This window comes from Nocardioides sp. ChNu-153 (assembly GCF_030466625.1).
In the GTDB taxonomy this organism is placed as follows: Bacteria; Actinomycetota; Actinomycetes; order Propionibacteriales; family Nocardioidaceae; genus Nocardioides.
Genome location: NZ_JADEVT010000003.1, coordinates 173,015 through 264,815 on the forward strand (window position 1 = coordinate 173,015; position 91,801 = coordinate 264,815).

Genomic DNA, 91,801 nt, shown 5'->3' on the forward strand with positions numbered 1-91,801 from the left:
GTTGATCATCTGGGCGCCGTGCTTGATGATCCCACCCTGCTCGTACTCGGCGCCGACCATGTAGCCGGTCGTGTTGTGCAGGAACAGCAGCGGGGTGTCGACCTGGTTGGCGAGCTGGATGAACTGCGTCGCCTTCTGCGCCTCCTCGCTGAACAGCACGCCCTGGGCGTTGGCGAGGATGCCGACGGGCCGCCCGTGGATCCGCGCCCAGCCCGTCACCAGCGAGGAGCCGTAGAGCGGCTTGAACTCGTCGAAGGGCACGTTCGCCGCCGGCCCGACACCGGGCGTGGTGCCGTCGACGATCCGCAGGATCGCCTCGCGGGGGTCGAACGGCTCCTTGAGGTCGGTCGGCACGAGGTCGAGCAGGCCGTCGGGGTCGAGGTCCGGCTCGGCGTACGCCGGCAGCGCGGCGTCGGCGCGCGCCTTGCGGACCCCGAGGCGGGCCACGATGCGCCGCCCGATGCGAATGGCGTCGTGCTCGTCGGCGGCCAGGTAGTCCGCGAGGCCCGAGGTGCGGGCGTGCATCTCCGCACCGCCCAGCGACTCGTCGTCGGACTCCTCGCCGGTCGCCATCTTCACCAGCGGCGGGCCGCCGAGGAACACCTTGGCGCCCTCCTTGACCATGACGGTGTAGTCGCTCATGCCGGGGATGTAGGCGCCGCCGGCGGTCGAGTTGCCGAACACGAGCGCGATGGTGGGACGCCGGTCGGCGGAGGCCCGGGTGATGTCGCGGAACATCCGCCCGCCGGGGATGAAGATCTCCTTCTGCGTCGGCAGGTCGGCGCCGCCGGACTCGACGAGCGCGATGGTCGGCAGCCCGTTCTCGGCCGCGACCTGCGCCGCCCGGAACGCCTTCTTCAGCGTCCAGGGGTTCGACGCACCGCCCTTCACGGTCGGGTCGTTGGCGGTGATCATGCACTCCACGCCCTCGACCACGCCGATGCCCGTGACGAGCGAGGCGCCGACCGTGAAGTCGGAGCCCCAGCCGGCCAGCGGGCTCAGCTCGAGGAACGCCGAGCCCTCGTCGAGGAGCAGCTCGATGCGCTCGCGCGCCAGCAGCTTGCCCCGCTTCTTGTGCCGCGCGACGTACTTCTCCCCGCCGCCCGCCACGGCCTTCGCGTTCTCGGCGTCGAGCGCCTCGACCTTCTCCAGCAGTGCCTCGCGGTTCGTGCTCATCGGCCCTCCTCCAGGACGCGCGCCATGCGGTCCAGCGTCGTGCGCATGCCGCGCTCGTTGGTCCGGCCCCGCAGCTGCCCGAGCAGCAGCCAGTACAGGCGCACCGGCAGCGCCGGGTCGAGGCGGTAGTACTCCGTCACCCGGGTGCCGTCGCCCGCGGGCTCGAGGCGGTAGCCCCAGTTGTTGATCGTCTGCTTCGGCGTGCCCACCGACCACTCGAGGACGCGGCCGGGCTCGCAGCGCGTGATGCGACAGGGGGTCCAGTACGTCGGCCCCACGCCGTTGCGCTTCACGTGCCCCTTGAAGGTCGCGCCGACCGCGGGACCGGTGGAGCCGCGGGTCCAGCGCGCCTCGAACGTCTCGGGCGAGAACTCCCCGATCCGCGTGACGTCGCTGACCAGGTCCCACACCGCGTCGACCGGCGCCGCGACGTGGCGCGACACCTCCCCGCCGAGGGGGCGCAGGAGCCTCATCCGGCGTACCCCAGCAGCCGCGCGGAGAGGTCGGCGAGCACCTCGTTGGCGCCGCCGCCGATGCCCAGCAGCCGCACGTCGCGGTAGTGGCGCTCGACCTCCGAGCCGCGCATGTAGCCGGTGCCGCCGAACAGCTGCACCGCCTCGTGGCAGACCTGCTCGGCCGTGCGCACCGCGGTCTCCTTGGCCAGGCACGCCTCGGCGATCACCTGCTCTCCCGCGACGTGCCGGGCCGCGACCGCGTGCGTGTAGGTGCGGGCGACCTCGACCTGGCGGCGCATCTCGACGAGCTTGTGGCGCACCACCTGGCGCGAGCTGAGCGGCTTGCCGAAGGTCTGCCGCTCGTGGGCGTACGCCGCGGCGAGCGCCAGCGCGCGGGCGGCCGCAGCGTAGCCCTGCACCGCCAGGCCGATGCGCTCGACGACGAACTGCTGCGCGATCTGGACGAACCCGGTGCCCTCCTCGCCGACGAGGTTGGCCGCCGGCACGCGGCAGTCGACGAACGACAGCTGCGCGGTGTCGGAGCAGTGCCAGCCCATCTTGTCGAGCTTGCGGTCCACCGTGAACCCGGGCGTGCCGGCCTCCACGACGAGCAGCGAGACGCCACCGTGGCCCTGGCCCGGCTCGAACGCGCCGCCCGTGCGCACCGCGGTGGTGACGAAGTCGGCCCGCGTGCCCGAGGTGATGAAGGTCTTGGCGCCGTTGACGACGTAGTGGTCCCCGTCGCGCACCGCCGTGGTGCGGATCGACGCCACGTCGGAGCCGCCCTCGGGCTCGGTGACGCCGAGCGAGCCGATGGTCTCGCCGGCCAGGGTGGGCCGCACGAAGCGGTCGACGAGGTCGGCGTCGCCGCTCGCCACGATGTGCGGCAGCGCGATGCCGTGGGTGAAGAGGCTGGCGATGAGGCCACCCGAGCCGCCGCCGTCGAAGATCCCCTCGGTCACCGTCACGGAGTCGAGCAGGTCGCCGCCGTCGCCGCCGACGGCCTCGGGGAAGCCGATGCCGAGCAGGCCCGCCTTCGCCGTCGTGGCGTGCAGCTCGCGCGGCAGGGCGCCGGCGTCCTCCCACTCCTGCAGGTACGGCGCGACCTCCCGCCGCGTGAACGCCGCGGCGGCCTCGCGCAGGGCGGTGCGCTCCGGCGTACCCGTGAAGGCGACGTCGGCGGCCAGCGAGGTCTCCATCCGCCCGCTCACAGCAGCGAGTCCTCGACGCTGACCATCCGGCTGCGCACCCACTCGCCGAGGCCCTTGGCCTGGGGGTCGAAGCGGGTGGAGGCCGCCACCCCCTCGCCGAGCAGACCCTTGACCACCACGTTGACTCCTCCGAGGTTGGGCAGCGGGTAGACCTCGACCTCGAGGTCGGCCGCCTCCGGCACCAGCTCGCGGATGCGGCTGGGGGTGACGAGCTTGGTCAGCCAGGTGACGCGCGCCGCGTGCTTCGCCGGGTCGTGGCGGGCGCCGGTCGTGGCGACCCACAGCCCGATGTTGGCGTCGCCGCCCTTGTCGCCCGAGCGGGCGTGGACGAACGAGCCGAGCGGCATCCGGCGCGTCAGCGTGTCGATCGGGGCGGGGTACGGCGAGGGGCGCTGCGCCTGCGCCTCCACGTCCGCCACCTCGTCCGCCCCGGTGGTCACCGGGGGGTCGGCCACGACGACGCGCTGCTCCTCGCCGTCGGCATCCCGCACGACGACGAGGTGCTCGACGGCGCCGCGGTCGACGTACGCCGGGTGGTAGACGCCGTACGGCGAGGGCTTGGCCGGCGGTGCGGTGATCGCGAAGCCGGGGTAGGAGCCGAGGGCGAGCTCGACGGCGGCCGAGGTGAAGGAACGGCCGACCTTCTCGGCGTCCGGGTCGAGCACGGTGGCGCGCAGCAGGACGGACGCCGACTCCTCGGTGGGGGCGTCCGGCGTGGCGGGCCCGGTGTCCGACCAGTCGAGGGTCGCGGGCCGGCCCAGCGGCGAGGCGTCGAGGGTCGACTCGACCTGGGCGCGCACCCACGCGGCCTTATGGTCGATGTCGAGGCCGGTGAGCACGAACTCGACGCTGTTGCGCCAGCCACCCAGCACGTTGACGGCGACCTTGAGCCGCTCCGGCGGCGGGCTGCCGACGACGCCGCCGACCCGCACGCGGTCGGGGCCGACCTGCTCGAGGCGCACCGTCTCGAGGTGGGTGGTGACGTCGGGGCCGTGGTAGCGGTTCGACTGGATCTCGTAGACCAGCTGGGCGGTGACGGTGTCGGTCGTGACCGCGCCGCCGGTGCCGTCGTGCTTGGTGACGACGAACGAGCCTTCGGCGGCGATCTCCGCGACGGGGAAGCCCAGGGGCGTGGTGAGCGCGTCGGGCGGCAGGTCGCCGAACCCGGAGAAGTTGCCGCCGGTGGCCTGCGTGCCGCACTCCAGCACGTGGCCGGCGACGACGGCGCCCGCGAGCTCGTCGTACGCCGTGGGGCCCCAGCCGAAGTGCGCCGCCGCGGGGCCGACGACGAGGGAGGCGTCCGTGGTGCGGCCGGTGACGACGACGTCGGCACCGGCGCCCAGGGCCTCGGCGATGCCGAACGCGCCCAGGTAGGCGTTGGCCGTGAGGGCCTGCGACCAGTCGCGGTCGGCCGGGTGCAGCGCCACCGCGCCCTCGCGCAGCGCGGCGGACAGGTCGTCGCCGCTGACGTGGGCGATACGCGGCGACAGGCCCAGGCCCTGCGCGACCTCGGCGAGGCGGTCGGCGAGCCCGGCGGGGTTGAGCCCGCCGGCGTTGGCGACGATGCGCACGCCCTTCTCGAGGGCGAGACCGAGGCAGTCCTCCGCCTGGCGCAGGAAGGTGCGGGCGTAGCCGGACGTCGGGTCGCGCATGCGGTCCTTGCCGAGGATGAGCATCGTCAGCTCGGCGAGGTAGTCGCCGGTGAGCACGTCGAGGCCGTGCGGCCCGTCCGGGCCGGTCGTGACGCCCTCGAGCATCTCGCGCATGGCGGAGAGCCGGTCGCCGTAGAACCCCGAGCAGTTGCCGATGCGCAGCACGTCGCTCACGCCGGTCCTCCCTGGCTGTCGGTGCTGGTGGCGGTGCCGGTGTCGGTGCCGGCCGGCGCGCGGCCCGGGCCGGGCGGACCGGCGAAGGCCTGGGCGACGTCGAGCCAGTGGTCGGCCTCGGCGCCGGTCGCGCGCAGGGCGAGGTCGGCGCGGTGCCGGCGCTGCGTGACGAGCTGGGCGAAGTCGACCGCGGGGCCCTCGACGCGCTGCGCGGCGTCCTCCGGACCCCACGTCCACGTGGCACCCGAGGGGCCGACGAGCTCGACGCGCACCTCGGCGGTGGGGGCCTCCTCGCCGCGGTTGAGGTGGGAGAAGGCGCGGGTACGCACGCCGATGTGGCAGACGTGGCGCACGCCGTCGTCGTGCTCGACCGGCGCGCCGAGGGCGTCGGCGACGTCGAGGCCGTGGGCCCAGGTCTCCATGTAGCGCGCCGTCGCCATCGACGTCGGGCTCATCGGCGGGCCGAACCAGGGCATCTTCGCCCCCGGGTGCCGCTCGGCCAGCTCGCGCAGCGCCGCCTGCAGGGTGGCGCGGCGGTCGCGCCAGTCGGCCAGCAGCGTGGCGGGCGGTACGGCGCCCCCCTCCGTCGCGGACGTGTCCACGAAGTGCTCGGGGTCGCTCATCGCCTGCAGCACGAGGGCGTCCCAGGGCTCCTTCGCCCCGGCCGCGGCACCGGCGGCCGCGGTGGCGGCGACGTCGGTCCAGGCGAGGTGCCCGACCTGGGCCGCGACGTCCCAGCCCGCCGCCGGCGTCGGGCGGCGCCAGTCGGCCTCGGGCAGCGGGGCGACCAGGGCGTCCAGGCGGACCGACAGCGCGTCGAGGTCGGCCAGGACGCCCGCGAGGGCGCCTCCGGCGGCGGGGTCGGGGGGCGGGGCCATCAGGACTCCTGGAGGTCGGGGGTCGGGGCGGGGGCGGCGGGCGTGGCGGGGGCGGCGTCGAGCGCGGCGTCGAGCGTGAGCGCCCACTGGTCGAGGATCCGGGCGCGGCGGGCGGTGTCGTCGCCGAGCGTGGCGGCGAGGCCGAGGCCGCGCACGAGGTCGAGCGTGGCCTGCACGAGCTCGCGGACGCCGGGTCGCGACTCGTCGGCGCCGAGCAGCTCGACGGCCAGCTTGTGGGTCTCGCGGCCGAGGTGGCGCTCGAAGGGCGCGACGACCTCGCGCAGCGCGTCGTCGGCGCGGGCCGCGACCCACAGCTCGAGGGCCGCGGTGAAGACGGGGCCGGTGAACAGGTCGGCCAGCATGCGCAGCACCGCGCCCGTGCTGCGCCCCTCGCCCAGCGCGGCGACGGCAGCGCTCAGCTCGGCGCGCCGCGCCTGCGTCAGGTGCTCGACCGCGGCCACGACGAGGTCGCTCTTGGACGGGAAGTGGTGCAGCTGCGCGCCGCGGCTCACGCCGGCGCGCTGCGAGACCACGGTCGTCGACGTGCCCGCCCAGCCCCGCTCGGCCAGCACTTCGACGCAGGCCTCGAGCAGGCGTGCGCGCATGGCCCGCGTGCGCTCCTCCTGGGGCACGCGGTTCGTGCGCTGCGTCACGGTCACCCGGCCCACCCTGGGGCACGAGCCCACAAACAGTCAAGCCTGTCTTTTTCTCCCACGGCCAGGACGCAACCGATCCGAGGGCCGGCGCGTCGGACCCCGGGCGGGTACGGCGGGCGCGGGGGTGCCGCCGTACCCGGCCCACGGCCCGGCGGCGTCTCGGTCACACTGCCCGCATGAGCGACGCACGCACGATCGTCATCACCGGCGCGAGCTCCGGGCTGGGGGCGGAGATGGCCCGCCAGTTCGCGGACCTCGGCTACGACCTCGGGCTGTGCGCGCGCCGCACCGACCGCCTCGACGAGCTGCGCTCCGAGATCCTCGCGCGCCACCCGGAGCGGCGCGTGGAGGTGCGGGCGCTCGACGTCACCGACGACGACGCCGTCTTCACCGTCGTGCACGACCTCGCCCGGGCGCTGGGACGCATCGACCGCTTCATCGTCAACGCGGGTCTCGGCAAGGGCGCGCAGCTGGGCACCGGCAAGCACCGCGCGAACCGGCAGACCGCCGTCACCAACTTCCTCGGCGCACTGGCGCAGACCGAGGCCGCGCTCGAGGTGTTCCGCACGCAGGGCGACGGGCACCTCGTCATGGTGTCGTCGATGTCCGCGATGCGCGGGCTGCCGGGGTCGACCACGACGTACGCCGCGACCAAGGCCGGCGTCGCCCACCTGGCCGAGGGGGTACGGGCCGACGTGTACGGCTCCGACATCAAGGTCACGGTGCTCTACCCCGGGTTCATCACCTCGGAGATGAACGACGGCACGGGCGGCAACCCGCCGATGATCGTCTCGACCGAGAAGGGCGTGCGCGCCATGGTCGCGGCGATCGAGAAGGAGAAGGCGTCGGCCTGCGTCCCGCCCCTGCCCTGGGCGCCCATGAGCGTCGTGCTCAAGCACGCCCCGCTCGGCGTGCTCCGCAAGCTGGTCTGAGCCGCGGGGAGACCCCCGCGCCCCTCACCCCCCGACGGGGGCGGTGGCCTCGAGGTGGACGTGCTCGTTGAACGACACGAGGCGGACGCCGGCGGGTCCGACGGCGACCTTGGTCACCGCCGTGTTGACCACGACGGGGTGCAGGCGCGTCCAGGCGCCGGCGAGCTCGGCGGCCGGCACCTCCGGCTCCCAGCCGCCCACCATCGCGACGACGACCCAGGCGATCGCACTGCCGGACGTCACGACCACGACGGGGCCGCCGCTGCGGGCGCGCTCGGCGGCGTCGCCCAGCGCGTCCCACGTGCGGCGGGCGAAGGCGGCGAACGCCTCGGTGTAGTCGTCGTGCTCCCCGCTGGTCCAGCGCAGCATCGCCACCTGCAGCCACTGCTGCACCTGCACCGGGTCGGGGTCGGCGCCGCCGACCATCGTCGGCATGTGGTCGCGCAGCACCTCGCGGTGGTCGTAGCAGTTCCACCGCGCGTCGAGCACCGGCTCGGTCGACCAGCCGGCCGCCTCCGCCATGCTCTCGACGGTCCCGGCGTGGCAGGGCGGCTCCCCGTGCAGCAGCGTCGCGGGCGCGACCCCGCGGGCCGCGAGCGTGCCCCCCAGCAGCCGGGCCTGCTCCCACCCCAGCGGCGAGATCGAGTACGGGCCCTCGGCGTCCCACGCGGCGTGGCCGTCGCGCACGAGGAGCACCGTGCCGCTCACGCGTCCCACCCCACGGGTCCGTGCTCGACGACCTGCCGGCAGCGCTGCTCGAGCAGCCCCACCATCGGTCCGAGCGCGGCGAAGGCCGGGTTCGTGGTGGCGCCGGTGACGAAGCGCGCCCAGATCTGCTGCGCGATGACGGCGAGGCGGAACAGGCCGAAGACCTCGTAGAAGCGCCAGGAGCCGGCGTCGACCGCGAGGCCGCGGCGCGCGGCGTACCCCTCGACGACCTGGCGGCGCGTCCACATGCCCGGCAGGTGGGTGGGCTGGCGCCGGGAGACGCGGAACGCGGGCTCGTCGTCGGCCTGCACCCAGTAGGCCAGCGCGCTGCCGAGCTCGCACAGCGGGTCGCCGACGGTCGCGAGCTCCCAGTCGAGCACGCCCGCGACCTCGAACGGCCGGCCCGCGCGCGGGTCGCCGTGCAGCACGAGGTTGTCGAACCGGAAGTCGTTGTGCACCAGGCAGGAGCCGACGTCGGCGGGCCGCTCGGCCTCGAGCCACGCGGTCACCTCCGCGAAGTCGGGTACGTCGGGAGTGCGGGCCGCGGCGTACCGGCGCGTCCAGCCGGCGACCTGCCGGGCCACGGAGTCGCCGCCCCGGCCGAAGCGCTCCAGCCCGGCGGCGGCCACGTCGACGTCGTGGAGCGCGCCGAGCACGTCGACCGCCCGCCCGCACAGCTCGTCGACCGCCTCGGGGGTGAGGGCGGCGGCCAGCTCCGCGGGCACGTCGGAACGCAGGATCGTGCCGGCGAGCCGCTCCATCACGTAGAACTCCGCGCCCAGCACCGCGGTGTCGGTGCCGTGCACCACCATGGCGGGCACGAGCGGGAAGACGGGGCGCAGGGCGGCCTGCAGGGCGAACTCGCGGCCCATGTCGTGGGCGCTGCCGCCGCGCGCGCCGTGGGGCGGGCGGCGCAGCACGAGCTCGCGCACGCCGGCGGACCCCGACTCGCCGTCGGAAGTGGCGGCGAGCGGGCCGTAGCGGAGGAGGTAGGTCAGGTTGGAGGCACCACCGGGGAACTGGCGCACCACGGGCAGGCCGGGCGGCAGCGCGGCGCGCTCGCTGCCGAGCACGCCGGGGGCGACCTCGGCCCCGTCCGCGGTGCCTGCGAGCGCCCTGCGCAGCCACCCGTCGACCGCCGCGACGTCGAAGGCGTCCTCGTCGCGCACCGGCTTCGTCGCGTCGCCGACCACACCGTCCTCGCTCACGACCACGCTCTCCTCACGCTGCCCGGACCGGCCGGTACGACGTCGGCGGGTGCCCGCGTCCGCCCTTCCGGTCCCGTCCGGCATTGTGTCCGACATCATCGGGCGGCGAGGCGGATTCGGCAGGTTGCGGGGGGAGCGGGCATGAGGCGCAGGTTCGGTCGCGGTGGCGTGGCGACGGTGGTGGCACTGGTCGTCGCGGCGTCGCTCGTGGCGTGCAGCGGCGACGACGAGGAGCGCGAGGCCGCGACCGACGTGGTGACGACGCTGGCGCAGGCCCTCTCGGCCGGCGAGCTCGACGACGTCCCGCTGTCGGGCGCCCGCCCCGCCGAGGCCCAGGAGCAGCTCGACACCATCGTCGCCGGGATGGGTGACGTCGAGCCGGTCGTCAGCGGCTCCGCGGTCGAGGTCTACCCCGACAACGGCCGCGCCACGGCCGAGCTCTCCTGGTCGTGGGAGCTCGGCTCCGCGACGTGGGACCACACGACCACCGTCGAGCTGACCGGTGCCGGCGAGGACTGGTCGGTGCGCTGGTCCCCCGCCCTCGTCGAGTCCTCCCTGCTGGAGGGCGAGGTGCTGCGCGCCCGCACCGTCGCGGCGCCCCGCGGTGCGGTGCTGGCCGGGGACGGCACGCCGATCGTGCTCCCGCGCCCCGTCGTGCGCTACGGCATCGACAAGTCCCTCGTCGACGCGTCGATCGTCGCGACGTCGGCGCAGGCCCTCGCCGAGGCGCTCGGCATCGACGCCGCCGCCTTCGTCCAGCGCGTCGCGGCCGCGGGTCCGCGCGCCTTCGTCGAGGCCCTCGTGGTCCGCGCCGAGCAGGCCGACCCGAACCTGCTGTCCGGCACGCCGGGCGTCGCCGCGCTCGAGGACACGCGCCAGCTCGCCCCCACCCGCACCTTCGCCGCCCCGGTGCTGGGCACCGTCGGCGAGGCCACCGCCGAGGTCGTCGAGGAGTCCGACGGCGCCGTCGCCGCCGGCGACGAGGTGGGCCTGAGCGGCCTGCAGCGCCGGTACGACGACACGCTGCGCGGCACCGACGGGCTCGCCGTCGTGGTGGTCGACGCCGAGGGCGGCGAGCGCGAGGTCCACGCCGAGGACCCGGTGCCCGGCACCGACCTGGCGACGACCCTCGACGTACCCCTGCAGACCCTGGCCGAGTCGGCGCTGGCGGAGGTCGGCCCCGCGAGCGCGCTCGTCGCGGTGCGCCCCTCGGACGGCGCCCTCCTGGCCGTCGCGAACGGGCCCGGCGCCGGGGGGAACAACGTGGCGACGTCGGGCCGGTTCGCGCCGGGGTCCACCTTCAAGGTCGTCAGCGCCCTCGCGCTCGTGCGCGCCGGGGTCGCGCCCGACGACGCGGTCGAGTGCCCCGCCACGACCACGGTCGACGGGCGCACCTTCGAGAACTACGACGACTACCCGGCCGCCGCGCTCGGCCGCATCACCCTCACCGCGGCGGTGGCGAACTCCTGCAACACCGCCTTCCTCGGCAACGCCGACCTCGTCGGCGAGGGCGCGCTCGCCGAGGCGGCCGCCGCCCTCGGCCTGGGGGTCGACCACGACCTCGGGTTCCCGGCGTACCTGGGCTCCGTGCCGGCGCCGGAGGGCGCCACCGAGGCCGCCGCCTCCCTCATCGGCCAGGGCCGGGTGCAGGCCTCGCCGATGGCGATGGCCACCGTCGCGGCCTCCGTCGCCGCCGGCCGGGCCGTGCTGCCCCGCCTGCTCCCGGAGGTGGCGACGGAGCAGGTGCCGCCCGCGACGCCACTCACCGCGGAGGAGGTCTCGGCGCTGCAGGGGTTCCTGCGCGCAGTGGTCACCGAGGGCAGCGGCCGCGCGCTGGCGGACCTGCCGGGCGCGCCCGTCGGCGCCAAGACCGGTACGGCGGAGTTCGGCACCGCGACCCCGCCCGCGACCCACGCCTGGATGATCGCGACGCAGGGCGACCTCGCCGTGGCCGTCTTCGTCGAGACCGGCGAGTCCGGCTCCCGCACCGCCGGCCCCGTGCTGCGCGACTTCCTGGCCGGCGCCGCCCGGTAGCGGCGACACCGGCCGGTCACCAGGTCGACACCTCGCGGGGGCTGACGCGGGGGCCCGCCGGGAGTAACTTCGGGCCCACACCATCCAGCTCCGTCGCGGACTCGGGCCCGCTGCCGGCCCTGACCGGGCCGGTGCGGCGTCGTGGCCGTGACCCACTCGGGGGAGTCACGCACGTGGTCAGGTCCGCACGCCTGCACCCGGTCACCCGGACCGGGTCCGCCCTCCTGCTCGTCCTCCTCGGCATGGTCGCGCTCGGCGCCCCCGCCCAGGCCACCACCGGCCTCGAGGTGGGCATCCGCGCGACGACCGCACCCCAGGCCCCCTCCGGCACCCCGTTCGGCTACGAGGTGCGCGTGGCGTGCTCGCGGCCGGAAGCCCCGTGCGAGGGCGTCGTCGCGCGGCTCCCGCTGGGTGACGCGGCGGCGTACGACGTGGTGCCCGGCGAGCCCGGTGCCGCGGGCGGCGTGCAGGTCACGACCGCCGTCGAGGCCGGGGCGCTCGTCGCGCGGGTCGCCGGCCCGCTGCCCGCCGGCACCTCGGTCACCGTCCCCCTCACCGTGACCCCGCCGAACGACGTGCTCGCCGACGGCAGCGGCTGGTCGCTGACCCCGACGGCGACGAGCACCAACGCGTCGGTGCGCGGCGCCCCCGGCGGCTACACGCCGACGACGCGCAGCAGCGTCGAGGCGCGCACGTCGGTGGTCGCGCGGGCGGTGACCGCGGGCAACGTGTGGCGCAAGCCGGGCGACGAGGTGCGCTTCGAGGTCGAGGTCGGCTGCCTGCAGCCCGAGGTCGGCAACGTCTTCCCGGGCCGCCTCGAGATCGTCGCCGAGCTCGCGCCGGGCCTCGAGCTCGTGCGGGCCGAGCCGGGCGCCACGCGCCGCGACGACCGCACCGTGACGTGGGTGGCCGACGCGGCCCACCTGCCCGCCAGCTGCACCGAGCGCGGCGCCACGACCCCGGTGCGCGGCGCCGTCGTCGCCCGCATCGCCGCCGACCAGGTCGACGGCACGCAGCTCCCGCTCGTGCTCCGCGCCCGCCCCAGCTCGGGCGGGTCCACCCCGGTCGTGACCGGCGAGACCGTCCGCACCACCACCCAGGTCACCGTGCGCACGCGTCCCGAGGCCAGCCCGGGCGGCCTGTTCGCCGGCGCGTTCGGCCAGGTCCGCACCAGCACCTCCGACACCGGCTCCACCGAGGACCGCTCGCAGGCGACGTACGCCGGCGACTGGCTCGGCACGCTGGCCGCGCAGCCGGGCAGCACGCTGGCGCAGTACCAGCCGAACGAGGCGACCGGGCTGACCCAGGCGGGCTTCAAGGCGTCGTACAACAACGTCGAGGGCGGCTCGGGCTACCAGGTCGCGCTCAGCCAGCAGCTGCCGTGCCTGACCGGCGGCACCCGCCACGAGCCCCGCGACGGCGCCTGCGCCCCGGCGTTCCACGCCACCACCGCGGCCGTGTGGGTCGACAACGACGCGGAGGGCGACCACGGCCCGGCGCTGCCCCCGACGTACCGCGCCCAGGCCCTGCTGACCGACGGCTCGCGCGTCCCGCTGCACCGCACCGGCGCCTCCCCCGGCCTCGCCGACGGCGGCCAGTGGGTCGCGTTCGCGGTCCCGCAGGGCGCCGTCGGCCAGGTGCGGGCGCTCGAGTTCCCCCGCACCCCGGGCGCGGAGTCGTTCCGGATGCACTGGGCCGTCTACGGGTACGCCGACGCCGGCGTCGCCGCGGGTGACGTCCTCGTCGCCCGCACCAGCGCGCGCGCCCACCACGGTGACTGGTCGACGGCGCTGGCCCCGCGCGACGCGCAGCTCGCCGTCGCCGGCCGCCCCCAGCTCGGTGTCGCGACGTCGTTCGCCGACGACGTCGTGGAGGAGGTCGGGGGCACCACGACGCTCGACCTCACCGGCCGGGCCCTGCTGCCCGGTGCCGCCGGGGGCGACCTGGTGCTCGCCGACCGCCTGCCCGTCGGCACCCGCTGGGACGGCGCCGTGCCCGCGACCCTGCCCGTCACCGTCGACGTCACCCACCGCGGGGACGACGGGCGCCAGGCGGAGCGCACGGCGACGCTCGAGGCGCCGCTGCGCGTCGCGGCCAACGTGGGCGGCAGCGGGCGCACCCTCGTGACCGTCACGGTGCCGGCCGCCGAGCTGGCCCCGTGGACGAGCGCCGGCGGCGCGCGCCTCGAGCTGGCGGCCCGCCTGCCGGTGGCCACCACCCGCCCGGGCCTGCACGTCAACGAGGCCCGCCTCCTGCTGCCGCGCGGCGCGGTCGCCGACACCTGCGCCCAGACCCCCGGCGCCCGCGCCGGCACGGTCGCCCCCCACGTCAGCGGGCTCGCCGTCCCCGCCGCGGGCTGCGGCGCGACCGCCCCGCTGCGCGTCGAGGTCGGCGACGGCGCCGCCTCGTTCTCCGTCGACACCGTCGTGCGCGGCGACCGCGACGCGGGCGCGAAGGCCGCGCCCGCCCTCGGGCTCGTCAGCGCCGAGCGCGGGGAGGCGACGTACACGGTCCGGTGGCGCAACACCGCCGACGTGCCGCTGAAGGACGTGGTGCTGTACGACGTGCTCCCCACCCCCGGCGACGAGCTGCTGGCCGGCGCCGCGGTCGGCACCCCGCGGGGCAGCGGGTTCACCACCCGGTTCGTGCGCATCGAGGACGCACCCGCGGGCCTGCAGGTGCAGTACGCGACCGGCACCGACGTCTGCCACTCCGACCTCGGCAGCCCGCTGGCCGACGGCTGCGCCACCTGGCGCGAGAGCGCCCCGGCGGGCGAGGTGCGCGGCCTGCGCGTCACCTCCCGCGACACCTACGCGATCGGCGAGGGCTTCGACCTCACCTTCACCGTCGCGGTGCCCGCGGGCGTCGCCCCCGGCGCCGTCGCGTGGAACACCGCCGCCGCGACGGCCCGCAACGCCTGGACCGGCTCCGGCCTGCCCGCCCGGGAGAGCCAGAAGGTGGGCACGACCCGGTACGCCGAGCACCTGCCCCCCGTCGTCGAGCTCTCCGCCGACCGGGCGTACGCCGGCGCCGGCGAGGCCGTGACCTACCGGCTGTCCGTCAGCAACCCGGGCCCCTCGCCCCTGACGACGAACGCCCCCGTCGGGCGCCTGCCCGTCGGCCTGCAGTTCCTCAGCGCCACCCTCGGCGGGGTCGTGCAGCTGCTCCTCGACGCCGTCGGCCAGCTCGCCGACGGGCTGCAGACCGGGCTGCTGGGCGCCGCGGAGCGACCGCTGCTGCCGACGCTCGAACCCGAGCTGCCCGTCGACCCGGAGGCGCCGGTCGACCCGGAGGTGCCGGTCGACCCGGAGGCGCCGGTCGACCCGGAGGTGCCCGTCGAGCCCGTCCCCGCGCCCGCCACGGGCGGCGAGGTGACGTGGCCGGCGCTCGAGCTCGCGCCGTACGAGACGAAGGTCGTCGAGCTGGTCGCCGCGCCCGACGCCTACGCGGCCGGCAGCCTGCTGAGCCGCTTCGAGCTCGAGGGCGCGATCCTGCCCGACCCGTGCCCCGAGGGCGCGGGCGTCTGCGCCGAGGTGAACGTGCCGTCGGGCGCGCTCGAGATCACGCACGAGGCGGACGGCGACGGTGTCGCCCTCTTCGGCTCCGGGCCCACGGCCATCCAGGTCGACTGCGTCCGCGGCGGCGTCGCGGTGCACGGCTTCCCGCGCACGGTGCAGCTCGCCGACGGCGAGGCCGTCCGCGACCTCCCGGTGCCCTTCGGCTCGGTCTGCTCGGCCGGCGTCACGCAGGACCAGGGCGCCACGGCCGTCGCCGTGCAGCCCGCGGCCGGCACCCGCGTGACGCCCGCGTCCCCCGGCGGCCGCCTCCAGGTGGCCACCCGCTTCGACCTCGCGCGCCTGCTGGTCGTCAAGCGCGTCGCCGGCGTGGGCGCGCCGATGGCCCCGGCGGCCAGCCGGGTCGAGGTGACCTGCACGTGGCGGGGCACCACGCTGCCCGGCCTGCCCGTCCAGATGGACCTGCGCCACGGCCGGGCCGCCGAGGTCGCCGCGCCGCTGCCGGTGGGCGCCCTGTGCAGCGCCGCCGACACCGACGCGGCGGGCGCCGACGCGGGCGCGGCCGGCGCGGTCGCCCTGCGCACGGCCACCCGTGACGGCCACACGGTGCTCGAGCTCGTGTCGGCCTGGTCGGCCGGGCGCCTGGTCGTGCGGGGCGACGACGCACTCGCCGGCGCCGCGACGGTCGACGTCACCTGCCGGCGCGGCAGCGCGCCCGTCTGGTCGGGTCGCGTCGAGGTCGCCGCCGGGCGCTCGGTCGTCGCCGGACGCGACGGCGCGCCCGCCCTGCTCCCGGCCGGCACGGCCTGCACGGCGGCGGGGGGCACGGCGTACCGCGTCTCGGCCGACGGCCCCGCCACCGCCGTGACCGTCGCGGCGGGCGACCCGAGCCGGCTGCAGGAGCTGGTGATCACGGTGGGGCCGCGGACGGCGTACGCCGACCCGGTCACCCGCGCCGGCCTCGGCCCGCGCTCGACGACCCCGGTGCTCCCGCCCGCGCCGGGTCTCGGCGCTCCGGCGACGGGCCTCCCCGGCGCCGCGCCCGGGAGCCTCCCCGGCGCGGCGGTGCCGCTCGGCGTGCCGCCGCTGCTCCAGGCCGCCCCCGACAGCCGCGTGGTCCCGGGCGCCGAGGACCCCGAGGGCTCGCTGGGCCTCGCCGCCCCGGCCGCCGCCGAGGCGGGCCCGGACGAGGACGGCCGTCGCGTCGACCCGCTCGTGCCCCTGGCCGTCGCGGGCGTGCTCCTGCTCGGCGCCGGCGCGCTCTGGTCGCGGATGCGGAGCGCCTGACCTCCGGATCGTGGTGGCAGCGCCAGGGATTCCGTGGCGCTGCCACCACGGATCAGGCCGGGCGGCGGGTGCGCAGCAGCCAGGCCAGGCCGAGGAACGGCAGCACCAGCGGCAGGTAGCCGTAGCCCGACCCGAACCGCGACCACACGGTGTCGTCGGGGAACCAGTCGCCGTGCACGACGCTGACGGTGCCGACGGCGAGCACCCCGACGAGCTCGACCAGCACCGCCACCCAGGCGACCCGGCGCCACACCGGCGCGGGACGGGCCAGGCCGAGGGTGGCGGCGACGTAGACGAGCGCCGCGAGCGCCGAGAGCCCGTAGGGCACGGGCGCGTCGGCGGCGTGGGTGAACAGCTGCACGGACGAGCGGCCGGTCGCGGCGAGCGCGAGCACGGCGTACACCGCGACGAGCACCCGCCCCCAGCCCCCCGACGTACGGCGGGACGCGGCCGCGGTGGCGTCAGGCACCGACCGGGTCCCAGATCTGCTCGAGGCGCACGACGAGCACGGGGATGACGAGCAGCACGACGAGCAGCACCCCGGTGCCGGCGCGGCTCGGCTCGCCGCGCGCCCACCAGATGCCGACCGGGATCAGCGCGACGAGCCCGAGGAGGTAGCCGACGAACGTCGCGACGCTCACCCCGTCGGGCACGCCCCGGACGGCCTGCACGAGGCCGACGACGAGCTGCGCCACCAGCAGCAGCTCGACCACCCACAGCGGGAGGCCGAGGAGGGGGTCGGGGCGGCGGTCGCGCCAGACGTAGAACCCGGCGAGGGCCGCGACGGCCAGGGAGGCCACGACGACGGCGAGCTGCAGCGGGTCCCACACGGGAGCCATCGTAGGGACCGGTGACCACCGCCCTACGCTGACCCGGTGACGACCTCGCTCCCCGACCACGCGCGCCCGGGGCTGCCGGGCGCGGCCGACGTCGACCGGGCGGCCGCCCTCCTCGCCCCGGTGATCCCGCCGACGCCCCTGCAGCACAGCCCGCGGCTCTCCGCGCTGACCGGGTACGACGTGTGGCTCAAGCGCGAGGACCTGACCGCGGTCCGCTCCTACAAGGTGCGGGGCGCCTACACGGTGATCGCGGGCCTCGACGCGGCGGCGCGGGAACGCGGCGTGACCTGCGCGAGCGCCGGCAACCACGCCCAGGGCGTCGCCTACGCCTGCGCCCGGGCGGGGGTGGCCGCCACGATCTTCCTGCCGCGCACCACGCCGCGGCAGAAGCGCGACCGGGTCGCCACGCTCGGCGGCCCCCACGTCGAGGTCGTCATCGCGGGCGAGGCGTACGACGACGCCGCGTCGGCCTGCGCCGAGTTCGCCGAGGCCTCCGGCGCCACCGTCGTGCCGGCCTTCGACCACCCCGGAACGGTCGCGGGGCAGGGCACCGTCGCCGCCGAGGTCGTGGCCCAGGCGGCGGCCGCGGGCCTCGCGCCGGCCGCGGTCGTCGTACCGGTCGGGGGTGCGGGGCTGCTGGCGGGCACCACGACGTACCTCACCGAGCGGGCCCCGGGCGTGCGCGTGCTCGCCGCGGAGCCGGCGGGCGCGGCCTCCCTCGCGGCGGCGCTCGCGGCCGGCGGGCCCGTCGACCTGCCGCACGTGGACCCGTTCGTCGACGGCGCCGCGGTGCGGCGGATCGGGGCGGTGACGTACGCCGCGGTGGCCGCGGCCCGCCGTACCGTCGAGCTGGCGACCCTCGCCGTGCCCGAGGGCCTCGTGTGCGTGGAGATGCTCGACCTCTACCAGTCCGAGGGGATCATCGCCGAGCCCGCGGGGGCGCTGGCGAGCGCGGCGCTGCGGATGGTGGCCGGGCCCGACGCGCCCCCGGCCGGCAGCACCGTGGTCTGCGTGGTGTCGGGCGGCAACAACGACGTCTCGCGCTACGCCGACGTCGTCGAGCGGGCGCTGGTGCACGAGGGCCGCAAGCACTACTTCCTCGTCGAGTTCCCCCAGGAGCCCGGCGCGCTGCGCCGCTTCCTCGACGAGGTGCTCGGACCCGACGACGACATCACCCTGTTCGAGTACACGAAGCGCAACAACCGCGAGACGGGCCCGGCCCTGGTCGGCGTGGAGCTCGGCGACCCGGGCGAGCTCGGGGCCCTGCGCGAGCGCATGGCGGTCTCGAACCTGCGCGTGACGAAGGTCGACCCCGACAGCCCCCTCTTCGGCTTCGTGCTCTGACACCGGGCGCCCGCGCCGCGGCGCGTCCTCGTGAGCGGGCGACGAACGGGTACCGGCCGGTCCTCAGGTCGGGGCCGCACCGGCCGATCTCCCCCGGGCAGTTGTGACGGGGAGCACAATGGGCGGTCCGACCGGTGGACGGTCGGCCGGGCGCGAGGAGGGGTCACGCGATGCGCAGGACGAGGAGGGCGGCGGAGTCCGTCGCCGCGGCGTCGGCGACGACGCCCGACCCGCTGGAGGGGCTCGAGGCCGAGGGCGCGCTCGCCTCGGTGACCTCGGTCGCCTCGGCGCGTGCGGCGCGGGCCGACACGACGCTGGTACGGCGCGACCACGGCGGCGGCGGCGCCCGCAGCGCGGCGCTCGACCTGTGGCTGCGCGCCACGGTCCGCCCGCTCATCGGGGTCTGGACGCTCGCGCCCCACCTGCCCTGGCCCTACCACGCCGTGGACCACCTCGGCCGGCTGCTGCGACCGCTGCCCGGCACGACCTTCGACCGCATCCGCCTGCCGCACTGCCCCGGCACGCGGGTCACGACGGACGCCGCGGCGACGAGCGGTCGGACCATCGTCTACCTCCACGGGGGCGCGTTCCTCGTGGGCGGCAACCACCTGCACCGCCAGCTGCTGAGCCGCGTCGCGCACCGCACGGGGGCGACGATCGTCGCGCCGGAGTACCGCAAGCTGCCCCGCCACACCGTCGCCGACGCGCTCGAGGACGCCGTCGACGGCTACCGCTACGCGCTCGACCACGGCGCCGACCCGGCGCGCACCGTGCTCATGGGCGACTCGGCCGGCGGCTTCCTCTCGGTCATGCTCGCCATCGCGATCCAGCGCGCCGGGCTGCCGGCGCCCGCCGCCGTCGTCGCGCTGTCGCCGCTGGTGGACTTCGTGCCCTCCGACGACGTGACCTACCCGGGCTGCACGCTCTTTCCCCGCGCCGCGATCGGCCGCTTCCAGCACTTGGCCGCGCGGGTCAATCAGCGCCGGGGCCGGGGCGAGGACCCCATCGAGTCGCCGACCCACGCCCCGCGGCGCGGACTGCCGCCGGTGCTGGTGCAGGTCAGCTCCGCCGAGTGCCTGTACGCCGACGGGGTGCGGCTCGCGGAGACCCTCGCCGCCGCGGGCGTGCAGGTCGAGCTCGAGGTGTGGGACAAGCAGGTGCACGTGTTCCAGGCCGCCGCCGGCTTCGTTCCCGAGGGCCGCGAGGCGCTCGAGAACGCAGCGCGGTTCGTCGAGCGGGCCACGGGAGCCGAGCAGGTGCAGCAGGCCGTCACCGCCTGAGCCGGCCCTCAGGGGTGCTGGTGCTCGCCCGGGTCGACGACGTTGCGCGGGTCGCGGATCGCGCCGTGCAGCTCGCCGTCGGCCGAGAGCCGCACGGCGTCCGGGTCGTCGACGACGTCGAGCACCAGCACCGTGACGTTGTCCCGGCCCCCGCCGTCCAGCGCGGCCCGGACGAGGGCGTCCGCCGCGGCGGCGGGGTCCGCCGTACCCAGCAGCGGGGCGAGCGCCGCGTCCTCGACCATGTCGGTGAGGCCGTCGCTGCACAGCAGCAGCCGGTCCCCCGGCTGGGCGTCGAGCACGGCGATGTCGGGCTGCACCTCGGCCTCGGTGCCCGACCCGGCGTGCAGCGAGCGCATGACGACGTTGCGCATCGGGTGGGTGCGCACCGCTTCGGCGGAGATGTCGCCGGCGTCGACGAGCGCCTGCACGAAGGTGTGGTCGTGGGAGACGCGCAGCAACTGGCCGCCGCGCATCAGGTAGGCCCGCGAGTCGCCGATGTGGGCCAGCACGACGCGGTGCCCGTCGGTCGCGACCGCCGTCAGCGTGGTGGCCATGCCCGTGCGGTCGGGGTCGGCGGCGACGCCGCGGTGCAGGTCGAGCACGACGGTGCGGATGGCCTCGCCGAGCACCACCGCCGGGTCGTCGTCGGGGTGGGAGCGGGCGGTCGCGGCCACCACCCAGGCGGCGGTGGCGGAGGCGACCTCTCCGGCCGCCGCGCCCCCGACCCCGTCGGCGACGAGGGCGAGGTAGGGCGACGAGTACGCCGCGTCCTCGTTGTGGTCGCGCACGAGCCCCACGTGACTGGAACCCGCACCGACGAACCGCAGCATGCCTCCCATCCTGCCAGTAGCGCCCATCCGGCCCCACGCCGTCCGCGCCCCGTCCGCGTCTCGCACGGACGGGTGAGGGCCCGTGTGATCCCTCGCACGGAACGGCCAGATGTCGCGCAGAAGTCGTACTGTCGACAGGTGCGTTACCACCCCTACGTGACCTGTGTCGGCGGTGCGGTCCTCAACCGCTCCTACCGCGTGACCGGTCCCGTCGTCCTCGGGAAGTCCCACCCCGCCACCGGCGGCACCGCGTACGGCGGCGTCGCCCGCAACGTGGCCGAGAACCTCACCCGTCTCGGGGTGCGCGCCGCGCTCGTCTCCGTCGTCGGGGACGACGTGCCCGGCCGCGCCCTGCTCGACGACCTCGAGCGCATCGGCGTCGACACCTGGGCCGTGCGCCCCATCGCGGGCCGCACCACGGCGACGTCGAGCACCGTCCGCGGGCCGGGCGACGAGCTCGTCCTCGGTGTCTCCGACACCGGCGTGCTCGACGAGATGACGCCCGAGCGCGTCGTCGAGCCGCTGTCGCGCGTCGAGACCGGAGCGTGGATCTTCGCCGACGCGACGCTCCCGGACGCCACGCACACCCGGCTGGCCTCGACCCGCCGCACCCGCGACCTGCGGCTCGCCGTCGACACCGTGTCGGTGGCCCGCGCCGCCCGCGTGCCGGCCGACCTCGGCGCCGTCGACGTGCTCTTCACCAACCTCGACGAGGCCCGGGTGCTGCTCGTGGACCGTCGCCGCCCGCCGGGCGAGACCGCGCACGACGCCGCGCTCGCGCTGCTCGACGCCGGGGTGCGCTCGGTCGTCCTGACGCTCGGCGCGGAGGGCCAGGTCGTCGCCGACGCCGACGGCGTCACGATGCTGCCGGCCGTGCCCTCCGCCGTGCTCGACGTCGAGGGCGCGGGCGACGCGCTCGTCGGCGGCACCCTGGCCGACCTCGTCGTGGGCCGCCCGCTGCGCGAGGCCGTCGCCACCGGCGCGGCCGCGGCCGCCCTCGCCACCGAGGTGCGCCCGCAGGTGCACCCCCGCCTCACCCGCCAGCTCGTCGACGCCCGTCGCGCCGCCGTGCCCCAGGGCGTCTGAGCGGGACCCCGGTCGCCGGGAGGGGAGCTCAGCCCGGGCGCTCGACCTGCTCCGCCAGGCGCGCCGGGGCCTGGATGCAGTAGGAGTCGGTGAGCAGCTCGGCCACCTCGGTCCAGTCGGTCGCCTCGTCCAGCAGCATCCCGGCGCCGTCGCCGGACCACCCGAGCACGAAGTAGGGGTCGCCGAGGTGGCCGAACGCCATCACCTCGGCGGGCTCGGCGCGGAAGGTGACGCGGAACAGCTGGTCCTCGCCGCCGAACACGTGCGCGACCGTCGCCCTCCCGACGCGCCAGCGCACCCCCGTCCACGCCGCCTCCTCCTCGCACTCGGGGAGGGCGCCCAGGATGCGCCGCAGCCGCTCCAGCATCGCCGGGGGGACGTCGGGACGTGCCATGGCGCCACGCTCCCACAGGGCACCGACGAGCGGCACCGATGAGAACCGCCGCCCGCCCGGGTCGGAGCAGCGACGCGACCCGACGGGGGCCGCGACCCGACGAAGGAGCACGACGATGGCGACGCACATGAACACCTACCTGGTGTTCGGCGGCAACACCCGCGAGGCGATGGAGTTCTACCGATCGGTCCTCGGCGGCCGGCTCGACGTCATGACGTTCGGCGACATGGGCGAGACGGGACCGGTGCCGCCGCCCGAGGGCGTCATGCACTCGTTCCTCGTCACCGACCACGGCTTCCGCCTCATGGCCTCCGACGGCCCGCCGGCCGAGGAGATCGTGCACGGGAACGACTTCGCCGTCGCCCTCAACGGTGACGCGGAGGACGAGGCGGTCCTGCGGGGCTGGTACGACGCGTTCGCGGCGGCGGGGACGGTCGACGTACCGCTCGAGAAGCAGGTGTGGGGCGACTGGTTCGGGCAGGTCACCGACCCGTTCGGCATCGCCTGGATGTTCAACATCGCCTCCGGCGAGGAGCCCGGCGACGCCTGACGGCGCCTGCTCCGCCCGGTCACACCCGCAGCTCGCCGACGGCGGGCGCGTCGGTGCCGAAGTAGTCGGCCATCGTGCGGTCCAGCACGGCGGTCGACCACCGGTCCAGGCGCGCCCGGCCGCCGGGAAGCCGCCGGTCGACGCGGTAGCGCCACGTGTTGAGCCCCAGCAGGTAGAGGTGCGCCCACGGCGGGCGCGCGGGCAGCCCGAGGTCGCGCATCGAGGCGCGGCCGAGGAACGTCGTGAGCATGCTGAGCGTGCGCTCCTGCTTCCAGCGGCCGTGCTCCATGTCCCCGAGCATCGCCACGATGTCCTGCGAGAGCCGGCCGCCCGCCGGCGTGACGTCGCCCTGGGCGAGCAGCACGTGGTAGTTCAGCCGGTGCCGCTCGCGCTCGTCGTCGACGAGCCACTGCTCGTCCACGCCCATGAGCCACCCGACGTACCTCCACAGGTGCATGACCGCCCGGGACTCGCGCCGGCTGACCGGTACGCCGAGGGCCCGCGCCCCGAGCAGCACGACGCCGTCGAAGAGGCCGAGCGTGCCGGCCTGGTCGGCCTGGTTGATCGGCAGCCCCCAGCGCTCGACGTCCCACGAGTCGACGAACGAGGCGTTGACCAGCGCGTGCATGGCACGCACGTGGACGGTGGCGCGCCAGCCCTCGCCCCACCGGCCGTCCGCGTCCTGCCGCAGCGCTCGCGGCGCGCTCAGGCTCGCCGTCCACGTCTGCGTCTCGGCGAGGCGGCGGCGGGTGCTGTCGCCGGTCAGGCCACCCGTCGCGACGAGCAGGTCGGGCGGCCCGCCGAAGCGGTAGCCGCCGATGAGCGACAGCTGCAGCAGCACGTCGGCCGCGTTCTGGCCGAGGCGCAGGTAGGTGGCCGCGCCCTCCTCGACGAGGTCGAGGTCGACCCACCCGGGGGTGGCCGACACGTGGGCGAAGAACTCCCGCAGCGCCGGGGGCGCGTCGGGCACCGCGTCGACCCCGTCGGCCAGCGCGGTGCGGAAGGCGCGCATCGTGACGCGCTCGGGGTCGCCGGCGGGGCGGCGCATCGCCGCGGCCAGCCGGGCGCCCACCTCGTCCTGCTGCCGCAGCGCGACCCCGATCCGGGCCATCAGCTGCTCGTCGAGCTCGCGCACACCGGCGGCGAGCCGCAGCGTGCGGCCCAGTCGCCGCGCGCGCTCGGGGGCGGAGCGGAACCGCGTGGGTGGCGGCGCCGGCACCTCCGCGGGGTCGGCGAGGGACGGCGTACCGGGGGACCGATCGACCTGGGCGCTCATGCGTCCAGCCTGACGCGAGCACTCGCTCGCATACAATTCGCGTCATGAGCCCGGCCCGCCGCCCCGAACGCGCGGCGCCCACCCCCGCTGGCCTGCGACGACAGCCCCGCCAGCAGCGCTCGCGCGCGATGGTGGAGCGGATCGTCGACGCGGCTCGCGAGGTGCTCACCACCGAGGGGTACGACGCGTTCACCACCAACCGGGTGGCGGCGCGGGCCGGAGTCAGCCCGGGGTCGCTCTACCAGTACTTCCCCGACAAGGCGGCGCTCGTCGACGTCGTCGCCGAGCGGTGGGTGGACCGGGTGAGCGAGGACGTGGCCCGGGCGCTGCTCGACCGCCTCGGCGAGCAGGGGCCCGCGATGGTGCGCTCGACCGCCGACGCGCTGCTCACCGCGCTGGAGCGCGACACGAGCCTGCTGCACGTCGTGTGGGAGGACCTCCCGGGCGCGCGCCACCGGGCGAACCGCGACGCCCTCGAGCGGCGCGTGCGGGACGTCCTGACGGCGTACCTCGCCGTGCGGCTCCCGCCCGAGCAGGCGGGCCGCGCAGTGCGGCTGGCGTGGATGGTGGTGCTGACGACCGAGTACCTCACCGTGCGGTTCGTTCTCGACCCCGACCCGCCGCTGACCCGCGACGAGCTGCTCGACGAGGTCGTGGCGATGAGCCTGGGCTACCTCGGCGGGCTCGCGCTCGACTGACGCTCAGCGGCCCGCGGGACCGCCGGGGTCCACGGGGGCGGTGCGCCGCGCGGGGTCCGCGGGGTCGCCCGGCGCGTCGACCGCGGCGCGCGCCCGCTGGGAGCCGGGCCCCCGGAAGCGCCGGATGCTGTAGACGATGAGTCCGGCGGCGATCGCGGCCGACGCGACGAGGGTGATGCCCGTGCCGAGCCCGCCGATCAGCCACCAGCTGTCGCGCACCGGCCACCACGAGGGGGCCGGCGGGCCCACGATCCACAGCACGCCCAGCCCGAGGAGCCACACCGCGCCGAGGCACGAGAGCACGATGCGGGGGACGGTCTCGACACCCTCGGCCGCGGCGCGCATCGCGGCGCGCTCGACCGGGGCCAGCCGCCGCTCGGCCCACTCGTACTGCTGCGAGAGCACCGCGAGACCGCCGAACAGCATGAGGAGCCCGGGTCCGGGCAGCACGAGGGCCGCGATGCCGGCCACCACCAGGGTCCAGCCGGCCACCTCGACCACGATCCGCTTCGTCGCGCCACGCACGGTCACAGCCTCCCAGACAGGTGGTCGTCGTGGGGCGACTCGTCGAACCCCGTCCTCGTCACCGGTCCTGCCCCCACCTCAGCCGAGGCCGAGGGCCCGCGACGCGTCGCCGACCAGCAGGAGCCCGACGACCGCGAACACCCACCACGACGCGCCGGACGTCACCCGCTCCAGCCAACCCGAGAACCGGGCCAGCGGCCCCTCGACCCGGGACCCCAGCGCGAGGCGCCCGGCGAGCAGCAGCAGGGCCGGCGCCACCATCACCAGCGCGTAGGCCACCACCACCCCGACCGACGCCGCCAGCGGCAGGTCGGCGGCCGTGATGATCCCGACCGCGCCGAGGAACGGCAGCATGCTCGCCACCTCGACGAGCGCCGCGGCCAGGCCGACGCCCACGACGACCCGGTACGACGCACCCGGCCCCACGAGCCGGGACCGCCACGACGCGGTACGGCGAGGCGTCGCCGCCGGCTCGCCCGCGACGGCCCCACCGACGGCCCCACCGACGGCCCCGCGCGGCGCGCGCCACCGGCGTACCCGGGCGAGCACGAGGTCGCCCACGAGACCGGCGGTGAGCAGCACCCCGCCCACGACGAGCTCGACCCACCGCAGCCAGGTGAGGTCGCCGACCTCGGCGAGCAGTCGGACCGCGGCGTCCGCGCCGAGCACGAGCCCGATCCCCACGAGCGCGTAGAAGCCGCCGACCGTGCCGAGGAACACCAGGTAGCGCCGCACGTCGACGCGCGGGGCGGTGAGCAGCACGAGGGGCAGCACGAGGGTGCCGATGCTGGTGCTGTCGACGAGGGCGAGGCCGGCGAGCAGGCCGAGGGTCACGAGGTCCACGACGGTGACGCTAGGGGGCCCGGGGGGCGCCCCGCGTCGGCCGAAGGTCGCTCCCCGGCCCTACCCGGGTCGTCTCGCCACCGGCCGTACGGACCCCCGGCGTGGCCGGCCTCCCGCTGGCCGGGGACGCTCGAGCGCGCGCCACTCCTCCACGAGCACGGCGTGCACCTGGGTGTCGGTCCACTCCCCCCGCATCCACCAGTCGCGGCGCAGGTGCGCCTCGAGCCGCATCCCGAGCCGGGCGCAGACGCGGGCGGACGCAGCGTTGCGGGCGTCGAGACGCGCCTCGACGCGGTGCATCCCGTAGTGGTCGAACGCGAGGTCGGCCAGCGCCGCCGCCGCCTCGGTGGCGTAGCCGCGACCGCCGTGCCGCGGGTCGAGCACCCAGCCCACCTCGCCCACGCCGCCCCAGGCGTCGACGACCTTGAGCACGACGTCGCCGACCACCACGCCGTCGCGCTCGACCACCAGCGGCAGCGTCTCCCCCGGCGCCCGGGGGTGGAGGGAGGTCGCGCGGCGGGCGACCATCGCGTCCCGCTCCGCCTCCCCGAGGGCGTGCAGGAGCATGAAGCGGGTGACCTCGGCGTCGCCGTAGTACGCCAGCGCCGCGGCGTCGCCGTCACGGTGGGCGCGCAGCACCAGCCGCTCGGTGCGCAGCGGCAGCGGCGGCGGGCCCGGGTCGGGCCGGTACGGCGGAGCCGCACCCCCCGGCGTACCGGACCCGGTGGTGCTCACGCCGGGTCGTCCACCCGGCGCACGACCCGGGCCGGGTTGCCCACCGCCACGACGCCGGCAGGCAGGTCGCGGGTCACGACGGACCCGGCCCCCACGACGGTGTCGTCGCCGATCGTCACGCCGGGGCACACCACGACGCCGCCGCCGAGCCACACGTTGGACCCGATCGTGACGGGGCGGCCGCCCTCCCACTTGTCGCGCCGCGGCCCGGGGTCGACCGGGTGGGTCGGGGTCAGCAGCTGCACGTTCGGGCCGATCTGGGTGTCGTCGCCGATGGTGATGGCGGCGACGTCGAGCGCGACGAGGCCGTAGTTGGCGAACACCCGGCTGCCGACGGTGATCTGCGTGCCGTAGTCGACGTAGAAGGGCGGACGGATGGCCACGTCGTCGCCGACCGAGCCCAGCAGCTCGACGAGCAGCGCGCGGCGGCGCTCGAGGTCGTCGACGCCCGTCGCGTTGTAGGCCTCCTGCAGCCGCTGCGCGCGGACCACGCCGGCCACCAGCTCCGGGTCGTCGGCGAGGTAGGGGTCACCGGCGAGCATGCGCTCGCGCATCGTGCGGCCGTCGGGCTCGTAGGCGCTCATGCGCCCCAGCCTGCCACCCGCCGGGGACCCCCCGCCGCCGTCAGCGGCTGCCCGTCAGCGGCTCGTCGTGCGGCGGTACTGCCGCACGGAGAGCGGCACGAACACGACGAGGATGATGACCACCCAGATGAGCGTGTAGAGCGCCGGGTGCTGCATCGACCAGGCGTCCGGCACCGGCAGCGAGCGGTCCACGTTGCCGAACAGCTCGCGCGTCGCCTGCGTCAGCGTCGACACCGGGTTCCACTCCACCAGCGTGCGGAGCACACCGCTGAAGCTGTCGAGCGGCACGAACGCGTTGGAGACGAACGTGAGCGGCATGATGACGATGAACGAGGCGTTGTTGATGACCTCGACGCTGGGCACCAGCAGGCCCACGTAGGCCATCACCCAGCTGATCGCGTAGGCGAAGAGCAGCAGCAGGCCGAACCCGAGCGCCGCGTCGACGACGCCCTCGCGGATGCGCCACCCGATGAGCAGGCCCGTGATCGCCATGATGACGAGCGACAGCACGTTGTAGACCACGTCGGAGGTCGTGCGGCCCACCAGCACCGCCGACGGGGACATCGGCAGCGACCGGAACCGGTCGATGATGCCCTTCTGCATGTCCTCCGCCAGCCCGGCGCCCGTGAAGGTCGCGCCGAACACGACCGTCTGGGCGAAGATGCCGCCGATGAGGAACTCGCGGTAGCCGATCCCGCCCTCGGAACCGATCGCGCCCTCGAAGACGAAGGCGAAGAGCAGCACGAACATGATCGGGCTGACGAGGACGAAGACGAGCACCTCGGGCACCCGCTTGATCTTGATGAGGTTGCGCTTCGTGACCACCCAGCCGTCGCTGGCGGTGCGGGCCAGGGTGCTCATCGGGACTCCTGCGAGGTCGTGGCGGGCTGGTCGTCACCGGAGCCGGGCTCGGCGGCCCGGCCGGTGAGGGTGAGGAAGACGTCGTCGAGCGTGGGCCGGCGCAGGCCGACGTCGAGCAGCGCGACGCCCTCCCGCTCCAGGGCCTCCAGGGCCCGCCGCAGTGCCGGTACGCCGGACGTCACCGGTGCCGTGAGGGTGCGGCCGCCCGCGTCGACCTGCACCTCGGCGACCGCCTCGGCCGCGAGCACGCGCCGGGCCGTGTCGAGGTCGGCGCCGTCGCGCAGCACCGCCTCGATCCGCTCGCCGCCGGTCTGCGCCTTGAGGTCGTCGGCCGTGCCGCGGGCGATCGCGCGCCCGTGGTCGATGACGACGATGTCGTCGGCGAGGCGGTCGGCCTCCTCCAGGTACTGCGTCGTCAGCAGCAGGGTCGAGCCGCCCGACACCAGCTCGCGGATGACGGTCCACATCTCCTGGCGGCTGCGCGGGTCGAGCCCCGTCGTCGGCTCGTCGAGGATGAGGACCGGGGGCGCGGCGACCAGCGCGCCGGCCAGGTCGAGGCGGCGCCGCATGCCGCCCGAGTAGGTCTTCGAGGGGCGGTCGCCGGCGTCGGCGAGCGAGAAGCGCTCCAGCAGCTCGCGCGCCCGCTCCCGCGACCGGGCGCGGCCCAGGCCGTAGAGCCGGCCGACCATCTCGAGGTTCTCGAACCCCGTCAGGTGCTCGTCGACGGCCGCGTACTGACCCGACAGGCCGATGCGGCGGCGCACCCCGTCGGGGTCGGTGGCCACGTCGACGCCGGCCACCTCGGCCGAGCCGCCGTCGGGCTTCAGCAGGGTCGCCAGGATGCGCACGGCGGTGGTCTTGCCCGCGCCGTTCGGGCCCAGCAGCCCCAGCACGGTGCCCTCGGGCACCGCGAGGTCGAGGCCCTTGAGGGCCTCCACCTCGCCGTAGCGCTTCACCAGTCCGTGAGCGCGGATCATGTCGGTCATCGCGGTCCTCTCCTCGTCGGGGCCACCGTGGCAGACCCCGCCGACATCCAGGACTCATCGGCGTCGGCGTCGCGGATCGGACCAGACCAGACCAGCCCGGACCAGCCCGGACCAGCCCGGACCAGCCCGGACCAGCCCGGACCGGCCCGACCCGCGACGTACCGGGGCTCAGGCCCAGGTGGCGACCGTCTGGCGCAGCGTGCGCGGCGCCCGGCCCAGGAGGCGCGCCAGGTCGTCGCCGGTGGGGGCGAGCACGCCGTCGGCGATGTTGGTGTCGGCGGCGACGAGGAACCCGGCGGTGCCCTCGTCGAGGCCGGCGCCGAGCAGGACCTGGCGGTACTCCTCGGCCGGGAGCGCGTCGTAGGCGACCTCGGTGCCGAGCACCTCGCCGAAGGCGGCGGCCAGCTCGGCGTGGCTCCACGCCTCTTGGCCGACGAGCTCGAGCACGGCCCCCTCGTGGCCCTCGGTGGTCAGCACGACGGCCGCCGCCTCGGCCAGCTCCGCCCGCTCGACGCTGGCGACCCGGCCGTCCCCGGCCGCCGCGGCGATGCGACCCGTGGCGCGGGCCTGGGCGAACGCGGGCTGGTAGTTCTCCGTGTACCAGCCGTTGCGCAGCAGGGTGGAGGGCACGCCGGAGGCGCGCAGCAGCTCCTCGGTCGCCTTGTGCTCGGGGGCCACGACCAGCGGGGAGGTGTCGGCGGCGGGCGCGCTCGTGTAGGCGATCCGGGCGACGCCGGCGGCCCTCGCCGCCTCGATGACGTTGCGGTGCTGCTCCGTGCGGCGGCCCACCTCGCTCGAGGAGACGAGCAGCAGCACGTCGCCGGCGCCCAGCACGGAGCCGTCGACGTCGCTGTAGTCGAGGCGCGCCGTGCGCACCCCTCGCGCGGCCAGGTCGGCCACCTTCGCCGTGTCGCGGGCGGTCGCGAGCACCTCGTCCGCCGCCACGCCCCGCTGCAGCAGGGCCTCCACCACGAGCCGCCCGAGCTGTCCGCTCGCCGCCGTCACCACGATCGCCATGTTCATCCACTCCTCGTCGTACGCCGCGCAGGTCGCGGCCGTCGGGGAGCTCAACCGGCAGCACCGACGTACCCTTCCCGGCGCGGGGTACTGACTTCGAAGTGGGGTACCCACCCGCAGGTAAGGTGAGCCGGTGCCCACCTCGTCGCCGGCCCCCGCCCCGCCCCTCAGCACCCTCGACACGGCCTGCCCGCAGATGCGGCTGCTGGTCGAGCACGTCACGAGCAAGTGGGGCCTGCTGGTGCTCCTCGGGCTCGCGGGCCGCACGCTGCGCTGGAGCGAGCTGAAGCGCGAGATCGCCGGCGTCAGCGAGAAGATGCTCATCCAGACGCTGCAGACCCTGGAGGCCGACGGGCTCGTGCACCGCGAGGCGCGCCCGGTCGTCCCGCCGCACGTGGAGTACTCGCTGACGCCCGCCGGCGAGGAGGCCGCCGCGCTGCTCGAGCCCCTCGCCCGGTGGGCGCAGGGGCGGGTCGGCGGCGCGACGAGCTGAGGAGGCCCGCCGCCCGCGCGGCCGGCGGATGGGTACCGGGCCGCGACCGCCATCGGTCGCCGTGGTCGTCGTGGTGCCGAGCCGAGGCTCCGCAGCCCCGGCTCGCCGCAGTCCCCGCCCACCCCCCAGGACGGACCCATGCCCACGGACCTGATCAACGCCGACTTCGTCTACCTGCTGGCCGGGATCTCCCTGCTGCTCGCCGTGGTGCTCCCCCACGCACTGAGCTCCGTGGCCCTGTCCGCCCCCACCGTGCTGCTCGGCGTGGGGGTGCTGGCGGGGCTCCTGCCGCTGCCGGCGGAGGTCGTGCTGTCGCCCACGGAGGACCGCCCGTTCATCGAGCACCTCGCCGAGCTGACCGTGCTGGTCTCGCTCATGGGCGTGGGGCTCGCTCTCGACCGGCCGCTCAGCTTCCGCTCCCGCGCGTCGTGGCGGCGGTGGGGCACGACGTGGCGCCTGCTGCTGATCGCGATGCCGCTCTCCATCGCGGCCGCGGCGTGGCTGGGCTGGTGGGTGCTCGGCCTGGCGCCCGCGTCGGCGCTCCTGCTCGGCGCCGTCCTCGCGCCGACCGACCCCGTGCTCGCCTCCGACGTGCAGGTCGCGGGCCCCACCACCGACGAGGAGGACGACGACCAGGTGGACGGGGCCGTCGACGAGCGCGACGAGGTCCGCTTCGCGCTGACGTCCGAGGCCGGGCTCAACGACGCGCTCGCCTTCCCGTTCGTCTACCTCGCCATCATCGTCGTGGGTGCCGGGTCGGCGCTGGACGACGTCGGGAAGTGGCTGGCCTGGGACCTCGTCGGCAAGATCGTGGTCGGCGCGGCCGTCGGGATGCTCATCGGGTGGGCGCTCGCCAAGGCGGCCTTCCGGTCCCGCGTGCGGTCGGTCCGCACGGCGGAGACGGGTGAGCCCCTCCTCGTGCTCGCCGCCGTCCTGCTCTCGTACGGCGCGGCGGAGGTCGCCCAGGGGTACGGCTTCCTGGCCGTGTTCGCGTGCGCCATGACGTTGCGGTCCTTCGACCGCACCGACAGCTACCACGCGCTCATGCACGGGGTCGTGGAACGGCTCGAGCGGCTGCTGACGCTCGTGGTGCTCCTCCTCCTGGGGGTCGCGATCTCCGGCGGGCTGCTCGACGCGCTCAGCTGGCGGGGCGCCGTCCTGGGCATCGCCCTCGTCCTGCTGGTCCGTCCGGTCACGGCGTGGCTGGCCCTGCGGATCGGCCCGCGCCCCCGCGACCGGGTCGGCGACGACCACCTCCAGCCGCGCGAGCGCTGGGTCACGGCGTTCTTCGGCATCCGGGGGATCGGCTCGATCTACTACCTCGCCTACGCGACGGGGCAGGACCCCTTCTCCGGCCAGGACACGCTGTGGGCCACGGTCGGCTTCGTCATCGCCTTCTCCGTCGTGCTGCACGGCATCTCGGCGACGCCCGCCATGACGTGGCTCGAGCGGCAGCGTCCCCAGCCGGCGGCCGAGGACGGCGACGTGCAGGAGGCCGCCGGGCCCTGACGGACCCGGGCGTCGCTCAGCGGCGGCGCAGCGACCCCAGGAAGTCCGCGATCCGCTCGATCGCCTCGGTCAGCACGTCGACGTCCGGCAGCGTGACGAGCCGGAAGTGGTCGGGCTCGAACCAGTTGAAGCCCGTGCCGTGCGTGACCAGCAGCTTCTTCGCGCGCAGCAGGTCGAGCACGAACGCCTGGTCGTCGACGATGCCGAACATCTCGGTGTCGAGCCGCGGGAAGCAGTAGAGCGCGCCCATCGGCTCGACGCAGGAGACGCCCTCGATCTCGTTGAGCAGGCGCCAGGCCGTCTTGGACTGCTCGTAGAACCGACCGCCGGGCACGATGTACTCGTTGATCGACTGGTAGCCCCCGAGCGCGGTCTGGATCGCGTGCTGGGCCGGCACGTTCGCGCACATGCGCATGTTGGCGAGCAGCGTCAGGCCCTCGAGGAAGCTCGCCGCGGCGTGGCGGGGGCCCGAGATCATCACCCAGCCGGCGCGGTAGCCCGCGATCCGGTAGGCCTTCGAGAGCCCCGAGAACGTCAGGCAGAGCACGTCGTCGCCGGCGTACGCGGCCGTGTGGTGGTGCACCGCGTCGTCGAACAGGATCTTCTCGTAGATCTCGTCGCTGAAGACGACCAGCTCGTGGCGCCGGGCGATGTCGACGAGGCCCTTGACGGTCTCCTCGCTGTAGACCGCGCCCGTCGGGTTGTTCGGGTTGATGATGACGATGCCCTGCGTGGCCGGGGTGATCTTGGCCTCGATGTCGGCGAGGTCGGGGTTCCACCCGTCCTCCTCGTCGCAGCGGTAGTGCACCGGCGTACCGCCCGAGAGGGTCACCGCTCCCGTCCACAGCGGGTAGTCCGGGGCCGGCACGAGGATCTCGTTGCCGTCGTCGAGGAAGGCCTGCAGGACCAGCGAGATCATCTCGGAGACGCCGTTGCCGATGAACACGTCGTCGACGGCGGTCTCGGTGAGGCCGCGGGACTGGTAGTACTGCGCCACCGCGGTGCGCGCCGAGTAGATCCCCCGCGAGTCGGAGTAGCCCTGCGCGTCGGGCAGGTGCGCGACCATGTCGGCCACGATCGACTGCGGCGCCTCGAACCCGAAGGGCGCCGGGTTGCCGATGTTCAGCTTGAGGATCCGGTGACCCTCCGCCTCCAGCCGCTGTGCCTCGACGAGGATCGGGCCCCGCACGTCGTAGCGCACGTTCTGCAGCTTCTTGCTCTGGACGATGTCGCGCATGCGGCTCAGTCTCGCAGCCCCGGGCGTCGGGGTGCGCGCGGGTTTGCCGCGCGCGGCGGTCCGACCCGGAGCCGGTGGACCGCTCGGGGCCCCGCCTCCTACGCCTGCTTGCTCGCCGCGACCGCGAGGCGGTCGACGAAGTCGTTCATGACGTCGCCCGAGTGACCCTTCACCCAGCGGAACGCCACGTCGCCGCGGCCCGACACCTCGGCGACGAGCGGCTCCCACAGGTCGCGGTTGGCGACCGGCTTGCGCGCGCTGTTGGTCCAGCCGCGCTCGAGCCAGCCCGCCCACCAGCGGTCGCGGAAGCAGTGCACGACGTACGTCGAGTCGCTGACCACCACCAGCGGCCCGGGGTTGGCGAGCACCGCCTCGAGGGCGGCGCGGATCTCCATGCGCTGGTTCGTCGAGGCCCGCTCGCCGCCCGACGCGTGCGTGGTCTGGTCGAGCGCCCACGCCCAGCCGCCCGGGCCGGGGTTGCCCGCGCAGGCGCCGTCGGTGAAGACCTCGACGGCCCCGGGCGGCGCCACCATGTCCGCGGGCCGCGGGCGGCGCGCCCGGGTGGTGCGGGTGGCGGGGGTACGGCGGGACGCGGTCGGCACGGAGGGGCTCCTCGGTCGGCGGGGGGCGCGGGGGTCGGGCGGGTGGAGAGGAGACCGTAGCCGCGCGGCGGGCTCCCGGCGTACCCGGGGAACACCAAGCCGGTCGGCGGCGTTGGGCAGGGGTAGCACGGACCGCTGCCGACGACGACAGGAGTGCAGATGACGACCGTGACCGTGGGTGCCGCCGACTTCGAGCGCACCGTGATGGAGAACGACCTGGTGCTGGTGGACTTCTGGGCGTCGTGGTGCGGCCCCTGCCGCCAGTTCGCGCCCGTCTTCGACAAGGCCTCGGAGCAGCACGGCGACGTGGTGTTCGCGAAGGTCGACACCGAGGCCGAGGCCCAGCTCGCGCAGGCCGCGCAGATCACGTCGATCCCGACGCTGATGGCGTTCAAGAAGGGCCAGCTGGTCTACCGCGAGGCGGGCGCCCTGCCGGCCACCGCGCTGGAGCAGCTCATCACCGCCGTGAAGGACCTCGACGTCGAGGCCGCCCTGGCGGAGCAGGAGGCCGCCGAGAAGGCGGCCCAGCAGGACCAGCCGGGCCCGCAGGCCTGAGCGGGGCCGCGCCGGCCCGGCCCGTGACAGGACCCCTCACAGGGCCAGGCCGGTGCGGCTCCACCACACCTCGTAGGTCACGACGACCAGCGCGACCCAGGCCGGCAGCAGCACCGCCGAGAGCCGCAGCAGGTCGCGCGGCGCGAACCCGTCGCCACGGTCGTCGGCGTCGGCGAACACGAGCAGCGCCTTCGAGCTGACCGGCAGCGTCAGGCAGTAGTCGATACCGGTGCTGACGAGGAACACCACCGCCACCGCGTCGAGGTCGAGGCTGGCGGCGAGGTAGAGCGACGGCGGCACGAGCGCGATCGCCCGCACCGTGTGCGACGTGACGTAGAGGTGCGCCGTCGCGCTCAGCAGCGCCAGCACCGCCACGACCGCGAGCGGCGACGCCAGGTCCTGGACGCCGCTGAGCGCGAAGAGGCCGCCGACGACCCAGTCGCCCGCGCCCGACGACACGAGCGCGCCGCCGAGCGCCAGCGCGCCGGCCACGAAGAGCACGAGCGACCACGACACCTCGCCGAGCCCCTCCTTCCACGTCATCACCCCGACCGCGGGGGCGCAGAGCGCGAGGGCCGCCAGCAGCGTCACCGTCGCGATCTCGAGGCCGTGCAGCGGCTCGGTGAGCCACCCGGCCAGGGCGAGCCCGAGCACCGCGCCCGCCACCCGCTCCGCACGGCTCCAGGGCGCTCGCTCCACGGCCGGTACGGCGACCGCCCGCCGCCGCTCGTCGCGCCGCAGGAAGAGCAGCTGCACCGCCAGGCAGGTCAGCGCGCTCGCGGCGATCGCGAACGGCATGCCCCACAGCGCCCACGCGGCGTACGAGATCGTCTCCCCCGTCGCCTGGTGCAGCAGGTCGACGGCCACGAGGTGCGAGGTCGCCCCGACGAGCGTGCCGACGGTGGACACGAGCACGACGCTCGGCACGAGCAGGGCCAGCGCGCGGGTCACGCGCCGCTCGCTGCCGCGGTCGCCGTGCCCGGTCCTCGGGCCGTCGAGGTGCTCGCCCAGCGCGCGGTGCACCGGCAGCAGCACGGCCGCGCGACCCGACGTGGAGGGCACGAGGAACGCCAGCGGCACGATCGCCGCGGTGACGAGCCAGAAGGTGCCGCCCACGGTCCGGGCCCGGCCGACGACGGCGGCCGTGAGCCGCCCCGCGAGGCCCGAGCGGGCCAGCGCCCCGCCCACCACGAAGGCCCCGACCACGAGCCAGACGACGTCGTTGCCGAGCGAGGCGAAGAGGGCGTCCTGCCCGCCGACCGGCACGGTGGCGAGCACGCCGGCGCCGAGGGCGACGTACCCCGCGTCGAGGTCCGTCAGCGTCCACAGCACCGTCGCGACGCCGAAGGCCAGCAGCGCCAGCCGGGCGTCGAGCGACAGCCCGTCGGGCACCGTCACGAGCGCGGCCACGTCGACGACGAGCGCCGCCGCCCAGGTGGTGCGGCCTGAGACCCGCACCCCCGGGCGCCGCGGGCCCGGCCGACCGGGCAGCGGCCGCGTCCCCTCCTCGTACGGCGGGTGCTCCCCCACCCCGGTGATCGGCCGGGTGTCGACGTCGACGCTCACGCCGCCCCCATCTGGCACCCGATGAGCACGAGCCGCATCGCGCGCTCGGCGGCCTCGGTCAGCAGCTCGGGGCAGCGGGCGATCGACTCCTCGAGGCTGAGCGGCAGCGGCACGATCGACGCGACGGCGTCGATGCCGATGTCGTGCACGTGGTGGGCGCGGCGCCCGATGGTGCCGGCCAGGGCGAAGACCGGCTTGCCCTGCGCCTTCGCCCGGCGCGCGACCTCGGCCGGCACCTTGCCGTGCGGCGTCTGCTCGTCGACGGCACCCTCGGCGGTGATGACGAGGTCGGCGCGCGCGATGAGGTCGTCGAGGTCGACGTGGTCGAGCATCACGTCGAAGCGCGGCATGAGGCGGGCGCCGAGGCCCGCGGCGAGGCCCGCGCCGAGCCCGCCGGAGGCGCCGGTGCAGGGCCCGGTCGCGAGGTCGACGCCCGCGGCCTGCACGCCGTCGCGGCGCAGCACCTCGGCCCAGCGCTCCATGGCACCGGCCAGCAGCTCGACCTGCGCCGGGCTCGCCCCCTTCTGCGGGCCGAACACGCGGGCGACGCCGCGCGGGCCGGTCAGCACGTTGTGGGGGTTGCAGGCGACGAGGAGGTCGACGTCGGCCAGGCGGGGGTCCAGCCCGGAGAGGTCGAGCGAGGCGACGTCAGCCAGGGCGCTGCCACCGGGCCCGACCTCGGCGCCGCGGGCGTCGCGCACCCGCGCGCCCAGCGCCTGGAGCGCGCCGGCGCCGCCGTCGCAGGTGCCGGAGTCGCCGCAGCCGACGAGGATGCGACGGGCACCCTCGTCGAGCGCGGCCCGGATCAGCTCACCGACGCCGCGGGTCGTCGTGGCGCCGGGGTCGCGCAGCCCGGCGGGCACGAGCCGCAGCCCGGCGGCCTGGGCCATCTCGACGACCGCGGTGCCGCGGGCCTCGCCGCCGAGCAGGGCGAGCGTGGCCGTGACCGGCTCGCCGACGGGGCCCGTCACCGTGCGGGTGACGAGGCGACCGCCGGTCGCCGCGGCCAGGGTGCGCGCCGAGCCCTCACCCCCGTCGACCACCGGGACGCGGTCGACGACGACCCCGGGGAGGGCACGCCGTACTCCCGCGGCGATGGCGTCGGCCACCTGCTCGGCCGACAGGCTCTCCTTGAATCCGCTGGGGGCGATCAGGACCCGGCCCGGGACGTTCATCATCGGCTGCTCCTCCTCGTGGGCGCGGCGATCGCCGCGCGCTGAGGAGGACGGTGCCGTTCACCCGTGAGACACCTGTGAGTCGTCCATGAGGCACCTCTCACGGAGGCGCCGCGCGAGCCGGGTGGCCGGGCCGCGTCAGTCGGCCAGCAGCTCCCGCACGCGCGGGGCGACCTGCGTGCCGTAGAGCTCGATGGCTCGCATGAGCCGGCCGTGCGGCATCGGGCCGTTGGAGTACTTCAGGTCGAAGCGCTGCACGCCGAGCCCGCGCACGGTGCGGGCGATCTTCGCCGCGACGGTCTCCGGCGAGCCGACGTAGAGCGAGCCGACCTCGATCTCGGCGTCGAACTGCTCGCGGGTCGCCGGGCCCCAGCCGCGCTCGCGGCCGATTCGGTCGCGGTTGGCCTTGAAGTGCGGGAACAGCAGCTCGCGCGCCTCCTCGTCGGTGTCGGCCACGAAGCCGGGCGAGTGCACGCCCACCGGCAGCAGCGGCGCGTCCGCGTCGTCGCCCAGCTCGCGCAGTGCGCGGTGGTAGAGGTCCACGTAGGGACCGAAGCGCTCCGGCTCGCCGCCGATGATGGCGAGCATCATCGGGAACCGGTAGTGCGCCGCCCGCACGACCGACTCGGGCGAGCCGCCGACGCCGACCCAGGTCGGGATGTGGCCGGCGGTGGGCCGCGGGAAGACCTCGGCCTCCTCGAGCGGCCCGCGCACGGAGCCGCGCCAGCTGACGGGGCCGTCGGCCTGCAGCGCCGCCCACAGGTCGAGCTTCTCGGAGAAGAGCCGCTCGTAGTCGCCGAGCTCGAAGCCGAAGAGGGGGAACGACTCGGTGAAGGAGCCGCGGCCCAGCGTCACCTCGGCGCGGCCCGGGGCGAGCGCGTCGATCGTGGCGAACCGCTCGTAGACGCGCACCGGGTCGTCGGAGCTCAGCACGGTGACGGCGGTGCCCAGCAGGATGCGCTCGGTGCGCGCGGCGACCGCGGCCAGCACGACGTCGGGGGCGGAGACCGCGTAGTCGTCGCGGTGGTGCTCGCCGATGCCGATGGCGTCGACCCCCACCTGGTCGGCGAGCACGGCCTGCTCGACGACGTCGCGCACGACCTGGGCGTGGGGAACGGGCCGGCCGTCGTCGTCGACGGTGACGTCCCCGAACGTGTCGAGGCCGAGGTGGACGGTCATGGGTGCCTCCGGTGGGTCGGCTGCCGGGCGGTGGCCCGATCTGGTTGCACAGTCAACCACTTTAGTCGTCCCAGGATTCCGCTCACCCCTCGCGGGGCGCGTACATGATCACGGCCATCCCGGCGAGGCAGATCGCGGCGCCGGCCACGTCCCAGCGGTCGGGGCGGTAGCCGTCGGCCACCATCCCCCACAGGATCGAGCCGGCCACGAACACCCCGCCGTACGCCGCGAGGATGCGCCCGAAGTGGGCGTCGGGCTGGAAGGTCGCGACCACGCCGTACGCGCCGAGGGCCAGGAACCCGACCCCCACCCAGAGCCAGCCGCGGTGCTCGCGCAGGCCCTGCCACACCATCCAGGCCCCGCCGATCTCGAGCACGGCGGCGACGGCGAACAGGGCGAGGGAGCGGGCGACCACGCGGTCAGGCTAGGCCGTCGGGGAACGGGCGGGATCACGGTGGAGAGACCCTGCGGCGGGGGCGGGGGGTGTGGCACGATCAGCCGCGGGTCCGCGATCGCGACCCACCCACTGCAGCACCGAGGGGTCACGGGGGCCATGCACACGACCGACGCACGCGACGGGGGCGACGACATCGTCCGCGAGTACGTCGCGCTCGACCGCGCCCTGCGCCGGCTCGAGGCCGTCGACGCCGGCCAGTCCGCGGGCCTGCGCCTGCAGCTCTACCGGGCGCGTGCCGCGTACCACCGCAGCGGGGCCCGGGGTCAGGCGGCGTACGCCGACACGCTCGCCGTCCTCGGCGCCGCCTGCGCGAGCGCGCTGGTCGAGGCGGGCCACGGCGACGCGGCCCCCGAGCGGCCCGTCGCGCACGACGCTCGCGACACCTCGTCGCGCTGAGCCTCAGCCGATCCGCACGCCCAGCGTCACCACGTCACCCAGCTCCACTCCCTCGGCGCGCCGCAGCGCGACCTTGACCGGCACGACGTACCCGCCGTCCTTCGCGAACAGGGACGTCGGCAGCGTGGTCGCGCCGAGCGTGACGACGGCCGGGATCATCCCCCAGCCGTAGGTGACGACGGCGGCCAGCGCGCGGATCTCCTCGGCGTCCTCGGGCCCGACGGCCACGAAGTGGAACGGCGCGGGGCCGCGCCACCAGAACACCTCACCGGTGACCTCCAGCTCGAGCATCGAGGGCTGCATGGCGGCACGGTACGGCGGGGGCCCACCCGCCGTACCCCGTTCGTGGTGCCAGCGCCACGGAAAGTGCGGCGCTCCCACCACGAACGGGCGCGCAAGGAACACCCGGCCTGCTCAAGGTCGGCCCCGGAGGCTCAAGGCCGGGCGGTGGACGGTTGCGCAACAGTTGTCGCGCTCTCGCGCCGCGCTGGTGGCTGGGGGCGCACAGTGGGGGTGGGCCCGCGGTGGTGTCCAGCAGAGGGCCTCGCCGCGGGCCTCTCCACGTCCCGGGCGGGAGCGCGCCCGGCCCGCGTCGTCCGGTGACCCGCGATGAGTTCCGTCGGCGGCGGCGGTCAGACTCGCCGTACCGCACCCCCCGCCCCCGGCGGGCCACCGAAGGAGAGAGCCATGCGCCCCCTGGTCGTCACCGAGTTCATCAGCCTCGACGGCGTCGTCGACTCCCCCGGGGGCGGCGACCACCCGCACGCGGGCTGGACGTTCGCGGAGGTCCCGTTCGAGGAGGCGGCGTACGAGATCAAGGGCCGCGAGACCGAGGCCGCGACCGCGCTGCTCCTGGGCCGGGTGAGCCACGACGAGTTCGCGCCGGTGTGGCCGCAGATGGAGGAGTTCGCGGAGTACAACGCGATGCCGAAGTACGTCGTGTCCACCACCCTGGAGGGCTCGCCGTGGAACAACACCCACGTGCTGCGCTCCCTCGACGAGGTCGCCGCGCTCAAGCAGACCGACGGCGGCGAGATCCACGTGCACGGCAGCGCGACCCTGGCGCAGGGCCTGGCGGCGGCCGGCCTCGTCGACCGCTACCACCTCCTCACGTTCCCCGTCGTGCTCGGCGGCGGCAAGCGCCTCTTCCCCACCGACGGCCCGGGGGCGACGGCGCCGCTGCGGCTCGTCGAGCACGCGGCGTACGCCAACGGCGTGCAGCTCTCGGTGCTCGAGGTGCAGCACTGACCGCAGGACGGGCCTGACGCGGCACGAGCCGTTCACCTGCGCGTCGCTCGGTGAGAACAGGTCTCACGGAAGCCTCACGGTCGCCTCATCCGGCGCCCCCAGGCTCCTCGTCATGACCACCCTCGCCGCGCCCTCCGCCGCCGCCGACCGGACCGTCCGCACCCTCGACCCGCGCCGCCTGCGCGCCGCCAAGCTCGCCTACACGACCCGCCACGTGGCGGCCGACGTCGCGACGAGCGGCACCGGCTACTCGCTCGTGTCGGGGTCCGGCGTCGTCCCCCGCGCCGGGGACGTGGTGCTCGCCCGGGTGACGTCGATCGGCAAGCACACCCGCCTCGAGGGCCCCGGCTCGCGCCGCCAGCTGCTCTTCCCCGGCGACGAGGTCGTGGTGGCGTACGGCGCGCGCTACGCCCCCGACCAGTTCCTCGCCGAGGTGCCGGGCGACCTCGGTCCCTGCCACCTCGTCGCGGCCGGCGGCCTCGCGGGCACCGTCGTCGAGCAGCACGCCGCGATCACCGAGGCCACCGCGATCGAGCCGCTGGGCCTGCTGGCCGACGCCGAGGGCGTCGTGACCCTGGCGCGGACCGCGCCGTACGGCGTGGACGCCCGCGGGCGCCTCGGCGACCGCCCCGCCGGCGGCCCGCTGGTCGTCGCCGTGCTCGGCACGTCGATGAACTCGGGCAAGTCGACGACCCTTGCGTGCCTCGTCAACGGGCTGACCGCGGCCGGCCTCGTCGTCTCCGCCGGCAAGGCGACCGGCACGGGCGCGGGCAACGACGCCCACCTGTTCCGCGACGCGGGCGCCACGCGCGTCCTCGACTTCACCGACTTCGGCCTGCCCAGCACCTACCGCCTGCGTCCCGCCGAGGTGCGCGGGCTGTGGAGCGCGCTCGTCGACGAGCTGGCGCTGGACCGCCCCGACGTGGTCGTCGTCGAGCTCGCCGACGGGCTCTACCAGGGCGAGACCTCCGCGCTCGTGGCCGACCCGTCGTTCGCGACCGAGGTCGACGCCGTGCTGTTCGCCGCCCAGGACGCGATGGGCGCGGTCGCCGGCACGACGGTGCTGCGCGAGCACGGCCTGCCGGTGGCCGCCGCGTCGGGTGTCGTCACCTCCAGCCCGCTCGCGACCGGCGAGACGCGCCGCGCGCTGGCCGCCGCCGACGTGCCGGTGGTCGGCACGTCCGACCTGTGCGACCCCGCCGTCGCGACGCGCCTCGTGCGCGCCCGCGCCGCGGCGTGAGCCCCACGACCCGGCCGACGGCGCCGTCCACGGTCCCACCCCCGCGGCTCCCGGCGCTGCTCGTCGGGCGGCGGCGGGGGCTGGTGGGGCTGCTCGTCGCCACCGCCACGACCCAGGCCGCGCTGACGGTCGCCGTCGCCCTCCTCGTCGGGGCGCTCGTCTCCGCGCCCCCGGGCGGGACGACGCCCGTCGCCGCCGGGCTCGTCGTCGTGCTCGCCGCGGCGGGGGGCACGGCGTACGGCGCGCGCGTGCTGGCCGAGCGGCTGGGGCAGGACTACGTGCACGAGCTGCGGGGCCGCCTCGTCGGCGCCGCGCTGCGGGGCGCCGGCGCCCGCTCGCTCGGCATCACGATCGCGCGCACCACCAACGACCTGACGGCGGTGCGGGGCTGGGTCGCGGAGGGCATCGCGCCGCTCGTGGCCGCGGTGCCGCTCGTCGCGGGCTCGCTCGGCCTGCTGGCGGCGCTGCACCCCCGGCTGGCGCTGGCCGCCGGCGTACCGCTCGTGCTCCTCGTCTCCGCCCTGCTCGCGGTGACGCCCCACGCCTACGAGCGGGCCGCCGCGCTCCGACGGCAGCGGGGTCGGCTCGCGGGGCGGGTCACCGACAGCCTCCGCGCCCGCGACGGCATCGTGGCCGCCGGCGGCGAGGAGCGCGAGCTGCGCCGCGTCGCCCGCGACAGCCGGCGGGTCGGTACGGCGGCCGTCGCCCGCGCGCGCACCGCCGGGCTGCTCCAGGCCGCGTGCCTCGTCGCCGGCGGGGCCACCGCGGCGCTCGTCGTGGCCGTCGCCCGGGCCGACGACCTCCCCGCCGGGGTGCTCGCGACCGCGCTGACCGTCACGGGGGCGCTCGCCGCGCCGCTGGCCGGCGTCGGGCGGGTGGCGGAGCTGCGGCAGAACTTCCGCGCCGCGCGGCGGGTCGTCGCGCCGCACCTCGGCGAGCCCCCGGGGCCGGGCGGTCCGTCGGCGCCGGCCACCCGGTCGTCGGCCCTGCGCGTCACCAGCGACGCCGAGCGCGTGTTCGTGCCCGGGCTGCTCGACGCCCGGCCGGGCGACCGCGTGCGCGTCGTCGGCCCCGACGCCGCGACGACCACCGCGACGCTGCTCGGGCTCGTCGCGCCCGAGCCGGGCCACGAGGTCGTCGTGGACGGGTGGGACTGCGGCCGGGTCGCCCCCGCCGTGCGCCGGCGGCTCGTCGGGCTGGCGGCCCACGACGTACCGCTCGAGCGGGGGACGCTCGCGCGGGCCGTGCGCTACCGCCGCCCGGACGCCGACGACGACGCCGTCACCGCGGCCCTCACCGCCGCGGGGCTCGACCCCGTGCTCGCGCGGCTGCCCCGGGGGGCGCGCACCGAGCTGCGCCGCGGCGGCCACCCCCTGACCCCCGCCGAGGTCGCCCGGGTGAAGGTGGCGCGGGCGGCGCTCGGCGCCCCCGTGCTGCTGGTCCTCGACCGCATCGACGCCGCGCTCGACGCCGAGGGCCGCCGCCACCTGCGGGCCCTCGTCGCCGCGCACCCGGGCGTCGTCGTGTTCGTCTCGGACACCCCCGAGGAGGTCGCGCCGGGCTACCGCACCGTCGAGCTCGACGCGGAGGGGGGAAGCGTTCGCGCCGGGACCGCCAGGGTCGCCGGCGCCGCGCCCTGACCCTGCGCCGCCCCGGCGCGGTCGGCCGCGAGCAGCAGCAGGCCCACCGCGGCCAGGACGCCGTGGGCGACGCGCCCCCCGGGCGGCAGGAAGAACTGCGGGAGGTACGTCGCCAGCGCCACCGCCGTCAGCACCAGGCCGGCACCGGCGAGGGGGCCGGGGCTGCGCCGTACCGCGACGACGACCAGCCGCGCCCCCGCCACCGCCAGCGCCACCCAGCCCAGCGCGAAGAGCGTCACCGCGACGGGCTCGTAGCGGAACAGGTCGGCCGCACCGTCACCCGCGCTCAGCACCGCCGCGTCGCCGGTCTCGACGACCCGGCGACCGACCGCGTGCAGCCCGTAGGCCTCGGCGCCGTAGTAGGGCAGGAGCAGCGCCGTGGCGACGACCGTCGCCCGGTGCGCGGCCCGGTCGACGGCCGACAACCCGGCCGCGACGAGCACGAGACCCGCCATGGCGAGCACGTGGGCCCACAGCCAGGCCGGCCGGGCGTAGAGCTCCGCGGCCGCGAGGCCGTCCTCGACCGCAGAACCGCGCAACGCGGGGTACGCCGCGAGCGCGGCAGCGGCGAGGGCGAGGAGTGCTGCGGGGCCGGCGGATCGTGCGGGCAGCCCGGCGTTCGGTCCGGCAGTAGGCGGGTCGGGCTCCATGGGTCCTCCGGATGTGAGCGGTGCTCTCTGAATGCGTCCAGCGTGACGCAGACCCATCTCGATTGCAAGAGCGGCGCTCACATTTGTCACGGGCGCTCACTCCTGCCACGATGCGGCGGATGAGCGAGCGCCGCACCCCCCGCCAGATCGCCCGCGAGGAGACGCTGGTGCGGATCAAGACGATCGCCCTGGCCCAGCTGGCCGCCGAGGGGGCGCCAGGCCTGTCGCTGCGCGCGATCGCGCGGGAGCTCGAGGTCGTCTCGAGCGCGGTGTACCGCTACTTCTCGGGACGTGACGAGCTGTTGACCGCCCTCATCGTCGACGCGTACGGCGACCTCGCCGCCCGGCTGGAGGCGGCTGGCTCCGGGCGGGGGTCCGCCCGCGCGCGGTGGACGGCGACCTGCGACGGGCTGCGCGCGTGGGCCGTGGCGGAGCCCCACCGCTTCGCGCTCGTGTACGGCTCGGCCATCCCGGGCTACCGCGCGCCGGCGACCACGATCGAGCCGGCCGCGCGGGTGGTCCGGGCGTTCGCGGCCGCCGTACCCCCGTCGGCCCGGCGGGCCGCGAACGACGACCACGCGGTGTCGCGCACGCTGGCGCCCCAGCTCGCCGGCACCGCCGAGGTGCTCGACCTCGACCTGGAGCCGCCGGTGGTGCTGTGGCTCGTCGGGGCGTTCGCCCGGGTGCTCGGGGCGCTGACCCTGGAGCTGAACGGCCACCTGGTCGGGGGCTTCGAGCCCGCCGACGATCTCTTCGAGGCCCTCGTTGCGGCGGAGGCGGCCGCCCTCGCCTGGTGAGCCGGCGTCGGCGGCGGGCGTGGCAGGCTCGGGGGGTGAGCGGTACGACGGACGCGCTGCGGGCGGAGCGGGCCGCCGTGCTCGCGCGCATCGAGCGCCTGCGCGTCGACCACGCCGGGTTCGTCGCCGCCAGCCGCGACAGCAACGCCGACGACGAGCACGACCCCGAGGGCGCCACCATCGCCTTCGAGCGCGCCCAGGTCGAGGCGCTGCTGCGCGAGGCCGAGCGCCGCCTGGCCGACGTCGACGCGGCGCTCGAGCGTGCCGGCACCGGCGGCTACGGCACGTGCACCGTCTGCGGGCGCCCCATCGACCCCGCCCGCCTCGAGGTGCGGCCCTCCGCGACGACCTGCGTCGCCTGCGCCCCGGCGCGCCGGCGCTAGGTCCGCTTCCTCCCGCGCGGCGTCTCCACGGCCCAGACGTTGCCCCACGGGTCGATCTCGAGGCGCACCCGCCGCTCGGCGGGGGTCGAGAGCGTCGAGGCCAGCCAGACGATCGCCCACAGGCCGGCGGTGAGGAGCGTCAGGACCGCGTGCCACCCGTGCGAGACGCGGCCGGGATAGCCGAGGACCGCCCACAGGTGGTCCCGCTCGCGCACCACCGCGCCGGCGAGCACCTCCTCCGACACGGCCTGGCGCAGCAGCGCCTCGCGGCGGGACGGCTCGAGGGACGGGCCGGCGTCGGGGCGCTCCGAGCGGCGCAGGGCAGCAGGATCCCGCGCGTACACCGCCGGCACCCACGAGCGGCCCGACCACCGCGTCCACCGGCGTCGTCGTTGCTCCCAGCGGAGGTCGCCCACCGCCCGCGGCGCCGTCGTCGTGCTCATGGCGGCACGGTAGGGCCGGCGCCCGGCTCGCGTCCGGCATTCCGAGGACCCCGCTTGACCTTGACGCAACGTCAACCCCCGAAGGTGGCCCCATGACCACCAGCACCCCGCGGCCCGTCGCGGTGCCGTTGTACGTCGGTGGGGCGGCGCTGTCGCTCTTCGGCAACTCGGCGATCTCCATCGTCCTGCCGTGGCTCGTCATCAGCACGACGGGCGATCTCTCGTCGGCGGGCGTCGTGGCGGCCGCCTCGGGCATCGCGGCGGTCCCCGCCACCTTCCTCGCGGGCCAGCTCGTCGACCGCCTCGGGGCGCGGCGGGTCGCGGTGGTGGCCGACCTCGGCAGCGCGACGGCCGTGGCGTCCCTCGCGGTGGTCGACTGGCTCTGGGGCCTCGACCTGGTCTGGTTCATCGCGCTCGGCGTGGCCGGGGCGGTCTTCGACGTGCCGGGCATGGGCGCGCGGCAGGCCCTGCTCGCCGGCGTCGCGCAGGTCTCCGGGGTCCGCACCGACCGCGTCGCGGCGATCTACCAGGGCGCGTTCTCCCTGGCCTTCCTCGCCGGCCCGGCCCTCGCCGGCGTGCTGCTGGCCTGGTGGGACCCCGTCGACGTCGTCTGGTTCACCGCCGCCTGCTCGGCCGGCGCCGCCCTGCTCACCCGCCTCGTGCCCGTCGCCGCGGCGCCCCCGATCGCGGCGGAGGACGCCGGGCTCAGCGGCCTGGGTGTCCTCCTGCGCAGCCGCGCGCTCGTCGCCGCCGTGGTCATCGGCTTCGCCTCCGCCTTCGTCTTCTCGCCGCTGCTCGCCGTCGTGCTGCCGGGCCACTTCACGCGGCTCGACGCGCCGGGCCTGCTGGGGGCGAGCATGTCGGCGTACGCCGTGGGGTCGCTCGTGGGCGCGGCCGGCTACGCCCTGGTGACGCGGCGCTCCCGACGCCTCGCCTACGTGCTGGGCCTGGTCGTCATGAGCGCGGGCGCCTGGCTGGTCGCGCCGCTGGGCGCGGGCGGGTTCGTCATGGCCGGCATGGCCGCGATGGGCCTGGGCGGTGGGCTCTTCGGGCCCGTCTGGAACGTCTACATCGCCGAGAGCGTGCCGGCCCACGTGCGCGGCCGGGCCCTGTCGTGGCTCAACGCCACCAGCCTCGTCGCCGGGCCGCTCGGGCTCGGCGCGCTCGCCCTGCTCCTCGACGGCACGGGCGACCTCGGCCTCGCGGCCGTGCTCGTCGCAGCCACCTGGACGCTCGCCGCCACGTGGGCCGTGCTCAGCCGCGGTGGGCGGGAGCTCTCGGGCCCGGCGCCCGCCGTACCGGCCGACCAGCCCGGGCTCGAACGCGACTCGTGGTAGCAGCGCCACGGAATCCCTGGCGCTCCTCCCACGAACCGGGGCCGGGGACGGTCCGCTCCCGGCTCACGGCGCCGGCAGGTCGATCTCGAAGTAGTACGACGTGACGTCGGGCCCGCGCCGCTCGTGCCGGTCGAACCCGACCGACTCGTAGAGCGCGACGGCGGCCTCGTCGGCGCTGGTGGTGGTGAGGTCGAGGTACGTCGCGCCCCGCTCGTGCGCGTGGGCCATCGCCGCCCGCAGGAGCACCCGCCCGTGCCCGCGACCGCGCAGCGACGGCACCACGTAGAGCTCCGCCAGGTAGGCCTCGTCGGCGTCCTCCCACAGCGACGGCCGCAGCCGCAGCAGGGCCAGCCCGTGCGGGCCGGGCGGGCCGGGCGGGCCGGGCTCGTGCGCGTCTCCCGCCCCGGCGCCGTCCACCTCGAGCAGCACCACCGCCGTGTCGTCGCCCAGCAGCGCGCGGACGCGGTCGGCGAGCCAGTCCTGGGCGGGCGCGGGATCGTCGTACTCCGCGTTGAAGGCCCGCAGCAGCCGCGCGACGTCGGCGGCGTCGCCGGGGCCGGCCACCCGGGTGCGCGCGGCGCCCGGGCGCATCAGTCGACGGCCGCGGTGCGGCCGGGCGGCTCGGGGCTGTGGCGGTGCACGGGGCACGTCGGCGCGAAGGTGCCGAGGCGGTCGACGCGGAACCCGGCGGGGTAGCTGCGGCCCCGCGCCGTGCCGACCAGCGACCGCGGCCGTCGCCGGGCGGGCAGGAGCGCCACCGTCCGGGCCCGGGTGCGGAGCGCGGCGAGCGTCGCGCGGCGCACCCCCGGACCCGGGTCGGGGTAGCCGAGCGCCTCGCGCAGCGGCGCGTCCATCAGCGCCAGGGCGGCCGCGTGCACGAGGTGGTGGGTGCCGGCCGGGCCGAAGCCGGCGACGAGGTGGAGCAGCGCGTCGGCGACCTCCCGGGCGCCCGGGTCGTGGCCGAAGTGCTCCCGCTCGTGCTGGTCGACGAGGGCGGCGAGGTCGGCGTAGGTCGTCGGCAGGCCGCCCACGTGCATCCGCCGGGCCACGTCGCGGTGGTAGCGGATGCTGGCCTCGAGCTCCGCGCGGGTCAGGGCGCGCCAGCCGTGCCGGGCGATCCACCGGGCGGGCACGACGACCTGGGTGGCCAGCGCGTAGCGCAGGTCGTCGTCGGCGATGTCGTGCATCGCGTGCATCTCGTTGATCCGCCGGAAGGCCGTGCGTCCCCGCACGCTGTCGAGCCCCTCGACGAGCGGCACCTCCATGAGCAGGGCGGTGTCGTCGTACCGCTTCCGGGGCCGCTGCCGGAACTCGCCCGTGCGCGCCAGCAGCCCCCCGATGCGTGGCACGGCGAGCGTGCGCAGCTGGGCCGCGACGGCGGCGACCTCCATGTCCCACGGGAACTCGTGGAGCACCGTGTTGCGGTGGATCTCGGCGTAGTCCGTCGCCGGGTCCAGGCGCGCGACGCGGCGCCGCCGGCTCGACAACGCCACGACGACCACCTCCGGTGTGAGGTGGCTCACGGTACGGCGGACCCGCCGCCCCGGCAACGCCTCGCGCCGGGCCTGTGGACGGGCACGAGGCGGATGGCCGGACCGTCCCCGCCGGATGCGACGATGCGGGGCGTCAACGGGCGGGGAGGGCCGCCGTACCGAGGGGAGGAGGCCGGTCGTGAGCGACATCGTCGACGAGCTGGCACGCACCGGCGAGGCGTTCGAGCAGCCGACCCTGCGCCTGCTCCACCAGCGGCACGCGCCCCTCGTGCTCGCCGTCTTCCGCTCCTCGTTCGGGCGCGACAACGCGCCGATCCCGACCGGGCGCCTGCACGAGCAGGTCGAGACCTACCTCGCCGAGCTGCGCCTGGCGGGCACGGAGAACCTGCCGACCGGCAGCGGCCGCGACCTGTGCCTGCGGTGGATGCGGCGCAAGTGGCTCATCCGCGCGAACGACCCCGCGACCGACGGCGAGGTCTACACGCTGACCTCCTACGCGCAGGCGGCGCTCGAGCAGGCCCGCACGCTGTCGCGGGAGCGCTCCAGCCTGTCGGAGCACCGGGTGGCCAACATCGTCTCGGCCTTCCGGCGCTTCAACTCCGAGGCCAACCCCGACCGCACGACGCGCGTCACGATCCTCAACCAGGAGATCGCGCGGCTGCGGGCCGAGCGCGACCGCCTCGTCGACGGCAGCGAGCTGCCGGTGGCCGGCGAGGACTACATGCTCCAGGGCTTCACCGAGCTGCTGTCGCTGGTCGGCGGCCTGCCGAGCGACTTCGCGCGGGTGGAGGAGGCGTTCGTCCGCATCCGCCACGACATCCACGAGCAGTTCCGCGCCGACGAGCGGCCGGCCGGCGAGGTCGTCGACGACTACCTGGCGCGCATCGACCAGCTGACCACGGCGACGCCGGAGGGCCGCGCGTTCGAGGGCGCCTTCCCGCTGCTGCGCGACGAGGCGCTGCTGCAGCAGCTGCGCGAGGACATCGCGGACCTCCTCGACCACCCCGTCACCGGCACCGTCCTCGGCGACACCGAGCGCCGCGAGATCCGCGACACCGTCAAGCAGGTCCGCGCCGGCCTCGACCGCGTGCTCGCCCAGCGCAACCGCGCCACCGCGACGCTGCGCGGCAACATCGAGGCCCGCGACGTCAACCGCGACCGCGAGCTCGAGCGCGTGCTGCGCAACCTGGAGGGCGAGCTCGGGCGCTGGTACGCCGCGACCGGCCCCCGCACGCACGTCGGGCTCCCGCTCCTGCCCGAGCGTGCCGCGGTCGACCACCTGCGCGAGCGCACCTACGACCCGACCGAGGACAAGGCGCCGCCGCCGCTGCGCCGGGCCGACGCCGACGGCGCCGAGGCCGTGTCGTGGACCGCGCTGCGCGCCGCGGGCGGCCCGTCGATCGCCGAGCTCGACGCGCTGCTCGACGCCGCCCTCGCGGGCGGGGGCGGCGCCGCCACCGTCGGCGAGCTCTTCGCCTCGCTCGAGGACGACCTGCGCCGCCCCGTCGAGGTCTTCGGCCTGCTCCACCTCGCGGAGCGCCGGGCCCTCGCCGACGGCGAGGGCACCGAGGAGGTCGTCACCGTGCGCCCCGACGGCTCCCGCCGGGTGCTGCGCGTGCCGCGGGTGCGCACCGTGCCGCGGCCCCCCGCCGTACCCCCCGCCGTACCCCCCGCCGACCCGGCCACCACTCCCGCAGGAGACGACCGATGAGCACCACGACCGACGAGACCTGGGCCGACGCCCGGGACGGGTACGACGCGCGCGACGCCGACCTGGTCCCCGAGCTGGAGGGCTCGACCTTGCTGTCGCTCTTCGACGGCGACGAGGGCGGCCTGCCGCTGGCTCAGCGCCGGGCGTTGCTGGCGCTCGTGAAGCTGCGGTTCGTCACGGCGCGCACGCACCCGCGCGAGTGGGAGGCCCTGCTGGAGAACCCCCGTGCGGTGGCCTCGCGGCTCAACGACCTCTTCCTCGAGCTCGTGCTCGACCGGGAGCACGAGGTGGCCTACAAGCGGCAGGCGGTGCCCGAGGCCGGCGGCCGGTTCCCGACGCTGCTGCACGACACGGCGTGGAACCGCGAGGAGACGATCGCGCTCGTCTTCCTGCGCAACCGGCACTTCACCGACTCCGCGCGTGGCGACGACCGCGTCTGGGTCGACGTCACCGACGTGGTCGCCCACGTGATGGCCATGCGCCCGCCGCACTCCACCGACGCCGCCGGCGACGAGGGCCGCGCCCGCAACGCCGTCGCGAGCCTCTACAAGGCGGGCCTGCTGCTCGGCCCGGCCACCGGCGACCGCTTCGAGGTCAGCCCCGCGGTCGAGGCGCTGCTGCCGCTCGAGCGTCTCCAGGAGCTGCTGGAGTGGCTGCGCACCCCGCCGCCGGAGGACGACCGCGCCCCCGACGAGCCGGTGCCCGCCGACGAGCTGGGGGACGCGCCGTACGACGGCGAGCCCGCCGACGACGAGGTGGTCCCCGGCGCCGAGGCCGCGGAGCCGGAGGAGGACCTCGAGCCCGACACGGCGTTCGACGACCTCGACCTGGGGCCGGCCGCCACCGAGGACGCCACCGAGACCGCCACCGCACGCACCGACGACGAGGACCGGGCATGAGCGAGGAGACGACGACGGTCGACGACGCGGCCGAGGAGCTGGCAGCCCTGGACGCCGACCTCGAGACCGACCTCGAGACCGACCTCGAGACCGACCTCGACGACGAGGGCGCGCCGGACCCCGAGGACCGGCTGCTCGAGGCCGCCGACGAGGCGCTCTTCGGCATGCACGGCGCCACCGAGGGCAGCACGCAGTGGCGCATCGCGTCGATGCAGGTCGTCAACTGGGGCGGCTTCTCAGGCCACCACGAGGTCGCGTTCAGCCGCGACGCGACCCTGCTGACCGGGGCGTCGGGCGTGGGCAAGTCGTCGCTGCTCGACGCGTGGACGACGCTCGTCATGCCCTCCGACACCCGTCTCAACGGCGCGTCGAACGACATGACGACCGGCCGCGCCCGCTCGTCGGGGCAGCGCAACCCGCTCTCCTACCTGCGCGGCGTCGTCGACCAGACCGAGGACCGCGCGACCGCGCAGGCGCGCCAGGTCACGCTGCGCGGGTCGGGCGAGGACACGTGGGGCGCCGTGGCCGCGACCTTCGTCGACGACCGGGAGCGGCGCTTCACGGCGCTGCGCGTCTTCTACGTGCCGCGCCGCGTCACCCGGGCTCCCGACGTCGTGATGCGCCTGGCGACCCACGAGGGCCCGGTCGACCTCGGCCTGCTGCAGAAGGCCGTCGCGACCCGCTTCCAGCCGCGCGACCTACGTGCCCTCGTGCCGGGGCTGGCCGTGCACGAGACGTACGCCGCCTTCGCCGCCCGGCTCTACACGCGCCTCGGGATCGGCGCGAACGGCGACGGCGACAAGGCGCTGCGCCTGCTCGCGCGGATCCAGGCGTCGCAGCCGGTGCGCTCGGTGGACGAGCTCTACAAGGAGATGGTGCTGGAGCGGCCGGCCACGTTCGCCGCCGCCGACCGCGCCGTGGAGCACTTCGACGACCTCGAGGGCTCCTACGAGACGATGATCACCGAGCAGCAGAAGGCCGACCTGCTCGCCCCGATCACCGACCTGCACGACCGCGTCACCGGCGCGCAGGCGCGCATCGACGAGCTCGACGCCCACGGCGCCACCCGGAAGGGCCCGACGCCGCTGCGGCTGTGGGAGCTCACCCGGTACGGCGCGCTGCTCGACGCCGCGGTCGGCGCCAACCAGGCCGCCCGGGAGGCGAACCGCAACCGGCGCGCGACGCTGGGCCGGCGCAGCGCCGACCTCGAGGCCGAGCTGGTGGCGGCGCGCGAGGCGCACCGCGGCGCCGGCGGCGAGACGCTCGAGCTGCTGGCCGCCGAGCTCCGCAAGGAGCAGGCGCACGCCGACGAGCTGCGCGAGCGCCGCGAGCGGCTGGCGCCCCGCGTCGCGGTGCTGGAGGTCGACCTGTCCTCCGCCGAGGACGTGGCCCGGGCGCAGGCCGCGGGCCGCACGCACGCCGCCGAGCACGAGGCCGCCACGGCCCGTCTCGACGAGGCGGGCACGGCGCTGGCCCGGGCCCAGGGACCGCTGCTGGCCCGGAAGGCCGAGCTGACGAAGGACCGCGCGTCGCTCGCGGGCCGCCACGGCCGGGTGCCGCGCGACCTCGACGAGGTCCGCACGCTGCTGGCGCAGGCCGCCGGCCTCGACGAGCTGCCGTTCCTCGCCGAGCTCGTCGACGTGCGCACCGAGGAGGCGCGCTGGCGCCCCGCCGTCGAGACGGTGCTGGGTGGGGCGGCCCGGCAGCTCCTGGTCCCCCGCGAGCGGCTGCGGGAGTTCTCCGCTGCCATCGACCACCTCGACCTGCCGCGGCGCATCACGTTCGTCGGCGCCGACGTCGACGCCGACGCGCCCGACGCGCAGCCGGCGGACCGGCTCGCCGGGAAGCTGGAGTACCGCGCGGGCGCCTTCGAGGGCTGGGTGCGGTGGTACCTGGCCGACCCGTCCCGCAACGCCCTGTGCGTCGAGCGGGCCGAGGACCTCGACGGGCCCGGCCTGCGCGTCACCCTCGCCGGACAGACCCGGTCCGGCTCCCGCGGCTCGCACGGGCGCAGCGGCGGCGGCGACGTCGTCGGGTTCACCAACACCGAGGCGCTCGCCGCGCTCGACGCCGAGCTCGCCGCCGTCGAGTCCGAGCTGGAGCGCATCGACGCCGAGCGGCGCGAGCTGGACGAGCAGCGGCGGCGCGCGGCGGCGGTGCTGGCGGCGTACCAGGCCCTGGCCGACGTGCCCTTCGCCGACGTGGACGTCGAGACGAGCCTCGCGCGGTGCGCCGACCTGGAGGCCCAGCGCGAGCGCGTGCTGGCCGCGGACGACGGGCTGCGCCAGCTCGCCGACGTCGTCGCCGACCTCGAGCGCCAGGCCCGCGAGGCCGGCGTCGAGCTGGCGCGGGCGCGCGACGAGCACGAGGCGCTGCAGGCGGAGCAGGGACGCCTGGTCGAGCTGGAGGACGCGACGACCGACGAGCGGGAGGCGATCCTGGCGGCGGGCGAGGTCGTGCTCGGCCCGGAGCAGGCGGCGGCCCTCGACGCCGAGTTCGCCGAGGCCGTCGGGCCCGGCGACCCGACCGCGCTCGACCGGTTCGAGGAGCACCGCGCGCGGCTGCGCGACCGGCTCGGCGCCGCGTCGCGCGCCGCGTCCGAGCAGGTGGCGGCCGCGAGCGAGGAGCTGCGGCGGATCTTCACGCAGTTCCTCACGCGCTGGCCCGACCCGAACCTAGGCACGACGCTGCTGTCCTACCGCGACTACGCCGACATCCTCGACGACATCCGCCGCACCGGCCTGGCCGAGCGGCGCGAGGAGTGGCAGCGCCGCCTCACCGACTGGTCGGGGCAGGACCTGGTGCCGCTCCAGCAGGCCATGGCCGCCGCGGTCGAGGAGATCGAGGACCGGCTCGACCCGATCAACGACATCCTGCGGCGCCTGCCGTTCGGCGCGGGGAACGACCGGCTGCGCATCCGCATGCGCCGCCTCGCGCCCACCGAGCTGACGCTCTTCCTCTCCGACCTGCGGGCGCTGACCGCGGGCGCCGGTCCGGAGGAGACGAGCGGGGAGCTGGAGGACCGGTTCCGCCGGCTGCAGGGCTTCATGGCGCAGCTGCGCCGCCGCGACGACCCGCGCGCCGGCACCGAGAGCCGGCACCGCGACCTGCTCCTCGACGTACGCCGGCACGTCGAGATCTCCGCGGAGCGCTACGACCCGCGCACGGGGGCGCACCAGGCCTGGTACCGCACGCTCGGCGAGAAGTCGGGCGGCGAGTCGCAGGAGCTGGTGGCGTTCGTCATCGGCGCCGCGCTGCGGTTCCGCCTCGGCGACGAGCTGCGATCCCGCCCCCGCTTCGCGCCGGTCTTCCTCGACGAGGGGTTCGTCAAGGCCGACGCCGAGTTTGCCGGCCGCGCCGTGCAGGCGTGGCGCGGCCTGGGCTTCCAGCTCGTCGTGGGCGCGCCGTTCGACAAGGTCACGGGGCTGGAGCGGCACATGGACGAGTTCCTCGAGGTCGTGAAGAACCCCGTCACGCAGGAGGCCCGCGTGCGCCGCGTGGTCGACGCCGAGGAGCCCGCGGGCGCCTGACCCCGGGCGGCCTCAGGCCCCCAGCGAGACGGGGAGCGTGAGGTACCCCCGCAGGATGCGCGTCGTACGGCGCTGCGCACCGTCGCGCACCCGCAGCTGCGGGTGGCGCTCGTGGAGGCGCTGAAGCGCCACCCGTCCCTCCATCCGGGCGAGCGCGGCGCCGAGGCAGAAGTGCCGGCCCGCCGAGAACGCGACGTGCTCGCGTGCCTCCGGCCGCGTGATGTCGAAGCGGTGCGGGTCGGTGAACACGTCGGGGTCGCGGTTCGCCCCGGCGAGCAGCGTCGTGACGACCGACCCGGCGGGCACGTCGACGCCGGCGATGCGGGTGTCGCGCTCCGTGGTCCGCCCGGTCAGCAGCACGGGCGGGTCGAAGCGCAGCACCTCCTCGACGACGTTGCCCCACAGCGCGTCGTCGGCGACGGCGGCCGCGCGCTGGTCGGGGTGGGCGGCGAGGAGCGCGACGCCGTTGCCGATGAGGTTGACGGTGGTCTCGAACCCGGCGGCGAGCACGAGGCCGGCGGTGTTGCGCAGCTCGGACTCGGTCAGCGGGGTGCCGTCGTCGTCGCGGGCGGCGACGAGCTGGCTCAGCAGGTCCTCGCCGGGCTCGCGCCGTACCCGCTCGACGTGGCGACCGAGCCACGCGTCGAACTGCCGCAGGGAGCGCTCGACCGCGACGAACTCCCCCAGCGGCAGGCCGAGGTCGAGGCTGGGGGCGGCCCGGGTGCCGAAGCCCCGCACGAGCTCCTCCTCCTCGGTGGGCACGCCCAGCACCTCGCAGATGACGAGCACGGGCAGCCGGGCGCAGTAGCGCTCGACGAGGTCCACGGGGTCGCTCGTCTCGGCGGCGAGCTCGTCGAGGAGCGCGTCGGCGATCTCGACGGTGCGCTCCTCGAGGCGCTGCACGGCCTTGGCCGAGAAGACGCGCGTGACGAGCCGGCGCAGGCGGGTGTGGTCGGGCGGCTCGATCGCCAGCAGCGACGGCGGGCGCAGCGGGCCGAGCGGCGCAGAGCCCTGCGACCAGCCGCCGAGGCGACCGAGCGGGCCGTCGCCGCGCAGGTCGATGCCGGCGCGCACGTCGGGGCTGCCGAGCACCTCCTTGACGGTCTCCAGCCGCGCGGTGACGAACGACAGGCGGGAGCGGTAGAGCGGACCGGCCGCCCGGATGGCGTCGAACACCTCGACGGGCATGCCCGGGGTGCGGTTGGCCTCGAGCAGCGCGCGGGCGTGCAGGTCGCCGGAGCGCGCGCTGGCGGTGAGGGCGAGCCGCGGCAGGGCGTGGCCCACCCCCCAGCGGGCGGCGAGCTGGGCCGTGTCGCGGGCCCGGGTCCGGACGGACGGGCGTGCGGTGGTGGTCGTGCTCATGGGTCCTCGCCTCGGCTGGGGGTGGCGCGCGTGCGCCGTCGATACCGTTCGGTATCGGATACGTTCCGGTATCGTGCCGCAGGTGTCAACACCCCCGGCTCCCGAGCGCCCGCGGCGACCGGGCCGCAGCGAGGTGCGCGCCACCCTGCTGGCGGCGGCCACCCGCGTCTTCGCCCGGCGCGGGATCGACGCGGCGAGCGTGGACGACGTCGCAGCCGCAGCCGGCTACACCAAGGGCGCCGTCTACTCGAACTTCACCAGCAAGGACGGCCTGGTCGCCGCCATCGTCGAGGACCACACGGCCGCCTACCTCGAGCTGGGCCTCGCGGCCGCCGCCTCGGCGGAGGGGTCGCTCGCCGAGCGGGCCCGGGCCCTCGGCGACCGCCTCGACGCCGCCTCGGCCGACGAGCGCGACTGGCACCTGCTCTTCGTCGAGCTGTGGCAGCGCGCGGTGCGCGGCGACCCGGCGGTCGAGGGCTTCCGGCACCGCCGCACGGCGATGCGCGACGCCATCGCCGCCGCCGTGCGGGAGCACGCCGAGGCGTCGGGGGCCGAGCTCGTCGTGCCGGCGGAGCACGCGGCGGTGGCGATCATGGCGCTCGCGAACGGGATGGCCCTCGAGCGCCTCGTCGCCCCCGACGACGCGCCCGACGGGCTCACCGGCGAGCTGCTGGCGGGGCTGGCGGCGTCGTTCTCCCGGCCGGTCGCCGACTGACGGGGTCGCGGTAGCAGCGATAGTCCTCGACTACCGCTCCTACCGCGACCCGCCCTGGCTCCGCACGCGGCGGGGTACGTCGGCGCTCACCCGCCCGGCGCGCCCAGCCGCCGGGCCCCCGGCCCGCCGCCGCCGAGCACGTCGCCCGGGTTCGACACGGGGCAGGTGTCGAGCGACAGGCAGCCGCAGCCGATGCAGTCGCTGAAGCGGTCGCGCAGCGCGACGAGCCGCTCGATGCGCTCGTCGAGCTCGTCGCGCCAGGCCGAGGACAACCGGGCCCAGTCCTCGCGGGTGGGCGGCCGACCGTCGGGCAGCGTGGCGAGGGCGGCCCGGATCCGCTCGAGCGAGACACCGACGCCCTGCGCGGCGCGCACGAACGCGATGACGCGCAGGGTCTCGCGGCGGTACTCCCGCCGGCCGCCCGCCGTACGACGGCTGGCGATGATCCCCAGGCCCTCGTAGTAGTGCAGCGTCGAGACGGCCACGCCCGCGCGGCGCGCGAGCTGGCCCGGCCGCAGCCACACGGTGTCCGTGGCGGCCATCACGCCTCCTCCTGCCTTGACGTCAAGTGCACTTGACGTAGTCCTCTGGAGGCCCAGTGAACACGACGAGAGGCACCCCCGCATGAGCCGCCGCCCGCTGACCGACGTCGAGCGCCGCTTCCTGGCCCACCCGCAGGGACTCGCGCGGCTGGCGACCGTGGACGCGGCGGGGCTGCCGCACGTCGTACCGACCGTGTGGCGCTGGGACGCCGCCTCCGGGGACCTGCTGCTGACCGGGCGCGACCTCGCCCGCACCGTCCGCGCGCGCAACGTGGCCGCCCACCCGTTCGCCGCGGCGGTCGTCGACGGCGTCGCCGACGGGCCGGGCTGGCAGCCGTGGGCGCTGGCGGTGCGGGGGCCGGCGCGGTACGACGAGGGGGTCGCCGCCATCCGGCTCACCCCGCTCGACGTGACGTCGTGGGGGCTGGAGGCGTGGGAGGCGACCCTGCCCGCCGCCGGCTGAGCGGTCCCCCGGCGGGCTAGCCCCCGAGCCCGTGGCGGTGCGCCCAGACGACGGTCTGCACGCGGTCGCGGGTGCCGATCTTCGTCATCGCGCGGCCGAGGTGGGACTTCACGGTGGTCGTCTCGACGACGAGCTCCGCGGCGATCTCGGCGTTGGACAGGCCCCGGGCGAGCAGGCGCACGACCTCGGTCTCGCGCTCGGTGAGCGCGTCGGCGAGGGCCGGCTCGAGCGCGGGCGCGCTGCGGCGCCGCGCGAACTCCTCGATGACCCGCCGCGTGATCCCGCCCTGCAGCAGCCCCTCGCCGGCGGCGAGCCGGCGTACCGCGTCGACCAGCTCCTCGGGCTCGCAGTCCTTGAGCACGAACCCGCTGGCCCCGGCCTCGAGCGCGCCGAACACGTAGTCGTCGAGGTCGAACGTCGTCACGACGAGCACCGGGGGCGCGGCGTCGCCGTGCTCGTCGCGGATCGCGCGGGTGGCGGCGAGGCCGTCGCCGCCGGGCATGCGCACGTCCATGCACACGACGTCGGGGCGGGTACGACGGACTGCGGCCACCGCCTCGGGGCCCGACGACGCCTCGCCGACGACCTCGAGGTCGGGGTGCTCGGAGAGGATCACCCGGAACCCGGCGCGCACCACGGCCTGGTCGTCGACGAGCAGCACCCGGATCACGCCGTCTCCCCCTCGGTCTCGTCGCCGTCGGTCCCGACCCCGGCGGGGAGCTCGGCGCGCACCCGCCATCCTCCGGCGGCCGTCGGACCGGTGTCGAGCCGGCCCCCGACGAGCTGCACGCGCTCGCGCATGCCGAGGAGCCCGACGCCGGGGGTGGTGCGGTCCCCCGCGGGGTCGCCGCCGCGCTCGGCGCCCGGCTCGTTCGTCACCGCCACGACCAGGCGGTCCTCCTGGCCGACGAGCTCGACGACGACGGGGGCGCCCGGAGCGTGCTGGCGGGCGTTGGTGAGCGCCTCCTGCACGAGCCGGTAGGCGGTGACGTCCGCGAGCGGGTCGAGCCCGGCGGCGCGGCCCTCCCGGCGCACCTCCACCTGCGTGCCGAGCGACCGGGCGTCGGCCACGAGCTCGTCCAGCACCGCCAGTCCGGGCACGGGGCCGCCGTCCTCGGCGGTCGCCGGGTCGCGCAGCACGCCGACGAGCATCCGCAGGTCCTCCAGCGTGCGGCGGCCCTGGGCGCGGATGGCGAGCAGGCCCTCCTTCACCGCGGCGGGGTCGCGGTCGACGAGGCGGGACGCGGCCGTCGCCTGCACCACCATGCCGGAGAGGTGGTGGGCGGCGATGTCGTGGATCTCGCGGGCCATCCGGGTCCGCACGCCGGCGACGGCGGAGCGCAGCCGCTCCTCCTGCGAGGCCTGGGCCTCCAGCGCGCGGCGCCGCACCACCTCGACGTACCGGCGCCGGGTGCGCACGTTCGAGCCCGCCAGCGCGGACGCCCCGTAGGCCAGCGCCCCGCCGACCACCCCGGCCAGGCCCAGGCCGAGGGCGCCGGCGGGGGCCGTCACCGCCACCGAGCCCACCAGCTCGACGAGCACCGCGAGCCCGACCGCGCCCGCCGCCGCCCGCCCGGGCAGCACCGTCGCCGCGGCGTAGGCCGCCAGCAGGGGGGCCGCGCCCCGCACCCCGGACTCCGCCGGGGTGACCGCGACGACGGCCACCTGCACCGCGGCGACGAGCAGCAGGCAGGTCACCGGGTGGGTACGCCGCAGCGCCAGCGGCAGGCACTGCCCGACGCTGAGGGCGGTCAGCGCGACGACGACGCCGGGCCCGACGCCGGCCCCGTCCCCCGCGGCGCCCAGCAGCAGCACCGGCGGGAGCACGACGGCCGTGGCGACCGCGACGAGCGCCGCGAGCAGCACGTCCCGCTGCGACGCCCGGGTGAGGCCACGCGCGGTCAGCCAGGCGTCGAGCCGTGCGACGCGGGTGGGCGGTGCCGGGACGGCGGGGCTGGTCATGGGTCCTCCGTGCTCGGGGTCGTCACGAACCTAGTGCTCGCGCCGGGTGCTCGTGCTGGGCGCTCGCGCCGGGTGCTCGCGCCGGGTGCTCAGTAGCTGATGTCGGGCGACAGGAGGCGCAGCGTGACCGCGGCCCACCCGGTGCCGGCGAGGGCGAGGGCCACGACCGCTGCGGCGACCACGCGGCGTACCCCCTCCCGGTGCCGCACGGCCAGCGCGACCCGCGCCACGGCCGGCACGACGGCGAGCAGGCCGACGACCTGGAGGGCCTGCAGCGACCGGATGACCAGCGGGGACGGGGTCTGGAAGGTCATGACGCCGGCGACGAGGAGCACCCAGCCGACGAGGGCGGCCACGGTCGCGGTCACGCCGACGCGCACCAGCGTCTGCAGCACGCGCGTCGTGCGGTCGGGGCGGACGGAGCGGTCGGCCCGGTCGGCCTCGGCCGGGTCGCGGCGCCGGCGCACCCACCGCACGGGCGCCAGCACGAGGCCGCCCAGCAGGGTCGCGACGAGGACGGCGGTCGAGGCGCCGACGACGGGCACCACGACGGCGGCCGAGCGGTGCGCCGGCACGGGCAGCAGCGTGAACGCCGAGTCGTAGCCGACGGCCTCGACCTCGCCGCCGACGGCGCGGGCCGCGATGGTGCTGCTGCCGCCGACCTCGCGCCACGTCCAGTCGCCGACCGGCTCGTAGCGCGCGGGCTCCGCCGCGTTGGGTCCCGGCGTGATGAGGACGCGCCCGTCGTCCTCGGCCTCGATCGTCGTCTGGCCGGTCGCGAACGCCGCGGCGAGGAAGTTGCTGCGGATGGTGCGCGAGGTCTCGTAGGTGCCCGCCAGCGCCGCCGCCTGGTCGTCGGCGTCGCCGGTGGCCGCGGCGGCCGGCTCGTCGCCCGGGTGGTAGCGGTCGGCGAACCCCTCCAGCAGCCCGTTGCGCAGGTCGACGGTCGACAGGGCGTCGCTGCCCGAGCCGTTCATCGTCACGAAGATGCCCGACCCCTCGTCGGGCCACAGGGCCAGGTCGGAGTGGAAGACGTTCGTGTCGCCGCCGTGCTCGACGACGCGGTGCCCGCCGCGGCTGCGGTCGAACCAGCCGAGCGTCATGCGGGGTCCGGCCGCGAGTCCGCCGAGGGCGTCCTCGTCGAGGCCGGGGGCGAACATCCGGTCGCGCGTCGCCGGGGCCAGCAGCGCGGGTTCCTCGCCGAGCTGGGCGAGCATGAAGCGCGCCATGTCGTCCGCCGAGCTCGTCAGCGCGCCGGCGGGCGGCGTGCCGACGGTCTCGAACTCCACGGGCGGCGCGGTGGCGTCGGCGTACCCCGCGGCCAGGCGGTCGGCCAGCGGCTCCGGCAGCGGCTGGGCGAAGGACGAGGAGGTCATCCCGGCCGGCGCGAGCACCTCGTCGGCGACGTACTGCTCGAAGGGCCGCCCGTCGACCTCCTCGACGACGAGGCCGGCCAGCGCGTTGCCGTAGTTGGAGTACGCCGGCACGGTGCCGGGCTCGTAGACCTGCTCGGGCGGGTCGGTCGTGAGGGTCTCGCGCAGGTCGACGGTCTCGCCGGGCCCGCGGATGAGGCCGGCGACCTTCTCCTCGAACCCGCCGGTGTGGGTCAGCAGGTGGCGCAGCGTGACGGGGCGCTCGAGGTCGACGTCGACGTACTCGCCGACGTCGGTGTCGAGGTCGACGGCCCCGTCCTCCACCAGCTGCATGACGGCGGTCGCGGTGAAGACCTTCGAGACCGAGCCGACGCGGAAGAGGGTGTCGGCCGGGTCGACGGGCTCCCCCGCCTCGCGGTCGGCCCAGCCGAAGCCGCGGGTGGTGACGACCTCCCCGTCGTGCACGACGGCGACGCTCGCGCCGGGGATGCCCTCGCGCTCGAGGGCCGCGGGCAGGTAGCCGTCGAGCCACGCGTCGACGTCGGCGGTGGTCAGGGGGTGGGGTACGGCGGCGCTCCCCGCCGCCGCGGAGGCGGCGGGTGCGCCGGGGGTGGCGGCGGGGGCGGTCGTGCCCCCGCACGCGGTGAGGGCCAGCAGCGTGCCGGCGGCGAACGTCGCGGCGAGGCCGCGGGGGATGCGGGGGATGCGGGAGGTGTCCATGCCCCCAGGCTCGGCCGCGGGCGGGGTCCGCCACATCGTGCGCGGGTGCGGACCCGCCCTCCTCCGGAGGTTGTAGACGCGGGTGGCCGCAGGTCGCGAGCGGGCCTCGGCCGGGGCGCTGGTTGCCGTGGCCGTGGGCGGGGAAGGAGCATCCGCCATGCGCAGAGCCCTCCCCTCCGCCTCCCTCGCCCTCCTGCTCCTCCTCGCCCCCGCCGGGCTGGCGGCACCCCCGCCCGCGGCGGCCGGGGGTACGGCGACCGCGGCCGCCGCGGAGCCCGACGACCCCGGGAGCCTGGCCCTCGTGCTGGACTCGTCGGGGTCGATGGCGGAGCCGGCGGGCGGTGGCGGCGGGTCGCGGATCGAGGCCGCACGCTCGGCGCTGACGACGGTGGTCGACGGGCTGCCCGACGACCAGGCGGTGTCGTTCCGGGTCTTCGGCGCGAGCGACGTGCCGGAGGGCGACCCGGCGGCGTGCACCGACTCGGAGCGGATCGTCGACCGGGGCACCGACAACCGGGACGACCTGCGGGCGGCGATCGCGGCGTACGAGCCCGTCGGGTGGACCCCGACGGGGTACGCACTGCAGCAGGCGGCCGACGACCTCGGCCCGGAGGGGCCGCGCACCATCCTGCTGGTCTCGGACGGCGAGTCCACCTGCGACCCCGACCCGTGCGTGGTGGCCGCCGAGCTCGCGGCCGACGGCATCGACCTGCGCATCGACGTGGTCGGGCTCGACGTCAGCGGCAGCGCGCGGGACCAGCTGGCCTGCGTCGCCGAGGCCGGCGGGGGCACCTACGTGGACGCCGACGACGCCGACAGCATCACCGAGGGCCTGCGCGACGCCGCGGTGCGCGCCAGCCGGCCGTTCGACCTGACGGGCGAGCCCGTCGAGGGCACGGTCGACGTCGCGGGGGCGCCGACCGTGGGGACGGGGCAGTACCTCGACCGCTTCCGTGGCGCCGGCGAGCAGTTCTACCTGCTGGAGCGCGCCGCACCGGGCACGACGTTCCACGTCGGACTGACGCTCGTCGGCGAGGGCGGGTCCAGCGGCTCGGGCGGCGGTCTGGCCCTGGCGCCGCTGCGGGAGGACGGCACGGCGGGGGTGCCGTGCGACACGGGGTCGGCGTTCGACTCGAGCATCGGGGAGCAGCGACCCGTCTTCTACGCCTCGGCCGACTCGGGCCGCGACCCCGACGCGGAGTGCGCGACGGCCGACCGGCTCGTGCTGACGGTGCGGGAGGCGCAGGCCAACGTCGGGCAGGGGGCGGCGTTCGAGCTGGCGGTCTACGAGGAGCCGCCGCTGGCCGACCCGGCGGAAGCGACCGGCGAGCCGCTGCCCGACCCCGCCTGGTCGCCGCTGGAGCCCGGCGCGGCCGACGACTCCGTCGTGCCGGGCACGAGCCTGTCGAGCGCGCCCGTGGTCGGCGACGGCAGCTACGCGCTGGACATCAACGCGGGCGAGACCCAGGTGCTCGCCGTTCCGCTGGACTGGGGCCAGCACGTGCAGGCGCAGCTCGACGCGACGCTGACGGGGCCGGTCATGGAGGCCGCCGCGATCGGCAGCCAGTTGCGGGTCTCCTTCATCGGGCCGCTGCGCGACGCCGCGTCGGCGGACCTCACCGGCTCCGACGCCCCGGCGGACTGGACGACCGGGGCGCTGGCCAACCTCACCGATCCGGCGTACCGCACCGGCGCCCTCAGCCGCACCGTCGCCTATCCGCAGCGGTTCGCGTTCGGCCCCGAGAAGGGGTCGTCGGTCGCGGGGCTGCGGTACGTCGCGGTGAACCTCGCCGTGCGCGGCGACGAGGCCAACCAGCCGTACACGTTGACCATCCGCACCGGCGGCACGGCGGGCGAGGGGACGCCGGAGTACGAGGAGGTCGACGGCCTCGAGCCGCCCGCCGCCGACTCGGCGCTCGTGTCCTCGGCCGTCGGGGAGTCGCAGCCGGAGGACGGCGAGGCCTCGGACGGGTCGGGCTCGTCGGGGTCGTCGGACGGGTCGTCCGCCGACGCTGGCGTGTCGGTGGTCGGGATCGGCGCGGGCGTGGCGGTGCTCGTGGTGCTCGCCGTGCTGGTCGTGGGCGGGCTGCTGCTGGTACGACGGCGCGCCCGCCGGTGAGCCGACCGGCGTCAGGCGGTCGCGCGGCGGCCGGCGGGCAGGGGGAGCACGCGGACCAGGACCGGTACGGCGACCGCCACCACGACGACGTGCATCACCATGAGGGCGGCCACCGCGCCCCAGCTCACGCCCGGCATGTCGCCGGCGACGCCGAGCAGCACGTCGGGGACCAGCGTGACGGCGAGGACGACCGGGACGAGCACCCGGAGCACGCGGCGCGGGTTGCGCGTCCGCGCCCGAACGAGCGCCCAGCCCACGGCGCTGACGACCACGCCGATAACGGACCAGGTGACGACGGGCCCCGCCTGCAGGGGGACGAAGTCGTCGGACGCGCCGAGCGCGCGGGCCACGGCGGCGACGGCGAGGTTCGCGAGCGCCGCGACGACAGCGGCGGACAGGATCCCGACGGCGACGCGGACGGGCGTGCCCGCGCCGGCAGCGGCGGGTGGGGCGACAGGTGAGGTCATCGAACGCTCCGGTGCTGGTGGGGGCCGTCGGGAGGCGGTCCCTCCCGCCCGGTCCACGCTAGGCCCCGCACGGCCGTTCGCGGCGCGTCGCGTGGCGGCGGGTTGACGCGGCGGTCGCCCGCGCCGTGGACCGCTCGCCTAGCCTCGGCGACGAGCACCTCGTCGACACCTCGACGACGGGCCACCAGCCGAGGAGCACCCCATGACCAGCCTGCCGCCGGACCTCGTCGAGATGCTGCGCGGCCGCGCCCTGTGCTTCGTGACGACCCTGATGCCCGACGGCTCGCCGGTCACCACCGAGACCTGGGTCGACACCGACGGTGAGCACGTCGTCGTCAACACGGTGACCACGCACCAGAAGTCGCGCAACATCGCCCGCGACCCGCGCGTCGCCGTCGCGATCGCCGACCCCGACCAGCCGGCGCGCTACTGGGGCGTCCGTGGCCGGGTGGTCGCCACGACCACCGAGGGCGGCGACGCGCACATCGACCAGCTGTCGCAGCGCTACCTCGGGCGGCCCTACCCCGGCTTCGGCGGCGCCGGCTCGCGGCTGATCGTCACCATCGCCGCCGACCGGGTGCACTCGCCGCAGCGCTGAGCACCACGGAGGCGCCCCCCGCGCTCACTGCGCCATGTCGACGAAGCGCGAGTAGTGGCCCTGGAACGCCACGACGATGTCGCGGGTGGGCCCGTTGCGGTGCTTGGCGATGATGAGGTCGGCCTCGCCGGGGCGGGTCGACTCCTTCTCGTAGACGTCGTCGCGGTGCAGCAGCACGACCATGTCGGCGTCCTGCTCGATCGAGCCCGACTCGCGCAGGTCGCTGACCATGGGGCGCTTGTCGGAGCGCTGCTCGGAACCACGGTTGAGCTGCGACAGCGCGATGACCGGCACCTCGAGCTCCTTGGCCAGCAGCTTGATCTGCCGGGAGAACTCCGAGACCTCGAGCTGGCGGCTCTCGACCTTCTTGCCCGAGCTCATCAGCTGCAGGTAGTCGATGACGACGAGGCGCAGGTCGTGCTTCTGCTTGAGCCGCCGCGCCTTCGCGCGGATCTCCATCATCGTCAGGTTCGGGCTGTCGTCGATGAAGATCGGCGCGCTCGACACCTCGCCCATCTTCTTCGCGAGCTTCGCCCAGTCGTCGTCGGTCATCTGGCCGTTGCGGATGTGGTTCAGCGGCACCCGCGCCTCGGCCGAGAGCAGGCGCATCGTGATCTCGGCCCGGTTCATCTCCAGGCTGAAGAAGACGCTGGTGAGGTTGTTGTGGATGGACGCGGCGCGGCAGAAGTCCAGCGCCAGCGTGGACTTACCCATGGCGGGTCGCGCGGCGATGATGATCATCTGCCCGGCGTGCAGGCCGTTGGTCAGCTCGTCGAAGTCCACGAAGCCGGTGGGCACGCCGTACACCCCGCCGTCGCGGTTGCCGATCGCCTCGATCTCGTCGAGGACGCCCTCCATGATGTCGGCCAACGGCGCGTAGTCCTCGCTCGCCCGCTTCTCCGTGATCTTGAAGATCTCGGCCTGCGCGGTGTCGACGATGTCGTCGACCTGGCCCTCGCCCGAGTACCCCAGCTGCACCACCTTGGTGCCGGCCTCGACGAGGCGCCGCAGGATCGCCTTCTCCCGCACGATCTCCGCGTAGTACCCCGCGTTCGCCGCGATCGGCACGTTCGCCGAGAGCGTGTGCAGGTACGGCGCGCCCCCCACCCGCTGCAGCTCGCCCTTGCGGTGCAGCTCGGCGGCGACGGTCACGGGGTCCGCGGGCTCGCCGCGGCCGTAGAGGTCGATGATCGCGTCGAAGACGATCTCGTGGGCCGGCCGGTAGAAGTCGGTGCCCTTGATGGACTCGACGACGTCGGCGATCGCGTCCTTGCTCAGCAGCATCGACCCGAGCACCGACTGCTCTGCGGCGTTGTCCTGCGGCGGGGTCCGGTCGCCGGGTCGCGAGGGGGCCTCGCCGGGGCTGTACGACGACGGCCCGTCGCCCCACTCCTCGGGCGGCGGGGCGCCGTAGTCCTGGTCTCGCTGCGTGACGCTCACGGCTCCCCTTCCTGGCGCGTTCCCCGTCGACGTCCGACCCCGAGACGAGGCTAGGACCGGCCATCGACAGTCTTGGCTGGCGACCGGGAGAGGCCCGACCGTACGCGCCCGGAGGGGGCTCGCGACACCACCTTCTCCACAGCCCCTGGGGATAACTGGGGAAAGTCCGTGGAGGACGCGGCGTGGCGGTCCTCCCCGCCTGGGGAGAACCCCGTGGAGAAGCGCGCCGCGGCTAGTTGCCAATGCTCTGACCTGGTGAAACGCAGTCTCAGACCTGTGGAGCAAAACTTGTGCCCTGTGGATTCGCGATCGCCGTCCCCCGGGCCCGGACCACCCGCCCACGAGGCCTCCCACACGGGGATATGCACAGGTTGTCCCCAATACAAGCACCGGGGCCGGGATGTCCACCGAACCGGCGAATCTTGTCCCAAGCACTAGAGTGCGGACGGTGCTCGGCCCCCGCGATCGCGAGATCCTCCGCCTCGCCGTCCCGGCCTTCCTGGCCCTCGTCGCCGAGCCCCTCTTCCTGCTCTCCGACGCCGCGATCGTCGGCCACGTCGGCACGGCCGAGCTCGCCGGCGTCGGCATCGCCTCCGTCGTCCTGCAGACCTTCGTCGGCGTGTGCGTCTTCCTCGCCTACGGCACCACCGCGGCCGTCGCGCGCCACCTCGGCGCCGGCGACCTGCGCCGCGCGCTGGCCCAGGGCATCGACGGCATCTGGCTCGCCGTCGCCATCGGCGTCGTCGTCACCGTCGTCGGCATCCCCCTGGCCGGCCCCCTCGTCGGGCTCTTCGGCGCCGGGGCGGAGGTCAGCGGCCACGCCACGACGTACCTCCGGATCTCCCTGCTCGGCGCCGCCCCCCTGCTCGTCATGCTCGCCGCGACCGGCGTGCTCCGCGGGCTGCAGGACGTGCGCACCCCGCTCGTCGTCGCCGTCCTCGGCAACGGGCTCAACATCGTGCTCAACCTGCTCCTCGTGTACGGCGCCGGCCCCGTCCCCGCGCTCGGCGTCGCCGGCTCCGCCACCGGGTCCGTCCTCGCCCAGCTCGCCAGCGCCGCCGTGCTCGCCGCCGTCGTGGCCCGGGGCGCCCGGCGCCACGGGGCGCCGCTGGGCCCCGACCTGCCGGGGATCCGCGCGGCCGGGCGGTCCGGCGTACCCCTCGTCGTGCGCACCCTCACCCTGCGCGCCGCGCTGCTCGTCACGACGTACGCCGCCACCCTCGCCGCGACCCAGGGCTCCGGCAGCGCCGTCACGCTCGCGACCCACCAGCTCGCCTTCACGCTGTGGACGTTCCTGGCCTTCGTGCTCGACGCCATCGCCATCGCCGCCCAGGCGCTCACCGGCCGGTCGCTGGGCGCCGGCGACCTCGAGGACACCCGCGCCACCACCCGGCGGATGGTGCAGTGGGGCATCGGCAGCGGGGTCGTCACCGGTGCGCTGCTCGCCGCCTCGAGCCCGTGGCTCGGCGCGCTGTTCACCCCCGACACCGGCGTGCACGACCTGCTGGTGCCCGTCCTGCTCGTCATCGCCGTCGGTCAGCCACTGGCCGGGGTGGTGTTCGTGCTCGACGGCGTCCTCATCGGCGCCGGCGACGGGCGCTACCTCGCGTGGGGTGGCGTCGTCGTGCTCGCGGTCTACGCCCCGGTCGTCCTCGTGCTCGCGCACGTGGCGAGCCACCTCGTCGTGATCTGGGCGGCCCTCGCGTTCGTGTTCATGGGCGCCCGCGGCGTCGTGCTGGTACGGCGCGCCCGCACCGACGCGTGGATGGTCACCGGCGCCCCCGCGCGCTGACCCCGACCGGCTCGCCCACCGCGCCGCCCCGTAGTCCCTGACGTTCTCGACGCGACATGCCGGTCCAGGGCGTCGGAAAGGGTCCGGGACCAACCGGCCGCGGCGACACCCCGCCGTACCCCGGCGGCGCCGGGCGTCTCCTGCGGTGCTGATGTCTCCTGCGGTGCTGGAGCGTCTGGATGCACCGCAGACCGCGTGTGCAGTAGACCGGACACCGCGTTACACGGGGCGGGCCGCCACATCCCCCGGGCGCGGGCGGCCGGCGACCACGCCCCGGAGAACGCGGAACGGGCCGCCCTCCCGCAGGAGGACGGCCCGTCCGGAGCCGGTGACGAGGGGACTCGTCAGGCGGGCTGCACGTTCAGCGACACGGCGGCGGAGACGTCGTCGTGGAGCTTGACCGACACGGCGTGGGCGCCGAGCGACTTGATCGGGTTGGTGACCACGATCGTGCGCTTGTCGACGGGCTCGCCCGTCGTGCCCTTGATGGCGTCGGCGATCTCGGCGACCGTGACGGCGCCGAAGAGGCGACCGCCCTGGCCCGAGCGGACCTTGACGTCCACCGTGGTGCCCTCGAGCTTGCCCTTGATCTCCTCGGCGTGCGCCTGGTCGCGCACGGCACGGGAGGCACGGGCCGCCTTGATGGACTCGACGGTCTTCTCCGCACCACGCGTCCACGCGATGGCGACACCGCGGGGCACGAGGTAGTTGCGGCCGTAGCCCGGCTTCACGTCGACGACGTCACCGGCAGCGCCGAGACCGTCGACTTCCTGGGTCAGGATGAGCTTCATGTTGTTTCCGACTCTCCTTCTCAGCGACCGGCCGACGAGTACGGCAGCAGGGCGACCTCGCGGGCGTTCTTGATCGCCATGGCGATCTTGCGCTGCTCCTGGACGCTGACGCCCGTGACGCGGCGCGCACGGATCTTGCCGCGGTCGGAGATGAACTTCCGCAGCAGGTTGACGTCCTTGTAGTCGATGTACGTGACGCCCGCAGCCTTGAGGGGGTTCTGCTTCTTCTTGGGCTTGCGGATGACTGGCTTCGCCATTGTGGTGCTCCTCTAGTCAGAGCCCGGCCGAGGCCGGAATGGGATGGTGGAACAGGTTTGTCAGACGGTCCCGAGGACCGCCGTTGGGTGAGCCGAGGCTCGCGAGGAGGGTCAGAACGGGGGCTCGTCGCCACCGACGCCGGGGGCACCCCACGGGTCGGCCGACTGGCCGCCGCGCGAACCGCCACCCTGCGAGGGCGCGGGCGAGGCCCACGGGTCGTCGGAGGCTGGGCCGGACGAGCGCTGCGGCCCGCCCTGGTCGAAGCCCCCGCCGCCACCGGCACCGCCGCCGCTGTTGCCGCCCCCACCGAAGCCGCCGCCACCGCCACCGCCGGAGCGGGTGGCGCGGGCGACCTTGGCAGTCGCGAACTTCAGCGACGGACCGACCTCCTCGACCTCGATCTCGAAGACGGTGCGCTTCTCGCCCTCACGGGTCTCGTAGCTCCGCGCCTTCAGGCGACCCTGGACGACGACACGCATGCCGCGCTGCAGCGACTCGGCGACGTTCTCCGCCGCCTGGCGCCACACCGAGCACGAGAGGAACAGCGCTTCGCCGTCCTCCCAGTCGTTGGTCTGGCGGTTGAACGTGCGCGGCGTCGACGCGATCCGGAAGTTCGCCACGGCCGCACCCGAGGGGGTGAAGCGCAGCTCCGGGTCGTCGACCATGTTGCCGACCACGGTGATGACGGTCTCGCCTGCCATGTCAGGTCTCCTCGTGAAGTCTCAGCCCGTCGGGCCGCCCTGCGGTGTCGCGGGGCCTAGCGCCGGGGTCGTGCCACATCGTCGCCCGTGGCGACCCCGCGGCGCGACCCCTACTTCCCTGCTTGTGGAAGGACGCTCAGCCGCGGATGTCGGGGCGGATGACCTTGGTCCGGAGGATCGACTCGTTCAGACCGAGCTGACGGTCGAGCTCCTTCACCGTCGCCGGCTCAGCCTGGAGGCTGATGACGACGTAGATGCCCTCGGCGTTCTTCTTGATCTCGTAGGCCAGGCGACGCCGGCCCCACACGTCGACGTTCTCGACGGTGCCGCCGTCCTTGCGGACGACGTTCTCGAGGTACTTGTCGAGCGACGGGGCGACCGTCCGCTCCTCGAGGCTGGGGTCGAGGATGACCATCACTTCGTATGCACGCACAGCGGTCTCCACCTCCTCTGGACTAGGCGACCACGGTCTCTCCGTGGCAGGAGGGCTCTGCGTCCACCCCCTCGCCGGCTCGCACGGGTACGACGCCGGCAGCGTGGGTGGGTGTCCTCGCCGTACCCCGTCGGTCGGGGCCGCACGAAAGACCCCTGAAGATAGCAGCGCCGCGCCTCGAACGCCGAAATCCCTCCACCGGTGGTCCCCGCCGGCCGCGGCGGGATTGCGCCGGGCCGCCTCGGGGCAGGACGCGGGCCATGACCGACGAGACCACCGTGCCCGCCCGCCACGTCGACATCCGCCTCGACGGCGTCGAGATCGACGGGCGGCTGTTCGCCTACCCGGTCCTGCTGGAGGACCTGGCGCAGATCTTCACCACCGAGCCGTTCGACATCCCCCCGTCGAAGCGCAACCGCGGCTCGTGGTGGTGGCGGGCCGAGGGCGTCGCCGCCGGGACGAGGGACGAGGTGCACGCCGAGAGCCTCCGGTTCACCGTCGACGAGGTGGACCGGGAGGTGCTGATCGAGGGCGTGCCGTTCGGCGAGGAGTTCGGACCCACGGGCCCGACCTACCCCAGCCGGGACTTCGGCACCGGCTTCGTCATGGTGCACCGCTCGGACCCCGGGCCCGACCAGCACGTGCGCGAGGTGATCGTCGAGCAGAAGGTGCCGCGCCGGCGGGCAGCCCCGAGGAAGAAGGCGCCGGCCCCCGCCGCACCCCCCACACCCCCCGCCGTCGTGGGCTTCGCCGACCTCAACCTGAAGCTCGCGGTCGTGCAGGTCCTCATGTACGAGAAGGGGCTGCTGACCCCCCGGTTCGTCGTGGACGACTTCGTCGACACCTGCGAGCGGGAGATCGACCTCGTCACGGAGGGCCACGAGCCCATCCCCGAGGTGCTCGCGCACTTCGCCGCGCTCGAGATCCCCGAGGAGCTGCTCGCCGAGGTGGACGAGATCTACATGGACGGCGGCAACGACGTCTACCTGCAGGTCGCGCCGCAGTGGGACGGCGAGAGCAGCGCGTTCGACGTGCGGCGGTGGGACGACCTCGACCGGCTCCCCGCTCTTCGCTCCGTCACCGTCATGGGCGGGGACGAGGCGACGCTGGCCCTGCTGCGCGACCGCGGCATCGACGCCCAGCCGCTGTAGCCGCGCGGCCCCGCCGCCTGCCCGCCGCCCGCCCCCCGCCGTCGGCGCCCGTCCCTACGATGACGGGCATGAGTGCGCACCCCACCGACCTCGTCATCGGCGCCCACGTGGACCAGGCGGACCCCATCGCCGAGGCCCAGGCGCGCCGGGCCCCGGTCGTGCAGATGTTCCTCGGCGACCCGCAGAGCTACAAGGGGCCGGTCGTGGCCTACGCGGGTGGCGCGTCGGCCCTGCGCGACGCGGCCGCGGCGGCGGGCGTCGGCATCTACGTGCACGCGCCGTACGTCGTGAACGTGGCGACGACGAACAACCGCATCCGCATCCCGAGCCGCAAGCTCCTGCAGCAGCACGTCGACGCCGCGGCCGAGATCGGCGCGCTCGGCCTCGTCGTCCACGGCGGCCACGTCGGGAAGGACGACGACCCCGCCAAGGGCTTCGACAACTGGCGCAAGGCGGTCGAGGCGACCGACCTCAAGGTGCCGCTGCTCATCGAGAACACGGCCGGCGGGGAGAACGCGATGACGCGCTACCTCGACCGCATCCGCGGGGTGTGGGACGCGATCGGCTCCGCCGAGGGCGCCGACCGCGTCGGCTTCTGCCTCGACACCTGCCACGCCCACGCCGGCGGCAACGCCCTCGAGACCGTCGTCGACGACGTGCTGGCCATCACCGGGCGCATCGACCTGGTGCACGCCAACGACTCCCGCGACGAGTTCGACTCCGGCGCCGACCGCCACGCCAACTTCGGCGCGGGCCGCATCGACCCCGACCTGCTGGCCGCCGTCGTGCGCGACGCCGGGGCCCCGGTCGTCTGCGAGACCCCCGGCGGCGCCGACGCGCACGTCGCCGACTTCGCCTGGCTCCGCGAGCGCCTCCCGGCCCGCGGCTGACCGGGTCCCCGGGTTTGCCCCCGCCGCACCGCGGGCACCACACGTCCGGCCGGGGACCCGAGCGTCACGGGGGACCGCTCGGGCCCCCGGCCCACCACGCCCGGCCCCCCGGCCCCTGCCCCGGGCCCCCCGCCGTACCGCCCCCCGCCCGGTAGCCTCGCCCCCGTGACGACGACTCCCTCCCCCCGCCCGGACCCCCGCCCGGAGCACCTGCCGGAGTCGCCCCGAGGACCGCTGACCGTGCGCACCGTGACGGCGGACGAGCACCGGGCGTTCCTCGCCACCCGGCGCTCCGCCAGCTTCCTGCAGACCCCCGGGTGGGGCGCGGTGAAGGCGGAGTGGCGCCACGAGTCGATCGGCTGGTTCGACGGCGACGCCCTCGTCGGCGCGGCCCTGGTGCTCTACCGCCAGGTCCCGCGGCTGAAGCGCTACCTCGCCTACCTGCCCGAGGGCCCGGTCGTCACCTACGACGACGGCGACCTCGCCGGCTGGCTGGCGCCCATGACCCGCCACCTGCGCGGCCAGGGCGCCTTCGGCATCCGCATCGGCCCGCCGGTCGTCGTCAACCGCTGGGACACCGCGACCGTCAAGGCCGGCATCGCCGACGAGTCCGTGACCCGCCTCGGTGCGCTGCCGCCCACGCAGCGCGAGCCCGGCGGCGCGACGGTGGTCTCCCAGCTGCTGGAGCTGGGGTGGCAGCGCCTCACCGCCGAGGGCGGCTTCTCCGCGGGCCAGCCGGCGTTCAACTTCCAGGTGCCGCTGCGCACCGCCGACGGCACGGCCCGCACCGAGGCCGAGGTGCTGGCCGGCATGAACCAGCTGTGGCGGCGCAACATCAAGAAGGCCGACAAGGCCGGCGTGGAGGTCACGACCGCGACCGACGACGCGGCGCTCGAGGCCTTCCACGCCCTCTACGTCCACACCGCCGAGCGCGACCACTTCACCCCCCGTCCGCTCGCCTACTTCCGCACGATGCGCGACGCGCTGAACGCGGAGGCGCCCGACCGCTTCACGTTCTTCCTCGCCCACCACGAGGGCGACCTCGTCGCCGCGACGATCGCGATCCGGGTGGGCGCGCACTACTGGTACTCGTACGGCGCGTCGTCGACGGAGAAGCGCGACGTGCGCGGCTCCAACGCCGTGCAGTGGGCCATGGTGCGGGCGGCGCTGGCGGCGGACTGCGACGTCTACGACCTGCGGGGCATCACCGAGACCCTCGACACCGACGACGCCCACGTGGGTCTCATCCAGTTCAAGGTGGGCACCGGGGGCGAGGCGGTGGAGTACGCCGGTGAGTGGGACCTCCCGGTCAACCGCCTGCTCTACCGCGCGTTCGACCTCTACATGCGGCGCCGGGGCTGAGGAGGAACCATGAGTCTGGTCCTGACCGTCGACGGCGAGCGCTGGCGCTCCCACCTGCGGGGCTTCGCCGAGCGCCACCCGGGCCTCGTGCCCGTCGCCAAGGGCAACGGCTACGGCTTCGGCCTCGGCCGGCTGGCCCGCAAGGCCGCGTGGCTGGGCGTCGACACGCTGTCCGTGGGCACGTACGACGAGCTCGGCGAGGTCGCGAACCGCTTCGACGGCTCACTGCTCGTCCTCACCCCGTGGCGCCCGTTCGGTGCGGCCCTCGACCTGGCGCCGGGCAGCCCGCTGACCCGCCGCGTCATCCACACCGTCAGCCGCGTCGAGGACCTCGAGGCGCTCCTCGCCCGTGACCCCGACGCCCGCTTCGTGCTGGAGCGCACCACCTCGATGCTGCGCCACGGGCTCTCCGCCCGCGACCTGCGCGCCGCCGGGGCCCTGCTCGCCGCCCGCGGCGGGCTGCGCGAGCAGCTGCGCGGCGTGGCGCTGCACCTGCCGCTCGCGCAGGGCTCCCACCTGGGCGAGGTGCGCCGCCTCATGACCGACGTCGTCGCCGCCGACCTCGCCACCACGACCGTGTGGGTCAGCCACCTCTCGGAGGCCGAGCAAGGCGAGCTCGCCGCGGCGTACCCCGACTTCACCTTCCGCCCGCGCACCGGCACCGGCCTGTGGCTCGGCGACCGCAGCGCGCTGCGGGTGACCTCCACCGTGCTCGACGTGCACCCGGTGGAGCGGGGCGAGGTCTTCGGCTACCGCGGCCGCTCCGCGCCGAAGCCCGGCACGATCCTCGTCGTCTCGGGCGGCACCGCGCACGGCATCGGGCTCGAGGCGCCCAGCGGCGACCTGTCGCTGCGCTCGCGGGCGGCGACGCTGGCCCGGGGCGGGCTCGACGCGGTCGGCTTCGTGCGCTCGCCGTTCTCGATCGACGGCAAGCAGCGCCTCTTCGCCGAGCCGCCCCACATGCAGGCCTCGATGCTGTTCCTGCCCGCCGGCGCCACCGTCCCCGCGGTGGGTGACCTGCTCGACGTACGGGTGCGCTACACGACCACGTCGTTCGACGACGTGGTCATCTCCTGACGTTCGCGGCCGCCGGCCGGGCGGGGGCGAGCACGTCGTACGACGGCATGACCACGTCGCGCACGACGAGCCCGGCGAGCGCGACCAGCGCCCCGAACCGCACCAGGCCGAGCACCACGAGCGGGCCCGCCGCCGGCTCCGAGCCCGAGTCGAGGTAGCCCGCCGCGGTCCACCACAGCACCAGGGCGTGGACGATCTCGACGACCTGCCAGGCCAGGAGCGGCAGGAGGCGCGGCAGCGCCAGCACGGCCAGCGGCAGCACCGCGAGGCCCGCGGTCGGCCCCGCGCCGAGGAGCGCGACGGCGACGGCCACGAGCACGAGCGCCAGCTGCTCCGGGCGGGCCGGGCGCGGGGCGCGCCGCTCGACGAGGAGCACCGCCGCGGTCCACAGCGCGAGCACGACGAGGGCGACGGGCACGTACGCCGGCAGCTCGCGGCCGACCGTCTGCTCGACGGCGAAGCGCAGCGAGCCCGGCGTCGCGGGACCCACCAGGGTCTCGACCCAGCCGGCCCGCCAGGCGTCGGGACCGCCCACCACGGCGCTCAGCGTCACGCCCAGCCACACCAGCGCGGCCGCGCCGGCGGTCCGCAGGGCGGCCGGGGTCGCGCCGCGTCGAGCCCGCGCGGCCACGACCGCGAGCAGCACGAGCCCGGCCGACCAGGTCACCGTCAGGCCGAGCCCCAGGAGCGCCCCGGCCACCAGCGCACGCCCGCGCCCGGCGGCGACGAGCCCGCCCACGGCCAGGGCGACGCCCACGAGGTCGACGTCGGCGAGCCCGGTGACGAGCAGCAGGGGCGCCGCGGCGACGAGCACGCCGTCCCACGGGCGCTCGGCCCGGTGGCGGGCCATCGCGACCACGAGCACGAGGGCGGCGAGCGCCACGAGCACGGCCGCGGGCAGCAGCACCCGGCCCGCCTCGGCGCGCACGTCGTCGTCGCGCGGCAGGTCGGCGGTCGGCACCAGGCTCCGTCGGTCCGTCACCGCCGGGTCGGTCGGGGCGACCAGGGCGCCGAGCACCCCGCGGAGGTACGTCGCGCCCACGAGCACGTGACCGGCGCCCGCGGAGTGGCGGGCCCCGTCGTCGACGTCGCCCACCGCGTCGTCGTACGGCGCCGCTCCCTCCGCGGCGCCGCTCGCGACGTACGCGCCGGGGAGCGCCGAGAAGCAGGACGCCTCGGTCCAGGTGGTGCCCGCGCCGGACCACCCCGGGTCGGGGCAGTCGGCGCGTGCCACGAGCCCGAGCACGACGCTCAGCACCGCGAGCACCCCCGCGACCGCGAGCGGCACCCAGCGCGTGGCCCGCGCGTGGACACCGGCGGGCCCGCCCAGCACCTCGCTGAGGGCCGCGGCTGCCGGGTCCTCCTGCGTGGGTACGGCGACGCGCCTCACCGCCGCGTCACCGGCCCGGGCAGGCCGTCACGGACGACCGGTGCCGGCGCCGGCGCCGCCGCCCCTGCCCTGGCCCTGGCCGGCTCCGCCCGTCTGGGGTGCGGTCGGCGTCGGGCTGGGGCTCGGGATGATCGGGGGCTCCTCGACGGGCGGCTCCGGCGTCGGGGTCGGGGTCGGGGTGGGCGTGGGGGTCGGGGTGGGCGTCTGCGTGGGGGCCGGGGCGCTCGTCGACGGCGCGGAGGTCGCGTCGTCGTCATCGTCGTCGCCGCCACCACCACCGGAGCCGGACCCGCCGCCCCCGTTGCCGCTGCCGCTGCCGTTCCCGCTACCGCTGCTGGACTCGCCCGAGTCGGAGTCGACGTCGCCGTCGAGGAACGCCGGCTCCGGGAAGTCGAGCTCCTCGGAGTCGCCGAGCGCGCGGTCCATGACCTCGGTCCACGTGCGGGCCGGGAAGGCGCCGCCGAAGTACTGCGGCAGCCAGTCCTGCAGCTGCTCGCGCCCCGTGCCGCGGGTGTAGGCCACCGCCGTCGCCAGCTGCGGGGTGTAGCCGACGAACCAGGACGACGACACCTCGCCGCGGTCGTTGGTCGCCGTACCGGTCTTGGCGGCGGCCGGGCGGCCGAGCTCGAGCGCCGCGGTGCCCGAGCCGTCCTGCACGACCTGCTGCAGGGCGTAGGAGGTGTCGGCCGCGACGTCGGAGGAGATGGCGCGCTGCGGGTCGGACTCCCACTCGTACTTCACGGCGCCGAAGCGGTCCGTCACCTTCTGCACGACGTGGACGTCCTGCTGGACACCGTCGTTGGCGATCGTGGCGTAGGCCGCGGCCATGTTGATGGGGCTGACGTCGCCCGAGCCCAGCGAGACGCCGAGGTTGGTGTCGAGACCGCGCGAGGTGCTCGGGATGCCGTACTCGCTGCCCCCGTTGCCGGGGATGCCGAGGCGCCCGGCGGCGTCGAGGATGAGGCCGGGGCCCTCCTCCATCTGCTCCGTCATGTCGACGAAGGCGGTGTTGATCGAGTTCTGCGTCGCGGTGCGCAGGCTGACGGCGCTGCCGTAGTCGGTGTCGCCCTGGTTCTCGACCTCGCTGCCGTCCGGGGTCTCGTACGGCGAGTTGCCGTCGAAGGTGTCGCGCAGCGAGAAGCCGTACTCGAGCGCCGCGGCGACCGCGAAGGCCTTGAACGTCGAACCGGGCTGCACCAGCGAGGCGGCCCAGTTGATCTCGGACTGCAGGTAGTCCTGGCCCGCGTAGAACCCGCGCAGCGCGCCCGTGCTCGGCTCGACCATCGCCACGCCGACGTGCAGCTCCTCGTTGGAGAAGCCCTCGGGGAACTCCTCGGCCACGCCCTCGCGCGCCGCCTTCATCGCGCTGCCGGAGAACGTGGTCTCGACGCGCAGGCCGCCGCCGTCGATCTCGTCCTCGGTGAAGCCGAGCTGCACCAGCTCGTCGCGCACCAGGCGGAGCATGTGGCCCTTCTCCCCGCCGTACGAGTCCGACTGCTCGCCGTCGGAGAACGCCGGCAGCGCCTCGGCGGCCGCGTCGGCCTCGGCCGCGTCGACCTCGCCCTCCTCGGCCATGCCGTCGAGCACGTAGCGGTAGCGGCCGAGCAGGCGCTCCTCGGCCTCGGGTCCGTTGGCCGGGTCGAAGGCCGTCGGGTTGTTGATGACCGAGGCCAGCACCGCGGCCTGCTGCAGCGTCAGGTTGTTCGCGTTGGCCTCGGGCCCGAAGAACGCCCGGGCCGCCGCCTGCACGCCGTACGCGCCGCGGCCGAAGTAGATGGTGTTGAGGTAGCCCTCGAGCACCTCCTCCTTGCTCAGCTGGCGCTGGATCTTCAGCGACAGGATCGCCTCCTTCGCCTTGCGGCTCAGGGTGCGCTCCTGGGTGAGGTAGAGGATCTTCACGTACTGCTGGGTGATGGTGGAGGCGCCCTGCGTCGAGCCGCCGGAGGCGTTGGAGAACGCGGCGCGCACGATGCCCTTGGGGTCGATGCCCCGGTTGGTCCAGAACGAGCGGTCCTCGGCCGCGACGACCGCGTCGCGCATGTACTCCGACATGTCGTCGAAGGGCACCGACTCGCGGTTCTGCGTCGCGAACGACCCGATCTCCGCACCCCCGCCGGTGTAGTAGATCTTCGTCGTCTGGGTCTGGAAGTCCTCATTCGGGTCGGGGATGTCCGTGGTCTGGTAGAGCACCACGAACGCGCCGACGCCGATGAGCGCCAGCGCCAGACCGACCGTGGTCGCCCACAGCAGCGCGCGCTTCCACCAGGCGCGCTTCGCCTTCGGGTCACCGGACCGGGTGGCGCGTCCGGCGCCGCGGTCCCGGGTGGCCGCGGTGCCGTCCGCGCGACGCTTTCCAGCCATCTGGGGAGCCTCCTGCAGGTGGGGGGCCGGTGCGGGGGCACCGGGCAAACCTGACCCAGGGTACGCATCCGCCGCCACGGCGCCCCCGGAACCGGTACGGCGCACGCCCCGGCGGGCCCCGCAGGGGGGTGCTCGGACACGTGACGGACGTCGCCGGCACACCGGGGGTTCACTTACCCGGATATATCGCTACGATAGATCGCGTGGCACGTCGCGCGGAGACCATCGAGCTAGCAGTCCTCGGACTGCTGCACGAGGCACCCATGCACGGCTACGAGCTGCGCAAGCGCCTCAACCTCATGCTGGGCTGGGGACGCCTGCTGTCGTACGGATCGCTCTACCCCGCCCTCAAGCGCCTCGTGCGTGCGGGCCTCATCACCGAGACGACGGTGTCGACGACCCCGGTCACCCGACGCCCGCGCATCGTCTACGAGGTCACCGAGGACGGGAAGCTCGAGTTCAAGCGGATGATGTCCGACTCCGGGCCGGCGGCCTGGGAGGACGACACGTTCGACATCCGCTTCGCCTTCTTCAGCCGCACGGACATGGAGATCCGCCTGCGCGTGCTGGAGGGGCGCCGTACGCGGCTGCAGGAGCGGCTGGACCGTGTCCAGTCCGACCTCAGCCGCACGCAGAAGGAGGTCGACCGGTACGCCGTGGAGCTGCAGCGCCACGGGGTCGAGTCGGTCGAGCGCGAGGTCCGCTGGCTGTCGGACCTGATCGACGCCGAGCGGGGCCGTCCCGCCGACGACGCACCTCCGGGCGACCAGCCGAGCACGGCCTGAGCGGCTCGTGCACGTCCCGATGTGATCCCACCACCAGACCTGTCCATTCAGGAAGATCAGTAAGGAGAGCCCCATGGGTTCGGTTCGAGTAGCGATCGTCGGCGTCGGCAACTGCGCCACGTCGCTGGTCCAGGGCGTCGAGTACTACAAGGACGCCGACCCCTCCGGCTCCGTGCCGGGGCTCATGCACGTCGTCTTCGGTGACTACCACGTCGCCGACGTGGAGTTCGTCGCCGCGTTCGACGTCGACGCCAAGAAGGTCGGCTTCGACCTCGCCGAGGCCACGCAGGCCAGCGAGAACAACACGATCAAGATCTGCGACGTGCCGCCCACCGGCATCACCGTGCAGCGCGGCCCGACGTTCGACGGTCTCGGCAAGTACTACCGCGAGACCATCGAGGAGTCGGACGCCGAGCCGGTCGACGTCGTCCAGGTCCTCAAGGACACCGGCGCCGACGTGCTCGTCTCCTACCTCCCCGTGGGCTCGGAGCAGGCCGACAAGTTCTACGCCCAGTGCGCGATCGACGCCGGCGTGGCCTTCGTCAACGCCCTCCCCGTCTTCATCGCCTCCGACCCCGAGTGGGCCGAGAAGTTCAAGGTCGCGGGCGTCCCGATCGTCGGCGACGACATCAAGAGCCAGGTCGGCGCCACCATCACGCACCGCGTGATGGCGAAGCTGTTCGAGGACCGCGGCGTCACGCTGGACCGCACCTACCAGCTCAACGTCGGCGGCAACATGGACTTCAAGAACATGCTCGAGCGCGAGCGCCTGGAGTCGAAGAAGGTCAGCAAGACGCAGGCCGTCACCTCGAACCTCACCGGTTCGCTCTCGGGCAAGGTGCACGACAAGAACGTGCACATCGGCCCGTCGGACTACGTGGCGTGGCTCGACGACCGCAAGTGGGCGTACGTGCGCCTCGAGGGTCGCGCCTTCGGCGACGCCCCCATCAACCTGGAGTACAAGCTCGAGGTGTGGGACTCGCCGAACTCGGCCGGCATCATCATCGACGCCATCCGCGCCGCGAAGATCGCCAAGGACCGCGGCATCGGCGGCCCGATCATCTCCGCGTCGTCGTACCTCATGAAGTCCCCGCCGGTGCAGCTGCCGGACGACGAGGGCCGTCGTCGCGTCGAGGCCTTCATCCGCGGCGAGGAGTGAGCGCGCTGGTCACCCGGCCGGCCTGAGGCCGGTCACCCGTCGTACGACGAGCGCCCCGTGGGTCCTGGACCCGCGGGGCGCTCGTCGCGTCCGCGCGTGCGTCAGGAGGTGGGGACCGGCGACCACTCGAAGGCCTGGACCACGACGAAGCCCGGGCCCTGGAAGACGTACTGCAGCGCCTCGCCCGTGCCGCCGCGCAGCATCGAGCGGGCGTTCATGCTGTTCTTCACGCCGGGCTCGAGGTTGGCCGACCAGCAGACCGCGGCGTCGGAGTCGACGTACACCGGTCCCTGCGAGCAGTCGAGCACGGTGACGAGGCCGACCGCGTTGATCGCGACCGTGCCGGTGCCGCCGATCGTGGTGTTGAAGAGGCCGGCGCCCATCATGCCGGCGCCCTTGGTGCGGTTGATGTCCCACTGCAGCGTGGCGTCGAAGGCGAGCAGGTTGCGGGCGTTGATCGAGATGCCCTCGTTCTCGAGGTGCATGAGGTTGACGTAGCCGGCCTGCTCGGCGAAGTAGACGACGCCCTGGCCCGAGACACGCATGAGCGCGAGGTTCTCGCTGGTCAGCACCTTCTTCGCGAGCTTGCCGATGCTGCCCGAGCCCTCGTGGTCGAAGCTGATGTTGCCCTGGTAGGCGATCATCGAGCCCTTCGCCGCCAGGACGTCCGGGCCGAGGCCCACCCGCAGGGTCTGGGCGTTCTGCAGCAGGAATCGCTCGTTGCTCTGCTTGGGCAGGTTGTCCTGCGCGAAGAGTTCGCTTCTCATGGGGGCAACTGTGCCCGATCACGCGCCTGCCCGGCACGCGATCGGCTCAGGCGCGTGCCGGGCAGGGCGGGTGGAGCGGGCCTCGACGGGAGGCGGGCGGCGCGTCAGGCGCGCTCGGCCTCCTTCTTGATGGCGGCGAGGGTGCGCGCCATGCCGGTGCGCAGCTCCTCGGTGAACTGCGGGACGCCGCCGAGCACGCGGGTGGTGAGGCCGATCGACAGCTTCGAGATGCCGTCGGGCGTCTCGCGCCGGTGCACCAGGCGGGTGCCGCCCTCGTGGGGGACCAGGCGGTAGGACCAGATGGTGCGGTTCTCCGCGACCCGGAACGCGATCTCGCGCTGGGGGTCGAAGCGCACGACCTTGGCGCGCGTGGGCCACACGAGCAGACCGCGGTGGTTGAGGTTGATCATCGTGGCCCCGAGGCGGACACCGCCGGGCACGAACGTGCGCACGACCTGCGGGCTCCACTCCGCCATGCGCGGCAGGTCGGAGACGAGCGCCCAGACCTGCGCGGGGCTGGCGTCGATGTCGGTCGTGGCCTCGAGCTCGGTCGAGGTGGACTGCTGCTGGGTCACGGGGGCTCCGCTCGTCGGCGGCGCACGCCGGCGCGCGGGCGCGCGGGGGTACGCCGGGTGGTCAGGCTCCCGGCGCACGCTACTGAACGCGCGTCAACAAGACAAGGGTGGGGAACCGCCGGCGGACGTCATGCGGACCCGAGGCCCGGCGCCACGATCGGGATGACGTCCCGGAACCGGCGGCGAGCGCCTCAGCCCTGGCGCCCCGCCCACCACGCGCGCAGCGCGGCCTCGGCCACCGCGGCCTCCTGCGGGCCCTCGTCCATCCGCAGCTCGAGGAGGAACCGGTAGGCCTCGCCGACCTCCCGGCCGGGGCCGATGCCGAGCACCTCCATGATCCGGTTGCCGTCGAGGTCGGGCCGGATGGAGTCGAGCTCCTCCTGCTCGGCCAGCACGGCGATGCGGCGCTCGAGGTCGTCGTACGTGCGGCGCAGCCGCTCCGCCTTCCGCTTGTTGCGCGTCGTGCAGTCGGCACGGGTGAGGATGTGGAGCCGCTCGAGCTGGTCGCCGGCGTCGCGGACGTAGCGGCGGACGGCGGAGTCGGTCCACTCCCCGTCGCCGTACCCGTGGAAGCGCAGGTGCAGCTCGACCAGCTTCGCGACGGCGTCGATCTGCTCGCCGGAGAACCGCAGCGCCTTCATGCGCTTGCGGGCCAGCTTGGCGCCGACGACGTCGTGGTGGTGGAACGTCACGGTGCCGCCGTCGACGAACCGGCGCGTGCGGGGCTTGCCGATGTCGTGGATGAGCGCCGCGAACCGCACGACGAAGTCGGGCACGCCCGCGCCGTCCTCGCCGGCGAGGCGCGGCTCGAGGTCCATCGCCTGCTCGAGCACGGTGAGGGAGTGCTCGTAGACGTCCTTGTGCCGGTGGTGCTCGTCGCGCTCGAGGCGCAGCGCCGGCAGCTCGGGCAGCACCCGCGCGGCCAGCCCGGTGTCGACCAGCAGCGCGAGCCCGAGACGGGGGTACGGCGCGCACACCAGCTTCACGAGCTCGTCGCGCACGCGCTCGGCCGAGATGACGTCGATCCGCTCCGCCATCGCGGTCATCGCCGCGACGACCTCGGGCGCGACGTCGAAGCCGAGCTGGGCGGCGAAGCGGGCCGCGCGCATCATCCGCAGGGGGTCGTCGGAGAAGGAGTCCTCCGGGCGCCCCGGCGTGCGCAGCACCCGGTGGGCGAGGTCGACGATGCCGCCGAAGGGGTCCTCGAAGCGGCGGTCGGGGATGGAGACGGCCATCGCGTTGACGGTGAAGTCCCGCCGGCCGAGGTCGCCGCCCAGGTCGGTGCCGTAGGCGACCTCGGGCTTGCGGGAGTCGGGGCTGTAGGCCTCGGAGCGGTACGTCGTGATCTCGATCGTCCAGCCGCCCTTGCGGCAGCCGATCGTGCCGAAGGCGCGCCCGATGTCCCACACGGCGTCGGCCCAGCCCTTGAGGAGGCGCTCGACCTCCTCGGGCGTCGCCGAGGTCGTGAAGTCCAGGTCGTCCTGCAGCCGGCCGAGCATGGCGTCGCGCACGGGCCCGCCCACGAGGTGCAGCTGGTGGCCGGCGGCGACGAAGCGCTCACCCAGCTCGTCGACCACGGCCCCGATGCGCTCCAGCTCCGCGGCGACGCGCTGCTGCACCTGCACCATCGACAGCTGCTCACCGCCCGCGGACGGGGTGGCGGCGGGGCTCGCGGGCTCGGTGGACACGACGGACCACTCTAGTTGCCCGCGCCTGTCCTAGAGTCGTCGCCATGCTCGAGCCGGTCGCGTCTCCCCCGCGCGCCCCGCGACCCCCGGCTCCCGGGCGTCCGACGCCGCCCGCGCCCTCTCCCGCGACCGCGGTGCTGCGGGCCGCGGTGACCGGCGTCGTGGCGCTCCTCGCCCTCGTGCTGCTCGGCCCGACGATGCCCGCGGCGGCGGGTGCCGCCGTACCCGCGCCGGAGGCGTCCGGGTCGGCCCCGAGTACGGCGGCGCTCGCCGCCGACGGCGACGGCGCGGCCCTCGACGTGCGGCTGCTCGACGTGACCCCCGAGGTGCTGACCACGGCGACCGAGGGCGTCGTCACCGCGACCGGCACCGTCACGAACACCTCGGACGACGAGTGGCGCGACGTCCGCATCTACCCGTTGACCTCGACCGAGCCGCTGACGGACGCCGACGAGGTGGCCGACGCCGCGGCGAGCGACGTCGACGACCCCATCGGCAACCGGATCACGGCCGAGGGCGCGTTCGACGACTCCATCACCACCCTGGAGCCCGGTCAGACGCGGCCGTTCACCATCGTCCTGCCGCGGGCGGCGCTCGCGGTCGGGAGCGAGCCGGGGGTCTACTGGCTCGGCGTCCACGCGCTCGGCGCGACCGACGAGGGCCGCAGCGGCAACGCGGAGGGCAAGGACCGGGTGCTCCTCCCGCTGCTGCCCGCGCAGCCCGCGACGCCTCCGGGCGTGCAGGCGTCGGTGGTGGTGCCGCTGCGCGAGGCGGTGCGCCACGCCCCCGACGGCTCCGTCGCCGACCCCGAGCGCTGGGCCGAGCTGCTCGGCGACGACGGTCGCCTGCGCCACGTCGTGGACGCCGTCGCGCAGCCCGGTTCCGGGCCGGTGACCTGGCTGGTGGACCCGGCGGTGCTCGACGTCGCCCAGCGCCTCGCCGCGGGCAACCCCGAGCGCACCCTGGCCCCGCCCGCCGCCCGCGAGCCGGGGGACGGCGCGACCACCGACGGCGGCGCCGAGGGCGACAGCGACGGGGGCGGTGGTGACGACGCCCCCGCCGCGGACGACGACCTCGCCCGCGACGCCGCCGCCTGGCTCGAGGACGTGCTCGCCCTCCTGCGTGCCGGGGAGCTGCTGGTGCTCCCGTACGGCGACACCGACCTCGCCGGCGCCGCCGAGCACCGCCCGCAGGCCTACGCCCGCGCGCGGCTCCTCGCCGACGAGGCGCTGGAGCGGTTCGAGCTGAGCGGCGTCCCCGCCGTCGCCCCCGAGGGCGAGGGCGTCTCGCAGCAGGACCTGGACGTGCTCGAGGACGACGCCGTCCTGCTGGTCGGCGACGACCGCCTCCCCACCGAGGACGAGGAGCTGGCCGTCGGCGACGAGCCCGTGCTCGACCTCGGCGGACGCACCCTCGTCGTCACCGACGGGTCGGCCGGCGGGTCCGACGCCGTGGCGACCGACGGTGACACGGGCGGTGACGCCGGCGACACCGACGACACGGGCGACGCCGGCGACGAGGGGACCTCCGCCGCCGGGGCCGCCGAGACCGCGGCGGCTCGTACGTCGGGGCTCGCCGTCCGCCAGCGCCTGCTGGCCGACGCGGTCGTGGGGGCGCTCGGGCCCGACGCCGCGTCGTACTCCCCGCCCGTCGTCGTGCTGCCCTCCGCGTGGGAGCCGGGCGCGTCGGCCTCCCCCACCGCGGGGCTCGACACGGGGTGGCTGCGGGCGGTGCCGCTCAGCGAGCTCGCGGCCGGCGACCTGCCGACCGCGGAGCCCGGGGACGTCGTGACCGACGCCGGCGCCGAGACGCTGCCGGCCGACGTCTTCGACCGGGGCCAGCAGCTGCTGGTGCGCGGCGCCCGCCTCGACGAGATCCTCCCGGACACCGACGCCGTGCGGAGCCAGGTGGAGCGCGAGGCCGCGGTGCTGCTGTCGTACGCGCACCGCAACGACGTGGCCCGCACCCGCGAGACCACCCAGGCCGCAGTCGCGCAGATCGAGTCGCTCCTGGGCGAGGTCACCGTCGAGGGCCCGCCGTCGGTGACGCTGGCGTCGGAGTCGGGGCGCTTCAGCGTGCGGGTCACCAACGGCCTCGAGCAGCCGGTCGCCGTCGAGCTGCGGGGCGCCGAGGGCGACCCCGTCACCCTCGAGGACTCCGGCCCGGTCGAGCTGCCGCCCGGCGGCAGCGCAACGGTGCTGCTGTCCGCGACCCTCGACTACATCGGCGTCTTCGACGCGCAGGTGCGGGTCACCGACGCCGAGGGCGTGCCGCTCGGCGCCTCGACCACCGTGCCGCTGCGCTCGACGGCGGTGAGCGACGTGATCTGGATCGTCATCGCCGTCGCCTTCGTGCTCCTGGTCGGCACCTCCTCCATGTTCGTGCGCCGCCGGCGTGCAGCAGCGCGGCGCCTCGCCGCCGACGAGACACCCGAGCCCGCCCCCGCGGCGGAGCCGGCGGACGAACGGACGGGCAGCACCGCGTGAGCTCACCGCAGGACCCCCCCTCGCCCCACGGGTCGTCCCAGGGGGCGCCCCCCGGCTGGGAGGACGACGGCTTCCCCCTCGACGAGACCCGCGAGCGCCCGGCACTGTGGCTGCCCGACAGCGGCCACGCCCTGCCCGCGGCGCCCGTCGAGGACCCGGCCGAGCCCCCGTCCGGCGGCAAGCACCGCGCCCCCGGCCCGGCCGCGGTGGGTGCCCCCCTCTCGGGCGACGCCGCCACCGGCGAGCTCGCGCTCGGCGACCTCGGCGCCGTCGGGGACCCGCGAGCCGAGGCCCGCGCCGCGGAGCGCGAGGCCGACCGCGAGGCCGACCGGGAGGCCGACCGCGAGCCCGGTGCGGGTCGCGGCGGCAAGCGCGCCGCCGAGCACTCCGTCGACGAGGGCGTGCTCGGCTCCAGCGCCGTCATGGCCGCGGGCACGATCGTGTCGCGCCTGTCGGGCTACGTGCGGGGCATCCTGCTGGCCGCTGCGCTCGGCACGCAGATGCACGCCGACGTCTTCAGCATCGCCAACACGGTGCCGAACATGGTCTACATCCTGCTCGCCGGCGGCGTCTTCAACGCCGTGCTGGTGCCGCAGCTGGTGCGGGCGATGAAGCACGACGCGGACGGGGGCGAGGCCTACGTCAACCGCATCGTGACCCTCGCGACCCTGTTCCTGGGCACGGTCACCGTGCTGCTGGTGGTGGCTGCGCCCTGGGTGATGTCGATCTACCTCGACGACGCCTTCGACTCGCCGCAGCTGGCGGCGCAGCGGGAGTCCGCCGTCGACTTCGCGCGCTACTGCCTGCCGCAGGTCTTCTTCTACGGCATGTTCGTGCTCGTCGGGCAGATCCTGAACTCGCGCGGACGCTTCGGCCCCATGATGTGGGCGCCGATCGCCAACAACGTGATCTCCGTGACCGTGCTGGTCGTCTACCTGACCACCTTCGGGCCCGTGGCCGAGGACCGTCAGAACGCCGCGTTCTCGACCGGGCGCGAGCTGCTGCTCGGGATCGGCTCGACGCTCGGCATCGTGGCCCAGCTGGTGATCCTCGTGCCCTTCCTGCGGGCCACCGGGCTGCGCTTCCGCCCGCGCTTCGACTTCGTGGGCACCGGCCTGGGCCGCACCTTCCGCCTGGCCGGCTGGACGATCGGCTTCGTCATCGTGAACCAGCTGGCGTACACCGTCGTCGTGCGCCTGGCGTCCGCCGGCACGACGGAGGCCGCGGCCAGCGGCGAGCTCGGCACCGGCTACTTCGTGTACTCCCAGGCCTTCCTCATCATGATGGTGCCCCACTCCGTGGTGACCGTGTCGCTGACGACGGCCATCCTCCCGCGGCTGTCGGCCGCGGCTGCGGAGTCGGACCTGCGCGCCGTCGCCGACACGCTGTCGAGCACACTGCGAACCACGCTCGCGTTCGTGGTCCCCGCGGTGACGCTCGTGGTGGTCGCCGCGCGGGACCTGGCGAACCTCATCTGGGGGTACGGCGCGGCCCGCGACTCGTTCGAGGTCTTCGTCCCGTCCCTCGTGCTCTTCGCGCCCGTGATGGTGCTGTTCACGGTGCACTACATGATGCTCCGGGGGTTCTACGCCCTGGAGCAGACGCGGCGGGTGTTCCTCGTGCAGTGCGTCATCGCCGTCGTCAACATCGGCGCCGCCGTCCTGCTGGTGCGCCGCGCGAACCTCTACGACACCGCGCCCGCGCTGGTGCTCGCCTACGGCTGCGCGTACGCCGTGGGTGCGGCGCTGTCGTACGCGGTGCTGTCCCGGACCCTCGGCGGGCTGCACACGGGTCGGACGGCGGCGTTCCTCGCCCGCCTCCTGCCCGCCGTCCTCGTCGCGGCCGCCATCGCCTGGGTGGTCCGGCTGCAGGTCGTCGACCTGCTGCCCGACCGGCCCTCGCCGGTGCTGGCCGCGGGGGTGCTGGTGGTCGTCGGCCTCCTCTACCTCGTCCTCGTCCTCCTCCTCGCGCGCCTGCTGCGGGTGCGGGAGGTGAACGACGTGGTGAGCACCGTCGTGCGCCGGGTCCGACGCTGAGCCCACGCGCGCTCGGCCGGCGTCCTACGATGGCCCGAGCCGATGACCAGACCGACGGGTGAGGAGGTTGCGGGTGCCGACGATCCGGCCCGGTGACGTGCTCGCCGACCGTTACCTGCTCATCGACCTCCTCGCCGAGACCGGCGACGGGCGCTTCTGGCGGGCGCACGACCGCGTCCTGGCCCGCCACGTCGCGGTGTTCGTCAGCCCCGCCGGCACCCCGCGCGCCGCGACCCTCCTCGAGGCCGCCCGCGGCTGCGCCCGCCTGACCGACCGCCGGTTCCTCCGCGTGCTGGACGCCGAGGTCAAGGCGGGCATGACGTACGTCGTCACGGAGTGGGGGACCGGCACCTCCCTGCTGCTGATGCTGCAGCACGCGCCGCTGGCCCCCCGCCGCGCCGCGTGGATGGTCGGCGAGGTCGCCGGCGCCATGGCGGCCGCCCACGCCGTCGGCGTCACCCACGGCCGCCTGGCCCCCGAGAACGTGCTCGTCGACCTCTCCGGCTCGGTGCGCGTCGTCGGCGCCCAGGTCGACGCGGCGCTGAAGGGGCTGCCGCCGGCCACGGAGCGCGACGACGTGCACGAGATCGTCAGCCTGCTCTACGCGGGCCTCACGGGCCGCTGGCCGGGTCGCTCCCCCTCGGAGATGCCCGCCGCCCCCCTCGACGGCCACACCGTCCTGCGCCCGCGGCAGGTGCGCGCCGGCATCCCGCGCGTGCTCGACGAGCTGTGCGACGACGTCCTGAACGCGACGGACCCGCCGCGCGCGCCGTACGACCTGACCACCGCGCGGGGCGTCGCCGACTACCTGCGCGAGTACGTCGGGGACCCCGCCGGCATGGCGGCCGCCGAGGCCGAGCGCGGCACCGAGGCGACCGGCACGATCCCGGCCGTCTCCCCCGCGCTGCTGACCCCGCTCCCCCCGGTGCTGCCCCACGACGCGCGCAACGGGGCGACCGCAGTGCGCCCGGGCGCGGCCGTGCCCGCCACGCCCCCCACCCCTCCGCCCGCATCGTCCGACCCGCTGTCCGACCCGCTCCCGGACCCGCTCGGCGCGCCCGCCCCCGCTGCGGCCGCCGCCCGGGTCGCGGACGCGCGGCCGGGGCTGGCCTCCTCCGCCGTGAGCGGCACGACGAGCGCGACCCCCGCCGTACCCCCGGCGTCGGCGCCGGCGCCGGCGCCGGCGCCGACGGTGACCGCGCAGCACGACAGGCAGCACGACGGGGAGCACGACGGGCCCCTCACCTCGACGGCCGAGCGGGCCGCGGTGACGGCCACCCCGCCGGCCGAGGAGCGCCCCGCAGGTCGGCCGCACGTGCGCGCGGCGCAGTCCCTCGACGTGCCCACGCAGGCGGGCGTCCCGATCTTCCACGAGGGCGACGAGGGGGAGTCGGGCGACGTGTCGTGGCTGGCGAAGCGCGCCGAGCCGCCGCCGCCCCCGCCCGACTTCGAGCCCCACCCCGAGCGCCCGCTCTTCGCGCCGGAGACCCCCGAGCAGGTCGAGGCCCGTCGGCGCGCCCAGGAGGCGAGCCCCGCGCCCGTCTCCGAGGAGTTCTGGCCCTGGGCGACCGGGCACACGACCGGCGCCGTGCTGCCGCACCCGGTGCGCGACCCCGGCGCCCGCAAGCGCACCGCGCCCGGCCGGTCGTGGCTGCAGCTGGCCGGCTTCCTCGGCGCCCTGGTCGCGCTGCTCCTCGTGGTGGCGGTCGTCTACCAGTTCGTCGGCCGCTCCGACGACGGGGGCAGCGGCTCCGACGACGCCTCGTCGGGGTCGTCGTCGAGCACGCCGTCCGCCGCGCCCGAGCCGCTGACCGGCCTCACCGCGACGTCGATCGACCCCGAGGGCGACGGCGAGGAGCGGGAGGGCCAGGTCGCCGAGGCGCTCGACGGTGACCCCGCCACCTCGTGGACCAGCGAGCGGTACTTCCAGCAGCTCGGCCCCGACGGCCTCAAGACCGGCGTCGGCCTGCAGGTCGACCTCGGCGAGAGCCGCGACGTCCGCGAGGTGCAGCTCGACCTCGCCGGCACAGGCGCCGCGGTGTCGGTCTACCTGGGCGAGGAGGCGGTGGACGACGTCGACGGTCTCGAGCCCGTCGCCACCGGCGCCGACCTCCCGCAGCAGGCGTCGGTGGCGGTCGAGGACGGCTCCGGCCGCTACCTGACCCTGTGGTTCACCGCCCTGCCGCCCGTCGAGGGCGGGTTCCGGGCCGAGGTCGCCGAGGTGCGGGTCCTCGGGTGAGCGGCAGCCCGGAGGGCCCCGACGACCACGCCCTCCTGCGCGCCCACGTCGCGGGTGACCCCGACGCGTTCGGCCTGCTCCTCGCCCGCCACCGCGACCGGCTGTGGGCGGTGGCGCTCCGCACGACCGGCAACCCCGAGGACGCCTCCGACGGGCTGCAGGACGGCCTCGTGGCGGCGTACCGGCGCGCAGGGACCTTCCGTGGCGACTCCGCGGTCACGACGTGGCTGCACCGCGTCGTCGTCAACGCCTGCCTCGACCGGCTGCGGGCCCGCAAGGTGCGGGCGGCCGACCCGCTGCCCGACGACCTCGACGAGCAGGCGTCCCGCGGGGCGGTGGTGGGCGCCCCGGTGCCGGCGACCGACCCCGAGCGGGCCGCCACCGACGCCGAGACCCGCGAGCGCGTGCTCGCGGCGCTGGCCACCCTGCCGCCGGAGCAGCGGGCCGCGCTGGTGCTGGTCGACATGGAGGGGTACGGCGTCGCCGAGGCCGCCGCGGTGCTCGACTGCGCCGTCGGCACCGTGAAGTCGCGGTGCTCCCGCGGACGGGCCCGCCTGGCGGCGCTGCTCGCCGACCTCGTCGCCGTACCGGCCGCGGAGCAGCCCCCCGCGCCGCCACGGAACCGTCCGGCGCCCTCCGGCGTCCCATCCCCGCGCACGACGCGCGGGCCGCCGGCGGACGCGCCCTGAGCCCGTCCGGGCCCCGCAGCGCCCCCGGGTCCCCGCGACGACCACCCACGACCGCCGAGGAGGTGACATGACCGACCCGACCGAGCCCGACGCCGACGCGCCGCTCGATCCCGCCACCGAGGCGCGCGTGCGCGGACTGCTGCGCGCCGCCGCCGAGCGCTCGCCGATGCCGGCCGACGTCGCCGCCCGCCTCGACGACGTCCTCGCCGGCCTCGCCGCGGAGCGGGCTGCGGCCTCCGACCCGGGCAGCTCGCCCGACCCCCGTGCCGAGCCCGCCCCCGAGCTCGTCGACCTCGCCGCGGCCCGCCGCCGGCGCCGCGTGGCCCGGGGCCTGCTCGTCGCCGCCGCGGCCGTCGTGGTCGTCGGGGTGGGGGGCACGGTGGTGCCGCGGCTCGGGGGCTCGGGGAACGAGTCCGACTCGGCCGGCGTCGCCGAGTCGGCGCCGCAGGACGCGTCCGCCGATGAGGAAGCCACGCCCGACTCCGCCGGTCCAGCGCAGGTCCCCGAGGCCGACGCACAGGACAGCGCGGTCACCGCGGTGGACACGCTCGCGCCGTACGCGGGCCAGGTCCTCGACCCTCTCCCCGGCGCGGCGCTCGACCTCGACGCCGACCTCGGACCCCAGGTGGCCGACCTCCTGGCGGCCGCGGCCGCGTCGCCCGCTCGCGCGACGTCCGCGGGCTGCGGCGAGCCCGGGCCCGACGCGGTGGGTGTCCTCACGACGTACGGCGGCACACCCGCCCGCGTCGACGTCACCGTCCCCGGGGGCGGCGCGGGGACCGTCGACGTCGTGGTGCGGGCCTGCGGCACCGGCGAGCGGCTCGACGCGCTGCGGCTGGCCCGCCCGTGACGGCCGGCCGGGAATCCCTCTCGCCTACGATCGGTTGACGACTGTGGCGAGGGCACCGGCCTCCGCCGTACCGACCTCAGGAGCCTCGACCCCCATGACCGACCAGACAGCCACCGCCACCCCCGCCGCCGGGGAGCCCCGCAACGTCATCGTCATCGGGTCCGGGCCGTCGGGCTACACGGCCGCGGTCTACGCCGCGCGCGCGAACCTCGCGCCCCTGGTGTTCGAGGGCTCGGTCACGGCCGGCGGCGCGCTGATGAACACCACCGAGGTGGAGAACTTCCCG

At 75.7% G+C, this 91,801-nt stretch carries 85 protein-coding genes (1 of these 85 only partly in view); 38 read left to right on the forward strand and 47 right to left on the reverse strand.

The window, feature by feature from the left end; all coding sequences use genetic code 11:
- The 6 genes in view from INN71_RS06815 to INN71_RS06840 are tightly spaced (each overlapping or abutting the next) and all read right to left on the reverse strand, a layout consistent with a single transcriptional unit that may run on beyond the window.
- On the reverse strand, positions 1 to 1,176 hold the 5' portion of the coding sequence (locus INN71_RS06815; protein WP_301799953.1) for an acyl-CoA carboxylase subunit beta. The gene continues 414 nt to the left of window position 1, outside the view; 1,176 of the gene's 1,590 nt are visible here — the first part of the coding sequence; it begins with the start codon at positions 1,174 to 1,176; the stop codon falls past the left edge of the window.
- Complete coding sequence (locus tag INN71_RS06820) at positions 1,173 to 1,649, reverse strand: SRPBCC family protein (protein ID WP_277498036.1); 477 nt, start codon at positions 1,647 to 1,649, stop codon at positions 1,173 to 1,175. The genes INN71_RS06815 and INN71_RS06820 overlap by 4 nt, the downstream gene beginning before the upstream one ends.
- Positions 1,646 to 2,842: an acyl-CoA dehydrogenase family protein gene (locus INN71_RS06825; protein ID WP_301799954.1), complete on the reverse strand. Its 1,197-nt coding sequence runs from the start codon at positions 2,840 to 2,842 to the stop codon at positions 1,646 to 1,648. The genes INN71_RS06820 and INN71_RS06825 overlap by 4 nt, the downstream gene beginning before the upstream one ends.
- Positions 2,839 to 4,668: an acyclic terpene utilization AtuA family protein gene (locus INN71_RS06830; RefSeq protein WP_301799955.1), complete on the reverse strand. Its 1,830-nt coding sequence runs from the start codon at positions 4,666 to 4,668 to the stop codon at positions 2,839 to 2,841. Before INN71_RS06830 ends, INN71_RS06825 begins: the two co-directional genes overlap by 4 nt.
- Positions 4,665 to 5,546, reverse strand: coding sequence for a TIGR03084 family metal-binding protein (locus INN71_RS06835; protein WP_301799956.1), 882 nt, complete (start codon positions 5,544 to 5,546; stop codon positions 4,665 to 4,667). The genes INN71_RS06830 and INN71_RS06835 overlap by 4 nt, the downstream gene beginning before the upstream one ends.
- Complete coding sequence (locus tag INN71_RS06840; RefSeq protein WP_367619026.1) at positions 5,546 to 6,205, reverse strand: TetR/AcrR family transcriptional regulator; 660 nt, start codon at positions 6,203 to 6,205, stop codon at positions 5,546 to 5,548. Before INN71_RS06840 ends, INN71_RS06835 begins: the two co-directional genes overlap by 1 nt.
- A 173-nt stretch (positions 6,206 to 6,378) precedes the next feature.
- On the opposite strand from INN71_RS06840, the gene INN71_RS06845 reads away from it, so the two are divergent.
- Positions 6,379 to 7,134, forward strand: coding sequence for an SDR family oxidoreductase (locus tag INN71_RS06845; protein WP_277498031.1), 756 nt, complete (start codon positions 6,379 to 6,381; stop codon positions 7,132 to 7,134).
- A 24-nt stretch (positions 7,135 to 7,158) separates the two neighbouring features.
- Here INN71_RS06845 and INN71_RS06850 read toward each other — a convergent pair whose 3' ends face one another.
- Both INN71_RS06850 and INN71_RS06855 read right to left on the reverse strand, forming a co-directional pair.
- Complete coding sequence (locus INN71_RS06850; protein WP_301799957.1) at positions 7,159 to 7,842, reverse strand: histidine phosphatase family protein; 684 nt, start codon at positions 7,840 to 7,842, stop codon at positions 7,159 to 7,161.
- Complete coding sequence (locus INN71_RS06855; protein ID WP_301799958.1) at positions 7,839 to 9,050, reverse strand: phosphotransferase family protein; 1,212 nt, start codon at positions 9,048 to 9,050, stop codon at positions 7,839 to 7,841. The genes INN71_RS06850 and INN71_RS06855 overlap by 4 nt, the downstream gene beginning before the upstream one ends.
- A 141-nt stretch (positions 9,051 to 9,191) precedes the next feature.
- Between INN71_RS06855 and INN71_RS06860 the strand changes: the two genes are divergently transcribed.
- Both INN71_RS06860 and INN71_RS06865 read left to right on the forward strand, forming a co-directional pair.
- A complete protein-coding gene (locus tag INN71_RS06860) occupies positions 9,192 to 11,084 on the forward strand; it encodes a penicillin-binding transpeptidase domain-containing protein (RefSeq protein WP_301799959.1) in 1,893 nt (630 codons plus the stop codon).
- 173 nt (positions 11,085 to 11,257) lie between these two features.
- On the forward strand, positions 11,258 to 15,886 hold the full coding sequence (locus INN71_RS06865; RefSeq protein WP_301799960.1) for a DUF5979 domain-containing protein: 4,629 nt from the start codon (positions 11,258 to 11,260) through the stop codon (positions 15,884 to 15,886).
- Between the two features lie 52 nt (positions 15,887 to 15,938).
- Here the strand turns inward: INN71_RS06865 and INN71_RS06870 are convergent, their stop codons facing one another.
- Both INN71_RS06870 and INN71_RS06875 read right to left on the reverse strand, forming a co-directional pair.
- Complete coding sequence (locus INN71_RS06870; protein ID WP_301799961.1) at positions 15,939 to 16,355, reverse strand: hypothetical protein; 417 nt, start codon at positions 16,353 to 16,355, stop codon at positions 15,939 to 15,941.
- Positions 16,348 to 16,716 carry a hypothetical protein gene (locus INN71_RS06875; protein ID WP_301799962.1) on the reverse strand — a complete coding sequence of 123 codons (369 nt, stop codon included), beginning with the start codon at positions 16,714 to 16,716 and terminating at the stop codon, positions 16,348 to 16,350. Before INN71_RS06875 ends, INN71_RS06870 begins: the two co-directional genes overlap by 8 nt.
- Positions 16,717 to 16,761: 45 nt before the next feature.
- On the opposite strand from INN71_RS06875, the gene ilvA reads away from it, so the two are divergent.
- Both ilvA and INN71_RS06885 read left to right on the forward strand, forming a co-directional pair.
- Entirely contained in the window at positions 16,762 to 18,069 is a 1,308-nt protein-coding gene (ilvA, locus tag INN71_RS06880) for a threonine ammonia-lyase IlvA (protein ID WP_301799964.1), read from the forward strand.
- 170 nt (positions 18,070 to 18,239) lie between these two features.
- A complete protein-coding gene (locus tag INN71_RS06885) occupies positions 18,240 to 19,349 on the forward strand; it encodes an alpha/beta hydrolase (protein WP_301799965.1) in 1,110 nt (369 codons plus the stop codon).
- A gap of 8 nt (positions 19,350 to 19,357) precedes the next feature.
- Here the strand turns inward: INN71_RS06885 and INN71_RS06890 are convergent, their stop codons facing one another.
- Positions 19,358 to 20,179: a PP2C family serine/threonine-protein phosphatase gene (locus INN71_RS06890; RefSeq protein ID WP_301799966.1), complete on the reverse strand. Its 822-nt coding sequence runs from the start codon at positions 20,177 to 20,179 to the stop codon at positions 19,358 to 19,360.
- 138 nt (positions 20,180 to 20,317) lie between these two features.
- Here INN71_RS06890 and INN71_RS06895 point away from each other — a divergent pair, with 138 nt between their 5' ends.
- Positions 20,318 to 21,265, forward strand: coding sequence for a PfkB family carbohydrate kinase (locus tag INN71_RS06895; protein ID WP_301799967.1), 948 nt, complete (start codon positions 20,318 to 20,320; stop codon positions 21,263 to 21,265).
- Positions 21,266 to 21,293: 28 nt separating this feature from the next.
- On the opposite strand, the gene INN71_RS06900 is transcribed toward INN71_RS06895, so the two are convergent.
- On the reverse strand, positions 21,294 to 21,659 hold the full coding sequence (locus INN71_RS06900; protein WP_301799968.1) for an MmcQ/YjbR family DNA-binding protein: 366 nt from the start codon (positions 21,657 to 21,659) through the stop codon (positions 21,294 to 21,296).
- A 115-nt stretch (positions 21,660 to 21,774) separates the two neighbouring features.
- Between INN71_RS06900 and INN71_RS06905 the strand changes: the two genes are divergently transcribed.
- Positions 21,775 to 22,209: a VOC family protein gene (locus tag INN71_RS06905; RefSeq protein ID WP_301799969.1), complete on the forward strand. Its 435-nt coding sequence runs from the start codon at positions 21,775 to 21,777 to the stop codon at positions 22,207 to 22,209.
- Positions 22,210 to 22,228: 19 nt separating this feature from the next.
- Here INN71_RS06905 and INN71_RS06910 read toward each other — a convergent pair whose 3' ends face one another.
- Positions 22,229 to 23,485, reverse strand: coding sequence for an oxygenase MpaB family protein (locus tag INN71_RS06910; protein WP_301799970.1), 1,257 nt, complete (start codon positions 23,483 to 23,485; stop codon positions 22,229 to 22,231).
- Positions 23,486 to 23,529: 44 nt separating this feature from the next.
- Between INN71_RS06910 and INN71_RS06915 the strand changes: the two genes are divergently transcribed.
- Entirely contained in the window at positions 23,530 to 24,183 is a 654-nt protein-coding gene (locus INN71_RS06915) for a TetR/AcrR family transcriptional regulator (protein ID WP_301799972.1), read from the forward strand.
- 3 nt (positions 24,184 to 24,186) lie between these two features.
- On the opposite strand, the gene INN71_RS06920 is transcribed toward INN71_RS06915, so the two are convergent.
- From INN71_RS06920 to INN71_RS06950, 7 genes are all read right to left on the reverse strand, one after another.
- Entirely contained in the window at positions 24,187 to 24,708 is a 522-nt protein-coding gene (locus INN71_RS06920) for a PGPGW domain-containing protein (protein ID WP_301799973.1), read from the reverse strand.
- Positions 24,709 to 24,786: 78 nt separating this feature from the next.
- Positions 24,787 to 25,551: a GAP family protein gene (locus INN71_RS06925; protein ID WP_301799974.1), complete on the reverse strand. Its 765-nt coding sequence runs from the start codon at positions 25,549 to 25,551 to the stop codon at positions 24,787 to 24,789.
- Positions 25,552 to 25,611: 60 nt separating this feature from the next.
- Complete coding sequence (locus INN71_RS06930; RefSeq protein WP_277500743.1) at positions 25,612 to 26,286, reverse strand: GNAT family N-acetyltransferase; 675 nt, start codon at positions 26,284 to 26,286, stop codon at positions 25,612 to 25,614.
- The gene (locus INN71_RS06935) at positions 26,283 to 26,870 is read right to left on the reverse strand and encodes a sugar O-acetyltransferase (RefSeq protein WP_301799975.1); all 588 of its coding nucleotides are present in this window, start codon (positions 26,868 to 26,870) and stop codon (positions 26,283 to 26,285) included. Before INN71_RS06935 ends, INN71_RS06930 begins: the two co-directional genes overlap by 4 nt.
- A 54-nt stretch (positions 26,871 to 26,924) precedes the next feature.
- The gene (locus INN71_RS06940) at positions 26,925 to 27,731 is read right to left on the reverse strand and encodes an ABC transporter permease (protein WP_301799976.1); all 807 of its coding nucleotides are present in this window, start codon (positions 27,729 to 27,731) and stop codon (positions 26,925 to 26,927) included.
- Entirely contained in the window at positions 27,728 to 28,717 is a 990-nt protein-coding gene (locus INN71_RS06945) for an ATP-binding cassette domain-containing protein (protein ID WP_301799977.1), read from the reverse strand. Before INN71_RS06945 ends, INN71_RS06940 begins: the two co-directional genes overlap by 4 nt.
- 168 nt (positions 28,718 to 28,885) lie before the next feature.
- The gene (locus INN71_RS06950) at positions 28,886 to 29,788 is read right to left on the reverse strand and encodes an SDR family oxidoreductase (RefSeq protein ID WP_301799979.1); all 903 of its coding nucleotides are present in this window, start codon (positions 29,786 to 29,788) and stop codon (positions 28,886 to 28,888) included.
- A gap of 79 nt (positions 29,789 to 29,867) precedes the next feature.
- Here INN71_RS06950 and INN71_RS06955 point away from each other — a divergent pair, with 79 nt between their 5' ends.
- Both INN71_RS06955 and INN71_RS06960 read left to right on the forward strand, forming a co-directional pair.
- Complete coding sequence (locus INN71_RS06955) at positions 29,868 to 30,227, forward strand: helix-turn-helix domain-containing protein (RefSeq protein WP_301799980.1); 360 nt, start codon at positions 29,868 to 29,870, stop codon at positions 30,225 to 30,227.
- Between the two features lie 138 nt (positions 30,228 to 30,365).
- Positions 30,366 to 31,736, forward strand: coding sequence for a sodium:proton antiporter (locus INN71_RS06960; RefSeq protein WP_301799981.1), 1,371 nt, complete (start codon positions 30,366 to 30,368; stop codon positions 31,734 to 31,736).
- Positions 31,737 to 31,752: 16 nt separating this feature from the next.
- On the opposite strand, the gene INN71_RS06965 is transcribed toward INN71_RS06960, so the two are convergent.
- The gene (locus INN71_RS06965; RefSeq protein WP_277500751.1) at positions 31,753 to 32,973 is read right to left on the reverse strand and encodes a pyridoxal phosphate-dependent aminotransferase; all 1,221 of its coding nucleotides are present in this window, start codon (positions 32,971 to 32,973) and stop codon (positions 31,753 to 31,755) included.
- A 98-nt stretch (positions 32,974 to 33,071) separates the two neighbouring features.
- Positions 33,072 to 33,575 carry a ribonuclease H gene (locus tag INN71_RS06970; protein ID WP_301799983.1) on the reverse strand — a complete coding sequence of 168 codons (504 nt, stop codon included), beginning with the start codon at positions 33,573 to 33,575 and terminating at the stop codon, positions 33,072 to 33,074.
- Positions 33,576 to 33,734: 159 nt separating this feature from the next.
- Between INN71_RS06970 and trxA the strand changes: the two genes are divergently transcribed.
- Positions 33,735 to 34,130 carry a thioredoxin gene (trxA, locus tag INN71_RS06975; protein ID WP_301799984.1) on the forward strand — a complete coding sequence of 132 codons (396 nt, stop codon included), beginning with the start codon at positions 33,735 to 33,737 and terminating at the stop codon, positions 34,128 to 34,130.
- A gap of 36 nt (positions 34,131 to 34,166) precedes the next feature.
- Here trxA and INN71_RS06980 read toward each other — a convergent pair whose 3' ends face one another.
- From INN71_RS06980 to INN71_RS06995, 4 genes are all read right to left on the reverse strand, one after another.
- Positions 34,167 to 35,696 carry an SLC13 family permease gene (locus INN71_RS06980; protein WP_301799985.1) on the reverse strand — a complete coding sequence of 510 codons (1,530 nt, stop codon included), beginning with the start codon at positions 35,694 to 35,696 and terminating at the stop codon, positions 34,167 to 34,169.
- On the reverse strand, positions 35,693 to 36,874 hold the full coding sequence (locus INN71_RS06985; protein WP_301799986.1) for a glycerate kinase: 1,182 nt from the start codon (positions 36,872 to 36,874) through the stop codon (positions 35,693 to 35,695). The genes INN71_RS06980 and INN71_RS06985 overlap by 4 nt, the downstream gene beginning before the upstream one ends.
- 135 nt (positions 36,875 to 37,009) lie before the next feature.
- Positions 37,010 to 38,050, reverse strand: coding sequence for an LLM class flavin-dependent oxidoreductase (locus INN71_RS06990; protein ID WP_301799987.1), 1,041 nt, complete (start codon positions 38,048 to 38,050; stop codon positions 37,010 to 37,012).
- Positions 38,051 to 38,132: 82 nt separating this feature from the next.
- Positions 38,133 to 38,465 (reverse strand): YnfA family protein, encoded by a 333-nt coding sequence (locus INN71_RS06995; protein WP_301799988.1) that lies wholly within the window; start codon positions 38,463 to 38,465, stop codon positions 38,133 to 38,135.
- Between the two features lie 138 nt (positions 38,466 to 38,603).
- Between INN71_RS06995 and INN71_RS07000 the strand changes: the two genes are divergently transcribed.
- Positions 38,604 to 38,903: a hypothetical protein gene (locus tag INN71_RS07000; protein ID WP_301799989.1), complete on the forward strand. Its 300-nt coding sequence runs from the start codon at positions 38,604 to 38,606 to the stop codon at positions 38,901 to 38,903.
- A 3-nt stretch (positions 38,904 to 38,906) separates the two neighbouring features.
- Here INN71_RS07000 and INN71_RS07005 read toward each other — a convergent pair whose 3' ends face one another.
- Positions 38,907 to 39,206, reverse strand: a complete 300-nt coding sequence (locus INN71_RS07005; protein ID WP_301799990.1) for a DUF1905 domain-containing protein — start codon at positions 39,204 to 39,206, stop codon at positions 38,907 to 38,909.
- Positions 39,207 to 39,590: 384 nt separating this feature from the next.
- Here INN71_RS07005 and INN71_RS07010 point away from each other — a divergent pair, with 384 nt between their 5' ends.
- The 3 genes from INN71_RS07010 (at position 39,591) to INN71_RS07020 (ending at position 43,031) form a co-directional block, all read left to right on the forward strand.
- Positions 39,591 to 40,151: a dihydrofolate reductase family protein gene (locus INN71_RS07010; RefSeq protein WP_301799991.1), complete on the forward strand. Its 561-nt coding sequence runs from the start codon at positions 39,591 to 39,593 to the stop codon at positions 40,149 to 40,151.
- A gap of 112 nt (positions 40,152 to 40,263) precedes the next feature.
- Entirely contained in the window at positions 40,264 to 41,391 is a 1,128-nt protein-coding gene (locus INN71_RS07015; RefSeq protein ID WP_301799992.1) for a hypothetical protein, read from the forward strand.
- Entirely contained in the window at positions 41,388 to 43,031 is a 1,644-nt protein-coding gene (locus tag INN71_RS07020; RefSeq protein WP_301799993.1) for an ABC transporter transmembrane domain-containing protein, read from the forward strand. The genes INN71_RS07015 and INN71_RS07020 overlap by 4 nt, the downstream gene beginning before the upstream one ends.
- On the opposite strand, the gene INN71_RS07025 is transcribed toward INN71_RS07020, so the two are convergent.
- Positions 42,953 to 43,681 (reverse strand): hypothetical protein, encoded by a 729-nt coding sequence (locus tag INN71_RS07025; RefSeq protein ID WP_277500101.1) that lies wholly within the window; start codon positions 43,679 to 43,681, stop codon positions 42,953 to 42,955. The two genes, INN71_RS07020 and INN71_RS07025, sit on opposite strands and share 79 nt — an antisense overlap.
- Positions 43,682 to 43,800: 119 nt before the next feature.
- Here INN71_RS07025 and INN71_RS07030 point away from each other — a divergent pair, with 119 nt between their 5' ends.
- Positions 43,801 to 44,478, forward strand: a complete 678-nt coding sequence (locus INN71_RS07030) for a TetR/AcrR family transcriptional regulator (RefSeq protein WP_277500100.1) — start codon at positions 43,801 to 43,803, stop codon at positions 44,476 to 44,478.
- Positions 44,479 to 44,513: 35 nt separating this feature from the next.
- Complete coding sequence (locus INN71_RS07035) at positions 44,514 to 44,861, forward strand: TraR/DksA C4-type zinc finger protein (protein WP_277500099.1); 348 nt, start codon at positions 44,514 to 44,516, stop codon at positions 44,859 to 44,861.
- On the opposite strand, the gene INN71_RS07040 is transcribed toward INN71_RS07035, so the two are convergent.
- Positions 44,858 to 45,304, reverse strand: a complete 447-nt coding sequence (locus tag INN71_RS07040; RefSeq protein WP_277500098.1) for a hypothetical protein — start codon at positions 45,302 to 45,304, stop codon at positions 44,858 to 44,860. The genes INN71_RS07035 and INN71_RS07040 overlap by 4 nt on opposite strands.
- A 92-nt stretch (positions 45,305 to 45,396) precedes the next feature.
- Between INN71_RS07040 and INN71_RS07045 the strand changes: the two genes are divergently transcribed.
- Positions 45,397 to 46,641, forward strand: coding sequence for an MFS transporter (locus tag INN71_RS07045; RefSeq protein WP_277500097.1), 1,245 nt, complete (start codon positions 45,397 to 45,399; stop codon positions 46,639 to 46,641).
- Positions 46,642 to 46,704: 63 nt separating this feature from the next.
- On the opposite strand, the gene INN71_RS07050 is transcribed toward INN71_RS07045, so the two are convergent.
- Complete coding sequence (locus INN71_RS07050) at positions 46,705 to 47,232, reverse strand: GNAT family N-acetyltransferase (RefSeq protein WP_277500096.1); 528 nt, start codon at positions 47,230 to 47,232, stop codon at positions 46,705 to 46,707.
- Positions 47,232 to 48,134: an oxygenase MpaB family protein gene (locus INN71_RS07055; protein WP_277500094.1), complete on the reverse strand. Its 903-nt coding sequence runs from the start codon at positions 48,132 to 48,134 to the stop codon at positions 47,232 to 47,234. Before INN71_RS07055 ends, INN71_RS07050 begins: the two co-directional genes overlap by 1 nt.
- A 178-nt stretch (positions 48,135 to 48,312) precedes the next feature.
- On the opposite strand from INN71_RS07055, the gene INN71_RS07060 reads away from it, so the two are divergent.
- Genes INN71_RS07060 through INN71_RS07070 form a run of 3 tightly spaced genes read left to right on the forward strand, consistent with a single transcriptional unit; the run spans position 48,313 to position 54,274 of the window.
- Positions 48,313 to 49,845, forward strand: coding sequence for a DUF3375 domain-containing protein (locus INN71_RS07060; protein ID WP_277500093.1), 1,533 nt, complete (start codon positions 48,313 to 48,315; stop codon positions 49,843 to 49,845).
- Positions 49,842 to 50,744, forward strand: coding sequence for a DUF4194 domain-containing protein (locus tag INN71_RS07065; protein WP_301799995.1), 903 nt, complete (start codon positions 49,842 to 49,844; stop codon positions 50,742 to 50,744). Before INN71_RS07060 ends, INN71_RS07065 begins: the two co-directional genes overlap by 4 nt.
- Positions 50,741 to 54,274 (forward strand): ATP-binding protein, encoded by a 3,534-nt coding sequence (locus INN71_RS07070; protein ID WP_301799996.1) that lies wholly within the window; start codon positions 50,741 to 50,743, stop codon positions 54,272 to 54,274. Before INN71_RS07065 ends, INN71_RS07070 begins: the two co-directional genes overlap by 4 nt.
- 12 nt (positions 54,275 to 54,286) lie before the next feature.
- Here INN71_RS07070 and INN71_RS07075 read toward each other — a convergent pair whose 3' ends face one another.
- The gene (locus INN71_RS07075; protein ID WP_277500090.1) at positions 54,287 to 55,636 is read right to left on the reverse strand and encodes a cytochrome P450; all 1,350 of its coding nucleotides are present in this window, start codon (positions 55,634 to 55,636) and stop codon (positions 54,287 to 54,289) included.
- Positions 55,637 to 55,718: 82 nt separating this feature from the next.
- Here INN71_RS07075 and INN71_RS07080 point away from each other — a divergent pair, with 82 nt between their 5' ends.
- Positions 55,719 to 56,351: a TetR/AcrR family transcriptional regulator gene (locus INN71_RS07080; protein ID WP_277500089.1), complete on the forward strand. Its 633-nt coding sequence runs from the start codon at positions 55,719 to 55,721 to the stop codon at positions 56,349 to 56,351.
- A gap of 86 nt (positions 56,352 to 56,437) precedes the next feature.
- Here INN71_RS07080 and soxR read toward each other — a convergent pair whose 3' ends face one another.
- Positions 56,438 to 56,893: a redox-sensitive transcriptional activator SoxR gene (gene soxR / locus INN71_RS07085; protein WP_301799998.1), complete on the reverse strand. Its 456-nt coding sequence runs from the start codon at positions 56,891 to 56,893 to the stop codon at positions 56,438 to 56,440.
- A gap of 82 nt (positions 56,894 to 56,975) precedes the next feature.
- On the opposite strand from soxR, the gene INN71_RS07090 reads away from it, so the two are divergent.
- Positions 56,976 to 57,356 (forward strand): pyridoxamine 5'-phosphate oxidase family protein, encoded by a 381-nt coding sequence (locus tag INN71_RS07090; protein ID WP_301799999.1) that lies wholly within the window; start codon positions 56,976 to 56,978, stop codon positions 57,354 to 57,356.
- A gap of 16 nt (positions 57,357 to 57,372) precedes the next feature.
- Here the strand turns inward: INN71_RS07090 and INN71_RS07095 are convergent, their stop codons facing one another.
- From INN71_RS07095 to INN71_RS07105, 3 genes are all read right to left on the reverse strand, one after another.
- Positions 57,373 to 58,026, reverse strand: coding sequence for a response regulator transcription factor (locus tag INN71_RS07095; protein WP_277500086.1), 654 nt, complete (start codon positions 58,024 to 58,026; stop codon positions 57,373 to 57,375).
- A complete protein-coding gene (locus INN71_RS07100) occupies positions 58,023 to 59,318 on the reverse strand; it encodes a sensor histidine kinase (protein WP_277500085.1) in 1,296 nt (431 codons plus the stop codon). The genes INN71_RS07095 and INN71_RS07100 overlap by 4 nt, the downstream gene beginning before the upstream one ends.
- Positions 59,319 to 59,407: 89 nt before the next feature.
- Positions 59,408 to 61,411: a serine hydrolase gene (locus tag INN71_RS07105; RefSeq protein ID WP_277500084.1), complete on the reverse strand. Its 2,004-nt coding sequence runs from the start codon at positions 61,409 to 61,411 to the stop codon at positions 59,408 to 59,410.
- Between the two features lie 157 nt (positions 61,412 to 61,568).
- On the opposite strand from INN71_RS07105, the gene INN71_RS07110 reads away from it, so the two are divergent.
- A complete protein-coding gene (locus tag INN71_RS07110) occupies positions 61,569 to 63,530 on the forward strand; it encodes a VWA domain-containing protein (RefSeq protein ID WP_277500083.1) in 1,962 nt (653 codons plus the stop codon).
- Positions 63,531 to 63,541: 11 nt separating this feature from the next.
- On the opposite strand, the gene INN71_RS07115 is transcribed toward INN71_RS07110, so the two are convergent.
- Positions 63,542 to 63,997 carry a DUF6069 family protein gene (locus tag INN71_RS07115; RefSeq protein ID WP_277500082.1) on the reverse strand — a complete coding sequence of 152 codons (456 nt, stop codon included), beginning with the start codon at positions 63,995 to 63,997 and terminating at the stop codon, positions 63,542 to 63,544.
- A 202-nt stretch (positions 63,998 to 64,199) separates the two neighbouring features.
- Here INN71_RS07115 and INN71_RS07120 point away from each other — a divergent pair, with 202 nt between their 5' ends.
- Positions 64,200 to 64,595, forward strand: coding sequence for a PPOX class F420-dependent oxidoreductase (locus INN71_RS07120; RefSeq protein ID WP_277500081.1), 396 nt, complete (start codon positions 64,200 to 64,202; stop codon positions 64,593 to 64,595).
- A gap of 24 nt (positions 64,596 to 64,619) precedes the next feature.
- Here INN71_RS07120 and dnaB read toward each other — a convergent pair whose 3' ends face one another.
- Positions 64,620 to 66,035: a replicative DNA helicase gene (dnaB, locus tag INN71_RS07125; protein WP_277500080.1), complete on the reverse strand. Its 1,416-nt coding sequence runs from the start codon at positions 66,033 to 66,035 to the stop codon at positions 64,620 to 64,622.
- A 448-nt stretch (positions 66,036 to 66,483) separates the two neighbouring features.
- Here dnaB and INN71_RS07130 point away from each other — a divergent pair, with 448 nt between their 5' ends.
- A complete protein-coding gene (locus INN71_RS07130; protein ID WP_277500079.1) occupies positions 66,484 to 67,827 on the forward strand; it encodes an MATE family efflux transporter in 1,344 nt (447 codons plus the stop codon).
- Between the two features lie 344 nt (positions 67,828 to 68,171).
- On the opposite strand, the gene rplI is transcribed toward INN71_RS07130, so the two are convergent.
- From rplI to rpsF, 4 genes are all read right to left on the reverse strand, one after another.
- On the reverse strand, positions 68,172 to 68,618 hold the full coding sequence (gene rplI, locus INN71_RS07135) for a 50S ribosomal protein L9 (RefSeq protein ID WP_277500078.1): 447 nt from the start codon (positions 68,616 to 68,618) through the stop codon (positions 68,172 to 68,174).
- A gap of 20 nt (positions 68,619 to 68,638) precedes the next feature.
- On the reverse strand, positions 68,639 to 68,875 hold the full coding sequence (rpsR, locus tag INN71_RS07140) for a 30S ribosomal protein S18 (protein WP_277500077.1): 237 nt from the start codon (positions 68,873 to 68,875) through the stop codon (positions 68,639 to 68,641).
- A 111-nt stretch (positions 68,876 to 68,986) separates the two neighbouring features.
- The gene (locus INN71_RS07145; RefSeq protein WP_277500075.1) at positions 68,987 to 69,577 is read right to left on the reverse strand and encodes a single-stranded DNA-binding protein; all 591 of its coding nucleotides are present in this window, start codon (positions 69,575 to 69,577) and stop codon (positions 68,987 to 68,989) included.
- A 136-nt stretch (positions 69,578 to 69,713) separates the two neighbouring features.
- The gene (rpsF, locus tag INN71_RS07150; protein ID WP_277500074.1) at positions 69,714 to 70,010 is read right to left on the reverse strand and encodes a 30S ribosomal protein S6; all 297 of its coding nucleotides are present in this window, start codon (positions 70,008 to 70,010) and stop codon (positions 69,714 to 69,716) included.
- Positions 70,011 to 70,270: 260 nt separating this feature from the next.
- Between rpsF and INN71_RS07155 the strand changes: the two genes are divergently transcribed.
- The 4 genes from INN71_RS07155 (at position 70,271) to INN71_RS07170 (ending at position 74,490) form a co-directional block, all read left to right on the forward strand.
- The gene (locus INN71_RS07155) at positions 70,271 to 71,161 is read left to right on the forward strand and encodes a hypothetical protein (protein WP_277500073.1); all 891 of its coding nucleotides are present in this window, start codon (positions 70,271 to 70,273) and stop codon (positions 71,159 to 71,161) included.
- 68 nt (positions 71,162 to 71,229) lie between these two features.
- Complete coding sequence (locus tag INN71_RS07160) at positions 71,230 to 72,051, forward strand: deoxyribonuclease IV (RefSeq protein WP_277500072.1); 822 nt, start codon at positions 71,230 to 71,232, stop codon at positions 72,049 to 72,051.
- Between the two features lie 234 nt (positions 72,052 to 72,285).
- Positions 72,286 to 73,413 (forward strand): peptidoglycan bridge formation glycyltransferase FemA/FemB family protein, encoded by a 1,128-nt coding sequence (locus INN71_RS07165; protein WP_301800026.1) that lies wholly within the window; start codon positions 72,286 to 72,288, stop codon positions 73,411 to 73,413.
- A gap of 9 nt (positions 73,414 to 73,422) precedes the next feature.
- Positions 73,423 to 74,490 carry an alanine racemase gene (locus INN71_RS07170; RefSeq protein WP_301800001.1) on the forward strand — a complete coding sequence of 356 codons (1,068 nt, stop codon included), beginning with the start codon at positions 73,423 to 73,425 and terminating at the stop codon, positions 74,488 to 74,490.
- Here the strand turns inward: INN71_RS07170 and INN71_RS07175 are convergent.
- Both INN71_RS07175 and INN71_RS07180 read right to left on the reverse strand, forming a co-directional pair.
- The gene (locus INN71_RS07175) at positions 74,480 to 75,880 is read right to left on the reverse strand and encodes a glycosyltransferase 87 family protein (RefSeq protein WP_277500070.1); all 1,401 of its coding nucleotides are present in this window, start codon (positions 75,878 to 75,880) and stop codon (positions 74,480 to 74,482) included. The genes INN71_RS07170 and INN71_RS07175 overlap by 11 nt on opposite strands.
- Positions 75,881 to 75,907: 27 nt before the next feature.
- Positions 75,908 to 78,241: a transglycosylase domain-containing protein gene (locus INN71_RS07180; protein WP_277500069.1), complete on the reverse strand. Its 2,334-nt coding sequence runs from the start codon at positions 78,239 to 78,241 to the stop codon at positions 75,908 to 75,910.
- A 203-nt stretch (positions 78,242 to 78,444) separates the two neighbouring features.
- Between INN71_RS07180 and INN71_RS07185 the strand changes: the two genes are divergently transcribed.
- On the forward strand, positions 78,445 to 79,026 hold the full coding sequence (locus tag INN71_RS07185; RefSeq protein WP_277500068.1) for a PadR family transcriptional regulator: 582 nt from the start codon (positions 78,445 to 78,447) through the stop codon (positions 79,024 to 79,026).
- A gap of 73 nt (positions 79,027 to 79,099) precedes the next feature.
- Positions 79,100 to 80,185, forward strand: a complete 1,086-nt coding sequence (locus INN71_RS07190; RefSeq protein ID WP_277500067.1) for an inositol-3-phosphate synthase — start codon at positions 79,100 to 79,102, stop codon at positions 80,183 to 80,185.
- Positions 80,186 to 80,286: 101 nt separating this feature from the next.
- On the opposite strand, the gene INN71_RS07195 is transcribed toward INN71_RS07190, so the two are convergent.
- The 3 genes from INN71_RS07195 to INN71_RS07205 form a co-directional block, all read right to left on the reverse strand.
- Positions 80,287 to 80,952 (reverse strand): AIM24 family protein, encoded by a 666-nt coding sequence (locus INN71_RS07195; protein WP_277500066.1) that lies wholly within the window; start codon positions 80,950 to 80,952, stop codon positions 80,287 to 80,289.
- 104 nt (positions 80,953 to 81,056) lie between these two features.
- Positions 81,057 to 81,527, reverse strand: coding sequence for an SRPBCC family protein (locus INN71_RS07200; RefSeq protein ID WP_277500065.1), 471 nt, complete (start codon positions 81,525 to 81,527; stop codon positions 81,057 to 81,059).
- A gap of 191 nt (positions 81,528 to 81,718) precedes the next feature.
- Positions 81,719 to 83,155, reverse strand: coding sequence for a CCA tRNA nucleotidyltransferase (locus INN71_RS07205; RefSeq protein ID WP_301800027.1), 1,437 nt, complete (start codon positions 83,153 to 83,155; stop codon positions 81,719 to 81,721).
- 104 nt (positions 83,156 to 83,259) lie between these two features.
- Here INN71_RS07205 and INN71_RS07210 point away from each other — a divergent pair, with 104 nt between their 5' ends.
- The 6 genes from INN71_RS07210 to INN71_RS07235 form a co-directional block, all read left to right on the forward strand.
- Positions 83,260 to 85,701, forward strand: coding sequence for a DUF6049 family protein (locus INN71_RS07210; protein ID WP_301800002.1), 2,442 nt, complete (start codon positions 83,260 to 83,262; stop codon positions 85,699 to 85,701).
- A complete protein-coding gene (gene murJ, locus INN71_RS07215; protein WP_301800004.1) occupies positions 85,698 to 87,737 on the forward strand; it encodes a murein biosynthesis integral membrane protein MurJ in 2,040 nt (679 codons plus the stop codon). Before INN71_RS07210 ends, murJ begins: the two co-directional genes overlap by 4 nt.
- A gap of 73 nt (positions 87,738 to 87,810) precedes the next feature.
- Positions 87,811 to 89,976, forward strand: a complete 2,166-nt coding sequence (locus INN71_RS07220) for a protein kinase family protein (protein ID WP_301800005.1) — start codon at positions 87,811 to 87,813, stop codon at positions 89,974 to 89,976.
- The gene (gene sigM, locus INN71_RS07225; RefSeq protein WP_277501665.1) at positions 89,973 to 90,665 is read left to right on the forward strand and encodes an RNA polymerase sigma factor SigM; all 693 of its coding nucleotides are present in this window, start codon (positions 89,973 to 89,975) and stop codon (positions 90,663 to 90,665) included. Before INN71_RS07220 ends, sigM begins: the two co-directional genes overlap by 4 nt.
- Positions 90,666 to 90,732: 67 nt before the next feature.
- Entirely contained in the window at positions 90,733 to 91,515 is a 783-nt protein-coding gene (locus INN71_RS07230) for a hypothetical protein (protein ID WP_301800006.1), read from the forward strand.
- A 94-nt stretch (positions 91,516 to 91,609) separates the two neighbouring features.
- Positions 91,610 to 91,801, forward strand: a 192-nt coding sequence (locus INN71_RS07235) for an NAD(P)-binding protein (RefSeq protein ID WP_367619027.1), incomplete at its 3' end; no start/stop codon positions are given.

Bases quoted from the DNA above. Each gene is read 5' to 3' on its own strand.
- INN71_RS06820 (WP_277498036.1), bottom strand. From the start codon at position 1,649: ATGAGGCTCCTGCGCCCCCTCGGCGGGGAGGTGTCGCGCCACGTCGCG.
- INN71_RS06835 (WP_301799956.1), bottom strand. From the start codon at position 5,546: ATGGCCCCGCCCCCCGACCCCGCCGCCGGAGGCGCCCTCGCGGGCGTC.
- INN71_RS06845 (WP_277498031.1), top strand. From the start codon at position 6,379: ATGAGCGACGCACGCACGATCGTCATCACCGGCGCGAGCTCCGGGCTG.
- INN71_RS06860 (WP_301799959.1), top strand. From the start codon at position 9,192: ATGAGGCGCAGGTTCGGTCGCGGTGGCGTGGCGACGGTGGTGGCACTG.
- INN71_RS06885 (WP_301799965.1), top strand. From the start codon at position 18,240: ATGCGCAGGACGAGGAGGGCGGCGGAGTCCGTCGCCGCGGCGTCGGCG.
- INN71_RS06890 (WP_301799966.1), bottom strand. From the start codon at position 20,179: ATGCTGCGGTTCGTCGGTGCGGGTTCCAGTCACGTGGGGCTCGTGCGC.
- INN71_RS06900 (WP_301799968.1), bottom strand. From the start codon at position 21,659: ATGGCACGTCCCGACGTCCCCCCGGCGATGCTGGAGCGGCTGCGGCGC.
- INN71_RS06905 (WP_301799969.1), top strand. From the start codon at position 21,775: ATGGCGACGCACATGAACACCTACCTGGTGTTCGGCGGCAACACCCGC.
- INN71_RS06910 (WP_301799970.1), bottom strand. From the start codon at position 23,485: ATGAGCGCCCAGGTCGATCGGTCCCCCGGTACGCCGTCCCTCGCCGAC.
- INN71_RS06915 (WP_301799972.1), top strand. From the start codon at position 23,530: ATGAGCCCGGCCCGCCGCCCCGAACGCGCGGCGCCCACCCCCGCTGGC.
- INN71_RS06935 (WP_301799975.1), bottom strand. From the start codon at position 26,870: ATGAGCGCCTACGAGCCCGACGGCCGCACGATGCGCGAGCGCATGCTC.
- INN71_RS06940 (WP_301799976.1), bottom strand. From the start codon at position 27,731: ATGAGCACCCTGGCCCGCACCGCCAGCGACGGCTGGGTGGTCACGAAG.
- INN71_RS06945 (WP_301799977.1), bottom strand. From the start codon at position 28,717: ATGACCGACATGATCCGCGCTCACGGACTGGTGAAGCGCTACGGCGAG.
- INN71_RS06960 (WP_301799981.1), top strand. From the start codon at position 30,366: ATGCCCACGGACCTGATCAACGCCGACTTCGTCTACCTGCTGGCCGGG.
- INN71_RS06965 (WP_277500751.1), bottom strand. From the start codon at position 32,973: ATGCGCGACATCGTCCAGAGCAAGAAGCTGCAGAACGTGCGCTACGAC.
- trxA (WP_301799984.1), top strand. From the start codon at position 33,735: ATGACGACCGTGACCGTGGGTGCCGCCGACTTCGAGCGCACCGTGATG.
- INN71_RS06985 (WP_301799986.1), bottom strand. From the start codon at position 36,874: ATGATGAACGTCCCGGGCCGGGTCCTGATCGCCCCCAGCGGATTCAAG.
- INN71_RS06990 (WP_301799987.1), bottom strand. From the start codon at position 38,050: ATGACCGTCCACCTCGGCCTCGACACGTTCGGGGACGTCACCGTCGAC.
- INN71_RS07000 (WP_301799989.1), top strand. From the start codon at position 38,604: ATGCACACGACCGACGCACGCGACGGGGGCGACGACATCGTCCGCGAG.
- INN71_RS07005 (WP_301799990.1), bottom strand. From the start codon at position 39,206: ATGCAGCCCTCGATGCTCGAGCTGGAGGTCACCGGTGAGGTGTTCTGG.
- INN71_RS07010 (WP_301799991.1), top strand. From the start codon at position 39,591: ATGCGCCCCCTGGTCGTCACCGAGTTCATCAGCCTCGACGGCGTCGTC.
- INN71_RS07015 (WP_301799992.1), top strand. From the start codon at position 40,264: ATGACCACCCTCGCCGCGCCCTCCGCCGCCGCCGACCGGACCGTCCGC.
- INN71_RS07025 (WP_277500101.1), bottom strand. From the start codon at position 43,681: ATGGAGCCCGACCCGCCTACTGCCGGACCGAACGCCGGGCTGCCCGCA.
- INN71_RS07030 (WP_277500100.1), top strand. From the start codon at position 43,801: ATGAGCGAGCGCCGCACCCCCCGCCAGATCGCCCGCGAGGAGACGCTG.
- INN71_RS07040 (WP_277500098.1), bottom strand. From the start codon at position 45,304: ATGAGCACGACGACGGCGCCGCGGGCGGTGGGCGACCTCCGCTGGGAG.
- INN71_RS07045 (WP_277500097.1), top strand. From the start codon at position 45,397: ATGACCACCAGCACCCCGCGGCCCGTCGCGGTGCCGTTGTACGTCGGT.
- INN71_RS07050 (WP_277500096.1), bottom strand. From the start codon at position 47,232: ATGCGCCCGGGCGCCGCGCGCACCCGGGTGGCCGGCCCCGGCGACGCC.
- INN71_RS07065 (WP_301799995.1), top strand. From the start codon at position 49,842: ATGAGCACCACGACCGACGAGACCTGGGCCGACGCCCGGGACGGGTAC.
- INN71_RS07070 (WP_301799996.1), top strand. From the start codon at position 50,741: ATGAGCGAGGAGACGACGACGGTCGACGACGCGGCCGAGGAGCTGGCA.
- INN71_RS07075 (WP_277500090.1), bottom strand. From the start codon at position 55,636: ATGAGCACGACCACCACCGCACGCCCGTCCGTCCGGACCCGGGCCCGC.
- soxR (WP_301799998.1), bottom strand. From the start codon at position 56,893: ATGGCCGCCACGGACACCGTGTGGCTGCGGCCGGGCCAGCTCGCGCGC.
- INN71_RS07090 (WP_301799999.1), top strand. From the start codon at position 56,976: ATGAGCCGCCGCCCGCTGACCGACGTCGAGCGCCGCTTCCTGGCCCAC.
- INN71_RS07100 (WP_277500085.1), bottom strand. From the start codon at position 59,318: ATGACCAGCCCCGCCGTCCCGGCACCGCCCACCCGCGTCGCACGGCTC.
- INN71_RS07105 (WP_277500084.1), bottom strand. From the start codon at position 61,411: ATGGACACCTCCCGCATCCCCCGCATCCCCCGCGGCCTCGCCGCGACG.
- INN71_RS07110 (WP_277500083.1), top strand. From the start codon at position 61,569: ATGCGCAGAGCCCTCCCCTCCGCCTCCCTCGCCCTCCTGCTCCTCCTC.
- INN71_RS07115 (WP_277500082.1), bottom strand. From the start codon at position 63,997: ATGACCTCACCTGTCGCCCCACCCGCCGCTGCCGGCGCGGGCACGCCC.
- INN71_RS07120 (WP_277500081.1), top strand. From the start codon at position 64,200: ATGACCAGCCTGCCGCCGGACCTCGTCGAGATGCTGCGCGGCCGCGCC.
- rplI (WP_277500078.1), bottom strand. From the start codon at position 68,618: ATGAAGCTCATCCTGACCCAGGAAGTCGACGGTCTCGGCGCTGCCGGT.
- rpsR (WP_277500077.1), bottom strand. From the start codon at position 68,875: ATGGCGAAGCCAGTCATCCGCAAGCCCAAGAAGAAGCAGAACCCCCTC.
- INN71_RS07145 (WP_277500075.1), bottom strand. From the start codon at position 69,577: ATGGCAGGCGAGACCGTCATCACCGTGGTCGGCAACATGGTCGACGAC.
- INN71_RS07155 (WP_277500073.1), top strand. From the start codon at position 70,271: ATGACCGACGAGACCACCGTGCCCGCCCGCCACGTCGACATCCGCCTC.
- INN71_RS07160 (WP_277500072.1), top strand. From the start codon at position 71,230: ATGAGTGCGCACCCCACCGACCTCGTCATCGGCGCCCACGTGGACCAG.
- INN71_RS07170 (WP_301800001.1), top strand. From the start codon at position 73,423: ATGAGTCTGGTCCTGACCGTCGACGGCGAGCGCTGGCGCTCCCACCTG.
- INN71_RS07180 (WP_277500069.1), bottom strand. From the start codon at position 78,241: ATGGCTGGAAAGCGTCGCGCGGACGGCACCGCGGCCACCCGGGACCGC.
- INN71_RS07190 (WP_277500067.1), top strand. From the start codon at position 79,100: ATGGGTTCGGTTCGAGTAGCGATCGTCGGCGTCGGCAACTGCGCCACG.
- INN71_RS07195 (WP_277500066.1), bottom strand. From the start codon at position 80,952: ATGAGAAGCGAACTCTTCGCGCAGGACAACCTGCCCAAGCAGAGCAAC.
- INN71_RS07205 (WP_301800027.1), bottom strand. From the start codon at position 83,155: ATGGTGCAGGTGCAGCAGCGCGTCGCCGCGGAGCTGGAGCGCATCGGG.
- INN71_RS07210 (WP_301800002.1), top strand. From the start codon at position 83,260: ATGCTCGAGCCGGTCGCGTCTCCCCCGCGCGCCCCGCGACCCCCGGCT.
- INN71_RS07230 (WP_301800006.1), top strand. From the start codon at position 90,733: ATGACCGACCCGACCGAGCCCGACGCCGACGCGCCGCTCGATCCCGCC.